Origin of the sequence: Paractinoplanes aksuensis, from assembly GCF_024137025.1 — a bacterium.
GTDB classification, from domain to species: domain Bacteria; phylum Actinomycetota; class Actinomycetes; order Mycobacteriales; family Micromonosporaceae; genus Actinoplanes; species Actinoplanes aksuensis.
On sequence record NZ_JAMYJR010000040.1, the window covers coordinates 57,019 to 168,981 of the forward strand.

Sequence of the window (111,963 nt, forward strand, 5' to 3'; positions counted from 1 at the left end):
AGATCGGGCCCCAACCGGACGAGATCCATCCAGCCGGGCGCGCTCCACAGGGCGTCCAGTCCACGATGCGGAGCCGCCCGTCCGGTTCCCGGATGAAGTTGTCGCGGCGAAGATCCACGTGGTGAAGCGCGTCGCCCCGCAGTAGCACGGTGAGCCACCGGCTCTCGAGCTCGGCCAACACCCCGAGCGGAACGCTCACCGGCAGAGACAACCCCCGCACGTGCTCGACCGACGCCGCGCGCCGCCCGACCCCGGCGGAACGAAACGGAGCGTCTCGCGCTCGGTCGCGAAGACGAGACGTATCGTCTCGCGGGCGAGCGCCGGGACGAGGCGTATCGTCTCGCGAGCGATTGGCGAGACGGGACGTTTCGTCTTGGGCGTGGGTGTCGGACGGCCACGTTTCGGCTCGGGCGGGCTTCGGCGGTGGCGACGGGGTGGAGTCGTCGTGGGCCAGGCTCTGCCATGTGCCGAGGAGCGGGACGAAGGCTTCCGCATAAGGGGATGTGCCGGGGATCGGGGACGGCGAGTCAGCGGCAACGGTGGCGACATCACCGGAGAGCCACCGCGTCACGGCCCACGACCATGGGTAACCGAAAGCAGGCTGACCCACAGCAACCGGAACCGGAACCGCCAACGGCAGGTGGGGCGCAAGCTGAGGCAACCACTCCGCCTCGACCCGAGCCTGATCGATCGCGCCCTCGTGCCGGGGCAACCGCACCGAGAGCTCGTCGCCGAGCCGGTAAATCACATGGTCGGAGCCGGCCGGGTCGACCAGCCGCAGCGGCCGGTTCGACCACTGCGGGAACTGCGCGTCCACGAGCCGCCGCACCAGCCCGCTGTCGATTCGCATCGGCCCACCTGTCGAAGTGTTTATCCGCTCGTACGGCTGAAGTTCGGCCCACCCGTCTCGACGCCGGGCTCCGCGCCTTGGAACCTGTTCGGACCAGCGTCGGAAGCATCGAGGAGTCACATTGAAGCGCAGCCCGGCCGCCGCCGCAGCAGTTTTTCTCGTCGGCCTGACCAGCGGTTGCGGCTTCCTCGACCAGGTGGTCAACCGAACGCCCGTCCCCCCGGAGTCGAGCGCGGCCCGCAGCGGCTTCGGCTCGGTCAGGAGCGAGGGCGAAATTCCCGATCCCTGTACGCTGCTCGACCGCACCGAGGTGGCCGAGCTCACCGGCCGGGCCGTCACCCAGGTCGACCACGACGACGCGGCCCCCGGCGACTCGACCCGTTTCTGTCAGTGGCAGCAGACCGACGGCCAGCTCGCGGTCTTCCTCTCGCGCACGACGGCGGACGATTTCGACACCGCGGTCGCCGAGGCCGAGCCCCTGGGCGACGCGTACTGGCTGAACAGCCACCTCTACCAGCTCTCCGGCACGGTCCAGATCGACGTCTACACCCACGGAGCCGACGAACCCGAGAACAAGGTCACCGCCGCCAAGGTCGCCGGAACGGTCCTCCCCCGCGTCTAGCGCCATGCCACACTGCCGGATGTGAGACGTACGGTGATCGCGGGGGTGTCCGCCGTAGTCGTGGCGGCGTTGGTGTTCAGCGTGCTGCACTTGCGCCGCGACAACGAATGGGCCCACGGCGGCGACGACGTGCGGGTCACGGTCGACACCGAGGTGGCGTCGCAGTCGACGTTCGCCGCGACGATCGAACGCCTCGGCGCCCCCGCCGACCGGTCCACCATGCGGGTCACCGCGGGCCAGGTCGTCGTGGTGCGGGTGAGCTGGACGGGCGCCTCCGGCACCGGGAGCTTCCAGGTGGTCGCCCTCGACAACCGCGTCACACCCCCACGCCTCCTGCCCGCCGACGGCGGCTGGGCCTCCGACGGCGAGACGGGCTCGAACTGGGCCGGCGCGTACGAGGTCCTGGCCGACAAGTACGACTGGCTGGCCGACGCGGCGACGCCGGCCCGCGACACCGCAGCCGTCGGCGCCCCCGCCACCGCGGCCGGGTCGGTCACCGCCTGGTTCCGTCCGACCAGCGAGAACGCCCTCCCTTTCCAGGACGCCGACAGGGACATCGTCGTCGCCCTGATCAAGGTCGACGACAGCGGCGACGTCCGCTGGGCCCGGCAGATCTCCGGTCAGCGCCCGACCACTTCGAACAGGTAGTCGAGCCCGCCCCCCTCTGCCGTGATCCGGCCGTCCAACGCCGTGACGCCGGTCAGCGGATGCTCGAAGCGGATGGCGGCGATCAGTGTGCCGCGGGCCGGGTCCCAGACGCGGGCGATGGCATCGGCGCCGACCGAGCAGAGGAGACCCTCGCTGGTGGCCGCCAGACCGGAGACCTGGCCCGAAGGTGTTGCCAGTGTGTGGAGTCGCCGCCCGGTTGACTGGTCCCAGATATGCACCGCGGAGTGCTCGGCCAGGGCCAGCCACGTGCCGTCGGCTGCGGCCGCCACCGACGTCCGCTCAAGTTCCTCGGGAATCGTCCGGAGCTGACCGTCGAATGCCCTGAGCGGCGCCTCCGTGTCGTCGTCCCACAACCGGACGACGTGGTCGTCCCCAAACGAGATCAATCGCCACTCGTCACCAGGTCCGGGAATGGTGGCGACGATCCTCGTGCACTCCTCGCCGAAGGCGAGCAGCGAGTTCCACCAGGTGTTCATCGACCGATCGGACATCGACAACAACGCGGCACGAGGAAACTTCTGCCAGGTTGTCGGCCGTCTGAGGAGGCCCTCGGAAGCCGGCACGGGAGGAAAGTCTCCCTCCCACGCCGGGTTGTCACGGCCGACGTCGTCGCCTCGCTCGCCGACGACGGCCGGATCCCACACTCGGATCGCGCGGCCGGGTGACGCACTGGCAAGCCAGCCTCCGTCGCCCGACGCCACGAGCCCGGTCACATCACCGGCGTGGCCGGTCAGCAGATTTCGCCTGCTCCAGTCCGCCGTGTTCCACACGATCACGCTCTCGCCCTCTGTCGCCGCCAGCCACGTGCCATCGGGCCCGAACAACAAGCCGCCTGATCCGCCGAACACGACCAGCTCGGCGACGATCCGACCGTCCCTGAGGTCAGCCACGGAGATCAGGTTGTCGCCCCGCACCGCCAGCCAACGACCGTCGGCCGCGACCGCCAGCTCGATCTGCGGACCGGGTGGCTCATGGCAGTCGCCGATGGTTCGCGGCGTCCAGTCCTCGCAGTCCCAGATCTCGATCCTGCCGTCGGTGGAGGCCGTCGCGATCCAGTCCCCGGTCGGCGCGACGGCGACCGCGACATCCTCGTGCCATGACGGGCTGCCGAGCTGCCGGCCCGTGCCCGTTCGCAGGTCCCAGACCGACACTGCCGCTCGCGCCGGGACGGTCCCGCTCCGGGTCAGCAGCCCGATCCACCGCCCGCGCGGATCGAGTAGCAACGACGGGCAACGGGCTCTCCCGGGGAGAGGCGGACCGTCGGCCGAGCCCGGTTGAGCAAGGGCGAACCTGGCCGCCCCGGTACCGGCGTCCCAGATCCACGGCACCCTGTCCCGGGTGCCCGACGCGACCAGCCAAGTCCCGTCCGAGGCGACCGCCAGCGCGGCGATCCGGCCCGTAGCACCCTCGAACGGGCCGCGGCGGGCCCCTGTTCGCGTGTCCAGGATCCACACCGAGCCGTCGGCGCATCCGGCGGCGAGCCACGTGCTGTCGGGGGCGACCGCGAGTTCCCGCACATCGCCTGGGGTGTCCCGCAGGGTCGCGATGATCCCACCGGTGATCGGGTCGCGCAGCCGGATCGTGCCGTCGTCGGCCGCGAAGGCGATCCATCCTCCGTCCGGCGCCACCGCCGTCGCCGCCGACGGTGCCAGACCGGGCAGCACTCGGATCAGCGCCGGGTGGGGCCGGTCCGCCAAGGGCTCGAAAGGCCGCAGGTAGACGTCACCGGCCGCCGCCCACAGGCTGTCGCGCAACCGATCCAGGCCGACCCCGGGGGCTATGCGCGACGCCAGCGTGGCGGCCAGCCATTTGGGTGAGTCCATCGGCGTCAGGACATGGGCGTTCTGGCGGACCGCTGTGGCCAGGGCCCGACGGTCGGCCAGGGACAGGTCGGCCTCGAGCGCCGCCGCGCCGACGTACTGCAGCTTGCCGATCAGCCACTCCGGATCGTCGAGAAGGGCCTCCAGTTCGTCGCGCAGGCCTGCGCCCCGCAGATGCGCGGCCAGCCATACCCACAGGTACCGCTCCTCGGCGGGCAGCGCCGCCCACCCTTTCGGAGTGAGCGACCGATGGGCGTCGACGACGGCCCGGTCGAGCTCGGCCCGCCGGTCGGCGGTACGGTGGCGCAGGTAGGCGCGGACGACGTCGTGCAACAGGGCCTCGTCCGGGTCGCGGCGGTAGGCGGCCAGCAGGCTCAGCTTGTGCAGACGGGCCAGGAAGCGCCGGCTGCGAAAAACAGCCCAGCGGCCGGTGTGCGCCCAGAGCCGGGCCACGACCTCACCGGGGATGGTGACGTCCTCGCCGAACACGGCCAGCTCCAGGTAGCGCAGGCGTTCGTCCTCGGTCAGGCGGCGCAGGCCGGCTTCGATGGTGCCGGCGACGGCCTGGCTGCGCGAGTTCTCGTCGCCCACGTCGAGCACGGTGATGCCGTCGGCCCGCAGCGCCCGCAGGATCTCGGTCAGCTCGCGGGCCGGCTCGCCGCCGGCCTCCACTCCCTCGTCGACGGCCCCGGCCAGCAGGGCCAGAAGCACCGGCCAGCGGCCCGTCGCCGCGAGGGCCTCGTCGACGAGGGCGGCGGGCAGACCGGCGCCGAGCATGCGCCGGGCCTCGTCCGCGGCCATCTGGTCGACCGGCACCTGGTCCGTGACGGGTGGCAGCACGTCGCGCTGGCGGGTCGTGAAGAGCCGCACCGTGCGGGCGCCGCCGAGCAGGAACGGATCCACCTGCTCGGACGTCCAGACGTCGTCGATCACCAGCAGCACCTGGCGGTCGGCCAAGGCCCGGCCCAGGGACGCGCCGGCGGCCAGCGGATCGGTGACCTCGGGCGCGGCCGGATCGAACAACCGGGCCGCCGAGGTGATCGTCGCGGCCAGCTCGGGGCCGGACGCGTCCTCACCGACGGTGATCCAGGCGACCCCGCCGGGGAAGTCGTCGCGGACGCGGTGGGCGACCATGCGGGCCAGCGTGGTCTTGCCGAAGCCGCCCGCGCCGACCAGGCCCGTGGTCACGCCGACGGTTCCGGCGCCGGGGGCCAGTACGGCCTCGACCAGCGCATCCGTGAGTGCCGGCCGGGCCACCTCGCTGCCGCGCAGCGGGGGCACCGACCACACGGGTACGACGTGGCGGCGTTCCAGTTCGATCAGAGCTTGGTAGACGCGGGTCTCCAGGGAGGACGGATCGGTGAACTTGGCCGCGGTAAGGTCACTGTCGGTCACCCGGTCGCGGAAGGACTGCTGTCTCGGCTCGGCCGGGACGTCGAGCAGGAAGGCCAGCCGCGGGAGGCCGGCCCGGCCCGCGGTGAGGAACTCGAGCTCGGTGTACGACACCTCGGGACGGTCGCGGACCGAGGAGCCGTAGCGGGACCCGGCGATCAGCACGTAGACGTCGGCGGACTCGACGGCGGCCATGCAGACCTCGGACGGACGGCTGTCGACGGCGGCGAAGTAGCGCATGTCGACCGGGATGTGGCCGGCCCGGGTAACCGCCTCCTTCGCCGCATGCACGAAGGGTTCCAGCTCGGACGTATGGGAGAGGAACACACGCCACGGCCGGGCCTTACTCGCAGTCACGGCAGCCAGCATGCCAGCGCGCGGCGGCAGTCCGAAATGGTCACTGTCGGCTTCCGGTCAGGAGCGGGGTGTGCGTCGACGGGATGGGGCAGTCTTCACGGCGGGAAAGTTGAAAGCAACACCAAACGCGGAAATTGGCCGGTCGGGTGACGGGATGGGACCGATCGCGGTCGATGCGGGTGGATCAGTCCGGTCACTTATCCATAACAGCGGATATGCAGAAGGTGACCGGCGCGATTAGGTGGATCTCGCTCGGGGACATCGAGCTACATAAGAGGCGAAGGGATCATCCCGGTGGTTGACGCAGTGATTTACGTGCGGCCGGAGAACTACAGCGCGAGCGCTGCCCGGTGCCTCGACTACTGCTCCGCCCGTCGCTACAACGTGGTCGGTCTGATCCCGGGTGACTGGGCCGCCGCCATGCGCATGCTGAACGAGGGCAAGGCGTCCGTCGTCGTGGTGTCGTCGGCCGAGCACCTGGAGCCGCAGCCGGGTGTCGAGATCGCGCCCAAGCCGTCGTCGCGCCGCCGGGCCGGGGCCCGCGCGGTGGCCAACGCCGCCCGCAGCCGCTGGTCGACCGGCACGCCGACGACGGCCGAGCCGGCCGCTGCGCGCCACTACCGTTACTGACCCGCCGGAAGGCCTGCACAGCGGCGGCAGCGTCACTACCATCCGTGAGATGAGTGATCCTGTCGGCGAACTCGACGCACGATTCAGCGACCCCACGGCCACGGCCCGCCCCTGGTCCGATGTGGACAACACACTGTCGTACGCGAAAATCTTCTGGCTTTCGACGGTGCGCAACGATCAGCGCCCGCACGTGACGCCGCTCCCGGCCGTGTGGGCGTACGGTGCCCTGCATTTCTGCACCGGCGCGGGCGAGCAGAAGGGCAAGAACCTCGAGCGCAACCCGCACGTCGCCCTGACCACGGGCACCGCCGAGCAGCACGCGGGGCTGGACGTGGTGGTCGAGGGCGTCGCGGAGCGGGTGACCGACGCCTCGCGCCTGACCGAACTGGCCGGCCTGTGGAAGGACCGCCACGACTGGGACTTCACCGTCCAGGGCGACGTCTTCGTGCAGGAGGGCGAGCACGAGGCCCTGGTCTTCGCGGTCCGCCCGGTCAAGGTCCTCGCCTTCGGCAAGGGTGAGCCGTTCTCCCAGACCCGCTTCCGCTTCGCCTGAGACCGGCGTAACGTACAACCACATGGTTGCAGGTGAGGCCGATCGCGTGTTCCACGCGCTGGCCGACGGCACGCGGCGGGACATCCTGGCCCGGGTCATCCACGACGGCTTGTCCGTGTCGGCGCTGGCCCGGCTCTATCCGATGAGCTTCGCCGCCGTGCAGAAGCACGTGGTCGTGCTGGAACAGGCCGGGCTGGTCACCAAGGAACGCCGCGGCCGGGAGCAGGTCGTGCACGGCGAGGTCGACGCGCTGCGCCAGGCGGCCGGGCTGCTCGCCGACCTGGAACAGGTGTGGCGGCACCGGGTCCGCGGCATCGAGGACGAACTGAGGAGAGACACATGACTGTGACCGACGTCCGCCGCGACGAGGAGGCGCTGACCTTCACGCTCGTGGCCGAGTTCGACGCCCCGCCGGCCCGGGTCTGGCAGGTCTGGGAAGACCCGCGCCAGCTCGAACGCTGGTGGGGGCCGCCGACCTGGCCCGCCACCTTCGACCGGCACGACTTCCGCGTCGGTGGCCGGTCGGCGTACTGCATGACCGGGCCGGACGGCACCAAGTCGCGCGGCTGGTTCGAGTTCACGCTGGTCGACGCGCCGCAACGGCTCGAGTTCAACGACGGGTTCGCCGACCAGGACGGCGAGCCGGACACCACGATCGACCCGACCCACGGGATCGTCACCTTCGAGGCGATCGGCGACCGGACGCGGATGACCGTGCTCTCCCAGTTCACCAGCCTCGACCAACTGCACGAGATGGCGAAGATGGGCATGGAGGAGGGCGTACGCCAGGCCGTCGGGCAGATCGACGAGGTGCTGGCGTGAGGGAACTGGTGGTGGTCGGCTCGATCAGCCTCGACGGGGTGATGCAGGCGCCCGGGACGCCCGACGAGGACGGCAGCGGCGGCTTCGAACACGGCGGCTGGCTGCCCCCGCTGTGGGACGACGACCTGGCCGCCTATCTGGGCGAGACCATGGGCAAGCCGTTCGATCTGGTGCTCGGCCGGCGTACGTACGACATCCTCGCCGCGTACTGGCCGAGCGCCCCGGCCGAGGCGGGGGCCGGGCCGCTGAACGAGGCCACCAAGTACGTCGCCTCCCGCTCGGCGGCGCCGGACCTGCCGTGGCAGCACTCGCAGTTGCTGGGCGGGGACGTGGCCGAGGCGGTGGCGGCCCTCAAACGCGACGACGGGCCCGAACTTCAGGTGCACGGCAGCGGCGACCTCATCCGTACGCTGTGGGGTGCGGGTCTGATCGACCGATTCCGCCTGGTCATCGCGCCGATCGTGCTCGGCCGGGGCAAACGGCTCTTCGACGCCGGCTCCCCCGCGGGCGCGCTGCGCCTGGTCAGCAGCCGGACGACCGGCAAGGGCGTCACCATGGCCACTTACGAGCCGGCCGGCCCGGTCGCCTCCGGATCATTCGCGGGATGATCGGCGGTTAGTCTCGCCGCATGACGTTTTCGATCGTGGGGCGTTCGGCCGACGGCCAGGCGCTCGGGGTGGCCGTGGCCAGCAAGTTCCTGGGGGTCGGGGCAGCCGTTCCGGCCGCGCTGGCCGGCGTCGGCGCGGTCGCCACCCAGTCGTACGCCAATCTGGCCTACCGGCCGCAGGCGCTCGCGCTGCTCGGCACCGGGGTGGCCTCGGCCGAGACGGTCAAGGCGCTGATCGCGGGTGACGACGGGCCGATCGAGCACCGGCAGGTCGGCGTCGTCGGCCCGGAGGGTCCGGGGGCGACGTTCACCGGCCAGGAATGCCACGACTGGGCCGGCGGCGCGGCCGGGGCCGACTACGCGATCCAGGGCAACATGCTGGCCGGGCCGGCCGTGGTCGGCGACATGGAGGCGACCTGGCTGAGCGGGGACGCCGGGCAGCCACTGCCCTACCGGCTGCTCGAGGCGCTGCGCGCGGGCGACGAGGCGGGCGGCGACCGGCGCGGGCGGCAGAGCGCGGCGCTCCTGGTCGTGTCGAAGGGGCGCGGCTACGGCGGCACCAGCGACGTGTGGGCCGATCTGCGCGTCGACGACCACGCCGACCCGGTGGCCGAACTGGGCCGGCTGCTCGCGATGCACAGCCTCTACTTCGAGCTCCCGGACGAGGCGACCCTGCTGCCCCTGACCGGTGTGCTGGCCGACGAGGTGGCCGAGCGCCTGACCCGGGCCGGTCACGTCGGGCCCGACCTCGACGAGTCGCTCGCCTCGTGGGCCGGCATCGAGAATCTGGAGATGCGGATCGTGGCCGGGAAGATCGACCCGCTCGTGCTTCAGCACCTCAGGGCCGCTTAGGCAGCGCGGCTCTCGAACGACGGCGGGGCGCACAGCTCGGCCAGGTCGTTCGCGGCCAGATCCCGTACGCGGGAAGGGTCCAGGGGTGGCACGGGCACCTGGGCGATCAGCGGATGGTGCGGGCGTCGGTCGGCCTCGTCGGCGCCGAACAGCGTCTCGCCGAGTTTCTCGCCCGGCCGCAGCCCCGAGAAGACGATGTCGACGGGCTCACCCGACAGGTCGACCATGTCCCGCGCGACCTCGGCGATCCGCACCGGGTCGCCCGGCTTGACCACCAGCGCCTCGCCGCTGCGGCCGATCGCGGCGGCCTGGATCACGAGCTGCACCGCCTCCTGCGTCGTGGTCAGGTAGCGGGTGGCCTCGGGGTGGGTGACCGTGACCGGGCCGCCGTCGGCGATCTGGGCCGCGAACGTGGCCAGCAACGAGCCGCTGCGCCCGACCACGTTGCCGAACCGGACGCTGACAAAAGTGCCGTCCCGCCGCCCGGCGAAGCTCGCGGTGAGCCGTTCGGCGATGCGTTTGGTGTAGCCGAGCACGCCCACCGGGTCGGCCGCCTTGGCCGTGGAGACGTTGACGAACAGGTCCACGTTCTCGGCCGCCTCGAGGACGGCCAGGGTGCCCAGCACGTTGGTCTTGACGGCCTCGTCCGGGTGGCGTTCCAGCAGAGGCTGATGCTGCAGGGCGGCCGCGTGAAAGACCACTTCAGGTTCCCGCGTACGGAAGATCTCGCGTACCCGCCCGGCATCGCGCACATCGGCCAGCACCACCGACGGGTCGTGCATCTCGCCCCGCGGATCAACACTGAGCAGCACCGCCTGCAGGGCCCGCTCGTCGTGATCCACCATGATCAGCTCGGCCGGCTCGAAGCGGTGGATCTGCCGGCACAACTCGGACCCGATCTCGCCGCCCGCGCCCGTCACCAGCACCCGCTTGCCGCTCAGAATGCCGCCGACGGCCTCGGGATCGATGGTGATGCGATGCCGCCCGACCAGGTCGGTGATCCGCACCTCGCGGATGTCGAGCGCGCCCAGCTCGTGATCGAGCACCTCACTGGTCTCGGGCACCACCAGGAACCGCACGCCCGCGGCCAGCGCCCGGGCCCGGATCTCGCGGACCAGCGACCCCTCGGCGTTGCCGATCGTGAAGATGACCGCCGCGGCCCGCGTCCGCTCGACGACCGCGGCCAGATCGGCCCGGGTGCCGACGACGGCGATGCCGGCCAGCCGCTCCCCCTGCCGCTCCGGATCGTCATCGAGCACACCGACCGGCTCGAACCGGCTGCGCGGGTCGAAGATCATGCTGTGCAGCAGCGTGCTCGCCGCGCTGCCCGCCCCGAACAGCACGGCCCGGGTCCGCGGTTCCCGCCCGGCGACCGGCCCCGAATGCTCCCGCCGCCACCGCTCATACCGCACGGACAGCGCGTAGAGCAGGTTTTCGCTCCGGGTGTCCCTCTGCCGTCGCACCACAGCACCCCCTTCGGGGTTAATTGTGCCCTGTTCAGGGCGCGCGGGTGAGCAGGACGAACACGTCGAGCATCCGATGCCAGTCCCATTCCTCCGGCGTACGCGGACCGATCGAGCCCATGGCGGCCATGGCCTCGAGCAGCCGGGACCGGGCGGCGTCATCGGGCAGCCGAGCCGCCTCACCCCGGAAGCGGGCCCCGCGCGAGAACTGCACCAACGAGTCGGGCAGCGCGGTCGCCGGGGCGGGCGGCCGGTCGTCGAGCCGCACCTGCAGCGAGACGCCGAGCGCCCGGGCCAGGTTGCTGACGGCGGCCAGCGTCGTCGCCGGTGCTCTCGTCGCTCCCGCTCTGGTCGCCCTGACCAGCGAATCCATCGCGCCCATCATCCTCAGCATGCTGGTGCTGATAGCCGCGACCCTCCTTGCCCCACTGCTCCCCAGCAACGACGCAACGCCGAGACGCGCGAGCGCCCGCCATGCGCCTGACGCCAATCGATAATCGCTCATCGCTCATCGCTCATCGCTCATCGCTCATCGCTTGCGTGCGTAACGCGCTGCGCTGGAGCGGCGTGCGGCTCGGCGCGGGTGGGGGCTGAGTAGGGTTCGGGCGTGAAGAGTTTGCCGGCCGGGCCGGGGGTTTATCGGTTCCGTGATGGCAATGGGCGGGTGCTGTACGTCGGGCGGGCCACGCATCTGCGCAGCCGGGTCGGGTCGTACTGGGGGGATCTTCGTGATCGGCGGCATCTGCGGCGGATGGTGCCGCAGATCGCCCGGGTCGAGGCCGTCGCCTGCGACTCGGTGCACGAGGCGGCCTGGCTCGAACGCAACCTGCTCGAACGGTCGAAGCCGCGCTGGAACCGGATCCGGGGCGGGCTCGAGGTGCCGTTCTGCATCCGGGTGACCACCTCCAAGGTCGAGCTGGTGCACTGGCGGCCCGGTGTCGAGGCCGACTTCGGGCCGTATCTCGGTGGGGCGCAGGCTCGGCTGGCGGTGTCGGGGCTCGACCGGATGCTGCCGCTGCGCTACACCGACGAGCGGCTCGAGGGCGGGCTGCGCGACCTGGCGCGGATCCGCGGCGTGCGTCCGCAGGACAGGGACGCCATGCGGGAGACCCTCACGGCGGTGCTGCGGCGGGAGGCGGGCGCGCTTTCCACCGTACGGGAAGGGTTGTCGCTTTTGCGGGACAAGGCGTCCGGGAACCTGGCCTTCGAGCTGGCGGGCCGCATTCAGCAGGAGCTCGAGGCGGTGGAGTGGATCGTGGCCGAACAGAAGGTCACACTGTTGGCGCCCGGGGCCGATCTTGACATTTACGGGTACGCGGACGGTGTGCTCGTGCGTTTCCAGGTGCGCGGTGGGCGGCTCGACCGGTGGGAGCAACGGGCGTGCGCGCCGGCCGCCTCGCGGCGCTATCTCGACCGTACGCCGCCGGAGTGGTTGCCCTTCGCCGCGCGCAACGCGGAGCTGGCCCGTTCTCTGAGCTGACCGGAAATAAGATTAACTATTGCTTGTATCAAGTCCCGTCGATGCCTCAGGATGAGAGCGCGGCGCCGCCCCCCATCCCCGCACTCATCCCCTGAGGTATCGCCATGCGTCTGCTCAAACGCGCCCTCGCGGCGGCTGCCGTGCTGGTCGGCGCCGTCATCATGCCGATCCAACCGGCCCACGCGGCCGACCCGTTCAAGGTGCTCGCGTTCTACAACGGAACGTGGGACGACGCCCACATCGACTTCGACAAGGAAGCGCGGGAGTGGTTCCCGCAGGCCGGCGCCCAGAACGGCTTCACCTGGGAGGCGACCACCGACTGGAGCCGGCTGAGCGCGTCCGGGCTGGCCGGCTACAAGGTCATCATGTTCCTGGACGACGGTCCCCCGGCCAACCGGCGGGCCGCGTTCCAGCAGTACATGGAGAACGGCGGCGGTTTCCTCGGCTTCCATGTCAGCGCGTTCACCACGAACGCCAGCGAGTGGAGCTGGTACTACAACACGTTCCTGGGCTCGGGCAACTTCGCGACCAACACGTGGGGACCGACGGCCGAGACGCTGCGGCTGGGCCCGCACCCGACCACGGCCGGGCTGCCCGCGACGATCCAGTCGTCGGTCAGCGAGTGGTACTCATGGAGCCGGGACCTGCGGCAGAACCCCGACATCGACATCCTGGCCTCGATCGACGCCTCCAGCTTCCCGGTCGGCACCGACCCCAATCAGCAGTGGCGCAGCGGCTACTACCCGCTGATCTGGTCGAACCGGAACTACAAAATGGTCTACACGAACTTCGGCCACAACGCCATGAACTACGAGACCAAGACGCGTACGTCGTCCACCTTCGCCAGCCCGCAGCAGAACACGTGGCTCATCAACAGCATCAAGTGGCTGGCCGGCGCTCCGACGACCCCACCGCCGACGGACCAACCGATCGACCCGGCCACTTGGTACCCGGTGGTCAACAAGAACAGCGGCAAGTGCGTCGACGCTCGCGCCGCCGGCACGGTCAACGGCACGGCGATCCAGCAGTACACGTGCAACGGCAGCAACGCCCAGCAGTACCAGTTCGCGCCGACCAGCGGCGGCTACGTCCGCATCAACCAGCGCAGCAACGCGGCCCAGGCGCTCGACGTGGCCAACGTGTCCACGGCCGACAACGCCCCGATCCAGACCTGGGCGTACGGGGGTGGCGCCAACCAGCAGTGGCAGGCCGTGAGCGAGGGCAGCGGCTACTACCACTTCGTGAACCGCAACAGCGGCAAGTGCCTCGACGTGCCGGCGGCTTCCCAGGCCGACAGCACCCAACTGGTCCAGTACACCTGCAACGGCACCGCCGCCCAGAGCTTCCGCCTCACTCGTTGAGCTGACCGGCCCCGCGGATCGACCCGCGGGGCCGCTACGGTGACGGCATGCGTGCACGCCCGGTCACCTACCGCGAACTCCTTCGCACCGGCCGCGCCGGCGGGGCGATCGAGGGCCACGGACGCCGGACGGTCGACGCCGAGGTCGTCCGGCGTTGCTGCACGACGGGCGCGTCCGAGGTGGATCCGCGCGGGCTCTGCTTGCTCGGCGTCCGCGTCCGAGGACAGCTCGACCTGGCGGGCACCACGGTCGATTTCCCGCTGCGGTTCGAGAACTGCGAGTTCGAGGCCGCCCCGATCTTCGAGAACGCCCAGGTCTCGAGTCTGCACATCACCGACTCGCCCGCGCTGCCGGGCCTGCTGGCCAACGGGTTGCAGGTGCGGGGCGACCTCAACCTCTCGCGCTCGGTCGTGACCGGGGAACACCGGACCAGCGCCAGCACCTCGAAACGGGCCGCGATCTGGCTGTGCGAGGCGCGCATCGGCGGCCGGTTGCTCTGCGTCGACACCACCATCCACACCGCGGGTGAGCGTTCGCTTCAAGCCGACCGCATGCAGGTGGGCAGCACTGTTCGTCTGTTGCACGGTTTCACCGCCGACGCCGAGGTACGGATGGTCGGTGCGCGCATCGACGGCTCCCTCGACCTGACCGGCGCGCACATCAGCGACGCCGGCGGTCTGGCCCTCGACCTGGGTGAGGTGCAGGTGGGAGGAAGCCTGTTCCTGATCGCCGTGCCCGCCACCGGACGGCCGCCCACGATCAACGGCCGGATCGACCTCGGCAACGCCCGCATCGGCGGCCAGTTCCTGGTGCGGGACGCGACGGTCGTCGGGGCCTCGGCCATCCCGCTCGCCGGTCCGTACGGGAGCAAGCGCACGACCGGCACGGCCATAAACGCCCCACGCCTCAGCGTGGGTGGCGAACTGACTCTGGAGGGCGAGTGCCGCATCAACGGCGGCACCGACATGTCGCTCAGCGAGTTCGGCTCGTTCAGCGTGGAGGGCACCTGTGCGTTCCGGGCCCCGGGTCAGGTCGCGGTCAACCTGTCGAACAGCGAGGTGCGGTCGCGCCTCGGCCTGTCGCCCGGCACGGTCGTGGAGGGCGAGATGCTGCTGGTCGGTCTGCACGTGTGCGGCCGGCTGAACTTGAGCGGGGTACTCCTGTCGCAGCCTCGCCAGGGGCGGTTGATCACCGGTTCGGGCCTGACCGTGGACGGGGACCTGTGGCTGTCGGGGCTGCACGCCGACCGGGGCTGGGTGCGCTTCCGGGGCGCGACCGTCAAGGGTGAGATCGACGCGTCCCGGGCGGTCTTCCACAACCCGGGCGGGGTGGCGCTCTCGTTCTTCGACTGCACGGTCGGCGGCTCCGTGATGTTGTGGGACGGCTTCCGGTCGACCGGGACGGTCCTGCTCAACCGGATCACGATCGACGGCCGCCTGGAATGCCGGGACGGCTCGTTCGACTGCCCTCCGGTCCGGCCCGACCAGCGAAGCCAGCACGCGATCGAGGCGGCCTCGGCCACCGCGCGGGGCGGGCTTCATCTGGGCTGGATCCAGGCGACCCCGAGCGTCGACTTCACCAACGCCACCACTCCCCTGCTGGTCGACGACCCCGACCGCTGGCCGGAGAAGTTCATCGTCTCCGGATTGACCTACGACCGGCTCGACCACCCGGAGGGCGGCGGCCACGCGGTCGTCTGGGACCACCGCAAGCGCTGCGAGTGGCTGAAACGGCAGACCGAGTACGACGCCGGGCCCTACGAGCATCTCGCCTCGGTGTTCCGCCGTCACGGCTACACCGCCGAGGCCGAGGCCATCCTCATCGAACAGCGACATGCGGCCCGCCGTACGGGCCGGGTCCGGCTGCCCCGCCGGGCGCTGGACGCCGCCTTCGGCTGGACGGTGGGCTACGGGTTCCGGCCCAGCCGGGTGTTGTGGCTGCTGCTCGGCCTGCTGGTGGCCGTGGCCGTCTCGTTCCAGATCCCGGCGGTCGACGACACCATGCGCGCGACGGACGAACGCGGCAACGTCTACGCCACCGACGGGCGGATCGTCACCGTCGCTCCCGACGAGCGCCGCCCCAACGACTTCGCGGGCGCGAGCGAACTCCCGCCCCGCGCCGACGCGTGCGGCGAGGGTCAGGTCCGGTGTTTCAGCCCGGTCCTGTACGCAATCGACACAGTGGTGCCGCTCATCTCGCTCGGTCAGCGAGCCACCTGGTACGCCAACAGCAGGGCCACCCACGGCGGACTGGTCGACTGGTGGTTGAACATCGCCACCCTCATCGGATGGCTGCTCTCCACCATCTTCGTCCTGTCCTTCGCCCGGATGAGCCGCTCGACCTGACCCTCACGGGACGGTCGTGACGGTGACATCGGAGAAAGTGACCGAGTCCGCCTGCCGGGTGGTGGTGGTTCCGAGGGTGACCGCGCCGGGACGCAGACGAGGCTCGAGGCCGGGCCGGCTGATCACGGGCTTGTCGTCGACGAGCACCGTCATCGCGGGGCCGGAGCTGACGATCTCGACCCGGTGCCGGAGTCCCGTCAGCACCGGCGCGGTGGCCAGGGAGCTGGTCTTGTTCCGGTAAGCACAGTCGATCGAGACTTGGCCGGCACAGACGACGATGCGGTAGGAACCGGTGGCATTGGCGTGGGTCCAGATCGCCGCGCAGGACTGCGGCCGGCCGAGGGCGATGCTCGCGCTGATCGTCTGATCCGCGCCTGCGGCCGCGGGCGGGCACGTGAAGGCGCGGGGCTCGCTCGAGTCGGCCCGCAGCGGCCCTTCGAGCGTGCAGCGGGTCGGCCGCTCGGCCCGGCTGGGCTTGTCGGTCCGCCGGTCCACCGGCGAGTCGCTGACCGCACCGGCGACCGGGCCGGGGCCGGCATCGAGCAGACGGGACGTGGCCGGGTAGGCCCCGAAGCCGGCGGCCAGGGCGACGGCCGCGACCGCGGCGACGATCCGGGGCGGAAGCCATCGCAGCCACGAGGCGGGCGGCTGTTCGAGGGTGGCCGGCGTCTCCCGGCCGGGCTGAGGCGCAGTGCGCTGCACGGCGGAAGCGGCCCGGCGCAGACCGGGGTGGGTCTGCAGGCTGGCCCGGATGACCTGGTCGCCGGCCGCGCCGGCCTGGATCAGCTCGTCCAGCAGTTCGTGCGCGGTGGGCCGGAGGTCGGGGTCCTCCTGCAGGGCCCGGGCGACCAGGCCGCGGAGCGGGCGCGGCAGACCGGACAGATCAGGGCTGGGCAGGGGCAGACCGCCTGCGGTCGCGATGAGAGTGTCGTGGGGATACGGCGTCCGGCCGGTGGCGGCGTAGACGACAACGGCGCCCCAGGCGAAGATGTCGCTCGCGGTGCCGACCCGGGCCGTTCCGTCCGGCCGGAACCTTTCCGGTCCCATGTAAGCGATCGTGCCGAGGAACAGACCGGGCTCGGTGTGGGCATTGGTCGCGTCCAGGGCCTTGGCGATGCCGAAGTCGATCACCTTCGGCGCGCTGAGCGGCGCCAGCAGAACGTTGGCCGGCTTGAGGTCGCGGTGCACGATGCCCGCGTCGTGGATCGCGGCCAGCGCGGTGGTGACGCCGATGGCGATGCTGTGCAGTTGGCTGCCCGAGAGCGGGCCGTGCTCCTGAATGATCTCGGCCAGGCTGGGCCCGTCGATGTACTCGACGACCAGATAGGGCGGATCGTGGTTCACGTCGGCGTCGAGCACCTCTGCGGTGCAGAACGGCGGCACTTGCCGGACCCGTTTTACCTCGCTGCGGAACCGGTCCAGGAAACCGGCCTCGGTGGCCAGGCGGGGCCGGATCACTTTGATCGCGACCTGGCGGCGGTCCGGCGTCTCGGCCAGATAGACAGTCCCCATCCCGCCCTCGCCCAGCAGGCCGAGCAGCCGGTAGTGACCGAGACGGTCCGGGTCGCCGGGGCGTAAGGAGCTCGCAGTCACGTCGGCGGCCGCCTATCACAGAGCGTTATCTGTTGGATTGATCTGCACCGTACACAGGCGAAACTGCCGAGGCGATCCTCAGTCCGTCGCGCGGGGCGGCACAAGAAGTCGGATAACGCTCTCAGGGGTGGTCGACCAAGGGCCGCATCAGCCTGAACATGCAGGTAGCGATGGCTGCCCGGTCAGGGCACGGCATGCCCGCAACAATTCCATAAAGGGAGATCGACAATAAAATGAATGCGATTCACGGGCGGGGGCGGCCGGGTAATGGTAGCCATGACTGGCGGTGACGCCCCGAATTGCTACTCCTCCGTCGCGTAGTCGGACGGGTTCAGGCGGGCGACGCGGCGGCGGTATTCGGAGGCCTGGCCGGGCCAGTTGGTGACGATGCGGCCGGCGGCGTTGCGGTACCAGCTCCGGCAGGCGGTCCAGACGCTGTGCCGGAGGCGGCGCTGGATCTCGGTGTCGAAGGCCGCGGCCACCGAGCGCCGAACCTCCAAGGGGGTTCTGCTCGTGGCGACGCGTCGCACCGCCTGCACGATGTAGGCGGCCTGGTGCTCCATGAAATACAACACCGAGGTGTTGCCGGTATTGGTGTTCGGGCCGTACATCAGGAACAGGTTGGGAAAGCCGGGAACCGCTATCCCGAGATGGGCGTAGGCGCCGGTCGCCCATTCCTCGGTCAGCGGGCGGCCGTTGCGGCCCGTCACCGTGATCCCGGCCAGAAAGTCGGTGGCAGCGAACCCGGTGGCATAGACCAGCAGGTCGCACTCGTGGACAACACCGTCCGCGGTTCGCACACCGGTGGAAGTGGTCTCGACGATTTTTTCGTTGACCAATGAGACGTCGGGGCGGGACAGAGCCGGCAGCCACCGGTTGGTGAACAGGACGCGTTTGCAGCCCATCGGCTCGTCCGGCGTGATCCGGGCCCGTAGCTCCGCGTCGCGGACCTGCAGACGGCGCTGGACCCGCGAAGCCGTGCGCACGAGGCCACCCGCGATGCGGCCACCAGTAATGGCTCGGCCGGTGACGACCGTCATTGCCCAGACGCCGGCTCGCGGCAGCCGCATCAACAAAGGCATTTTCCCGTACGCGAAATGGCGCCCGGCACCATAGCGGCGATCCGGCCTGGGCAGGGTCCACGGCGGGGTGCGCTGGAAAACGGTGATGTGGGCGGCGCGGCCCGCGATTTCCGGCACCAGCTGGATGGCACTCGCTCCGGTTCCGATGACACCGATCCGGGCGCCGTCGATCGGCAGGTCCGCGCGCCAGCGGGCGGTGTGCACGGCCGGCCCGGCAAAGGTGCCCGGAATAGGCGGCAGCACGGGGTTCCCGAGTTGACCGACCGCCGGAATGAGAACGTCGGCCTCGTATTCGGTGCCGTCGCGTGTCGACACCGACCAGTGGGCTCCGGTCCAGATCGCCGACGTGACATCCGCATTCAGGTGAACCCGTGACTCGACGCCGAGTTCGGCCGCCGTCGATCGCAGGTAGGCCAGGATCTCGTCGTGCGCCGGGAAACGGCGGCTCCAGCTCGGATTGGGGGCGAACGAATACGAGTACAGCGGCGCCGGGACGTCGCACGCACAGCCGGGATAGGTGTTGTCGCGCCATACCCCGCCGATGGACGCGGCCTTTTCCAGCAGCACGACATCGCCGAAGCCGGACTCCAGCAGGGCGGCCGCCGCCGCGATGCCGCCGAACCCGGCGCCGATGATGACGATGCGGGGCTTCACCGCGTGTACAGCGCTTCCACCTGGGCCGAGTACCGCTGCAGCACAGCGTGGCGGCGGACCTTCATGGTCGGGGTGACCAGGTCGCCGCCCGGCAGCCACTGGTCGGGCAGGATCTCGTACGCCTTGATCTGCTCGGGCCGGGACAGGGTGGCGTTGGCCGCGGCGACCCCGGCCGCCACCGCCTGACCGACCGCCGGGTCGAGCGGGTCGGGGGCCAGCTCGGGCTCGATGACGATCAAGGCGGTCAGGTAGTCGCGGTTGTCCCCGACGATCACCGCGTGGGCGATCAGCGGGCACGCCGTGCGCAGCGCGAGCTCGACACCGGCGGGCGCGATGTTCTTGCCACCGTTGGTGATGAGCAGCTCCTTCTTGCGGTCGATCAACCGAAGGTAGCCGTCCTCGTCCTGGGTGGCGACGTCGCCGGTGTGCAGCCACCCGTCCTCGTCGACGGTCGGGGCGCCCTCGCGGTAGCCGCGGCTGACCATCGGCCCGCGCACGAGCAGTTCGCCGTCGTCGAGCAGGCGGGTCTCGAGACCGGGCACCGGCAATCCGATCGTGCTCGTGCGCATCCGCCCCGGTGGCACCAGCGTGCCCAGGCCGGACACCTCCGACATGCCCCAGCCCTCGATCAGCGGCACGCCGATCGAGTTCATGTACTCGACGATCGATGGCGGGGTGGGCGCGGCGGCCGTGATAGCGATCCGCACCTGGTCGAGGCCCAGTTTGGCGCGCAACGGGCCGAACACTCGTTGCTCCAGCTCGGGCGGAACGGGCTGACCGTCGCGCAACAGGGGAACCGCGATCTGCACAGCCTGTTCGATCGCGGCCCGCATGGTGGGGTCGGGGAATCGGCGCAGGCCGGCCACCAGCCGCTGCCACACCTGGGGCACGCCGCCGAACAGCGTGGGCCGCACCTCGGCCAGCGCGGCCAGGATCTGCCGGTGGTCGTCGAGCGTGGTCAGTTCGGTGCCGCACCACACGTTCATGTAGTGCGAGCCCCACCGGTCGGCGATGTGCGCGGCGGGCAGGAACGAGATGACGCGCTCGCCGGGCCGCACGCCGAGCAGCGGCGCCGTCGCCTCGAGCATCGCCACCATGTTGGCGTGGGTGATCTCGACGCCCTTGGGGTGCCCGGTCGTGCCCGAGGTGTAGACCAGCGTCAGCAGGTCGTCCGGCGCGACGGTGGCCGTGTCCAGGTCGAGATCGGTTCCCACCGGTACGGTGTCCGGGTCGTCGACGACGACCAGGTGCCGGGGCTTGCTGATCGCGAAGGCGGGCGCCAGCCGGCGCTCGGTCACCGCCACCTCGGCCCCCGAGGCGGCGAGCAGGTACTCGATCTGCTCCGGCGACGACGAGTTGTAGCACGAGAACGGGATCGCGCCGAGGTGCTGGGCCGCGGTGTCGTAGAAGTGGAACTCGGGCCGGTTGGTGAGCAGCAGGGCCACGGTGTCGCCGGGGCCCACGCCGGCCGCGCGCAGGGCGCCGGCGATCCGGGCGACCTCGGCCGCGTACGCCGACCAGGTGTAGGAGGGACCGCCGCCCGCGACGCGGAGCGCCACCTCGGTGGGGCGCTCGGCGACCGTACGCCGGAAAGCTTCGACCAATGTGGAGTGGCTCATGGCAGACCGCCCTAGCCGTCGAGGATGTGAGCCGAAACTAGCAGCCTGTTGGCAGTGTGCCAATAGGGCTCAGCCGGTCTCGAGGAGCAGCTGCGCGCACGCCTGTGGATCGTCGCCGAACGGCAGATGACCACACCCCTTCAGGCGTACGTGCCGGGCCTCGGGCAGCAACTGCCGCGCCCGCCGCGCCTGGCGAGAGGGCAGCACCAGATCGCGCGTCCCCCACGCGACGGTCGTCGGCCCGTTGCCCGCCCCGGCGAACCGCCACCGGCCCAGTTCCCGGCGGGCATCGGCGAAACCGGGCGCGGCCACCAGCGCCCGGGCGTCGGCCACGGCCTCGTCCGCGGTCAGGCTCAGCGGGCGCGCGTAGAAGATCCCGCACAGCGCGGCGCGCCCGGCCCGGGTCCGCAGCAAAGCGGGCAGAACCGGCCCGAGCACAGCACCCCCACCCCGCGCCGCACCCACAGTTCCCTGGCACCAGCGCGCCCCGAAAGACCCGTAGAAACCGACCGGCGCGAAGGCCGTCACCGCCCGGGCCACACCGCGGCGGCCCAATTCCAGGGCCACTCCCCCACCCAGCGAACTGCCACCGACCGCGGGCCGCACGACGCCCAGCGAATCGAGCAGTTCGGTGACCCGGTCGGCGAAGTGCGGAACGTCGCCCGGCCCGCTGTCAGGGGGCGAGGAACCGAAGCCCGGCAGATCGACCGCGATCACGTCGAAATGCGCGGTGAGGGCGGGCAGAACCGGCTTCCACACCTGCCACCGGCTGCCGATCCCGTGGATCAGCACCAGCGGACTTCCGGCGCCCGCACGGTGAAACTGCACGGAACCCACCTCGCTTATTGACACGCTGCCAACAACGGTGTCACCGTACGCCATGGCGTACGACTACGACGTGCTCGTCGTCGGATCCGGCTTCGGGGGCAGCGTCAGCGCGCTGCGCCTGACCGAGAAGGGTTACCGGGTGGGGGTCCTCGAGGCCGGCCGCCGTTTCACCGACGACCAGCTCCCCCGCACCTCGTGGCGATTGCGCCGCTATCTGTTCGCGCCCGCGCTGCGCTGCTTCGGCATCCTGCGGCTGACCCTTCTCGACAATGTGCTGATCATGTCAGGAGCGGGAGTCGGCGGCGGATCGCTCGGTTATGCCAACACGCTCTACGAGCCGCCCGACCGCTTCTTCGACGATCCGCGGTGGTCGATGGTGACCGATTGGAAAACCGAACTGGCCCCGGCCTACGACCAGGCCAAGCGCATGCTCGGCGTGGCCGAGAACCCGAAGGAGACCGCGTCCGACCAGGTGCTGCACGAAGTGGCGACTCAGCTCGGCGTGGAGAAGACCTATCGCCGTACGCCGGTGGGGGTGCACTTCGGGCCGAGCGAACGGGACCCGTATTTCGGCGGCGCCGGCCCGGAAAGGGAGGGCTGCACATTCTGCGGCTCGTGCATGACGGGCTGCCGGGTCGGGGCCAAGAACACGCTCGTCAAGAACTATCTGTATCTGGCCGAACAGGCGGGCGCCACGGTCCACCCATTGACGACCGTGACCGACGTACGCGCCCGGGCGTCCGGCGGTTTCACCGTGCACACACACCGCACCGGAGGCCTCCGCCGACGCACCTTCACGGCGGGCCAGGTCGTCTTCGCCGCGGGCGCGCTCGGCACCCAGCGGCTGCTGCACCGTCTGCGCGACCGCGGCCGCCTCCCCCACCTGTCGCCGCGGCTGGGCGAGCTCAGCCGCACCAACTCGGAGTCGATCCTCGGCGCCCGCACCCGCCGCCGCGACACCGACTACAGCCGCGGTGTGGCCATCACCTCGTCCATCCACGTCGACGCCGACACGCACGTCGAGCCCGTCCGCTACGGCCGCGGCAGCAACCTGCTGGCCCTGCTGTCGACAGTGCTCGTCGACGACACCGGCGGCCGCTCCCGCCTGACCGCCGGCCTGCGTGAACTCGTCCGCGACCGGCGCCACCTGCGGCTGCTGGCCTGGCCCCGGCACTGGTCGGAACAGACCGTCGTCCTGCTGGCCATGCAGTCGCTCGACAACTCCATCACCGTGCACCGGCGCCGCGGACGGTTGCGCACCCGCCAGGGCGTCGGCGCGCCCAACCCGGACTGGGTGCCGGCCGCCCACGACGTCGCCCGGCGCGCGGCGGCGCTGGTCGACGGCGTTCCCCTCGGCGCCGCCACCGAGCTGGCCGGGCGTCCGGTGACCGGCCACTTCCTCGGCGGCTGCGCGATCGGCACGGCCCCCGAGGACGGTGTGATCGACCCGTACCACCGGATCTTCGGACACCCCGGTCTGCACGTCGTCGACGGCTCGGCGGTGGCCGCCAACCTGGGCGTGAACCCGTCGCTGACGATCACCGCCCTGGCCGAGCGCGCCCTGTCGTTGTGGCCCAACGCGGGCGAGCCCGATCCGCGGCCCCCACTGGGTGCGCCCTACCGCCGGGTGGCTGCGGTCTTTCCCGTACGACCGGCAGTCCCGGCCGATGCCCCCGGAGCGCTGCGGATCTGACGCCGGCGGGTCGGCAGCATCATCGTCGGATGGGCCACGCCCCAGAACGCTCCGGAACAGACCCACTCCTTGATCCGTTCGGCCCGGTGGCCGGTGATCACGGTCGCCGTGGGCCGGTCGTCGGCCGTCGTGAACTGCAGGATGCCGTCGTGGCGGCCCGCCGCGCAGCAGCCGCGCGATGGCGAGCGCGCCGAACGTCGGGGTGCCGCGGGCCGGGACGCGACCGCCGCCGTCGGCCACACCTGTGGCGTCGTCGGTCAGCAGGCGGACCAACGGCTCGATCTCCCCGCCCAGGGCCGCGGCCAGGAACTCCTCGACGATCTTGCGGGTCGAGGCGGCGTCAGCTCTCGCGACGCGCCCGGGCCGACGTCAGCTGATTCAGGCAGATGTTGGTCAGCAATTTGGTCAGCCAGGCTTCCGGCGTACGGATGGACTGGTGGTCTGCCCCCTGCCAGCGCAGGAACGTGTCCTGACCGCGTCCACGGCGTCCTGAGCGGACCCCAGCAACCGGTAGGCGATGGCCTCCGACCGCCCCCGCGACCGCTCGAACACCTCGGCCGCCATCGCTCCACTCTGTCACGACCGGTCGAGCGAGGAAAAATGTCGTAGGGCCGCAGTAGGGTCTCGCCGTGTTCGAAAAGCTGGATGACGTGCCCTGGTCCGACCTCCGTCACGCCTATGGCCCGGCCGACGATGTGCCTGGTCAGCTGCGCGCGCTGCGCTCCGACGACGCCGACGTGCGCAAGAAATCACTGTGGAACCTGTTCGGCAACATCTTTCATCAGGGCACGCGCTACGAGGCGAGCGCGCACGCCGTGCCGTTCCTGCTCGAACTCGTGGCCGAGCCGTCCACGCCGTCCCGCGAGTCGCTGATCGAGCTGCTGGTGGCGCTGGCGATCGGCTACGACGAGTCCTACCTGCCCGGCGGCTTCCCCCTGGCCGACCTGCGGGCGGCTGCGGCCGGGGGCGATGCGCTGCTGCGCGACGGCGGCTGGGCCCGCCTCGACGTGCTAGACGAGGCCGACCAGAACAGGCTGCTGGCGCGGGTCGAGCTGAACGCCTACGAGGCGGTGGCGGCCGGGGTGCCGCTCTTCGTCTCCCTGCTTTCCGACCCTTCCCCTGCCGTGCGGCGCATGTCCGCGTACGCCCTGGGCTGGCTGCCAATCTCCGCTGCGCTCGGCGGCGCGGCCGCCTCCACTCCGCTTGGCGGCGCGGCCGTCTCCTCTGCGCTCGGCGCCGCGGCCGTCTCCTCTGCGCTTGGCGGCGCGGTCGGTGACGGCGACGCTTCGGTGGCGGCGACTGCGGCGTTGTCCCTGGGGTTGCTGGGCGCGGCGGCCGAGGGCGCGTTGGATGATCCACGCCCGGTGGTCCGGGGTGCGGCGGCCATCGCGCTGGCCAAGGCGCACGGGCGCGCGGCACCTCGCGCGGTGGTCGACGAGTTGCTCCGCTTGGCGGGCAACGGTGAGGCCACTGACGTTCCCTATCTCGACGGCGACCTGGCCGGCTACGCCGCGCGGTCGCTGGCGCTGGTGCTGCCCGACGACTCCGACGAGGCGCTCGACGTTCTGCTGGGCCGCATCCCGGCGGTGACCGGGGTCGAGGCGCTGCCCGTGGTCGGCGAGGCGTTGCGGCGGGTCTTCCCCGACGGCTCGACCGCCGCGGGCACCCTCTTCGACGACCTCACCGAGCGCCAGAAACGGGTGGTCCGGGTCCTGGCCGACTCGCCTTCGACTTGGCTGTTCCTCGAGCGCGCGTTCGGCAATTTCGCCTGGCTGATCGGCAGTTACGGCCTGCCCTCCGACGCCGACAAGATGCGGGCCTATATCGACGCGGCAACCACTCCGTAGCGCCCCGCCGGGCGGCCGCCGCGCCGGGGGGTGGCTCAGGTCGGAAGGGTGAAGATGCCGTAGCCGAAGCCGGACACTCGCAGCTCGTCGGGGTGGGTGTCGATTCCGGAGCCCCAGATCGGGGTGGCACCGCTGAAGCTCAGGGTGGCCGGCTCGCGGCGCGGATTCACTACGACGAGATGGGAGTCGCCACGGACGTACGCCAGGGGGTAACCCGTCGAGACGAGCCGCGTCGACGCTCGCGTGCCCAGGGCCGGGGTGGCCTGCCGCAGCGCGATCAGCTCGCGGACGAAGTTGAGGGTCGAGGCCGGGTCGTCCTGCTGGGCGGCCACGGTCGGGCGGTCCGGGGCGGGGTCGATGGGCAGGTAGAGCTTGTCCGCCTCGGCCGTCGAGAAGCCGGCGTTCGGGCTGTCGTCCCACTGCATCGGGGTGCGGCAGCCGGCCCGGTTGTAGCCCGGGTCGCAGATCGAGCCTTCGACGTTCGGCAATCCCGGCAGGTAGCGCATGCCGATCTCGTCGCCGTAATACAGGCAGGGAACGCTGCCCCACGTGAACAGGAACGTCAGCGCGGTGCCGAGCTGCTCGGGCGTGCGGGGGCCGCAGCGCAGGCGGTCGAAGTCGTGGTCGGCGGTGGCGAGGATGATCGCGCGGTCCGGGTGGTCGGCGCGGGCCTCGGCCCAGGCGTCGAGGAAGGGCTGGGTGCTGCCGCGCCCCTCGGCGTCGAAGAACGGCTCGCGCGGGGCTTGGAAGGGCAGCCGGCCCGCGTACTGGTTGTTGAACAGGCTGGCGTGCGCGTCCTTGATGACCAGGAAGAAGTCGGCGTCGAAGGCCAGCGGCCCGCCCACGCGGGGCTCGGCGCCCTCCGGGATCAGCACTGCGTCGGGGTGGGCGACCTCGAGCCACTCCCGGATCTCGCGCCACAGCGCGACCGTCTTGGCGTACCCCTGGGTCAGCTCCTCGTCCTTGACCAGCGAGAACGCCATGTCGACGCGGAAGCCGGCGACCCCCAGGTCGAGCCAGTGGCCGATGATGTCCTTCAGCGCCTGCCGGTTGCGACGCGGGCCGGGCCCGTCGACCGGGTCGCGCCCGGGCCGCGCGATCCGCACGTCGGCCGGCTGATCGGTCTCGTCCTGCAGCGGCACCTCACTGGCCGCGGCTCGCGGCGGCACCTCATCGGCTACCGCTTGCGGGCGGTCGACCCAGCCGAAGTTCAGGGCGGGCTGCTCGTCGTAGAAGTTCTTGAGGTAGTAGCCGCGGCGCGGGCCGGGCGAGCGCACCCAGGCCGGGGTGCCGGGCTGCTCGCGGGTCCACGTGCGCTCGGGCAACTCCTCGCTCCAGATGTACCGGTCGCCCTCGGGGTCGGGGCCGTCGGCGTTCAGCTCTTTCTGGAACCAGGGGTGCTCGATCGACGTGTGCCCCGCCACCAGGTCGAGCACGATCCGGATGCCCCGCTCGCGGGCCCGGGCCACGAGTTCGGCCATGTCGTCGTTGGTGCCGTAGCGCGGCGCGATCGTCAGGTAGTCCGACACGTCGTAGCCGGCGTCGACGAACGGCGACGCGAAGCACGGGTTGAACCAGATGACGTTCACCCCGAGCGAGGCGATGTGGTCGAGCTTGCCGATGACGCCGCGCAGGTCGCCCACGCCGTCGCCGTCGGAGTCCGCGAAGGACTGCGGATAGATCTCGTACATCACGGCGTCAGCCAGCCATTCACGACCCATGGCGGCCATGCTGCCAGGAAAGTCAGCGACCCGCAGCGAGCTGCTCCCGTACCGTGCGCGCCGGTCGCCCCAACAGCTTCTCGAGCGTCGGGCCGGTCACCGCGAACTCGCCGCGCCGGGCGGCCCGGAACATGCCCAGCGTGAACTCGGCGGCGAACTCGGGCATGCCGTCGGCGACCGCGGCCGCCTTCCAGTCGTCGTCGCCGACGACGACCCGGGTGACGCGGCGTCCGGTGGACTCGCTCAGAAGTGCGGCCACGTCCGCGAAGTCGAGCAGCTCGGGCGCGGTGAGCGGCGCCGTCACGCCGTCCAGCACTCCGTCGTCGGCCAGCGCGATGGCGGCCGCCTCGGCCAGGTCGTCGTGGGCCGTCCACGAGAACGGGCCGTCCTCGGGCAGCGCCAGCTCGCCGGTCTGGAGGGCGGCACCCAGGTAGTAGTTGAGCGTGCTGGCGTAGAAGCCGTTGCGCAGGGCGGTGAACGGCACGCCGAGGCCGGCCAGGTAGTCCTCGGTCGCGGCGTGGGTCAGCTGCGGCGCGAACAGCGAGGTCTTCGAGGCGGCCTGGTGACTCGTGTAGAGGATGCGCTGCGCCCCGGCGGCCCGCGCGGCGTCGATGGCCGCCTGGTTGGCCGCGACGGCGCCGTCACCGCGGATGGCGGCCGAGATGATCAGGACGCGGTCGGCGCCCGCGAAGGCGTGCTCGAGGCCTGCGGGGTCGGTGAAATCGCCCGTGCGAACCCGTACGCCCTGCGCAGCCAGTGCTGAAGCCTTGGCCGCGTCGCGGACGCTGACGCCGACCTCGCCGGCGGGCACCCGCTCGATCACGCGCTCGACGATGCGCGATCCGAGCTGCCCGGTGGCACCAGTGATGACGATCATGATCACTCCTCGTTTCCGTTGTTACGTCGACAACGTTAGCATCGTTTCGCCGGGCGATAACAAGAGGTTGTTATCATCGCTACATGACCGACGTGGAGAGCCGATCCAAGATCGTGGAGGCGGCCACCCGCCTGCTGCAGGAACAGGGCATCCGCGCCGTGACGACCCGGGCCGTCTCGGAAACCGCAGGCGTGCAGGCGCCCACGATCTACCGCCAGTTCGGCGACAAGGACGGCCTGCTCGACGCCGTGGCCGAACACGTGATGGCCACTTACGTCGCCGCCAAGACCCGGACGGCCGACACCGACGACCCGGTGGCTGACCTGCGGGCCGCGTGGCAGGCCCACATCGATTTCGGCCTGGCCAACCCCAGCCTGTACGCGCTGTTGTCGAACCCGGAGCGCGCCGCCCACTCCCCCGCGACCACCAACGGCATCAAGGTCCTCGAATCCCGAGTACGCCGCCTGGCCGCCGCCGGCCTCCTCCGCGTCGACGAACCCCGAGCCGTCAGCATGATCCACGCCGCCGGCTCCGGAGCCGTCCTAGCCCTGCTGGGCCAGCCCTCGAACGCCCGCGACCCCGGCCTGGCCGACGCCATGTTCGACGCCGTGACCAGCGCCATCCTGACCACCACCCCACCCGTACGCGACCCCGGCCCGACCACCGCCGCCGTAACCTTCGGAACCGTCCTGCCCGACCTCCCCGCCCTCACCGACGCCGAACGCACCCTGATGGCCGAGTGGCTCACCCGCTCCCTGACCCATCTGCGTTCGGGTCACTGAACCGCGGGGACGTCCGAGCGCAGACCCGCGGCAGCGAGCGCTGAGGATCGAGTAGCTGATCCCGCTTCCCCACCTGCTTCAGAGCCACCCGGCATGCTGTCGTTCCGGCAGGCCGGATTCCAGCGTCGAGCCGCGGAGGGAACCCGTCGTTCCGGCGGGCCGGTTCCAGCGCCGAGCCGCTTCGAGGACTGCCGGCAAGCGCTGGCGTCGGCGCCGATCGAATATTTCCGGCCCAAGGCGGGCGACACCCTCTGTATCCAGTCCTCGACGGACGATCCGGCCTTCGACGCCGACCAGGGTCCGATAGTGGGTTACGCCCACATCGTGAAGGTGACCGGCACCCTCAAGGGCAGCCTCTCAGTGAAGGCGGCCGGTTGGTACGTGACACCTTGACCTATGCCGTCGAGAGGACGGCCGGTTCAGCGCCGCGCGACCGGGGTGCCGTCCCATCTCCAGGCCGTGCGGACATGGTGGCCGGGCAATGTGCCCCGGCCAGTGGCCCACAGTAGCGTCGCCCACGGGTCTGACCTGGAAGGTTGCACGTCGGGGAACAGGCGGGCGAGCACGCCGGCGCACAGGTCGGCGGGCGGCGACCACGGAATGTCCAGGCCGGTGGCCACGTCGTGCATGTGGATTAGGACCTCGACGACGCCCATCGCGGCGAATCCCGAGGCGTCGGACGGGGCGTAGTTGTGGAACGACACCCGGTCCTGCGGCACGGCGTCGACCATGACCGCGAGCATCGTGCCGCAGACCTCCAAGGTCTGCACGAGACCGGCTTGGCCCGCGGCGCGGTCGGCGAAGATCGTCAGCGCGGGGCCGCCCTCCCGGTGCCGCATCCAGCCGATCGGGACGTGCGTGGTGGTGGACGGCCGCGCCGGGGTGAGTTGGGCCGCGTACGTGAAAAGACAGTCGGCTATGTGCTCGACCGTCTCCCAACAGGTCCACTCGAGTCCGCCCGCCGATTTCTGCCAGTCGCGGTCGAGGGCCTCGGTCAGGGTCTCGCGGGCCAGGTCGCACGCCCGCGTCACATCGTCGCTGATCATCAGGTGATTACGGCCTCGCGTAGGCCCGGACGCAACCGATTTCGGCGCCGGCACAGACCGACGTGCCGTCGGTTCGACCGGATCAGCGCGGACGAGCAGGAAGGCGTCGGCGCGGCGAACGGCAGTGACCCACCCACGGTCTGGGAGCGCGGGTGGGTCACCGGGCACTTCAGCGGCTGGCGCCGGCCCGCCGCTTGGTCCAGACGTCGAAGGCGACCGCGGCCAGCAGCACCGCGCCCTTCACCAGCATGACCTGCTCGCTCGGGGCGCCGATCAGGCTCATGCCGTTGTTGATCACGCCCATGATCAAGCCGCCGGTGATCGCGCCGACCACCTTGCCGACGCCGCCCTGGACCGCCGCGCCGCCGATGAAGGCGGCCGCGATCGCGTCCAGTTCGAGCTGGTCACCACCGGTCGGGTTGGCCTGGTTGAGGCGGCCCGCGAAGATGATGCCGGCCAGCGCGGCCAGCACGCCCATGTTCACGAAGATCCAGAACACGACGGCCTTGGTCTTGACGCCCGAGAGCGTCGCCGCTTGCAGGTTGCCGCCGACCGCGTAGATCTGGCGGCCGAACACCGCCCGGTTGGTCAGCAGCGAGTACCCCAGCACCAGCGCGGCCAGCAGCACGAGCACCCACGGCAGGTTGCGGAACCGGGCCAGCTGCACGATCACGAACATCACCACGACCGAGGCGGTCACGATCTTCGCCACGAACAGCGGGAACGGCTCGACGACCTGGCCGAAGCGCAACCGGCCGGCCCGCGAGCGCCACTGGCTGACCACGATGCCGCCGACCGCGAAGACGCCGATCAGCAGGGTGAACAGGTCGGCCCCGCCCAGCGCGCCGAGCCCGATGTTGCCCAGGTAGCCCTCGGTGAAGCCGTTGGCCAGGGTCCGCACCTCCTCGGGGAACGGGCCGATACCCCGGTTGCCGAGGATGTTGTAGGTGACCGCGCGGAACAGCAGCATGCCGGCCAGCGTGACGATGAATGCCGGAATGCCGAAGTACGCCACCCAGTAGCCCTGCCAGGCCCCGATCAGACCACCCACGATCAGGGTGATCAGCAGCGCCAGCGGCCAGGGCACATCGTGGTTGACCATGAGGACGGCCGCGACCGCGCCGGTGGCGGCCACGATCGAGCCGACCGACAGGTCGATGTGCCCAGCGATGATCACCAGAATCATGCCGATGGCCAGGATCAGGATGTACGAGTTCTGGACGATCACGTTGCTGATGTTCTGCGGGGCGAGCATGTCGCCGCCGGTGAGGATCGTGAACAGCAGCACGATCGCCGCGAACGCGATGTAGATGCCGCTCTGCCGCAGGTTGAGCTGGAACCGGCGGGGTCCGCCCGGAGCCTTCTTCAGAACATCAGCTTGCACTCTGGTCGGGGCGACGCTCATGGGCGGGCCTCCTGTCCGGCGGTCATGAGCGTCATGAGCCCTTCCTGGGTGGCCTCGGCCCGCGGCACCTCACCGGTGATCCGCCCGGCCGAGAGGGTGTAGATGCGGTCGCACAACCCGAGGAGCTCGGGCAGCTCGCTCGAGATCAGCAGAACCGCTTTGCCGTCCTCGGCGAGTTTGTTGATGATCGTGTAGATCTCGTACTTGGCGCCGACGTCGATGCCGCGGGTGGGCTCGTCCAGGATCAGCACGTCGGGGTCGGCGAAGATCCACTTCGACAGGACGACCTTCTGCTGGTTGCCGCCGGAGAGCTTGCCCGTGATGCTCGCGACGCTGGGCGCCTTGATGTTCATGCTCTGCCGGTACGACTCGGCGACCTGGTATTCCTCGTTGTCGTCGACCCAGCCCCGCCGGGCGAGCTTGCGCAGGGCGGCCGACGACACGTTGCGCTTGATGTCCTCGATGAGGTTCAGCCCGTAGCGTTTGCGATCTTCCGTGGCGTACGCGATGCCGTGCTTGATCGCCTCGCCGACCGACCGCAGTTTGATCTCCCGGCCGTCCTTGAAGATCCGCCCGCTGATGCCGGTGCCGTAGGCCCGGCCGAAGATGCTCATCGCCAATTCCGTACGACCGGCGCCCATCAACCCGGCCAGGCCGACGATCTCGCCGCGCTTCAACCGGAACGAGGCGTTCGCGACGAGCAGCCGGCCGTGCTGGGTGGGGCTGTGCACCGTCCAGTTCTCGACCCGGAGGACCTCTTCGCCGATCACCGGCTCCCGCGGCGGGAAGCGGTGATCGAGGTCGCGACCGACCATGCCGCTGATGATCTTGTCCTCGGTGAGTCCGTCGGCGTCCAGCGTGGTGATCGTCTTGCCGTCACGCAGGATCGTCACCCGGTCGGCGATCTCGAGGACCTCGTTCAGCTTGTGCGAGATGATCACGCAGGTGATGCCCTCGTCCCGCAGGCCGCGCAGCAGGTTGAGCAGGTGGGCCGAGTCCTCGTCGTTGAGCGCCGCCGTGGGCTCGTCGAGGATCAGCAACCGGGCCCGCTTGGACAACGCCTTGGCGATCTCGACCAGCTGCTGCTTGCCGACCCCGAGGTCGAGCACCTGGGTGACCGGGTTCTCGTCGAGCCCGACCCGGCCCATCAGCTCGGCCGCGTCCGCGTTCGTGCGGTTCCAGTCGATCAGACCGCGCTTGGACTGCTCGTTGCCCAGGAAGATGTTCTCGGCGATCGACAGGTTCGACGCCAGCGCGAGCTCCTGGTGGATGATCACGATGCCGCGGTGCTCGCTGTCGCGGATGCCGCCGAAGCGGCACTCCTGCCCCTCGAACTCGATCTCACCGGTGTAGTCGCCGTGCGGGTAGACGCCGGAGAGCACCTTCATCAAGGTGCTCTTGCCGGCGCCGTTCTCCCCGCAGATCGCATGGATCTCGCCGCGGAGCACCTCCAAGTTCACGTCGTCGAGCGCGCGAACGCCCGGAAACGTCTTGGAGATGCCCCGCATGCGGAGGATGACGTCGCTCATTACTGGAGCTGAGCCTCGGTGTAGTAGCCCGAGTCGACGAGTTCCTTCTTGTAGTTCGACTTGTCGACGATCACGGACTCGAGCAGCTGCGACGGCACGACCTTGACGCCGTTGTCGTAGTCGGTCGTGTTGTTCGTCTTGGGCGTCTGACCCTTGAGCACGGCGTCGGCCATCTCGACCGTGGTCTTGGCCAGCTCGCGGGTGTCCTTGTAGATCGTCGAGTACTGCTCGCCGCGCAGGATCGACTTGACCGACGCCTCCTCGGCGTCCTGCCCGGTCACCACCGGCCAGGGCTGGGCCGCCGTGCCGTACCCGTTGCTCTTGAGCGCGGACAGGATGCCGATCGAGAGACCGTCGTACGGGGAAAGGACCCCGTCGACCTTGGCCCCGCCGCGGTAGGTGGAGGTGAGCAGGTTCTCCATCCGGTCCTGGGCGGTCTTGGCCTGCCAGCGCAGGATGGCGACCGTCTTGAAGTCGGTCTGCTTGCTCTTGACGACCAGGGTGCCGTCCTTGATCTTCGGCTCGAGCACGCTCATGGCGCCGTTGAAGAAGAAGGTTGCGTTGTTGTCGTCGGGCGAGCCCGCGAACAGCTCGATGTTGAACGGGCCCTTGGCGTCACCGGCCGAACCGTCCGCCTTGAGCACCTTCAGGCCCGTAAGCAGCGAGGTCGCCTGCTGCACTCCGACCTTGAAGTTGTCGAACGTCGCGTAGTAGTCGACGTTGGGGCTGTTGCGGATCAGCCGGTCGTACGCGATGACCGGGATCTTGTTGCTCTTCGCAGTCTCGAGCTGCGTGGTGATCGCGGTGCCGTCGATCGACGCGATGATCAGCAGCTTGGCGCCCTTGGTGATCTGGTTGTCGAGCTGCTGGGTCTGGGTCGGGATCTTGTCCTCGGCGTATTGGAGGTCGACCTGGTAGCCGAGCGCCTCGAGCTGCTTCTTGAGGTTGTCACCGTCGCTGATCCAGCGCTCGGACGAGCGGGTCGGCATGGTGACACCGATCAGAGCGCCCGCGCTGTCACCGGCGCCGGCTTCCTTGTCGACGGTTTTCTCGCTTGAACCACATGCGGCCAGGGAGGTCGCAAGCACGGCGGCGGACACCACCGCGCCCATCCTGGACAGTCTCATGCGGTACTCCTTCATCGTTGCCATGGAGCGGAATGGCCACGAGTGTGAACGGTCACACGAAGACGTGTCAACCGTCCCTAGCAACGTTGCCGACATTTGAGCGAAACTTTGTTATCGATAACAGGACGGTCTCGAAGGTCGCCACACCGGTCGATGCGTGGTAACCGGACCGGATCCACGGCAGTCGCTGTGGCTGGATGGTGGTCATGGATTTCGACCGGGCGACCACACAGCGGACGGACTCGCCCGCGCCGCCTTTAGTGCCGCCGATAGCCTGCGGCAGTGACCGTCTCCCTGGTCGTCAAGTTCGCCGTCGACGACGCGGAACTGACCGCCCTGCACGCCCGAGCCTTCGGCGGCTGCCCCACCCCGGTCATTCCGTGGTCCGAGCGCCTGGCCCGGCACGCCCTGACCTGGGTCGGCGCCTTCGACGACACAGGCCTGATCGGCTTCGTCCAGGTCGCCTGGGACGGCGGCGACCACGCCTTCCTGCTCGACACCGCCGTCGACCCGGCCGCCCAGCACGCCGGCACCGGTACCGCCCTGGTCGCCGCAGCCACCCACGAGGCCCGAACCGCCGGCTGCACCTGGCTCCACGTCGACTTCGAGCCCCACCTACGCCACTTCTACCTGGACCGCTGCGCCTTCCGCCCCACCGCCGCCGGCCTGATCCGCCTGACCTGACGGCCGCACGCAGGCGAGACAGCTCACGGCCGTGCGACCTGCGAACCGTGTTCGACCGGCGCCTTCATCCTCGGCCGGGTGATCGACTTCAGGCTGGGAGCGGATCGGTTGAGCCTTCGGCGAGGGCTCGCCTGATCTTTTCGCGGCCGGTCCGGATCAGGCGGCCGTAGTCGTCGTCGGGGAGGAGGTCGAGGTCGGCGTCGGCGGCGGTCAGGTGCCGGTGGGCGTCGGCGACGTGGCCCAGGCGGCGGTGGGCGTCGGCCAGGTTGAGGTGCAGTGACGGCCGGAACGCCCGCACCTGGAACGACGCGTCATATTGCTGGGCGCGTTCGTCGGTGAGGTCGGCCGCCACGGCCAGCGCCCGCTCGTCCCACATCAGCTCGTCGGCCACCGACTCCTGCAGGTCGGCCACGAAGTGCGCGATCGTGCACCGGTGCAGCGGATCCTCGGTCTCGCCCCACAACCGTTCCAGCTCGTCGCGCGCGGCGACCCGATCACCCGCGTGGCCCAGCCCGATCGCCCCGGTGATCGCCGCCATCATCTCGTCGCCCTCGTTGTTCACCGGTTCCGGCACAGCGCGCTCTCCCATGGACGTCGTATCAAGACCTCGCCATGCTGCCCCCTCAACCAACTGGAGGGTCAAGCGAGCGGCAAGCGGAGACGCCGGCGGCACTCGATCGCCCCGGGCGACGGACTGGCGCGGGATCTCATTGGGCGGCCCGCCTGATCGCGGCTGCGGCGGCTGCTCGGAGTCTGGCCCGGCGAGCCCGGCGCGCGCGCAGAGCGGCCGGATCAACCGGCGGCGAGACGGGACGGGTGGCCGGCTTCGTGTCGGTGTTCATGGGACGAACGTAGAGGTGGGGTATGACAAAAATGGGGTCTGCAAGGCGGGGTGATGTGAGGCAGACTCGCGGGCATGTCTGTCATGGTCCGCAGCGTCGGCGAGCTCACCTCGTACGTGGCTCAGAAGAACCGCGTCAAGTTCCTGTTCTTCTGGGGCCACCAGCCGGAACGCGACGGCAGCACCGGCGCCGGCTGCCTCAGCCAGTGGTGGCCGCAGGCGTTCGAGGCCGAGGGGCACCGGTTCGCCAGCGCCGAGCACTACATGATGTGGCGCAAGGCCGTCCTCTTCGGCGACGAGACGATGGCCGGGCGGATCCTGGCCGCGCCGCACCCCAAGGTGGCCAAGGCGCTCGGCGGCCGGGTCGCGGGCTTCGACCAGGCGACCTGGAACGAGCACCGCTTCGAGATCGTCGTGGCCGGCAACGTGGCCAAGTTCGGGCAGCACGCCGACCTGCGCGACTACCTGCTGACCACCGGCGACCGGGTGCTGGTCGAGGCCAGCCCGCTCGACCGCATCTGGGGCATCGGGCTCGGCCGCGACGATCCGGCCGCGGCCGACCCGCGCCGGTGGCGGGGCAGCAACCTGCTCGGGTTCGCGCTGATGGAGGTCCGCGACCGGCTGCGCGACCGCGGCTCTCAGCTCGGATAGCCGGCCGAGACCACCAGTCCCGGCAGCGAGCCGGCGCCGTGGAAGTTCAGCAGGCGCAGCATGACCGGCGAGCAGCCGACGATGTGCATGGGGCCGTGCCGGGCCGCGTCGAGCAGCACCCGGGCCGCCGCGGTGTCGGCGAAGCGCAGGGCGGTGGTGTCGATCGTGACCACGGCCCCGGGCTCGCGGACCGCGAACACCTCCTCGACCATGGCCGCCAGCGCGTACCGGTTGGACATGTCGGCCTCGCCCGACAACCACAGACCGTACGGCTCATCGGTTCTGCGGATGCGCAGCGACGTGTCCGGATCGAAGGGCAGCAGCGGGCCGGCCGCACCCGGGTGCGCCAGGGCCAGGCGCCTCAGCAGCATCGGATCGAACTGCCTGGGGTCGTACGCGCAAATGCCCATCACGAAGCCGTCGGCGAACACTGTGTTGCACCGGGCCTCGTACCACTCGAGGCGTTCGGCCCCCGGAACCTGGCGCCGGGCCCAGTTCATCTCGCCGACGACGCGCAGGCCGCGATAGCCCTCGGCGCGGGCCCGGGTCTTCTCGACGCTCCAGTGGGCGAGCGTGCCCTCGGCGTCGAACGAGCCGCCGGCCAGATAGCTGCCCTCGGGCGTCACCGCCGCCAGCTGACCCGACTCGCTCGCGGCCCGGGTCGCGACACCGCGGCGGCTCAGCGCGGACAGCACCGCGTCCGGCTCGTCACCGGAATAGATCACCTTGTGGTTGGCCTGAAGTCCGCCGTGCAGCACGCCGACGACCGCGTCCCGCCGGATCTCGTCGTCGTCGACGGTCCAGCAGACGTGATCCCCGAGCTCGAGGCGATCGAGAAGCCCCGCCACCGGCACTTCTCCTTCTTCCGCGGCCAAGGTGCGAATCACCGTACGCTTCGAACCGCTTCCGTCGCGTTACCTCGGTCGAGTGACTTCGCCATGTGAAACCGCCTGCCCGCATGAACCGGGACATACGCGCTTCGCGTCGGCGCCGCCCGCAATTAACCGCACGGCTGCCGGGCCCGCCTAATCTCCGGCTGAACCGCTCCCGGCAGCCTGAAGCAGGTATCCACGACATGGACGTCAGCGTCGTCATCCCGACGTGCAACCGCCCGGAACTGGCCACGCGCGCGGTCCGCAGCGCCCTGGGCCAGAGCCACCGCGACCTCGAGGTCATCGTCGTGATCGACGGGCCTGACGACGACACGGTCGCCGCGCTGAACGAGATCGGCGACGAGCGGCTGCGGGTGCTGGTGCTGCCCGAGCGGGGCAAGGCCCCGAACGCCCGCAACCAGGGCGTCGCCATCGCCGAGGGCAGGTACGTGGCGCTGCTCGACGACGACGACGAGTGGATGCCGGACAAGATCGAGCGGCAGCTGGAGCTGGCCGGGACCGCGACCAAGGCCTCCCCCATCGTCGCCACCCGCATGATCAGCCGTACGCCGCGGGCCGACACGGTCATGCCGCGTCGCCTGCCCGAGCCCGGCGAGCCGCTGAGCGAGTACCTGCTCGTCCGCCGCGGCCTGTTCTACGGCGACGGTTTCATTCAGACGTCGACGATCATGGCTCCCACCGAGCTGCTGCGCCGCGTGCCGTTCACCGTCGGCCTGCGCCGCCAGCAGGAGCTCGACTGGACGCTGCGCGCGCTGCAGCACGACGACGTCGAACTGCTCTACGCGCCCGAGCCGCTCGTGCTCTGGCACCAGGACGAGAACCGCGAGCGGATCAGCCTGCAGAATCCGTGGGAGGAGCAGCTGGCCTGGGCGCGCGCCAACCGCCACCTTTTCACTCCACGCGCGTACGCTGCCGTCACCATGTCAGTGATCAGTTCGATGGCCGCCCCGACCCGCGATGCGAAGGTGTTCCGCGAGTTGCTGAGCGAGGCGCGCAAGAACGGTCAGCCGGGCCCGCTCGAATACGTCACTTTCCTGCAGATCTGGGCTCTGCCTCCGGCGGTACGTCATCGCGTACGGGATCTGGTTGTCGGTCGCAAGAATGCCTGAGGTTCTCGTCTGGCGCAGCGCGATGTTGCTGGGCTCGGAGACATTCATCCGCAGCCAGGCCGACTCGCTGACCCGCTGGAAACCGGTTTACGCGGGCGCCACGAAAATCGACTCGCCCCTGGCCCGCGACACGGATCTGATCGCCTATCCGTCCGAGGCCGATCGTCGCGCGTTTCTGCGCCTGCGACTGATCGGTTCGTCGCCCAACATGCAAAAACTGATTGCCGGCGTACGACCGGCAGTGGTGCACGCCCATTTCGGTGGCGACGGTTGGTTGATCAGCGGCACCGCCGCCCGCGCGCGAATCCCGCTGGTGGTGACGTTGCACGGCCACGACGTGACCCGCCAGCCGTCCAGCACCGGGCCCAAGGGTGTCCGCTACCGCCGCAATCTACGCACGGTTTTCCAGCGCGCTCAAGTGCTGATCGCGGTCTCCGACGTGATCCGCGAGCGCGCTATCCACTGGGGCGCCGACCCGGCCAAGGTCCGCGTCCACTACAACGGCGTGCCGCTGCCGGCCACGGTCCCCGACGGGCCGAAACAGTGGGACGTGGCGTTCGTCGGCCGGTTCGTCGAGAAGAAGGGTGCGGACGACCTGATCGCCGCGCTCAGTTCGCTCAAAGCGCGCGCGCTTTTCATCGGCGACGGCCCGCGCTTCGCGGAGATGCAGGGCTACGCCCGCAGCCTGGGCGTCGACGCCACCTTCCTCGGCGCCCAGCCCGCCCCCGAGGTCTACCGCCTGCTCGCGGAGACGCGCGTGCTGGCCGCCCCCTCGCGTACGGCGGCTGACGGCGACAGCGAAGGCCTGCCCACCACGGTCGTCGAGGCCATGGCATTGGGCCTGCCGGTCGTGTCGACCCGCCACAGCGGCATCCCCGAAGCCGTCACCGACGGCGTGACCGGCCTGCTCGGCGACGAGGGCGACCGCGAGGCGCTGACCGCCAACCTGCGCAAACTGCTCGACGACCCGGCCCTGCAGGCGTCCATGGGCGCGGCCGCCCGGGCCCGCGCCGAGGCCCACTTCGACGTGGCCCGGCAGAGCCGCGCCCTCGAGGACATCTACGACGAGGTCACGGCCTGACCCGGGCCCCCGGGGTACGGGCCAGGGTGTCCCACGGGTGCGCGCCGCCCGCTCTCCGGGCGAGGCTCGAGGTGTTCCGCCTCGACCCTCGAAAGGCAGTGCGTGACATGACCGCGATCCAAGAGTTCACCGTGCAGTTCCGCGACGAGGCCTATGACGACCTGCACCGCCGGCTGGCGACGACGCGCTGGCCGACCCGCGAGCTCGTCGCCGACCGCAAGCAGGGCGTGCAGCTGGCCGCGCTCCGCTCGCTGTGCCAGTACTGGGAGAACAAGTACGACGTGCGGCGCGTCGAGCACCGGCTGAACGCCCTCCCCCAGTACACGACCGAGATCGACGGCGTGACCATCCACTTCGTCCACGTCCGGTCGGCTTACGAGAACGCGCTGCCGCTGATCATGACGCACGGCTGGCCCGGCTCGGTGATCGAGATGCTCGACTCGGTCGGCCCGCTCACCGCCCCCGACGATCCGGCCGAGGCGTTCCACCTGGTGCTGCCGTCCCTGCCCGGGTACGGCTTCTCGGGCGAGCCGGCCGAGACCGGCTGGGACCTGGTCCGCACGGCCAACGCCTGGGCCGAGCTGATGCGCCGCCTCGGCTACGACCGGTACGTGGCCCAGGGCGGCGACGTCGGCGCCGGAGTCACCGACGCGCTCGGCCGGATCGGCCCCGACGGCCTGGCCGGCATCCACACCAACCTGCTGGTGCCCGCGCTCAACGACCCCGCGGCGCTGCCCAACCGGACCGACGAGGAGAAGGCCGCGCTGGCCGCGATCAAGACCTTCCAGACCAGCGGCAACGGCTACTTCGTCGAGATGGCGACCCGCCCCCAGACGATCGGCTACGCCCTGCTCGACTCCCCCACCGCCCTGGCCGCCTGGATGATCGACCACGACACCGACGCCTACTACAAGATCGCCGGCGCCTTCGTCGACGACACCCCGTCGGGCAACCTGACCCCCGATCACATCCTCGACAACATCACGGCGTACTGGCTGACCGGCACCGGCGCCTCGACAGCCCGCTCCTACTGGGAGGCCTACGGCCCCGACGCCCCCGCCGCGGGCGGCGCACCCCTGCCCGACCCCCGCGTCCCGGTCGGCTTCAGCGCCTTCCCCGGCGAGATCTGGAACACCCCACGCAGCTGGGCCGATCAGTCCTACCCCACCCTCAACTACTACGGCCAAGCCGCCCGCGGCGGCCACTTCGCCGCCTGGGAGGAGCCGGGCCTGTTCGCCCAGGAGCTGCGGGCCGCCTTCCGCTCCCTGCGCTGACCCGCCGCCACAACGGGCGGGCCACCCGGCCCGCCCGGTCAGGACGGCAGTCCGCCAGCCTTGCTTCTGTCCCGGCGCCCGCGATCGCGAATCGGTAATCGATAGCCGGAAATCGCGCATCGCTAATCGATTGCGGGCATCGTGCCAGGTGGTCTGCCGACCTGGGCCGGGCGACAGCGACCTGGGCAACGAAGAGTTCGTCAGTTGAAATCGCGAATCGGTAATCGATTGCCGGAGTCGTGGCGGGAGGACTACCCGACGCGGGTCTGGGCGACGGCGACCTGGGCGGGGGCGAGTTCCTCGGTTTCGGGGTGGATGCGTGCCTGGTCAGCTTCGGCCGAGCGTCAGCTGCCTCGGGTGCGGCGGACGACGGAGCGCACGGCGCGCTTCCCGGCGCGGAGGCCGCCGACCAGAGTGGTGGCGGCTCGGCCCGGGACGGTGGCGGAGAGCAGGGCGTTCAGCTGGCGGACCCGTTTCAGTTCGGCCTCGCGGCGTAGGAGCATCTGCTCGTACCACTCGTGTTTGGCCTTGGCTTCGGCCAGCTCCCGGGTCAGGCGGTCGCGGGCTGCCAGCAGGTCGCCGACGGCGTGGGCGGTGGGCGCAACGGCCGGTGGGACTTCGTCGGGCTCCAGTTCGCGGCCGGTCATGCCGGCCAGGACTGCGGTCAGCTCGGCCTCGTCGGCCGGGATCGGCCACAGGTGGGCGTAGCCGCCGGCGATCGCTTCGGCGGCGAAGGTCCGCAACGCGGCCAGCGGCTCACCGGGTGAGGCCAAGGCGGTGAGGTCGCCGTTCTGGCCGACGACGACCTGGCCCGCGGGCACACCGGCGGCCGGCGCCGACTGCCAGGCGGTGAGCAACTCGCGCATGGTGGGAAGGTCGCGGCGCTGAGCGGCGGCCAGCAGGTGGTCCTCCAGGGTGCGGCCGCGCGGGAGACCTGACGCCGGGAGACGTGCCTCCTGGCCGTTGATGAACGCGTCCGGCGTCGCGGCGGCTACGCCCTCGCCGGGCCCCACCGGTTCCGACGGACCAGCGGGAGCAGCGGCCCGCGCAGTCATGGCGACCAGCCCGGTTCCGGCGACGGCCCCGCCCGGTGCGGCCGGGGCAGCATGGTTGGCCGGAGCAGCATGGTTGGCCGGAGCGGCGTGGACGGCCGGAGCGGCGCGGGCAGTGCGGTCGGCGCGGTCGGCGCGGTCGGCGCGGTCGGCGCGGTCGGCGCGGTCGGCGCGGTCGGCGCGGTCGGCGATGACGATCCAGGCGGGGGCCAGCTCGGCGGCCAGGCCATTGCGCACGGCGCGCGTCGCCAGCCGGGCGGGATCGGCCAGGGCGTCGGTGGTGGGCTGGACGGCTGCGGCTACCGCCGCTTCGAGGGCGCCCGACAGGGTGAGCTCGGCAAGGATTTCGCGGCTCAAAAGCAGCGTGGGTGACGACAACGACGGGTACACGGCGTAGTCACGGGCAGCCCGCAGACCACTGGCGGTCAGGTGGGCGAGCAACCGGGCGTGACCGGCGGGGCGATCGGGGTCGTGGTCGTCGGGGACTTCCCACTCGGCGTCGGTGGGAGCGGTGGGCAGGGCCACCAGGCGGTCGACACCGAACAGGTTGCGCACGCCCAGCAGCAGGCGGCCGCCGGGGGCCAGGACGGCCAGCAGCAGGGCCAGGGTCTCGTTCCACGAGTGCGGCTCGGCCTCCGCGGACAGCAGGCGGTCGAGGCCGTCGAGGGCGATCACCGTGTCGTACACCGGTTCCGCCGCCAGCTTCTCGAGGCTGCCGCAGAGCACGGTTACGCCGTCCCGCGATACCGCCGGCACATCCGAGTCGCCGCGGACGAGGACGGTCAGCTGCGAGGCCGGTAGCGACTCGAGCAACTCCGGAGCGTGCGGGCCCACGACCAACGTACGCCCGCGGGAGGAAGACAGAAGTGACCGTAAGGCGGCGCCGGAAGCGGGAGGCCGGCCGTGGCTGCCGTCGAGGTCGGACCAGGCGAGCATTTCGCCGCCGATCAGGGTGGTCATCGGGTCAACACTCCGGTCAGCTCGAAATCGGGGTCTTCACGCAGGGACGGCCAGCCGAGCACCCGCCGCAGCTCGGCCGGCGGCAGCAGCCGGTCGGCGCCCAGCTCGGCGGTGGCGATGCGCCGCGCCACCGTCAGATCGAGCTTCGGCCCGTGCAGATCCGCCCATTCCCGTACGATCCGGGCCTGTCCGCCGAAGGCCGACTTCTCGCGCTCGAGCTGCATCGGGTCGCCGTACACGGCGGGCTCGCAGCCGGCCAGCGTGCCGTACATGATCGCGCTGCTCAGGCGGTTCGACGCCACCCGGGAATGCCGGCGCTGCTCGGCGAGTTGACGGTACAGGAACCCGGGGTCGAGGTCTTTCCACCATCCACCCCGGTAGCCGTGGGAGATCACCCGGAAGCCGGCCCGCTCGTAGGTCGCCCGGACCCGCTTGTCGCGGAACTCCTGCCAGTACAGGCACACCGTCACCGGGCCCTCCTCGGTGGCCTTGATCTCGTCGATCAGACCCTCGTGGTTGCCGATGATGTGCTGACCCTCCCAGCCGTGGAAGGGGTAGAACAGCGTTCCGGCCCGCTCGGGCGCGCCCGCTGGTTCGGGTTCCATCGCCACCAGGTACGCCCAGGGGGAACCGACCACGTACACCTCGCGCCGGCCGAGCGACCAGGCCCGCCGCCGCACCCGCTCCGACCACACAAACTTGGGGACGCCCGGCACGTACTCGTGGTCGGGGGCCATGCCGTCGCCGATGTTCCAGCCGTGCTGCAGGTAACCGTGCAGGCGGGGCGGATCGGTGTCGTCGAGGCCGCAGTAGCGGGCCAGGACATGGCTGTGGCCGTAGTAGTGGTTGGCGTGGTGCACGAGGCATTCCATACCGCGCAGGCGTCCACCGGGCAAACACGGCGTGTCCCCGGGATGTCATCTGACGACGCCGTGCTACCTTGAGCGCAGCCTCCGGGTGCGGCACCAGACTCTGGTAGCCCCCGCGGCGAACCTCCGGCCGAGACCATTCCGGCCTTTCTTCCACACCCTGCTTCATCGCAGGCCCTGCATTTGTCGCAGGCTCTTGAGGAGTACCCCCATGACAGTCACAGCCACCCCCGCCGAGGTCCTCTTTCAGGACGCTCTGCTCGACATCGCCGACGACCGCGCCTGGCTGCGCCTCGACGGCTACCTGCCCGGGAGGAACGACATCCCGGTGAACACGCACGAGGTGCGCCGGCTCGGGTTGCGCCGCGGCGACCGGATCAGCGGCACGGCCCGTACCAACGGGCGCAAGCCGGCCACTCTGCAGCTCGACCGGCCGATGGGCCACCGGCCCGACTTCTACCAGCTCACCGCGCTCTACCCGCAGGAGCGGCTGCGCCTCGAGACCGATCCGCGGCTGCTCACCACCCGCGTCATCGACCTGGCCATGCCGATCGGCAAGGGGCAGCGGGCGCTGATCGTGGCGCCGCCCAAGGCCGGCAAGACCACGATCCTCAAGCAGATCGCCGGCGCCATCGCGCACAACAATCCCGAGGCGCACCTGATGGTCGTGCTCGTGGACGAGCGGCCCGAGGAGGTCACGGACTTCCAGCGCACGGTCCACGGCGAGGTCGTCGCGGCCACGTTCGACCGGCCGCCGCACGAGCACACGGCGCTGGCCGAACTTGCCATCGAGCGGGCCAAGCGCCTGGTCGAGCAGGGGCAGGACGTCGTCGTGCTGCTCGACTCGATCACCCGCCTGGGTCGCGCCTACAACCTGATCGCGCCGGGTCGCGGGCGTACGCTGTCCGGCGGTCTGGACGCGTCGGCCCTGTACCCGCCCAAGCGGTTCCTGGGCGCGGCCCGCAACATCGACGGCGGCGGTTCGCTGACCATCATCGCCACGGCCCTGGTCGAGAACGGGTCGGCCATGGACACGCTGATCTTCGAGGAGTTCAAGAGCACCGGCAACGCCGAGCTCAAGCTCGACCGGTCGCTGGCCGAGGCCCGCATCTTCCCGGCCATCGACCTCTCCTCGACCGGCACCCGGCACGACGAGACCCTGCTCTCGCCGGCCGAACTCGCGATCGTCAACCAGGTGCGGCGCGTGCTGGGCACCCCCGACGCCATGCGCCAACTGCTCGACCAGCTGCGCGGCACCGCGTCCAACAACGAGTTCCTGCGCCGGGTGGCCCATTCGCTGGCCGCTTAGCCCGGCAACCGGGCCGGCCTCGCATTCGGGATTGTCCGACCGTCGTTCAGTAGTACATCGTACGAGCGCGGCTCGTCCCGCCACTCGCCCCGGCCGACCTCGACCAGCGCCTGGCCCGGCCACCACGCGACCCACCGGCCGTCACGCACCGAAGCCTGCACGGTCAGCCCTTCCGTACGGATGGTCAGTCCCACCACATCCGGGCCGGCCATACCCTCGGTGATGGAGAACCCGTCGGGGTCGACGGTCAGCGCACCCTCCGTGAACGCACCGCGGGGCGCCTGCCCGAAGGAGCCGGAACTGCCCGCGTAACTGGTTTTCACGTCGTCGACGTCGTCGGAGCCGGGAAGGTTGCGGGCCAGGCAGAAGCCGATCGAGGCCGGATCGTCGTGGCGATAGACCAGGGCCGCGATCTCGCCCCGGCGCTCGGCCAGCACCAGATCGGCCCGATTCAGGTCCAGGTACTGGTAGATACGCATGTCGTCCCGGCAAGCGGCGCCGACCAGGTCGGTCTCGGCCGCGGACAGGGGCACAGGTACCGGGGTCCAGGTGGCGTACGCGCGGCCGCTCCTCCCCCACGGGACGACGATCACGGCGACCGCGACGACGGCCGCCAGCGCGGGGACCAGCATCCAGCGCTGGAAGAACACGCGGCGCGGCGGATCGGGCGGCGTGGCGACGATACGGTCGAGGGTGGCGGCGGCCCGCTCGTACTGCTCGAAGGTGGGCGGGGTGGCGACGTCCAGGGCGCGCAGCGACTTCACGACTGGGCCTCCATCAGCTCGGCGGGAAAAGGCCCCGGGGCGAGGTGCCCGCGCAGGGCCCGGCGGGCGCGCATCAAGCGGATCCGGTAAGTGGCGGCGCTGATACCGAGCACGCGCGCGGCCTGGGCCGAGGTCAGATCCTCGAACACCGTGAGGGCCAGGGTTTCCTGCTCGGCCGGACTCAACTGCTTCCAGGCGGCGGCCAGGTCGATCAGCTCGGCCGACGGCTCGCCCGGCCCGTCGGGTGGGACGGCCGAGATGCGTACGGTGAGGGCTTCTTGACGCCCCTGGCCGCGCTGCGCGTTGAGCAGGCAGTGGCGGGCGATGCCGAAGATCCAGGCGCGGGCGTCGTCGCGGCGGCGAGGCGCGTCCTCGAACCGCCGCCACACCACCAGGAACGCCTCGGCCACCACGTCCTCGGCGTGGCTCGGATGCCCGCGGCGCTGGGCGAAGGCCAGGACATCGGCGTACGCGTCGGCGTAGAGCAGCCGGAAGCGGGCCTCCCGGTCGGGTCGCAGTGTCGTCACACCCCTACCTGTCCGGCCGCTCGCATGTTGTTACTCGTTTCTACTGTGAAATGATGACGTGGATCGTCGTCTCCGCAGCCGTGATCATCGCGCTGAGCGCCGCCCTCGCGGTGTGGATGCGCCGGCGCCGCCGGCCCGTGGACAAGTTGGCCGCTGCGCGCAAAGCCACCCGCCAGATCCGCGGCAGCTACAAGCGCCCAGGCGACGATATCTTCCGGCGCGGCTGGGGTCTGCCCCAGCGCCACGCCGCCGCTATCGCCGAGAACAAGGCGTACGACGCCGCCACCACCCTCGACAACAACAGCGGAGGCGGCGGCAGCAGCGACTGACGGGGGCTACGGCTCGGCGCGGCGGTCCCACCTGTTACCCCTGGTCTGCCCCACGTCGTCGGTGACCGCCGCCGGCCCCCGGGCGCGTCAGGAGCCGGCGGCGGGAAATTGCGTCGCCTTGTTTCCGCTGACCGCGCACGGTGGGGCGGTGGAGATCAGGGAGTGCCGGGCCGAGGACGTAGCGATGCTGGAGAAAGCCATGCCGTCGCCGGGGTTGAGCCGGTATCACGAGGCCCGCTACCGGCGGCAGGCCGAGCGCCGGAGCACCTACCTGGTGGCCTGGCACGAGGTGGCCGACCCCTGCCGGTTCCTGGTCAAGCGGCTCGGGTGAGGCGGCCGGCCGTTCCGGCTCGGAACGATCCGCTTCGCCGGTCGAGCGCGTCTGCGACGATCATTTTTGTGATCACCGCCCACCGGCTCGCCGCCATCGCCACGCTCGCTGCCCTGGGCGCTTGCAGCGCGGATCCCACCCCGTCGCCCACCCCGGCCACCAGCGAGGCGAGCCCGGTCACGAGCCGGCCGGCCGCACCGACGACGGCCGCAGCCGCCGCGAAGCCGGTCAAGGTGCCCGCCGTGGCCGACGGTGAGCTGGTGCGGCGGGTGATCACGATCCGCGACGGTGTGTCGCACGGGCAGACCACGGTGCGTCGCGACGCCGATCGGAACAGGGAGTACATGGTCCAGGCGGCCTGTGCCGCTGAGGATCCCGCGCGGATCCTGACGTACGTCGTGAAGGTCGGCGCGAATGAGCGTGAGTACGTGCGCGGCGAGTTTCCGTGCGACGGCACCGTTCGGCAGGACGGGATCAGCCGGTTGGAGCGCGGCCAGATCCTGGTCTACCTGGAAGGCGGGCCGGTCGCGTCGGCGTACGCGGTCATCGTGCCGATGACCGCCGGATGAGGTCGATGTCGGCGCCCCAGTCGTCGATGATGTCGCCGTGGCCGTGGGTGCGGGCCAGGTCGGCCACGGCCGGGAACAGCTCGACCGGGTGGTGGGCCACGTAGGCCGGCGCCAGCGCCTCGTTCCACGGATCCGGCAGCGGGTGGGTGGCCAGCTCCCACTCCAGGTATTTGTTGTACGGGCGCAGCCGGCCGTGCAGCGCGAACACCGTCATCAGCAGCCATTGGACGCTTTCCTGCTCGTCCATGTGGGCGGCCGCCGGGTGGCCGTCGCGGCGACTCTTGGCGGCTCGGTAGAGCTGGTTCACGTACCCGTCGAGCCCCTCGCGCGCCCACTCGCGGGCCTCCTCGGCGGTCGGCGTCGACTGGCGGTCGACCAGGACCGCCACCCCGCCCCGGTCGAGCAGCACCCGGGCGTCCCGGAAGCCGTAGCGCGGCCACAGCACCGACGTGTCGGCCATCTGCTCCGCGGTGACCGGGGCGATGTCGAGCGTCGGCGTGCGGTCACGACGCCAGGTGTCACTGGGCGTGGCGACGATGACGACCACGTCGACGTCGGAGCTCTCCGTGGCCAGCCCGCGGGCGTGCGAGCCGGTGAGGACGACGCCGACCACGTTCGGGTCGGCGGTGGCCCGGGCCAGGAGGTCGTCGAGGGGAGACACGACAATGATCGTATGGATCTTCAGGAAGTTGTCGACCGGATTGTCGCGGCCACACCCGGAGTGTCCTGGTCGATCGACGTGCCGGGCCGGGCCTCGCACGAGCCGGGGCAGCGGCTGCGGACGGCCAGCATCGGCAAGTTGCTGCTGCTGGCCGAGGTCGCGCGGGGCTTCGAGACGGGCGAGCTCGACCCGGGCGAGGTGCTGAGCAAGGATCCGGCGCTCGCGGTGGCCGACTCGGGACTGTGGCAGCATCTGGCCGTCCACGCGCTGCCAGTCGCCGATCTGGCGGTGCTGATCGCGGCGGTGAGCGACAACTACGCCACTAATGTGCTGCTGGCGCGGGTCGGGCTGCCCGCGGTGCGGCGGACGGCTACGGCGCTGGGACTGCACGAAACTCAACTGCTTGATTTCGTACGCAATAATCGCGGGCCGCATCATCCGCCGACGCTCTCGACCGGCGCAGCCGGCGAACTGGCGGCCTTCATGCACCGGATCAACCGCCGGGAGCTGTTGACGCCCGCGGTGTCCGAGCGGCTGGACGGCTGGCTGGCCACGAGCACCGACCTCTCGATGGTCGCGTCGGCCTTTCACGACGACCCGTTGGCGCACACCGACAGTGTTCGCAACAAAACGGGCACTGATGACGGCATCCGAGCCGACGTCGGCTATCGGGGCGAACAGGCGTACGCAGTATTGGCCAACTTCGCGCCGGGCGACACTTCGATGGTCTTGCACGCCATGCGCGAAATAGGAACCGCACTGTCGTAAAGCCGCAGGATCCTCGCCTGTTCGGTCCATGCCGAAACGGCCCGGCCGGGGCAGAATGGCGGACGGGACGGGTGCCTACCCCGCCAGGAGGCATCCTTCCCCTGAACGTGGAAAAGGCCGGAACTCCCCGAGAGGGTTCCGGCCTTTCCTCTTGCTTTGCCTACGGTACTGCCGGGTAGTCCGTCACGAACACCGGCGCTCCGACCTTGGTCATGTCGGCCGCCGCGCCCTCCCCGTTGACGACGTGGTTGATCACGCCGGCGCTGAGGTTGACGGTCATGATGTGGTGCAGCTTCACACCGGGACGCTTGGGCACCTCGAAGCCGTTCTCGGTCTCGATGGCCGGGTTGTTCTGGTTGAAGACGTAGACCCCCGCGCCGTACAGCGTGTGGTTCTTGACCTTGTCCCCGACCTTGTAACCCGCGTAACCCTTGGTCTTGCCGTTCATCCAGTCCGCCTGCGTCGGCGGGTCGTACGGCAGCTCGTTCTGGTAGAGCACCGTGACGCCCTTTTCGCCGTTCCAGATGGTGTTGTACTTCTGGAAGTGCTCGACGAACAGGCCCGTCGCGGTCACGTTGTCGCCGTTGATGATGGCGCCGTAGCGACCGGTGTTGGTGCGCCACCGCTGGGTGTCGCCGTTCACGCCCTCGGTGAAGCCCTCGACGCCGTGGTCACCGCGCCACACCCAGGTGTGGTCGATCAGCACGTTGTCGCTGTTCACCTCGAGCGCGGTGTCGACCTTGCCGATGTGCGGACCGCCGACCCGGAAGTAGACGTCCGACAGCGTGGTCGGGTTCGAGGGCGAGCTGATCTTCAGCCCGCTCTTGTTGCCGACCTGCAGCAGGTTCTTCGACTCCTTGAGACCCGCGTCGATCGTGACGCCCGCGATGATCACACCGGGGACGTCGGCCACCTTGAGCGGCGTGGCCCCGTTGACCGCGGTCAGCGTGGCGTGGCCGATCCCGAGCACGACCTGGTTCGGCCGCAACACGTGGATGGTCTGATCGATGTTGTAGACGCCCGGCGTGAACAGCAGGTTCTTGCCGAGCAGCAGGTTCGCGTTGATCAGCCACTCGGGGTCGGACGGCTTCGCGACGAAGAAGTCGCTCAGCGGGATCGTCCGGCCGCTGGTCAGGTCCTCGTCCCAGCTGACACCGCTGGTGTTGCGGTGCGCGCTCGGCACGCGGACGTTGTACTTGCCCTTGGCGTCGACGAACAGGAAGGGCTTCTCCCGGCTCAGCGGCGTCTTCTCCAGGGTCGTGTACGGCGGGTCGGGGAACGTCGCGTCGTCCGGCGCGCCCTCGACGCCGGCGAACACCTGGTTCCAGACCGCGTTCGACCAGTTGCCGACCTTGCTGTTACGGGTGAGCCACTGCTGCTGCGAACCGTTGGTGACGCCGCCGAACTGCGAGTCGGCGATGAAGCCACCACTCGCGTACTGCGGGCCGGCCGTGCAGTAGTCCATCAGCGTGAAGCCACCGTCGACGTTGAGCCGGCGCAGCGACACGGCCTGCGAGACGGCCCAGAAGTTGGCGCCGGCGCGGCACCCGTCCTGACCCGCTCCGTTGACCTTGATGGACAGGTTCGACAGCGTGCGCCAGAAGTTGACCAGCGCGAGGCAGTTCGCGGTGCCGTTCTCGGTCAGGCAGCGGTTGTAGACCTCCACCTTTCCGTTGATCACCACGTCGTTCGGTGAAGCGCCGAGGCCGGAGACCTCGGTGTAGTAACCGACCTTGATCTGCAGCGGCTGGGCGTCGGTGCCATAGGTGCCCGGCTTGAACAGGAAGGCGTACCGGTTGGTGCCCATCTCGGCGTTGACCTGCTGCGCGTGCGCGGCGTCGAGCTTCGCCTGAATCTCGGCGACCGGCATGCTCGGGTCGAAAATGGTGACGTTGCTACCGAAATTGGGGGTGGCCGCTTTCGCGGCCGGTGTTGCGGTGGGGGCTGCGGCGGCGGGGACGCTGGTGAGCGCACCCACGGTGACCGTGGCGAGCCCAACGGCGAAGATCCGTCGCAGTTGCCGGCGACCGGACGGCCGCCCGGCGTTTGTCGTCATGCGGGAAGGTCCCTTCCGTTAACGGGGGAGCAACAAACTGGATCACAGCAAGCAATAGACACATCGACATGTCAAGAACCGGAACGCCGGTGGGGTACCGCATTCACACAGGCATCGGACATCTCGCCGCGGTTCCGGAACGCACCTTGCCCGAACGGCCCCGGGGAACGGATGTTCGGTCGCCGTAACCGGTACCGGCGCTCACCCGGTACCGGTACCGGGAGCGCTCTCTCGCCGCCGCCGAAGGTGGTCACGCTCCGTGTCGGTCGTCGCTGATGCCAGGGCAAGATCGAACTGCTTCACCGCTTCGGCGGTGCGGCCGAGGCGCAGCAGCATTTCGGCCCGGGCGGCGGGGAGGTGGTGGCCGGGCAGGTCGAAGTCGAGCAGGTCGAGGCCGCGTTGTGGGCCTTCGGCCTCGGCTACGGCGATGGCGCGGTTGAGCCGGACGACCGGGGAGCCGGTCAGGTCCTCGAGCTGGGCATAGAGGGCGGCGATGCGCGGCCAGTCCGTGTCAGTGGCGTGGCGGGCGAGGGCGTGTTGCGCGGCGATGAGCGCTTGGAGCCGATACGGGCCTCGCGGTGCGGGCGCCTCGAGCAGGGCCAGACCGGCGGCGATCTCGCGTGCGTTCCAGCGCGTACGGTCCTGGTCCGGCAATAGGACGATACGACTGTCGGACAATCTGGCGTGTCGGCGGGAATGCTGCAGGAGCATGAGCGCGAGCAGGGCGGTGGTTTCGGGGGCGGGCGGCATGAGACGGCAGATCCGGATGGCCTCGGCCGCCAAGTCATGCCGGTACGAGCGGTAGCCCTCGGTGAAGAGCAGATAGATCACGGCGAGCACCCCGTCGGCCCGGGCCGGGTAGTCGGCCGGCGCCGGCACCCGCAGCGGAATCCCCGCGGTCCGGATCTTCTGCTTGGCCCGGGTGACGCGGGCAGCCATCGTCGCCTCGCTGACCAGGAAGAGCCGACCGATCTCGGCAACGGTCAACCCGGCCACGAACCGCAGGGTGAGGGCGACGCGCGCTTCGAGGGCCAGCGCCGGGTGGCAACACGCAAACAGAAGCTGCAACGACTCGTCCGTCGCCTGCCCACCCGGCTCGCCGGGCTCGAGCGCGCTGCCCGACCCGACCGCTCCCCTGGTGCTCGCGGGCGGCTTCGGGGGCGCTTCCTGTGCGCCCGCCGGCCGATTGGGAGGCGCCTCCCCGTTGCTCGCAGGCAGTTTCGCGGGCACTCCCCTGGCACTCGGCGACCGGGTCAGGCGCGCATCTCCGGCACTCGCCGGCCGGACCGCGCGCACTTCACCGGCACTCGCCAGCCGGACCGCGCGCACTTCACCGGCACTCATCGGTCTCGGGCGCGCTTCGCCGTTGCTCGCGGGCAGCGTCGCGGCAACTTCCTCAGCGCTCGGCGACCGGATCGGGCGCCCATCTCCAACGCTCGTTGGTCGGATCGGGCGCGCATCTCCGACACTCGGCGGTCTCGGGCGCGCTTCACCGGAACTCGTTGGTCGGATCGGGCGCACATCTCCGGTGCTCGTGGGGAGGAGCGGGGGTGCTTCCTCTGGAGTGATCAGCAGGGGGAGGTAGCGGAGCAGTGTTTGGTCGCGGCGGCGGCGGTCGATGGCTCGGCGGCGGGCCACTGAGAGCAACCAGGCGGCGGGGCGGCGCGGGACGCCCTCGCCGGGCCACTGGCGGGTGGCGGCGGCGAAGGCGTCCTGCAACGCGTCCTCGGCCAGGTCGAAGCTGCGCAGCTCGGCGACCAGGGTGGCCAGCAACGGGCCCCGGTGCTCGCGGAAAGCGGCTTCGACGGCGCTCACTCGTACGCGACCACCGGACGCACCTCGACGATGTCGCCCAGGGCGGCGAGGGCGCGGCCGAACTCCAGTGCCTCGTCGAGGTCGCGCGCCTCGACCAGGTAGAAGCCGCCGAGCTGTTCGGCCGTCTCCGCGTAGGGGCCGTCGGTGAGCAGACCGCCCGAGCGGATGGTCGTCGCCGTGTCGGTGAGCGCGAGCTCCTCGCCGCCTCGGTCGGCACCGCGTTCCTTCAGCAGCGCGGCGAACCGGCCGTGGGCCTCGTAGGCCTGACGTCGCTGGTCCTCATCGGCCTCGGCCCAGTCCTTCTCGGTCTGATAGATCAGCAATGCGTACTTCATCAGTGCCTCCCGAACCCATCATGGATGTCATCGGGTCGTCGCACACCGCCCGGCGAAATCGACAACCGAATCAAAAGATCTGCCGCGCGGCCCGGAACCCACCGGTGGCGGATCGAACCACAGGTCTGCCACGCCGCCCGGGGCCCTCCGCTGGTGGATCGAACCACAGGTCTGCCGCGCGGCCCGGGGCCTTCCGGTGGCGGCTCGTGAAGCCTGGCTAAAGCACCGGTGGCCGGGCTTTTCTACGCGACCACCACTTTTCACCCCGTTGAGAAGCGAGCCTTAAGCCGATCACAAGTGGGGCTCGGCAGAGTCATCACGACACCGATGACCGAAAGGGACCACCATGACCACCGCCGTCGACACCATCGAGGCGCTCAAGGCCCGCCTGACCGGCACTCTCGCCATGCCGGGCGAGCCTTTGTATGACGAACTGACAAGCGGCTTCAACGTCGCGATCCGGGCCACCCCCGCCGCCGTCGTCGAGGCGGCCGACGCCCGAGACGTCGCCGAGGCCGTCCGGTTCGCCGGCGCAACCGGCCGGGCCGTGGCCGTCCAGGCCACCGGCCACGGCCTGGCCTCGCCCCTGGACGACGCGATCCTGATCCACACCCGGCGACTCGACGAATGCCTGGTACACCCGGACGGCTGGGCTCGGGTGGGGGCTGGGGTGCGCTGGCAGCAGGTGTTGGATAAGGCCGCTCCGCATGGGCTGGCGCCACTGTGTGGGGCGGCGCCGAGCGTGGGGGTCGTCGGCTACACGACGGGCGGTGGGCTGGGGCCGGTCGCGCGGACGTTCGGGTGGGCGTCGGATCGGGTGCGGGCCTTCGAGGTCGTCACCGGCGACGGCGAGCACCGGCGGGTCACCGCGTCGACCGAACCCGACCTCTTCTGGGGCCTCCGCGGCGGCAAGGGCGCGCTCGGCATCGTGACGGCGATCGAGTTCGATCTCGTGGCCCTGCCTACGGTTTACGCCGGGGCGCTGTACTTCGCCGGGACCGACGCCTACCAAGTCGTTCATCGCTGGCGCGAGTGGTCGACCACCCTGCCGTCCGAGGCGACCACCTCGCTCGCGCTGCTGCAACTGCCCCCGATGCCCGGGGTCCCGGAACCGCTGGCGGGCCGGTTCACCGTCGCCGTCCGGTTCGCCTGGACCGGCACGGCGGAGTCGGGCGCGGCGGTGCTAGCCCCGATGCGCGCGGCGGCCGAGCCCGTGATCGACGCCGTGCAGACAATCCCGTACGCGGCCATCGGTATGGTCCACGCCGACCCGACCGACCCGATGCCGGTGATCGAGGAGACCGACCTGCTGACGTCGTTCCCGGCCGAGGCCGTCGATGCGCTGCTGGCCGTGGCCGGCCCCGACGCCGGTTCGCCTCAGGTGATCGTCGAGCTGCGCCAACTCGGCGGCGCCCTGGCCGAACCCCCGGCCCAGCCGAGCGCCCTGTGCCACCGCGACGCCGCCTTCGCCCTCACGATCATCGGCGTACCCGTCCCGCCGATCGCCGACGCCGTCGCCCCGCACGCCGCCGCGGTCCGCTCGGCGCTGGCTCCCTGGGCCACGGGCGGCGCCCTGCCCAACCACAGCGCGGCCGCGGGCTCCGAGCGAATTGCCCGCTCGTACGATCGTCAGACAATCGACCGGCTGACCGCGCTGGCCGAACGCTACGACCCGGCCCACGTCCTGCGGGCGGGCCAGGTGCCGCTCCGCTCCCCGGCCTGACCTTCCGCGGCACGTCGACCTGGCGGGGCGGCGTGCCGCGGCACCTCCGCGTGCCCTGCGCGCGTGAGCAGGCGCCTTTCTCGTCCGTCCCGTGTGACCCGGTGGCCACCGGGCGGCGCTACTTTCAGGCGATGTCGGACGCGACCACGGCCGGGAAGCCGAGCTACGCCCCGGTCATCGGCCTGATCGTGCTCGCCTACGTGCTGGCGACGTCGATCACCGAGCGGATCTGCGTCGCTCTGGTGCTGGTCGTCCAGATCGGCACGGTCTGGTACGTGCTGCGGCTCGCCTCGATCCGGCCCCACCTGCGACGTGCCGCCACCGGCGTGTTCGTCCTGGCCCTGGTGTCCGCCGGGTGGGCCGTGGCCTCCCCCACCAACTGCCTGGTCGGCCTGACCTTCCTGGCCGGCTGCGTGCTGTACGCGATGGCCCCGCTGGTCATCGTGGCCGACGTCGCCCGCCGGGCCGCCGACAAGGAACTCCTGCTGGGCGCCCTCGCGGCCTACCTGATGCTGGGCCTGGCCTTCGGCTTCGCCTACTGATGTGTGGCGCTGCTGCAGCCCGGCGCGTTCTTCACTGATGCCGGGGACGCCACCCTGCCGGACGCGCTGTTCTTCAGCTTCGTCACGCTCATCACCACCGGGTACGGCGATCTGGTGCCCGCGGCCAATCCGGGCCGCAGCCTGGCCGTGCTCGAAGCCCTGACCGGCCGGCTCTTCCTGGTGACAGCGGTGGCCAAAGTGGTCGAGGCCTGGCGCCCCCGCCGCCGCCGGAACTGATTCACATGAGCCAGGGGTCCATGTCGGGCCCACCCTGCGGGGCGTCGGCAATGACCGGCGGCGGCCGGCGACGGCGCCGCGTCAGTCGAGGCAGAACCAGTCCCGCCAGTCCGGTCCGTCCCAGACCCAGGCGGGTCGTCTCCCGCGCCTGCGGCCCGGTGGGAATGTCGCGCGGCAACGCGACCACGGCAACCAGCCAAGTCGGCAGGTCGAGCAATCGCAACACCCGGGACAGCCGCTCGGACTCGATGACATTCTCCGGGTCGATCGGCTCGCGCAGCAGTTCGACCAGCTCCTGCCCCCGCTCGGGATGCCCCGCGGCGGCCGCGAACGAAGCGGTGCTCTCCAACCCGAGCGGATCGTCCAGCACGTCCTCGTCGGCCCCCGGTTCCCGCGACGGGTCGCTCACGAAACGCCCGGTCTCCTCGCCATCGACCCAGGCCACCAGGGCCAGTTGGCGATCGGCAAGCACCCGCAGCACCAGCACGGTGGCTCCGAACTCCCCGGCCAGTTCTTCCCCGACCCCCACGATGCCCCGCCGCCCAGCCGCGACCGTCCCGCCACCGGGCACGGCCACGACCGGCACCCACTCCCCCTGGACCGGCGCGACCCACCCGGTGAACCGCAGACGCCGCAATACCCCGGTCACACCACTCGCGTCGCCGGTCCGGACCAGCGCCACCGCGTACGACTCGCCGACCGGCCCACCGACCTCAGGACCAGGACCGAACGGGTAAACCATTCCTGCATCGTCGCACCGCCGCGGCCCTCGCGCTCACCAGCGTGTCCTAAACCACCGCAGGCACACCAAGAAGGTCCAGGAGCCGCCGACGCAGCGCGCCGAAGCCGGGGCGGTCCGGTGCCCGCGGGTGGTCCAGTTCGACCGGCAGGTCGGCGGCGATCACGCCGCGGTCGAGGACCAGGGCGCGGTCGGTCAGCAGCAGAGCCTCCTCGACGTCGTGGGTGACCAGCAGAGCGGCGAAACCGTGGCGGGCCCGCAACCGGCCGAACAGTTGCTGCATGCGCAGGCGGGTCAGGGCGTCCAGGGCGCCGAACGGCTCGTCCAGCAGCAGGACCGACGGTTCGCGGGCCAGGGCCCGGGCGAAGGCGACCCGCTGGGCCTGGCCGCCGGACAGTTCGACCGGCCAGGCCCGGGCCCGGTCGGCCAGACCCACCTCGGCCAGCGCGTCCGTGCAGCGGGAACGGTCGCTGACGCCGAGGCCGACGTTGTCGATGACCCGCTTCCACGGCAGCAGGCGATGCTCCTGGAAGACGACCGCGTGCTGGGCCGGCACGGCGAACTCGCCGGTGGCGGCCGCGTCCAGTCCGGCCAGGATGCGCAGCAGCGTGCTCTTGCCCGAACCGCTGCCACCCAGCAACGCGACCACTTCGCCGCCGGCGATGTCGAGATCGACGCCGTCGAGGACAGGGGTGGGTCCGAAGGCTCGGCGCACACCCCGGGCCCGTACGACTAGGTTGCCTGCAGTCCTCGGCGCCACGCCAGGGTTCTCCTTTCGAGGATGCGGAGCAGCAGGTCGGACAGCAGGCCGAGGCCGGCATACACGAACAGCCCGAGCACCACCACATCGGTCTGGCTGAACTCGCGAGCCTCCATCATCAGGAAGCCGATGCCGTTCTGGGTGTTGGTCTGCTCGCCCACCACGAGGCTCAGCCACGCCGCGCCGATGGCCAGCCGCAGACCCAGGAACAGCGACGGCAGCGCACCCGGAAGCACGACGTGCCGGATCCGTTGCCAGGCGCCCAGCCCGCACGTGCGCGCCGCTTCGACCAGCCTCTGGTCGATGTCGCGAATTCCCGCGTACGTGTTGAAGTACAGCGGGAAGAACGCGCCGAGCGCGACCAGCGTGATCTTCATCGACTCGCCGATCCCGACCCAGATGATCAGCAGCGGCACCAGCGCCAGGTGCGGCAGCATCCGGGCCATCTGCACCGGCGGGTCGATCGCGTCGTCCCCGGCTCGCAGCAGCCCCGCCACCGAACCCAGGATCAGCGCCAGCGTCCCACCGATCAACAGCCCGAGCGCGGCCCGGGTCAGCGAGTCGAGCAGATGGTCGCCCAACGTTCCGTCACGCGCGAGCCGCCACCCGGTCTGCAGCACGGTGCTCGGCGCCGGTAACTTGTCCGCGGCGATCAGCCCGGCCCGCGCCGCCGCTTCCCACAACGCCAGGATGAGTACGGGGCTCAGCGCGCGCTGCCACCGGATGCGGCGCTTGACGCGGCCCGGCGCGGCCGTCGAGGCGACCTCGGTGTCCGGCGCGGCGACCAGCGTCACGGCGCGGCCTCGGCGAACCGCGGATCCACGAGCGACTTGACGTCCACCTGGCCCGGGATCAGCTCCAGTTCCGCGAAGCCGTCCGCGATGGCCTGCAACTCGTCCCCGATCGAGGCGTTCAGCTGGTCGACCGGCTGGGCCGCCCGGGCCAGCGCCCGCTCGGTCGTCGGCTCGTCGATCTTCAACTCGGGCGCCAGCACCTCGGCCCGCTCATCGGGATGCTCGATCCCCCAGGCCGTCGTCTTCTCGTACGTCTGCAGGAAGCTCTTGATCTGTTCGGTCTTGGCGCTCGCCGCGTCCTTGCCGACCAGCAGGTATTCGCGGTTGTTGGCGACCCCGGTGGCGTCGGCCAGGACCTGCACCCCCGGCTGCTCGGCCAGCGCGAAGTACGGATCCCAGATGACCCACGCATCGACCTGGTCGTTGTCGAACGCGGGCCGCCCCTCGGCCGGCTTCAGATACTTGACGTTGATGTCCGACAACGTCATTTTGTTGGCTTCGAGCAGCTTGAGCAGCAGCCAGTGCACATTGGAACCCTTGTTGAGCGCCACCGTCCTGCCTTTGAGATCGGCGAAACTCTTGTATCCCTTGGCCGCCTTGACGAGAACGGCCTCGCTTCGGGGCGACGGCGCCCCCACCCCCGCGATGACGAACTGCGTCCTGGCCGCCGCCGCGAAGATGGGGGGCGCCTCCCCCGTCTGCCCGAGATCGATGGCCCCCGCCTTCAACGCCTCGGTCAGCGCCGGCCCGCTCTCGAACAGCGACCACGTGACCCCCGGCGCGTCCCCGCGCGCCTTGACCAGGCTGAGCCCCCCGAACCGCTGATACCCGATCCGCAGAACCGAGTTCCCGGCCGACGCCTCACTCCCGGGGTCATCCCCACAGCCGCCAAGGGCCACAGCCAGAACAACGGTCACAACCACCGCAAGCGATCGACGCATGTCCATTACTATATCTAACCGATAGGAGATACCGAAAGAGTAGGAGCCCGATACCGACGGGTCGCAGTTTTGTCTCATCCCCGGGCCAGGAGCTGCCGACGAGGAGGCCACGCCGCCCTCGCGGCGCGACGCAGGGGAGGCCGATCATGGCGTTGAGCTGCAAATGAGAGGGTGGAACGCCCGTGCCGCGGGGCGGTGGACACGCCTGCGTGGTCCGCACATCCGATCCACCGGAGCGGCGTCGTTCTCGATCCTGAGCGCCGACGTCCGCCTGCTCCTCCGTGCTCTCCGGTCCGTCCGGGCCGGTGGAGACGAACCACGGGGGCCTCGGTACGAGCTGATCGGCCAGTCAAACGCGCGGATCGCCTTTTGGCGGCCAGTCGCACGAGCCGCGATCCCGCTCGACTCGGCGGAGGCGATCGTGCCCACCGCCGCCGTCCCCGAACTGATAGCGCTTCTCGAAGACTTCATCACCTCACCGGCCAAGGCAAGTCAGTCCCCAGTCCTGGGCGCCGCCGCGCAGCAGTCTCCAGACAAACCCGCTCCTGTGCGGCGGCAGGATTTCGCAGGGCCTCAACGCGACCCGGGCCGCTTGTGGTTCGTCACAGTGCACGTCCATCGGAAGCACCATGGAGAGCTGACTTGGTCGGCCCATCTGCCGTCGGATGAACCAGGGCTGGCCCGATGCGGACATGACATTTCGACCGCCACTCCTTTCCAAGAGGGGCGGGCCCGGCCTGGCACAAAGCGTTGCCCGACCTGCTTCCAGCGAACCGCGACCACGACTCAGCGTGACGGCGCCCGGGCCCGCACCTCCAGCGAGGGCGACAACATGGTCCGCGCCTATCTCGAGCAGACATTCGCGCCGGACCGCGTCGCGGCTGACCTCGCGTGGGGGTCGTCAGTGAAAGCGGTCAGCGGTGGCCTCCCCTCGCTCGGCAGGCGGCGCTAGCTGCGGTGGAGGCCGTCTGCCACCTGTTCCAAGGCGTCGCGGGTCGGCTGGGAAGGCTCGCCGGGCGGTGAAATTGGAACGTCGAACGGCCGCGCGGCAGAGAACCACACGGCCGTTCGCTGACCAGGTTCTTACAGGACTGAGTGGGCCAGTTTGTCGGGGTTGCCGAAGCGGTGGGCCGTGATGCTGACGGCCTGCTCGTGCAGGAACGGCAGCATCTCGACGTGGCCGGCCTCGGTCACCGGGTGGGACCAGACCGCGAGGTCGGGGCGGCCGTCCGTGGCCCGGGCCAGGGCCTCGGCCGAGCCGCCGATCAGGCGGACCCGGTTGACGCCGCGTAGGCCGGCCGCGAACGTGGTGTCGTCCTCGACCCGTACGTCGACCGGCAGCTCGACGTCCAGGGCGGTGGCCGTCGAGACCCGGAACGGCGCGCCCGCTCCTAGACCCGCGACGACAACTCGCAGCAGGTCGGCAACCGAACCGCCGGAAGCGAGACGCACCTCGACCGGGACCGGCAGGTAGCGCAGCACGTTGCGCTCGGCCCAGAGCCCGGACACGTCCTCCGCCGTACCGAAAGAAGTGGCAGCGTCGCTGCGAGCCGCGCGTTCGAGCGCGGGGTCGTTGCCGGCCGCCGTGAGCAGCGCGCGGACGGCAACGTTGTCGATCTTCGCAGTCGACGAGGACGGGGCCGACTGCCAGCCGGAGAGACCGACCAGGTAGTTGGGGCCGCCGGCCTTGGTGCCGGGGCCGACCGCCGAGCGCTTCCAGCCGCCGAACGGCTGGCGGCGCACGATCGCGCCCGTGATGCCGCGGTTCACGTACAGGTTGCCCGCCTGCACCCGGTCGAGCCAGCGGGCCAGTTCCTCCGGGTCGAGCGAGTGCAGACCCGAGGTGAGGCCGTAGTCGACGTCGTTGACCAGGTCGATCGCCTCGTCCAGGGTCTCGGCGGTCATGATGCCGAGGACCGGCCCGAAGTACTCGGTGCGGTGGTAGTCCGAGCCGCGGGTCACGCCGTCGCGGATGCCGGGGCTCCACAGGCGGTCGCTGTCGTCGAGCTTCTGGGGTTCCAGCAGCCACGACTCGCCGGGGCCGAGCTTGGTCAGGCCGTCCAGCAGTTTGCCCGCGGCCGGCTCGATGACCGGACCGACCTGGCTGCGCGGGTCCGACGGCCAGCCCACGGTCAGCGACCGGGCCGCGTCGAGCAACTGGTGGCGGAACCGCTCGGAGCGGGCCACCGAGCCGACCAGGACGACCAGCGAGGCGGCCGAGCACTTCTGGCCGGCGTGCCCGAAGGCCGAGCTGATCACGTCCTTGACGGCCAGGTCGAGGTCGGCGCTCGGGGTCACGATGATGGCGTTCTTGCCGCTGGTCTCGGCCAGCAGCGGCAGGTCGGCCCGGAACGACCGGAACAGCTCGGCCGTCTCGTACGCGCCGGTCAGGATGACCCGGTCGACCAGTGCGTGGCTGATCAGCTGCTTGCCCAGGGCCCGCTCCTCGACCTGGATCAGCGTGAGCAGGTCGGCGTCGGGCAGCACAGGCTTGATGATGTCGGCCAGTACGGCGCCGCAGCGCTCGGCCGGGCCGGCCGGCTTCAGCGCGACCGCGGACCCGGCGGCCAGGGCGGCCAGCACCGAGCCGGCCGGGATGGCCACCGGGAAGTTCCACGGCGGCGTGACCAGGGTGAGCTTTTCGGGTACGGCGACCGCGCCGTCGACCGTGTCGAGCTCGGCGGCCAGGTCGCCGTAGTAGTGCGCGAAGTCGATGGCCTCGGAGATCTCGGGGTCGGCCTGGTCGGCCGTCTTGCCGGCCTCGGACGCCATGACCTCGAGCAGGTCGAGCCGGTGAGCCTCCAGGGCCTCGCCGATCTGGTGCAGCACAGCGCCGCGCTCAGCGCCGGTCATTGCGCCCCAGGCGGTGGCGGCCGCCGCGGCCGCGCCCAGGCGGTCGTCGAGGCGTCGCTCGTCGGTCAAGCGGGCGCCGTCGATCGCTTCAATGCCGATCCTGGTCGAAGAAACCCGCTTCAACACCTCGCGGAATTGAGTGCGATTTGCGGCGATCGCCGGATCCGTGTCGGGCGTGTTGGCGAAAAGCCCGTTTTGCACGACGGGCCGCACAGCGATACGACGCGGCGCCGGCACCTCGTCGTCCAGCTCGGCCAGGGAGGCCAGGAAACGGTCGCGCTCACGAGCGAAGAGGGCTGAGTTGCTGTCGAGCTCGAACACCGCCGACATGAAGTTGTCGCTGCTCGCGCCCTCCTCCAACCTGCGGATCAGGTACGCGATGGCCACGTCGAACTGCTCCGGCCGTACGACCGGGGTGTAGAGCAGGAGCCCGCCGACCTCACGCCTGACGACCTCGGCCTGGCCCTCGGCCATGCCGAGCAGCATCTCGAACTCGATGCCCGCGCGAACCCCGCGCTGTCCGGCCAGGAGCCAGGCGTACGCGATGTCGAAGAGATTGTGACCGGCCACCCCGAGCCGCACATTGCCGATGCGGTCGGGATGCAACGCGTAGTCGAGCACACGCTTGTAGTTGGTGTCGGTCTCCTGCTTGGTGCCCCAGGTCGCCAGCGGCCAGCCGTGCACGGTCGCCTCGACCTGTTCCATCGGCAGGTTCGCACCCTTGACCAGGCGCACCTTGATGCCGGCGCCGCAGTTGGCCCGGCGTTTGGCCGACCACTCCTGCAGGCGGATCATTGCCGCGTGGGCGTCGGGCAGGTACGCCTGCAGCACGATGCCCGCCTCGAGCTCGCGCAGTTCGGGCTTGTCGAGCAGGCGGGTGAAGACCGCGATCGTCAGATCGAGATCCTTGTACTCCTCCATGTCGAGGTTGACGAACTTGCGCGTACGCGCCGTGGCGGCCAGCGTGAACAGCGGCGTGAGCTGCTCCACGATCTCGGTGACGGCCTCGTCGAACGCCCACGGGTTGTGCGGGGCGACGGTCGAGGACACCTTGATCGACACGTAGTCGACGTCGTCGCGGCCGAGCAGGCGTTCGGTCTCGCGCAGCCGCCGGGTCGCCTCGCCGCGGCCCAGCACGGCCTCGCCGAGCAGGTTGACGTTCAGGCGTACGTCCCGGCGCTTGATCCTGGCGATGGCCCGGCCCAGCTTGGCGTCGCTGGCGTCGACGATCAGGTGGCCGACCATGCGGCGCAGCACTCGCCGGGCGATCGGCACGACCACGCCCGGCAGCACCGGGGCGAGCGCGCCGCCGAGCCGAACCGCGCCGCGCAAGGGGGCAGGCAGGAAGCGGGGGACGTCGGGCGCGAGCGCGTTCAGGGCGCGGGCGCTGACCCGGACGTCCTCGGGGCGCACCACACCGTCGACGAAGCCGACCGCGAAGGCCAGGCCCTTCGGGTCGCGCAGCACGCCGGCCAGCTGGGCCGCCGAGCCGGTGGTCTTGATGGTCGAGGCCTCGTGCAGCCAGCGGCGGACCAGCGCGATGGCCTCATCGGCGAGCTCGGCCTGCGTGGCCGGCGACTGTGCGAGTTCAGACATGCCGAAAGTGTCCTTCCGGGTTCCGTTCAGGAAAAGCGACGGTTTTCGACGAGTACTCTTCAGTTCTGCTTAACGTTTCCGCGGAGGTCGCCATGCTCGAGATCCGGCGTCTCGTGCTGCTGCGCGAGCTGGCCGTCCGGGGCACGATCGCCGCCGTCGCCGAGGCCCTCAACTTCTCGCCGTCGGCCGTGTCGCAGCAGCTCAGCCAGCTCGAGAAAGAGGCCGGCATGCCGCTGTTGCGCAAGGCCGGACGCGGCGTCCAGCTCACCCCGCAGGCCGAGGTCCTGGTGGAATCGGTGGGCGAGGTGCTCGACATGCTCGAACGCGCGGAATCCCGCCTGCAGGCCTCGACCGCGACGGTGAGCGGCCGGGTCCGGGTGGCCGTGTTCCAGTCGGCCGCACTGGCCCTCATGCCGGCGACGTTGCTGGCCATGGCCACCCGCTTTCCTGACGTACGGGTCGAGATGGTGCAGCGCGAGCCGGAGGAAGCGTTGCGCGAAACCTGGGCCCGCGACTTCGACATGGTTATCGCTGAGCAATACCCGGCCCACGCCGCGCCACACCATCCCGGCCTCGACCGCCGCCCGCTGACCACGGACGCGATCCGCCTGGCCCTACCGGCCGAGGCGGCGGCGCTGCACCCGGTGGCCTCCCTCGACGGGGCCCGCCACATGCCGTGGGTGATGGAACCGCGCGGCACGGCCTCCCGCCACTTCGCCGAGCAACTCTGCCGATCCACAGGCTTCGAACCCGACGTACGCTATGAGACCGCCGACCTGCAGGCCCACATCCGCCTCGTCGAGTCGGGCAACGCCGTCGCCCTGATCCCCGACCTGGTCTGGGCCGGCCGCGACACGTCCTGCCGCCTGCTCGACCTGCCCGACCGGCCCCGCCGCACCATCTTCACCGCTCAGCGCCTGGCCGGGGCCGCCTCCCCGGCCGCCCACGCGTTCCGCGAGACCCTTGAAGAAGCAGCCAGAGGCTGAGCTCGCTCACCTCAGGCGCGGATGACCCAGCCAGTGCCGAGTTCACCGGTCTCGTCACGAATCAGGGTCGGCCGGTTACTCCATGGAAACGACACCTCCAAGGCCGCTTCGACGGGGGTTTCCTCGGTATTCGACGACGCGCCCCAGAGCCTCGCCCTCGACGGCCATGAGCAGCAGCAGGCGGGGTACGGCCGGTCGGCCTAGTAAGGGTCGGCGGCGGCCAGGTCGAGGGCGTCGTCGATTACTTTGGCTTCGACCTCGGTGCCTGAGATGCTCTTGGCGATCTGGCCGGCGCTGGGGACGTCGGCCTTCAACGGCCACGTGGTCGTGTCCCACAGGCGGGAGCGGGTGAAGGCCCGTGCGCAGTGCAGGAACAGTTCCTCGACCACGACCTCGACGGCCAGCTTCGGGATCACGCTCTTCATCGCCATGCGGTCCAGGTAAGGCGCGTCGGCCACGATCCGGGCGTGGCCGTTGACCCGTACCGTGTCGCCCGAACCCGGCACCATGAAGACCATGCCCACCCGGGGGCGTTGCAGCAGGTTGACCAGGCTGTCGAGGCGGCCGTTGCCCTTGCGGTCGGCGAAGGCCAGCGTACGGTCGTCGAGCACCAGCACGCTGCCGGCCGGGTCGCCCCGTGGTGAGACATCGCACGTGCCGTCCTCGGCCGAGGTGGCCAGCAGGAAGAACGGGCTCATCTCGATGAACCGGCGCGACTCGGGGTCGATGTGGTCGATGCCCTTCTCCGCGATGAACTGCGGCGGCGGGGCCACGTATTCGCGCAGCTCCGCCTCGGTCCCGATCACCCTCGTCATTAGGCGAGGCTAACCTTCGACGACGTTGCGCAGCGAGCGCCCCTCCCGGAATGCGACCAAGTTCTCGCTGAGCAGCGCGTCGGCCCCGACCGGGCGGCCACCGGCGACGTGCGGGGTGATGATGACGTTGGGCTCGTTCCACAGTCCGGACGATTCGGGCAGCGGCTCGGTCTCGAACACGTCGAGCGCGGCCCCGCCGATGGCGCCGTCCTCGAGCGCGTCGAGCAGCGCGTCCTCGTCGAGCGTCACGCCCCGGCCGACGTTGACCACCCACGCGTGCTCGGGCAGGAGGTCGAACACGTCGGCGTTCAAGGCGTGCGTGGTCTCGTCCGAGGCGGGCAGGATGCCGATCAGCACGTCGGTCCGCGGCAGCAGGGCCGGGAACTCGGCCTCGGTGACGACCTCGAAGCCGTGCCGCTGACCGGCGCTGCGAGCGACCCCGGTGACCTTCGCGCCCAGTGCCTCGAGGTGCGGCGCGAGCACGGCCGCGATGCTGCCGAAGCCCCAGATCACGACATTGGCGTCGCGCAGCGTGTAGAAGCCCTGGGTGGCCGGCGCGGCCTGCAGCTCGCGCATCTCGTCGGCCCAGTGGTGGGCGGCCTGGGCCCGCAGCAGCAGGTGCAGGTGGCGTACGGCGGCCAGGGTCAACGCCAGCGTGTGCTCGGCCACTGTGTCGTCGTGCAGGCCGCGGCCCGAGGTGATCACCACGTCGGGCCCGAAGCCGGCCGCGAGCACGGCGTCGGGGCCGGCGGCCAGGGTCTGCACCCAGCGCACCTGCTTGAGCCGCTGGGCGGCGTCGCGCAGCTGGTCACCGGGGTTGTTCCAGACGACCAGCACCTCGGCGTCGGTGTGCTCGTCGGGGATCGGCCGGGTGTGCGCGTAGCGCACGGCGGTGACGCCCTCGGGCAGTCGCGGGTCGAGGAGCACACTGTCCGGCAGCAGAATCTTCATGGTCCCCAGACTAGATTCGGGACGGTGACGATCGTCCAGTTCGAGCATCGGCCCGGGCTCCTCGACCTCGGCTGGGGTCACCCGCGACCCGCCCTGTTGCCCCTCGACCAGTGGTCACAGGCCGGGGCGCAAAGCATTTCCACGTACGGCTGGCAGGCCCTCACCTACGGCCATGCGCCCGGGCCGGCGCCCCTGATCGACTGGCTCTGCTCGCACGTCGGCGACGCCACGCCCGACCAGACGTTCGTGACCGCGGGCGCCTCGCACGGGCTGGCCCTGCTCACGCAGCTGCTGGCCGAGCCCGGCGACGTCGTGCTGGTCGACGCCCCCACGTACCACCTGGCCTTCAAGATCTTCACCGACCACGGTGTGCGGCTGGTGCAGGCCCCGGCCGACGAGCACGGCCTGCTGCCCGCAGAGACGGCCGCGCTGGCCGCCTCGCTCGGCGCCGTGTTCCTCTATCTCGTGCCCACGTTCGGCAACCCGACCGGGCGCAGCCTGCCGCCCGACCGCCGGCGCCAACTGGTGTGCCAGGGCCTGACCATCGTCGAGGACGACACGTACCGCGAGCTGTTCTACGGCGACGCCGCGCCGCCCGCGCTGTGGCATCTGGCCGAGGAGGACGGGGTGATCCGCCTCGGCTCGTTCGCCAAGACGGTGGCGCCCGGGCTGCGGCTGGGCTGGATCAACGCGTCGCCGCTGCTGGTCGACCGGCTGACCCGGCTCGGGTATGTGCACAGCGGCGGCGGCGTCAACCACTCGGTGGCGATGACCATGGCCGTGTACGGCTCGTCCGGGGCGTACGCGAAGCATGTGGCGGTCCTGCGCGAGCGCTACCGCGAGCAGCGGGACGCGCTGGCCGGCGCGCTCGGGGTGACCCCGCCGGCCGGCGGCTGGTTCGTGTGGCTGCCGCTGCCGCCCGGCGTCGACGCGGCCGGGTCGGTGACGGTGGCGGAACGGCACGGGGTCTCGTTCGTGCCCGGCACCGCGTTCTACGCGGACGGCGGCGGGGGCGAGGACCACGTACGGCTGAGCTTCTCGCACCTCCAAACGGCCGACCTCGTCGAGGCGGCAACCCGCTTGCGGACCGCCCTGAACATCTGACTTCGGCTCAGCCCGGCAGGATGCCCAGTTCGCGGGCCCGGCGCACCGCCTCGTTGCGCCGGGTCGCCGCGAGTTTGCGCAGGACCCCACGGACGTGCGTCTTGACGGTGTTGACCGAGACGTACATCGTGCGGGCGATCTCCTCGGTGGACAACAGCTGGGCCAGGTAGCCGAGCACCTCGGCCTCCTTGGCGGTGAGCGGCTCGACCACCACCGGGGCCGGCCCCGGCCCGGCGGGCGGGGCGGCGGCCGGGGTCACGCCCAGCCAGTCGTGGCGTACGCCCAGTTCGCGCTCCTCGCGCAGGAAGCGCCGCAGCGACGCCGGGGCCTCGAGCAGCGGGCGCCGCAGGTGCTCGGCCTCGGCCAGGGTCAGCGCCTTCTGCAGGGCCCGGCGCGCCCGGTCGCGATGACCGTCGGCCAGTTCGGCCCCGGCGTGCACGAGCCAGCCCTCGACCCGGACGTCGACCGGCAGCTCGGGGCGGCCGGCCAGGGTGGCCACCGTCGCGCGGGCCCGGGCGGTGTCGCCGTCGGCCAGGGTCGCGGTCGCCTCGGCCAGCGTGTGCCGGGCCGTACTGCCGTTTCCGTCCGGGTGGGTGCCGGGGGCGAGCAGCGCGGTGCGGGCGAGCTCGATGATCTCGCCGAGCCAGGCCGGCAGACCGTCGCGGGGCTGTTCGAGCAGCTCGGCGGCCCGGGCGACGTCGCCCCGGGCGCGGTGGATCCGGGCCCGCACCAGCGCCAGCAGGCTGACCAGCAGCACGTCGGGTCGCGCGGCCAGCCGGACTGTGGCGCGCTCGCTGTGCAGGCGGGCCGCGGTCAGGTCGTACTCGTCGGCGCCGGCCCAGGCCAGGGCCACGTCCGGGGCGGCCGAAGGCGGTTCGCCGTCGATCTCCGGCCGGTCCAGCGCCTGCCGGGCGTGTTCCTCGGCCCGCCGCGGCCGGCCGTCCAGGGCCTCGGTCAGGGCCAGCCGGCCCAGCAGCTCGCGGGCCTCGGCGCCGAACACCTCGGGACCGTCCAGCACCACGCCGAGCACCTGCCGGGCCGCGTTCAGGTCGTGCCGCCGCAGCAGGGTCTCGGCCCAGGCCAGGCGTACGCGGGCCGACAGCTTGGGCGGCACCGCCGTGTGCTGGTTCAGGGCCGCGCCGAGGGCCAGCCAGGCGGTCTCGGCGGCCTCGGCCCGTTCGCCCGGGGCGGCGCGCGCCAGCTCGACCACGGCCCGGCACAGCGACAGGGCGAGGTCGCGCGTCGCGGCCGGGATCTCGGCCGCCCGGAGCAGGTGCTTGGCGCACGCCTCGGGCCGGCCCAGGTGGTGCGCGACGGCGGCCTGCACGAGCGCGGCCTCGGCCGTGTCCAGATCGGGTGGGAGCCGGCGGAAGGCCCGGGCGCACCGGTCGGCGTCGGGCCCGTCCAGGAAGCAGCCGATCACCATGCTGCGGACCACTGACGCCGCGGCCAGCTCCCACTCCCCCGCCCGTACGGCGTAGGGCACGGCCTCGAACCAGCGGCCCGACCCGGCGTACCAGCGGGCGGCCCGCCGGTGCAGCTCGGTGACGCGCTCGGCCGGGCCCGTGGCCAGCACGTCCAGCAGCACGGAGCGCACCTGCGGATGGTGCACGTAGGACCGCCCGGCGCCGGCCGCCACGGTCACGAAGACCCCCTCGTGGGCCAGCCGGTCGAGCACCTGGGCGGCATCGCGCCGGCCCGACAGCTCGACGGCCAGCCCGGCCGGCAACTGCTCGGCCACGCTCGTCCGCAGCAGCAGGTCGCGGGTCGCCGCTGTCTGCTCGGCCAGCAGTTCGCTGCGGATGTAGTCGGCCAGTTCCGGCGTCGCCCGCACGGCATCCGTCCCGGGGCGGGCCCGGGCAGCCAGTCGCAGCGCGGCCGCCCAGCCGTTGGTCCGCTCGGTCAGCGCAACCACCGCGGCCGATTCGAGGCGGGTCCCGTGCGCGGCCAGCAGCGCCTCGGCCTCGGCCGCGGTGAAGGCCAGATCGCCGTGCCGGACCTCGGCCACCGAACCGGCCAGCCGGTGACGGTGCAGCGGCAGCAGGGGGTCGGTCCGGCCGATCAGCACGACGCGCAGCTGCGGGCCGGCGTGCTCGATCAGGAAGTGCAGGCCGTCGACGACGGACTCGCGGGCCAGCACGTGGGTGTCGTCGAGCACCAGCACGATCGGCTCGGGGCGGGCGGCCAGGCCGACGGCCAGCCGCACCAGGAACGACCGGTCGACCGCGTCGGCCGTGGCGTGCCGGCGGTGCAACGGCACGCTCGCCCCGGCCCGTTCGAGGGCGGCCACCACGTACGACCAGAAGACGCCGGGCTGGTCGTCGGCCGGTTCCAGGCTGAGCCAGGCCACCCGGCCCCCGGCCCGGCCGGTCGCCACCCAGTCGGCGACCAGGGTGCTCTTGCCCGAACCGGCCGGGCCGACGACCAGGGTCAGGCGGCGTGACGGGCCGCCGTCGAGCCGGTCGCGCAGGCGCTCGCGAACCACCCACCAGGGCGGCAGCCCCGGCGGGTCGAGTTTGACGGTCATGATCGGATCGCCGTCGGGTGTCGTCGTCGGATCGGCAGCAGTCTCCCCAGCCATCAAGATTCCTACCCCCACCCCGGGTTTCACCCCGAGTTTTCTACCGATCTTCGGATGTCTCATCACCCAGGCTGGGTGATATCCGAATGTGGACAACCAGGCCGGACAGCCGCAGGTCACCAGGCCTGCAAGTGACGAAAGGTGTGCGACACGGCATTGCCTTGGATACACAGTGCGATTGAGTGATTACTCGGTCGCACCGCTGTCCGCTCCGGGCCGCGGCGCGCGACGGCGGACGGGGCGCTGGCCGGGATGATGCGCGAGGAGCACGTCGTACGCCGCGGGCTGGTCCAGGATCTGGCCGCGGTGCCCGGCGACGTGCCCCTGATGTTGCTGATCGCCCCGCCCGGCTACGGCAAGACGGTGGTGCTGCGGCAGTGGGCCGCCGCCGATCCGCGGCCGTTCGTGTGGCTCGGTGTCGAGCCCGCCGACGCCGACCCGGTCCGGCTGCGCCGCCGCCTCGAGGACGCGCTGGAACCCGTCCGGTCCGCCGCGCCCTGGGTGCTGGTCGTCGACGACCTCCACGTGATCCGCGGCCGCCCCGGACAGCAGGTGATCGTTGACGTCATCGAGCGACTGCCGGCCGGGTGCCACCTGGTGGTCGCGGCCCGGACGAGGCTCGGACTGCCCGTGGGCGGGCTGCGGGCGGAGGGCCGGTCCGCCGAATTCGGCCTCGCTGAGCTGCGCCTCTCGGCGGCCGAGGCGCTCGAAGTGCTGCGCCGGACAGGGGCTCTGATCCCTGAGGAACAGGCGCTGGCCGTGGCCCGGCGTTTCGACGGCTGGCCGGTCGGCATCTATCTGGCCGCGCTCACCCTGCGCGATCAGGCCGACGCGGCCCCCAGGATCTCCGGCGCCTTCCCGTACGTGTCGGAGTACTTCCGCGATGTCGTGCTGGCCGGGGAGTCGGCCGAGACCGTCCGCTTCCTGATGCGCTCCGCACTGCTCGACCCGGTGTCGGCCGGGCTGTGCGACGCGGCTCTGCGCCGGGCCGGATCGGGTCAGACCCTGGCCGGACTGGCCGCCCGCAATGTCTTCGTGTCCCCGGTCGACCCGGCCGTGCGTTCGTACCGCTTCCATCCCGCCTTCCGGGACATGCTGCTGGCCGAGCTGCGCCGTCGGGAACCGGCGGTCGAGCGGGACGTCCACCGGCGCGCCGCGGCCTGGTACGAGCGGCGCCGGCAACCCGAGCCGGCGGTGCGCCACGCGGCGGCGGCCGGGGAGGCCGGCCTGGTCGGCCGCATCCTCGCCCGGCACAGCCGCCAACTGGTCGACGACGGGCACGCCCGGACCGTCGCGGCTGCGCTCGACCTGCTGGGCGATCAGGTGGTCGAGCGCGATGCCGGCCTGGCCGCACGGGCCGGGTGGATCTATGCCCTGGCCGGTCGGCGCACCCGGCCCCGTGAGTGTCTGGCCGCCGCCGGTGATGCGCCGCGAGCGGCGGCGGCCGCCGACCGGCTGCGGGCCGCGCTGGCCCCGGGTGGGGTCGACAACATGCTCGGGTACGCCCGGCGGGCCGCGCGGGCGGAACGGCCGGGCTCCCCCTGGTATCCGGTCACGACGGTCCTGCTCGGCGTGGCCGAGGAGCTGACCGGCAACACCGTGCTGGCCATGACCCGGTTCATGCGGGTGGCCCGGGCCGAGTCCGTCGCCGACGCCGCCGCGCTGGCCCTGGCCGAGCTCGGCTGGCACGCCGCCGAGGGCAACGACACGACCACCGCCGCCGCCTTCGCCAAGGAGTCGGCGACCCTGCTCGGCCCGCGGCACCAGGACGGCGGCTGGTCGGCCCTGACCCACCTGCTCGGCGCACGGGTCGCGCTCGTCGCCTGCGACCGGCCGGCCTGGGACGACACCGTTGCCCGGACCCGGCAAGCGATCGCCGGTTCCGGCGCCTTCCCGTGGCTGGTCGCGATGGCCTCGGTCCGGCTGGCGCGGCTGATCCTCGACGCCGGTGACCTCGACGGCGCCCGCCGGGCCACCGCCGAGGCCGGGCTGGCGCTGGCCGACCTGTCCACCACCGGCGTGCTGGCCGGGCAGTTGCGGACGGTCACGGCCGAGCTCGACCGCCGGGCCGCCCGGGCCGAGACCGAGAACGCCGCCGGACTGACCGCGGCCGAGCTGCGCGTCCTGCACCTGCTGCCGACCCATCTCACGCTGAGCCGGATCGCCGGTGATCTGCGGCTGTCCCGCAACACGGTGAAGACGCAGGTCGCCGCCGTCTATCGCAAGCTCGGCGTGGGCGACCGCGCGGACGCCGTACGGGCCGGGCGCGACCTCGGGCTCATTCCGGCGGGATGAGGCGACGCCCCGGCGGGCGGGCCACGCTCGGAGGCGGCGCCGGATCCGGCGCGTCACCCACCTGCAGGAGGTAACCCGCTATGTCCACGCTGGTCGCGATCGGGTACCCGGACGAGGCCACCGCCACGGCGGCGGCCGACGAAGTGCACCGCCTGTCCCGGGACCTGATCATCCAACCGGACGCGGTCGCGGTCATCACCCGCGACGCCGAGGGCAAGTACCACGTGAACACCAACCACAACCCCGTCGGCGGCGGCGCCAGCTGGGGCCTGTTCTGGGGCCTGCTGTTCGGGGTGCTCTTCTTCGTGCCGGTGCTCGGCATGGCGGTCGGGGCCGGGCTGGGCGCCCTGATGGGCCTGGTCACCAAGAGCGGCATCGACAAGACCTTCCAGGACCAGGTACGCGGCATGCTCAAGCCCGGCTCGTCGGCGCTCTTCCTGGTGGTCGAGAAGGTCACGCCGGACAAGGCCGTGGAGTCGCTCAGCCGCTTCGGCGGCACGGTGCTCAAGTCGTCGCTGTCCAAGGAGGCCGAGGCCGAGCTGCAGACCGCGCTGCACGGCGCCGGGCAACCCTGACCGCATGGGCCGGGCCTTCCGGGGTGTCATCAACCTGGACGTGCGGGACTCGGTCGCGGACTGGGAGACTTACACGCCGGCCCGGGCCCCGGCCGGGGCGCCCAACGTGCTGCTGGTGCTCTACGACGACACCGGGCCGGCCGCGTGGGAGCCGTTCGGCGGGCGGATCGCCATGCCGGTGCTGGGGCGGCTCGCCGCCGACGGCCTGCGCTACTCGCAGTGGCACACCGCCGGCCTCGGCCCGGCCACCCGCTCGTGCCTGCTCACCGGCCGCCACCATCACGAGAACGCGTACGCCGGGCTGACCGGAGCCGCCACCGGTTTCCCCGGTTCGCACGGGCGCATCCCGCGCGAACACGTCTTCCTGGCCGAGGTGCTGCGCCGTCACGGGTGGGGCACGTTCTGGCTCGGCAAGAACCACAATGTGCCGGTGTCCGAGCACGGGCCCGGTGCGACGAGGGAGAACTGGCCGGCGGCCCGCGGCTTCGACCGCTTCTACGGCTTCCTCGGCGGGCAGACCGACCAGTGGCACCCGAGCCTCGTCTCGGACAATCACCGGGTCGAGCCGTGGGGCCCGCCGGAGCCGGGCTATCACCTGTCCGAGGACCTGGCCGGGCGGGCCGTCCGGTTCCTGCGCGACCTGCGTCAGTCGGCGCCGGACAAGCCGTGGTTCATGATCTTCGCCCCGGCCGCCGGGCACACGCCGCACCAGGCGCCGCGGGAGTGGATCGACCGCTATCGCGGCCGGTTCGACGACGGCTACGACGCGTACCGTCATTGGGCCCTGCCCCGGATGATCGAGCGGGGCGTGCTGCCGGCCGGCACGCAGCTCGCCCCGGCCCCACCCCGCTGGGACTCGCTGCCGGCGGAACAGCGGCGGCTCTCGGCGCGTACGGCCGAGGTGTACGCGGGTTTCGCCGACCACACAGACCAGCAGGTCGGCCGCGTCGTCGACCACCTCGCCGCCACCGGTGAGCTCGCCACCACCCTCGTCATCGTGGCCGCCGTCGCGGGCGCGACCGGCACTGCCGGCTGGGCGCAGGCCTTCTCGACGCCATTCCGCGGTGTCAAACGGGACTGTCACGAGGGTGGCGTGTGCGCGCCGCTGGTGGTGCACTGGCCGGCCGGCATCCGCGCCCGCGGGGAGGTCCGCCACCAGTACCACCACGCCGTCGACATCGTGCCGACCGTCCTGCACTGCTGCGGGGTGCCGTGGCCCGAGGACAGGCCGCCGCTGCCCGGGGTCTCGCTGCGTTACAGCTTCGACGCCCCGCAGGCGCCGGGCACCCGGCACACCCAGTACTACGCGGTCCTCGGTGGACGAGCCCTGTGGCACGACGGCTGGAAGGCGGTGGCCGAGCACCCGCCGGCCTCCGGGCGCGGCCGGTTCGACCACGACCGCTGGCAGCTCTTCCACACCGACACCGACCGGTCCGAGGCCCACGACCTGGCCGCGGCCCGCCCGGAGAAGGTGCAGGAGCTGGTCAACATCTGGTTCCGCGAGGCCGAGCGCTTCGCCGTGCTCCCGCTCGACGACCGTACGGTGGCGGAAGTTCTGCTCGAGGAACGGGCCGAACCGGCGGGCCCCTCGACGCGCACGTTCCACCCGGACGCCGCCTCCGTGCCCGGGCGGGACGCGCCCGATCTGCGCGGCCGGTCGTTCCGCATCACGTGCGAGGTGGAGCTGGAGGACGCGGCCGGCATCCTGGTCGCTCAGGGCGGCCACGCGCTCTTCGTCAAAGATCAGCGGCTCTGGTACATCAACCAGCAGCAGCTGGTCTCCGACGACCTGCCCACCGGGCGCTGCCGCCTCGGCGTGGAGTTCGCCAAGGAGCGGATCGGCGACGGCTACGAGGCGATCGGCACCGCCCGGCTGCTGGTGAACGACCGGATCGTCGCCGGGGGTCCGATGCGGACCCGGCCCGGCCCGTTCTCGCCCGGACCGGGCCTGAGCGTGGGCCGGCACAGCGGCGAGGCGGTGAGCGACGCCTATCGGCCCCCGTTCCCGTTCACCGGCGGCCGCATCCTGCGGGTCGAGGTCACGACCGGCGCCGACCAGCAGGTCGACCTCGCCCGCGAGGCCGCCACGATCCTGGCCGACGAATGATCAGCCGACGGCCCGGCGCAGGCGCAGGCCCAGCCCGATCTCGGACAGCCCGACCACGATGCCGCTGATGCCGGTCAGCACGATCATGATGCTCAGCGACAGCCCCGGGGTGAAGACGAAGACCAGTCCGGCCAGGACGGACAGCCCACCCACGACCAGCAGCAGGGCGCGGGCGCCGCCGGTCTCCTGCAGTCCCATCACGAAGGTCGCGATGCCGCCGAGCAGCCAGGTCAGCGCGACGATGGCGGCCAGCACGCCGAGCGCGGTGACGATGTTGCGCAGACAGATCACGCCGGCCACGACCAGGATCATCCCGACCAGACCGGAGAGCACGCTGCGGGCCAGGCCCCGGCCGACCGGCAGGAAAGCGCCGACGATCCGGAAGAGGCCCGCGAACAGCAGCCAGATGCCGACCAGCGCGGCCATGACGCGCAGGGTGAGCCCCGGCCAGGCCAGCACCACGACCCCGAAGACGACGCTGAACACGCCCAGCAGCAGAGAGGTCCACCAGGGAAAGGGCGTCTCTTCGCCGACGATCTTGTGTGCGGTGAGGGTCATCGGTCGCCTCCGGGAGTGCGTACGCCTCGGACCGTCTCAGGGTCGGCCCGCCCGGGGCGCAGTGCCTCACCCCTGATGGGTGATGTGGCAGCCACGGCCTGGCACGTGGCCCCTTCCGGCGTGGTGGGCACGGCCGGCGAGGCCTGCTGGCCGATGATCGGCTACCTGGGAGCGGTGGACGGCGACCCCGCGACTCGGCGGGCGCTGCTGGCCGAGGCCCTGCGGGTCCTGGTCGAAGGCGGAGCCGAGCAGGTGGTGGCCGACGTCGACGCCACCCGGCCCGACGTCCTGGCCGACCTGGAACGGGCGGGCTTCCTCCGGCAACGGGCCCGGCTGAGCTTCGAGCCCACGGAGGCGTAAGGTCCCCGCCCGTGGAGTCAAAGATCAAGGCATGGGTCGAGGAGGTCGCGCTGCCCGGGCAGCGGATCACCGGCACACGGGCGCTGACCGGCGGATACAGCAACGACAACACGGTCCTCACCACGACCGGCGGCGGCGAGTACGTGCTGCGGCGCTACCTCCGGAGCAACAAGTGCGCCCTGGAGGCGGCGCTGGCCCACCGCCTGACCGGCGTGGTGCCGGTGGCCGAGGTGGTCGCGGCCGACCCGTCCGGCGAGAAGGCGGGCGAACCCGTCCTGCTGTCCGTCTTCGTACCGGGAACGCCCGTGAACGAACTGGACGAGGACGCCTTCCTCGCCGTGGCCCACGACGTCGGGGCCACGCTGGCCCGCATCGGCGCCGTCGAGTTCGCGGCCCCCGGCTTCTTCAGCGGCGGCCGCCTGGAACCCGACGGCGCCGAGCCCGCCGAAGGCCTGGACCTGTGGGTCGACCGCTGCCTGAAGGAGGGCAACGCGGCCGGTCATCTCACCCCCGCCGAGCAGGATTCCCTCCGCCGCTGGGCCCGCGACGCGGCACCGGAGCTGGCTTCGTTGAAGGGCTCCCGCCGCCTGGTCCACTCCGACTACAACCCCAAGAACCTGCTGGCCGCCCAGTCCCCCGACGGCTCCTGGCGGGTGGCGGCGGTGCTCGACTGGGAGTTCGCCTTCAGCAGCACCCCGCTGGTCGACATCGGCAACATGCTCCGCTTCCCGCGCCCGGAGGCGTTCACCAACGGCTTCCTCGCGGGCTTCCGAGACGGCGGCGGCGCGCTACCCCCGAACTGGCGCCGCCTGAGCCAGGCCCTGGACCTGTTCGCCCTGGCCGACTTCCTCACCCGCCCGGTAGACCACCGCTACTTCACCAAGGCCATCAACCGAATCCGGGTAATGCTGGCCGGCTAGTTCGAGCCCTCCCCAGCGTGGCCCAGGCCCGGGCCGCGCTCAATCGGTTCGCTTCACCCTCATGGCGAGCACCGTCACGGCCCACCCACTGGTCGCCCACAACCCACGACCCGCGCGGGCACGCGCTGCTCGAACAGCGGCTACGCGTCTCCACGGGTCGGTCCTGCGCAGGTCGTCAGGCCGTAGGATGATCCGATGCTGCGGGTGTTCTCGGTGGCGTACTGGGCGTTCATCGGAATCACCTGTGTGGTGTTCTTCGCCGGCGCGCTCCTCGTCTGGTTGGTGACGCTGCCGTTCGACCGGCGGCGCGTGGTGCTGCACCTGTACTCGTCGGCCTGGGCGTCGTTCTACGTCTACGTCAACCCGCTGTGGCGTCTGGAGGTGACAGGCCGCGACCGCCTGCCCTGGCACGGCTCCGCTGTTCTGGTCGCCAACCACGCTTCGCTCATCGACATCCTGGTGCTGTTCGCCCTGTTCCGCCCGTTCAAGTGGGTCTCCAAGCAAGAGATTTTCAAGGTCCCCCTGATCGGCTGGAACATGCGCCTCAACGACTACGTCCCCGTGGTCCGCGGCAGCGGCGCCTCAGTGCGAAAAATGATGGAACACTGCGACCGCCTGCTCGCCGCAGGCTCCCCCGTGCTGATGTTCCCCGAAGGCCGCCGCACCTCCGACGGTTCCCTGCTCCCGTTCAAGAACGGCGCCTTCGAACTCGCCGTACGACACCAGGTCCCGGTCTACCCCATTGCCGTGCACGGCACGAGAGCCGCCCTCCCCCGCGACGGCATGATCCTGCGCGAACACGTGACCGCCCGGGTCGAGGTCCTGCCACCCCTGAACCCGTCCGACTACCCAGACACCGAGTCCCTACGGGACGCAGCCCGCCAGGCCATTGCCAACGCCCTCACCCACGGCTGACCACCGGCCGGCGCTCCTCGACGGCGGCGGCCCGGAAGCGGCACCAGCCCTCCGTGCCGTCGCGGCGCAGTGGCGCCGCGAGCACCCACAACCACGGCATCCCGACGCGCAACCAGCTCTTGAGTCAGCCCGGCAAAGACGCGCCACCGTTCACCATCAAGCCCCACCGTCGTCTCCGCGTCGGGAGGCGAGAACGCCAACAGGCTGGCGGTGGAGGATCGGACCGGGCGAGCGAGGCGTCACGGACTTGGTTCGGTGTGGGCCCGCTCTCCGCAAGCTCGGCCCTCCCTACCCGCCTCTTGCCAGCCCCGTCGTTGTCGTGGGCGCCGGCCCGGCGGAGGGCTTTGACGGTTGTCTCTACGATGGCGGCTCGTGAGGATCGCGCATTTTTGCGACAGCCATCCTGATCGGCCTGACGGGGTTTCGTGGTCGGCTGAGTTGACTGTTGAGCTGTTGCGGGGTGCTGGGCACGACGTCGAGTTCTACCGGCCTGGGCGGGTGCCTTCGCTCCCGGTTCCGGGGCGGCACTTGCGGATCGGGTCGCCGTGGTTCCGGTGCGCGGCAGCTGATGTCTTTCATGCGCATACGACCGGGCCGATCGGAATGGCCGCGTTTCGGTTGGCTGCTCGGCGGGGTGTGCCGCTGGTGATGACCTGGCACACCGATCTGGTCGCCTATGCGGACACGTTTCCCGAGATACCGATCGGGGCGGCTTGGTGTGCGCTTCAGCTGCGGCTGGGCTGGTCGTTGCGGGAATTCCTCGAGTTGGCCCGGCCGGGTGAGGTTCGGCGGGGGCGACTCATCGCTCTTGGCCGCGGGATGGCGGGGCGGATGGCGGCCGCGATCACACCGTCGGGCAAGACTGCTCGGGGATTTGCTTTGTTCGGGCCGGAGCCGGCCGTTTGTGTGCTGCCGACTCCAATTGCGCCGGCGCCACCGCGGGCGCCGACTCGTCGCGGCAATGTCGTGTTGTCGGTCGGCCGGGTGACTGCCGAGAAGAATCCGGGGCTGCTGTTGGAGGCATTCGCGTTGCTGCGTGCAGGAAAGCCGGACGCGCGGCTGGTGTTGCTGGGTGTCCGGCAGGGCCGGGCCGCGCTGACTCGTCGCCTGCGGGAGCTGGATCTGGAGCGACACGTCGACGTGGTGCCGCCGGTTCCCCGCCATGAAGTGGACGCGTTCTACCGTACGGCTGACGTTCTTGCCTTTGCCTCTACAACGGACACTCAGAGTCTTGTCCTCGCCGAGGCTGAAGCTGTTGGCCTGCCTGCCGTTGTGGCCGATGCCGACCTCGCGACGCGGGCCGGTGACAACGGGGCGCATCGGTTCAGTTGTGCGCCACGGCCGGCCGAGTTCGCTGCTGCGCTGGGGCGGATGCTCGACGACGAAAGCCTGCGGGCGCGGGTGGCTCGGGACGGATTGGCGGCTACCGCGGCGTACCCGTCGGCGTTGTATCTGGAGAGGCTCGAGAAGCTGTATCGACGGCTTTGACGAGACCTGTCACGATCTTGGCCGTGAGACTCTGGCGACGCCCGGAAGTGTGGGCCGCGTTGGTCGTTCTGGCCACCGGTGCGGCACCGATCTTTCTGCCGGTCCACACTCAGCTCGAGCTTGACGACTGGGCCGTCGAGCTGCGGCGGACCGGGGTTCCCGCTCAGGGCTACATCTTCGAACAATCGATCAGCGACCGGGACCGCCGGACCATGCATTTCCGCTACCAGGCCGACGGGGTGACCCATCAGGAAGGGGTCGGCTGTTGGGAAGTGTGTCCGCAGCCGGGCGTCACCGTTCCGATCTGGTACAACGCTGACGATCCGCTCGACTTCGTGACCGATTTCGGAGAGTTGAGCGGCGATCGTGGCATGGCACAGGGCCTGCTGGGAGTGGCCGGCCTCGTGCTTGTCGGTGTCAGCGTGTGGCTGGTGTTCGTCGCGCGCGACCAGGCCCGCCTGCGCGGCAATCTGGTCGTCCTGGTCGATCCGATGTTCTCGTTCGTCGACGGGAAAGCCGCGCGCCGCGCCCGGTCGAGTGTCGCGGCCATCGCGCTGCTCGAGTCGCTCGAGGGCAAGCATATCCGCGAACTGTGGCTCTACAACGGTTTTGCCTGGCCAGTCGTCGAATGGTTGCAGGAAAAGGCATACACAGGACCACGTCCGGACATCGGGACGGTGATCCTCAGCGCGGACGAGCCCGGCCTGACGCGCGCGCTGCGCGAATGGGCGTACGACGTCGCGGTCGGTCCCAGAGGTCGGGAACTGACCTGAATCGCTGATGCACTGACGGCATGAGCATTCTGCACACGCCGGCCGACGGTGCCGTCCTGAATCCGTTCGTCATGGTCGAGAACGCGGCCGGCCTGATCACTTTTGTGTCCGAAGTGTTCGAGGTGACCGAGACTGCGGCGGCGCACACCGAAATGCCCGACGGCAAACTGATCCACGCCGAGCTGCGACTGGGAACCGTGGACCTGATGATCGTCGACCGGCAGGAGGGTTGGCCGTTGCGGCCCGGTCTGCTGCAGGTTTGCGTCGAGGACGTCACCGTTCTGCTCGAACGCGCGACCGAGCGCGGCGCCACCGCCGTCACCGAGGCGACGCCCTTCTACGGCGAGACGACGCTGGGCCGGATGCTCGATCCGTGGCAGAACCTGTGGTGGCTCTACGCGCCCGCTCCCGGCCGGCCCGACCCGGTGCCGCACTGGGACGACGAAGGTTCGGACACCGTTTTCACGACGTTGGACGCGACGCTGCGATCGCTGCGCTGAGCCGGCGGACGGCCTCGTCCATCAGCTCGGGCGGGGCCGCTGCGTAGGTGAGCCGCAGGTGCGGGGCGGGCGCCTCGGCCGCGAACCAGGGACGTCCCGGGAATACGACAACGCCGTTGGCCGCGGCCGCGGCAGCCACGCCGACATCGTCGAAGCCGTCGTCCAATCGCAGCCAGAGATGCAGTCCACCCTTCGGCGTCGAAGCAGCAGCCGACGAACGAGCCGGCCCGCCCCCAAGGATCGGGGCGGGGCCTGCCGCCACCCCAGGCCCGCCCGTAAGCACCGGGGCGGAGCCTGCCGGCACCTCAGGTCCGCCTGTGAGCATCGGGGCGGAGCCTGCCGCCACGTCACGTCCGCCTATGTGCGTCGGGACAGCGGTTGCCGGCAGGTGGCGGTGCAGTGCTGACAGCAGCGCGTCCCGCCGCACCCGCAATGCCGTCCGCAGGTGGCGGCGATGCCGGTCCCAGGCCGGTGAGGTGACGAACTCGAGCGCGGCCTGCTGCAACGGCCCGGCCACGAACAGTTCGTCCGACAGTCGGACAGTCCGCAGCCGTGCCCCGGCCGGCCCGCGCGCACCGATCGCCGCGATGCGCAGTCCTGGCGCGGCCGACTTGGTCAGCGACCGCAGATAGATCACGTGCCCGTCGACATCGTCCCAGGCCAGCGGGGGTGGCGGATTACCGTCGATGGTCAGATCGCGGGCATAGTCGTCCTCGATCACAAAGGCCCCGGCTTCCCGTACGGCCGACAACACCACACCCCTGCGGTCCGCAGCCAAGGTCGCACCGGTCGGGTTCGCGTGCAACGGCTGGCAATAGAACAACCGCGCGCCGGTTCGCCTGAACGCCGCGGCCAACTGATCGGGCAATACCCCGTCGGCGTCGGCCGGCACCGGCACCACGTGCAGGCCCGCCGCCCGGGCCGCGGCCAGCGCCCCCAGATAGGTCGGCGACTCCACCAGCAGCGTGTCGCCCGGCGCGGCCAGCGCGCGCAACGCCGACGACAGCGCCGCCTGACCACCGGGGCAGATCACCATGTCGTCGGCGCGCAGTCCGACCTCGCCGGCGAACCAGGCCCGCAGGTCCTCGCGCCCCTCGGCCGGCCCGCGCTGCCAGGCCGCCGGTTGCCGCGCCACCCGGGCCAGCGCGGCCCCGAGCGCCGCAGCCGGCTGCAGTTCCGGTTCGAGATAGCCGCCCGACAGCGGGATCGCCCCGGCCGGCGGTATCGCGAGTAACGCCCCCAGCTCGTGCTCGCCCGGCCGGCGCGCGCCCAGGGCCACGGTCTGCCACGTCAGGTCGGGCGCCCGCTCGCTCACCGTCGCCCGGCGCGCCACGAACGTGCCCTGCCCTGGCCTGGTCTCGACCAGGCCTTCCTTGACCAGCGCCCGGATGGCGGCGGCCACGGTGACGGGCGAAGCGTGATGACGCGCGGTCAGTTCCCGTACGGAAGGAAGCCGCGCCCCAGCCCTGGCCGCGCCCACCACGCCGCGCAGATCTTGGATAACACGGGCGGCTGCGTTACCGTCATTCATGAGAGCACAGAGTAGCGCTACTGCGTCGCGAACGATAACGCCTTCGCCCGGGCTGGCTCTGGGCGCGTTGGGCGTGCTGGCGTTCAGCCTGTCACTCCCGGCCACCCGCGTGGCGGTTCAGGATCTCGACCCGTGGTTCGTAGCGTTCGGGCGTTCAGCAGGAGCCGCCGTCCTGGCCGCGGCGTATTTGTGGTTCACCCGGTCAGATCGCCAACACCCGGGGTCGACCATGAAGACACCGGCGACGTCCAGCAGTTGGATTCCGGCGACGCTGTGGAGAATCACACCGTCCACGTTGCGCAGCCTGATACCGGTGACATCGCGCAGGCTCACACCGACGACGTCGCGCACACCGACACCGACGACATCGCGGAGACTCGCACCGACCACGTTGCGCAGCCTGACACCGACGACGTCGCGCAGACTGACAAAGGGGGCGTTGCGCGGCCTGATACTGGGGGCGTTGCGCAGGCTCACACCGGCGACGTTGCGCAGACCGGCGCCGGGGGCGTTGCGCAGCTTGACACCGGGGGCGTCGCGCGGGGCCTGGCGGGCGGGATCTCGGCCCACCCCTCAGCAGTGGCGACGGCTCTCGATCGTGGCCCTGGGGGTGGTGGTCGGCTTCCCGCTCTTCACGTCGCTGGCCCTGACCACGCAGACCTCCGCCCACGGCGCCGTAGTCGTCACCGTGCTGCCCGCGATGACCGCGGTATTCGCCGTCCTGCGCGCCGGCGAACGCCCACCGCGAACGTTCTGGCTGGCCGCCGCCACGGGCCTGGTGTCGGTGCTGGCCTTCGTGGCGGTCACCGGCGCTGCCCGCGGCGCCCTCTCCCCCGCCGATCTGTACCTGCTGGCCGCGATCGTCCTGTGCGGTCTCGGCTATGCCGAAGGTGGCGCCCTGGCCCGCGAACTGGGCGGCGCCCGCACCATCTGCTGGGCGCTGCTGCTGTCCCTGCCGGTCACCCTCACGATCACGCTGGTGTCCGCGGCCACCCACCCACCGCACGGCGATGCCCGTTCGTGGCCGGCATTCGCCTACCTCACCGTCGTCTCGATGTTCCTGGGCTTCTTCGCCTGGTACGCCGGCCTGGCCCGCGGCGGCGTGGCCCGGGTCGGCCAGATCCAACTGGCCCAGCCGGTGCTGACCCTGCTCTGGTCCGCCCTGCTACTGAACGAGACCGTGCCACCGGCCGCCCTGGCCGTCGCCTCGCTGGTGCTGCTCTGCGTCATCCTCACCCAACGCACCCGCACCGCCATCAAGCCCGCCGCGGCCGCCGCACACAAGCCCCACCCGGCAAGCCGAACGTGAACCAAAACGAGACCGTGCCACCGGCCGCCCCGGCCGTCGCCCTGCTGGTGCTGCGCTACGTCATCCTCACCCAACGCACCCGCACCACCATCAAGCCCGCCGCGGCCGCCGCACACAAGCCCCACCCGGCAAGCCGAACGTGAACCAAGTCGCCGCTTGTTTGCATTCGGTGCAACATACGGATGACCGTCATCATCCGGTGAAAGCTCATCGATCAGGCCCATGCCGACGTAGGCGCGTTCGGCCTGTTGCCAATGAGGCTCAGGAAGTCGCCCTGCGTTGGCGGCCCAGACCAAGGCCGATGTCGGGTTTCGCAACCTCACCCCGCCCAAGCGCAGCTCACCCCGCCCAAGCGCAGCTCACCCCGCCCAGGCGCGGCCGTTGGTGAATTGGTCGGTGCGCACCCCGGCCAGGGCATTGATGCTCTGGCGCGCGAGATGGGGCTCGGGCTACGCCCAGCGCGACCGCGAACGCCACCCAGTCGCGCCGCGCGGGCCCGGAGCTAGTTGTTCGGCCGGGTCTCGTCGGAGCGGGATGGAGTGGTGGGGTGCGGACGGGCGAGTTCGCTTCCGTCTGCCCTTGAGCCTCTCGAACTCAGCACGTCCGGCGCTGGTGCCCCGAACTGATGCTGGTGTCGACCTCCGCCGCCGGGCCCGGACGCAGGTGACCTGGTGTGCGCACCTCGGCCACGGTTCCGATGATCTGGCGCGAGATCGAGTTCGGCTACGAGCGGCGCGACCCGGTCGTGCCGCTCGGTCTGGAAGGGCATGAGCGATCTGGCATGAGATCGAGCTCGGCCACACCCGCCCGACCGCGAGCGCCGTCCGGTCGCGCCGTGCGGGCTCGGGGCTGAATGTTCGGTGGGCCGAAGGCGCCGCCCTCGATCAGGATGAGCCGGCCGAGGTCCCGTCGGGGCGGGATGGGGTGGTGGGGGTGCGGACGTGGGCGCGTTCGCCCTGTTTGCCGATCAGGCTCAGGAATTCGACGGGGCCGGCGCTGGTGGCGCCGAACCAATGAGGGGTGCGGGTGTCGAACTCGGCGGCCTCGCCGGGGCCCAGCACCAGGTCACGGCGGCCCAGCACGAGCCGGAGGCGGCCGCTCAGCACGAAAGCCCAGTCGAAGCCCTCGTGGGTGCGCAGGCGAGGTTCCTCGTCGTCGCGGCCGGCGGGAAGGACGAACTTGTACGCCTGGATGCCGCCGGGGCGACGGGACAGGGGGACGATGATCCGGCCGTCGTTGGTGGGTATGGGGCGCATGTTGATGCGCGGGTCGCCCGTCTGGGGCGCGTCGACCAATTCGTCGAGGGTTACGCCGTACGCGCGGGCCAGCGGCAGCAACTGGCCGAGCGTGGGCAGCCGCAGGCCGGCCTCGAGGCGCGACAGCGTACTGATGGAGATTCCGGTCTGGGCGGCCAGTTCGCTCAGCGTGATGTCGCGGCGCTGGCGTAGCTGCTGAAGGCGTGGCCCTACGGCGTCGAGCGTCTCCTGGGTCGGGTCATCCTCGTCCATCACGCCATTTTTCCATTCGGCAAAGTTCTTTGCCAGTCGAATGGATCACTCCGCATGCTCGCTGAGCCGGGTGCCGCAGGGCAGCCGCGTTCTCGACTGGAGGCAAGGTGTACATCGACGATCCCCGACGGCGGCGCATGATTCTGATCGCGGTCTGCGTCGCGCTGATGGCGGTCACCGCCTCGGTGACCGGTCTCAACGTGGCCCAACCGGAACTGGCCACCGAGTTCGACGCCTCACAGAGCGAAGTGCTGTGGCTGATCAACGTCTACACGATGACGCTGGCCGCCCTGCTGCTGCCGCTCGGGGCGCTCGGCGACCGCCGCGGCCGCAAGCCCATGCTGCTGGTCGGGCTGGTTCTCTTCGGCGCCGCCAACGTGCTCGGCGGGCTGGCCACCGCCACGGAGATGATGCTCGCCTCGCGGTTCCTGGCCGGGCTCGGAGCCGCGATGATCATGCCGGTCACGCTGGCCGTGATCACCTCGACCTTCCCGGAGAGGGAACGGTCCAAGGGCATCGGGGTCTGGACCGCGGTCGCCGGTGGTGGCGGCATCCTCGGGATGTTCCTGTCGGCGCTGCTCGTCGATGTCGTCTCGTGGCGGTGGCTGTTCGTCCTGCCGGTCGCGCTCGTCGTGGCGTCGTTCGCGCTGACCCTACGGGCCGTGCCGAACTCGCGCGAGCACGCCGAGCACCCGTTCGACGTCGTCGGCTCGGTGACCTCGGTCGTCGCCGTGCTCGCCCTGATCTACGTCCTGCACGAGGGCCCGGTGGCCGGGTGGACCGAGCCCGCCACGATGATCGGCCTCGCCGCCGGACTGCTCGCCGTGGCCGGCTTCGTCCTGTGGGAGCTGCGGCAACCGGCGCCGCTGCTCGACATCCGGCTGTTCCGCGAACGAGGGCTGGCCAGTGGGTCGCTCGTGCTTCTGGCAGTGTTCGGGGTGCAGGCGGGCATCCTCGTGGTGCTGTTCCCGTTCCTGCAGGCCGTGCTCGGCTGGTCGGCGTTGCAGGCGACGGCGGGCATGATGCCGATGGCCCTCGTGATGATGCTGGCCTCCGGCCTCGCGCCCAAGGTCAGCGTACGGATCGGAAGCCGCTCGACGATGGCGGCCGGCATCCTCTTCGGTGGTGTCGGCCTCGCGCTGATGGCGATTCTCGTCTCGGCCGACGGTGGCTTCCTGTCGATCCTGCCCGGAATGCTCACCATGGGCCTCGGCATGGGCCTGTCGATGACGCCGTCGACCGAGGCGATCACCGGCTCGCTGCCCCGCGAGAGTCAGGGTGTCGCCTCCGCGCTCAACGACGTGACCCGCGAGTTCGGCAACGCGCTCGGGGTGGCCCTGCTGGGCGCCGTCCTCTCGGCCGGCTACCGCAGCGCGATCGAGCCCCGGCTCAGCGAGGTGCCGTCCGAGGTCGCCGACACGGCCCGCCAGGGGGTCGCGAATGCCGTGGCCGCCGCGCCGCAGAACGAGGCCCTGCTGCGGGCCGCCCACGAATCGTTCGTCGAGGGTTGGCAGCGTTCCATGTGGGTCGGGGCCGCCGTCATGGTCGCCCTTCTGGCGTACGTCCTCATCCGCGGCCCGCAGCAGGCCGCGCCGGCCGACGACCGGGCCGAGCCGGCAATGATCACCACCTAGCGCCGACGCACCACCGGCCCGGTGCCGCCGCCGCGCTCGGTCAACGACGCACCTCGGCGTCGGCACCGAGCGGGGCGAACGGGATCGGGCAGCACGGCTGCCCGGCGCAGGCGACCAGGTCGTCGCAGCCGGCGTCGACCGCCGCCCGCAGGGTCGACGCGATCACGTCGAGGTCGGCGATCCTGGCCTCGACCTCGGCCAGCTTGGTCCGGGCCCGTTCCTGCAGACCCGCGTCGGCCCGACCGTGCCGATGCCCGCCCGCGGCGAGCAGGTCGGCCACCTCGTCCAGGGTGAAGCCCAGCCGTTGCGCAGCCTTGATCACCTTCAGCACGAAGACAGCGTCGGGCGGGTACAGCCGGTGCCCGCCCGGGCTGCGCTCCGGCTCGGCCAACAGCCCCCGCCGTTCGTAATATCGCAGCGTCTGCCGATTGACGCACGCAGCGGAAGCCAGCTGACTGCTGCGCAACCCGGTCATGGCCGAATCACCGCGGCGGCCCGCCGCTCGAGCGCGTCCAGGACGTCGACGTACGCCGGAGGAACCTCGACGATCAGCCCGACACCGAAGCTGAACGTGAAGAACGAGCAACACTCGCTCTCGCGCGCAGTCAGATCCCGGGCTGCAGCCTCCGCCGCCGGATCGAGGTCCCAGCGCAGCTCGGTCGGCGACAGACGCTCCTGCCCGCGCAACGATCGAGCGAAGAGCTCATCGAACTCAGCCAACCGAACCGGCTGTTGGGCGGTCGGCAGCGTGCACGCATCAGGCACCCAAGTGGTCATGTCTCGACGGTAAGCCTGTACCCAGGTACCGGATGCAAGCCCGCGTCAGCCGCAGAGCCGGTTCCACTCGGGCCGATCCACCAGATAACCGACCTCGTCCCGCTGCCCGTCCCCGTGACTGACGACCACGTTCAGCTGCGGCGGGTCGCCCCCGCAGCGCAGCGGCGTGGTGAACTCGGCCACCGACTTGCCGGGGATGTCCGGCGGCCCGAATTCCGCCGGCCGCCCGTCGATCAGCGCCGAGTCGACAGTGGCCACCGCCGAACTGAAGTTGGCCATGCTCCACCGCAGCACCACGACCCGCCCCGCAATCCGCAGGTCCGCGCCGGTGAACACCACCGCGCCCCCACCGGCGTCCTCCGGCTCGGCCACCGCCGCCGCCCCCAGAAAACCGCCGCCCGCGAGCCCGACCACCAACGCGGCCACCACCAGGCGGTGCCGGGCGTGCGTCGCACTCGGCCGACGCCCCGAGACTTCCTTGGTCAGGTCGATTTCCAACAGGACCGTCAGCGCAGCTTCTCGAGTTCCGGCACGACCGCCTCCGGTGCCGGCATGGCCGCGATCTCGGCCGCCACCTCCCGGGCCGCCGTACGCAGCGCTTCGTCGCTCAGCAACCGCTGCAGATCGGCCGCCGTGATCGCCTTGGCCTCGACCGACAGCCCCGCCCCACGCCGGGCCAGCAGGTCGGCGTTGTGCCGCCGGTCCCCCGCCCCGGGCGTCACCAGCTGCGGCACCCCGGCCGCGAGCCCACCGAGGATGCTCCCGGCCCCGGAGTGGTGCACGAACGCCGCCGCCCCCGGCAGCAGCTCGTCGAGCGGCACCCGCCCCACCGCCCGCACGTTCGGCGGCAGATCCCGGGTCGACGCCGGCCGGACCAGCACGATCTCGGCGTCGACGGCCGACGCCGCGGCGACCACCGCCGGGCCCGGGTTGCCGTCGTTGGGCCCCTCGATGGTGCTGCGGCTGACCAGCACCCGAGGTCGTTCCCCCGGCGTACGCAACCAGTCCGGGATCTCGCCGCCGCCCGAGTACGGCACCGGCCGCATCGGGACCGCGCCGGCCGGCGTCCCCTCGCGGACACTCGGCGGGATCACCGTGATGGTCAGGGCGGGTTTTGGGATGTCCCGCCCGGACAACGACGAACTGCCGGTCACCGCCTCGAACAATTCGGAAGCCGGCCACAGCGTGTTCTCTTGCAGCACCGACGGGATCCCCAGCCGGCCGGCCACGATCGCACCCGCCTCGCCCAGCGACTCGAAGACGATCAGGTCGGGCCGTTCCCGTACGGCCAGCTGCTCCAGCGGCTCGACCAGAGCCAAGTTTGCCCGCCCGAACAGCTCGCCGACAAAACCGTGCCCGGCCGTGCCGTTCATCTCAGCTCGAGCAAGGCGAGGGTGCCGCAGGGCCGCTCGCATCGCGCTGCGCGGCAGACTGAAGCGGGCGCCGATGTCCACAGTACGCAGTCCCAGCAGGTCGGGCGGGAACCCGCCGCTGGCCAGGATGACGTCGTGCCCGGCGTCCCGGCAGGCCGCGGCCAGCGGCACCAGGGGCAGCAGATGGCCTTGCAACGGTGAGGCGACGAACACGATGCGCATAGGCACCTATTATGCGGAAGTGATAAAGCTCGTCCACCTGGACGCCGACTCGTTCCGCGCGCTGGCCGGGGGCGACCTCGCCGAGGCCAACCGGGTGACCCCCGTGCCCGTCTCGGAGTATCTGGTCGGCCCCGAACCGCGCAGCACGTGGCGGCGACGCCTCGCCCAGGCCCTCGACGACCCGGCCACCGCGGCCTGGACGACCGGCATCATCTGGGACGATGACGCCCGGGTGGCGGTCGGGCGCGCCGGTTTCCACGGCCCGCCCGACGAGGACGGCATGGTCGAAATCGGGTACGCCGTCGACCCGCGGTACCGCCGCCGGGGCTACGCGCGGGCGGCCTTCGAGGCCCTGCTCGCGCGGGCCCGGGACGAACCCGCGGTCCACCGCGTACGAGTCTCGATCCGCCCCGACAACATCGCCGCGGCCAACCTGGCCCTGCCCTACGGCTTCGTCAAGATCGGCGAGCAGGACGACGACGAGGACGGCCTCGAGTTCATCTACGAGGCGGACGCCAGCGGTCGATGAGGCCCGCCATGGTCCCGGCGTCGATCTCGTGGGCGACCTGACCGGCCTGTGGGTCGCGGGCGTGCAGCACGTGCAGCCGCGGTGACTGCGGTCCGCCCAGATCGACGAGAGTGGCCGAGGCGCCCCGCACGGCTCGTTCGCCCCCGGCCGGCCCGGTCAGGTCGAAGCGGTTGACGACACCGGGCGTGACCCAGGTCGGCACCCCGCCCAGCAGCCCGAACAGCTGCAGGTGGAAGTGACCGGTCAGGATCAGCCGCACGTCGGTGCCGCGGATCGCCTCGGCCAGGTCACCCGGGTTGATCAGGCCGAGCGTGTGCTGCACCGCGGTGTCGAGGCCGATCGGCGGGTGGTGGAACGCCAGCAAGGTTCCCTCGGGCGCCGGGGTGGCCAGAACAGTGCGCAGCCAGGCCAACTGTTCGTCGTCGAGGTGGCCGTACACCTGGCCGGGCACCAACGAGTCCAGCGTGACGACGCGGTGGCCCTTGATGACAGTCACGGCCGTGAGGGGGACGCCGAGCGTATCGGTGAACGGCTTGCGGTCGTCGTGGTTGCCGGTCGTGTAGAGGGCCGGGATCCCCCGTTCGGTCGCGAACGGCTCGACCAGCGCGTGGACCGCCGCGTAGGCCTCGGCCGAGCCGTCGTCGGCGATGTCGCCGGTCACCAGCACGGCGTCGAGCCCGGTCAGTTGGCCGCAGTCGCGCAGCAGGCCGGCCAGGGACTCGCGCGGGTCGATCCCGTCGGCGTTGGGACCGGCCGCGCGAGTCAGATGCGTGTCCGACAGGTGCAGGATCCGCATGGCCCGTCCGATCAGCGGTTGAGCTTCGTACGCCAATCGGCCGGAACCGAACCGGCCGGGCCGGGCACGGTCTGGTCGGCCGGGCGGCTGTCGGCCGGCGCCAGCTTGGGACCGGAGCCCGCCTCTTCGGTGGTGAAGTCCCAGAACCAGTCCTCGCCGGGCTCGAACGACTGGATGATCGGGTGGCCCGTCGCCTTGAAGTGGGCGGTGGCGTGTTGCGCGGGTGAGGTGTCGCAGCAGCCGACGTGGCCGCACTGGGCGCAGCGGCGCAGGTGGAACCACCACCCGCCGGCATCGAGGCACTCGACGCAGCCGGTGCCGGAAGGAGGAACGTCGGGCTGGATCGCGTCTTGGCTCGTCACGCGCACGAATTTACCTCAGCCTCGCGAGCTTCAGGCGGCATCGTCCGTCACATCGGCGAAGCTGCCGCCGAGCTTGACGACGGCCTCGTCGGCCGGTACCTGCAGCCCCACGCCGCGCTCCCCGGCCCCCAGGTTGATCGTGCGTCCTTCCGTACGCGAATCCGCGATCACCGGCCAGGCCGTGCTCGCGCCGAACGGGGTGATGGTGCCGCGCTCGTAGCCCGTGGCCGCCTTGGCCGTGGCCGCGTCGGGCATCGAGAGCCGGTTGACGCCGAGCAGCGCCCGCAGCTTGGGCCACGAGATCGACCGGTCGCCGGGCACCAGCACGAACACGTAGTCGTCGTCGGCCCGCCGCACCACCAGCGTCTTCACCAGGTCACGGACCTCGACGCCCTGCGCCTCGGCCGCCTCTTCGACGCTGCTGACCGGACCGTGGCTCAGCAGCTTGTAGGGAACGCCGAGCTCGATGGCCGCAGCTTCGGCCGGGTTGGAAACCATGTGATCGAAAATAGCGTCAGGCCACACCCGAGTGGGTGTGGCCTGGCCCTCATTCGAAAGTTCAGTCGTCATCGCCACCGCGGTGATGGTCGCGGCCGCCGTCACGGTCGTGGCCCCGGTCGCGCCAGTCCCACGACTTCTCGACGGTCAGCCGCCACTCACCCCGGTTGGGGCCGAAGCGGACCCGGTCGCAGTCGTAGTCGTCCCACCGGTCGCGCCACTCGCCACGCTTGCCGGCCCACTCGCACTCGCGCCGCGTGTCGTAGTAGCCCTCGGTCCACTCCCGGTCCCGCCGCGGCGAGTCCGCCGCCGTCGTGGCCGCCCGGATGGCCGTGTCTGGTGCGGATGTCGACGCCATGGCCGGTGCAGCCCCGAGCGTCGCGCCCGTCATCAGGCTCAGTCCGGCGAGTGTCAGAATCCGCGTTGCCGCTTTCATGGTTCACCCTTCCTAGAGCCGAATCTTGCCCTCACAGACCATCACGGAGCCCGGCCCGGCATGCGGCATTAGCGGCCTTTAGACCGTTCGGTGGAGGGAGGAGGGGATATCTGTCTTGAATACAGGGGCGCGGCTGACGCGGCGGCAGCGGTATGCGCCAAGCACAGCGGGAATGGAGGTGCCGGAGAGCGACTTGTTCCCGCTGGAGACCCAACCGAGGAGGCACCATGTCGAACAGCCGTCCCGAGCTCGTGCCCGGCCCCGACCACCCCATCACGATCACGCCGAACTCCGGTCACATCGTGGTCAGGGTCGGCGGCAAGGTCGTCGCGGACTCCCGCGACGCGCTGACCCTGCAGGAATCGACCTACCCGGCGGTGCCGTACATCCCGCTCAGCGACGTCGACCAGTCGCTGATCGAGCGCACCGCGACCTCGACCTACTGCCCCTACAAGGGCGACGCGACGTACTACTCGATCCCGGCCGGCGGCGAGAAGTCGGTCGACGCGATCTGGCTCTACGAGAACCCGCGCGACGCCGTGGCCCAGATCAAGGACCACGTGGCGTTCTACCCGGACCGGGTCGACTCGATCGAGATCACAGCCTAGGCAAAGCTCGGCTCGGTGGCGCGGCGCGACTACTCGTTCGCCCGGGACGGCCGGGCGCTGCCGACCCAGGTGTGGGCCCCGGTCGGCCCGGGGCCCCACCCGCTCGTGCTGTTCAGCCACGGCCTGCGGTCCCGGCCCGGCGACTACGCGTCGCTGCTGGCGAGCTGGGCCCGGGCCGGGTTCGTCGTGGCCGCGCCGCGTTATCCCCGCACGGCCCTCGGCACGTCCAGCTTCAATGCGTACGACCTGGTCAATCAGCCTTCGGACGCGTCCGAGGTGATCACCCGGGTGCTCGAGAAGGAGAACGTCGACGCGTCCCGGATCGCGGGGCCGGGCACTCGGGCGGCGGCATCACCACGGCCGGCCTGTTCAGCGAATACCGCGACGACCGGCTCAGGGCCGGCGTGCTGATCTCGGGAACCGATTTCCTGGGTACGCCGTTCAGCGGCCCGCCCGCGGCCATGCTCCTGGTCCACGGCCGCCGGGACACCTCGGTCCAGTACGACGCCGCGCGCACCGTGTTCGAGGCGGTGCCCTGGTCGCGGGCCATGCTGACGATCGCCGACGGCGGCCACCAGATCAGCGGTCGGCCGGACGTGATCAGCACCTCGGCCGCGTTCCTGAGGTGGAGCTGTTACGGCGGCGATCCCGGCCTGGGCGACGCTGCCACATTCGACAACGAGCTCACAACCGCTGCCGCACCTGCGCGATGAGGGCCGGATCGATATCGTACGGCGTGTAGAGCGAGATCCGGTCGACCAGGTCCCCGAACCGTGACCGCAACCCGGCGGCGACGTCACCGGTGACCGCGAACGTGTCGAGCACCTCGTCGCTGATCAGCGCGGTCATCTCGGCCCAGGCCTGCCGCCGCGACAGCGAGTTGAGCTGGTCGGCCAGCTCGCCCCAGCCGTGCGTCTCGAGCACCGGGCGGTAGGCCGGCGTCGACGCGTAGAACGCGATCTGCCCCTTGACGGCCTGCTCGGCCCGGGACCGGGCGGCCTCGTCGGCGCCCAGCACCACCATGGCCGACAGGCACACCGTGAAATCGTCGAGGGCGCCGCCGCGCGCCTCCTGGAGGACCGGGCGGGTGCGTTCGCTCAGGTAGACCGCGCTGGTCAGCGGGTGCACGAGCAGGCCGTCGGCGACGCGGCCGGCCGCACGGGTCATCCGCTCCCCCACCGCCGCCAGCAGAACGGGCGGGGTTCCGTACGGATTGGGACCGGGGTTGAAGAAATCGGTCATCAGCGTGTGCTTGTAGAACTCGCCGCGGAACGCGAGTCGCTCGCCGCCCCAGGCCGTCCAGATGGCCCGGATCGCGCGGATGAACTCTTCCATGCGGGCGGCCGGCTTGCTCCACGGCATCGCGAACCGGCGCTCGATGTGCGGCTGCACCTGGGAGCCGAGACCGAGCTGGAAGCGGCCCTCGCTGATCAGCTGCAGGTCGTTGGCCAGCACGGCCACGCTCATCGGGTTGCGCGCGAAGGCCACCGCGATGGCCGACTGCACGGTGATGCGCGAGGTGGCCCGGGCGGCCAGGGCCAGCGCCGGGAACACGTCGTGCTTGGTCTCGGCCGCGCCGAAGCCGTCGTACCCGTCCTTCTCGGCGGCGACGGCGGCCGCCTCGACCTGGATCGGCGTGGCCGCGACGTCGGCGGCGAAGTCAACGAGCATGGGACAGCTATAGCATCCGCTGCCGGATCCACTGCACGCACGCCCGGTCGACCGTCGCGAACGGCACGCCGTAGGCCTCGCGCGCGGCCTGGTCGTACTCGTTGTCCTGGGTCAGCACCAGGCGGACGAAGGTGAAGAGCTTCTCGTCGCCGTACTTGCGGGCCATGCAGTCGGCGGCCAGGTGGCTCAGCCCGTAGAAGGCGTCCCCGGCCCGCGCCGGCGCGTCCGGCCCCGGCTGCGACGGGACCATCGAATTCGGCCGCGCCTTGCCGTTGAGCGCCCATCGCACGCTGTGCCGGCGCAGGGTTTCGGAGGCGCTCATCGGCGACCATCCGATGTACTCGGCGATGCCCTCGCTGAGCCACGTGTCCTCGGCGGCGTCGGCCCGGTAGGCGCCCGAGAGCGTCACGACGTGACCGAGTTCGTGCTGCAAAGCCACGCGCAACATCACCGGGTTGTCGGCCAGCGCTTTCATCCGCAGCATGACGTCGATGCCGTGCATGTTGAGCGGGATGGCCAGGCCGATGGCCCAGTCGTCCTGGCCACCGCCGTACCACTGGCGCCACTGGGCCTCGCCGGCCAGATAGATGCGGTAGCGGGACTGCGACGTGCCGATCAGCGCCGCGAACCGGTCGTCGACCCGGGCCGCGGCCTCGGCCACCGGCAGCACCCGGGCCAGCTGGCGCCGCTGGGCGGGCGCCGCGACCAGGGTCACCCGGGTGCCGCGCAGGGCCACCAGCTCGCCGTTCTCCCAGGGCGCGGGTCGCCGCGGGTCGTCGCTCGGCCCCGGCGCGACGGCGCTGATCACATAGCGGCCCCCGAGCGGCCGCAGCGTGAGCCGTTGCTCGATGCGCGGCGGTTGCTGCCACTGGCTGCCGGCCGCGCCCGGACACATGTCCGGGCCGAGGCAGTACGAGATCTCCGTACGTACGGAAAGTTGGTTCTTGACCTTCTGCTCGACCCCCGGCAGATAGTCGAACCGGGTCACGTCGAGCGCCCGCAGCGACCGGAACATGCTGCGGTAACGCTTCTGGAGCGGCGCGTCGACCGCGGCCAGCCAGCCCGTCTCGTCGCCGCTCAGCAACGCCTCGGACTGCGCCTTCAAGGCCGCGACGGCCTGCTCGTACGCGGTGGCGGGCTTGCTGCGGGCCGCCATCGCGGTCGGCGTGGCCGGTCGCGAGACGACCACCGCCGCGGCGAGCAGCAGCGTGCCCACCGTGACGAGGGCGAGATAGACGGTGGTGGCGCGGCGCATCGCGCTCCGTTCGGGGATGGTGCATCGGGGCCGGGATCGCATCCAAACAGATGCACCCCGATCACATCCATCCCCTTCGTCACATCAGCCCGGGAATCGGCACACTCAGCACCCGTACGGTCCACCGGCGCGACCCGGCCGTGCCGGCGCAGGAGCCCTGGACGGCCACGCCGCTCTCGATCTGCAGACACTGCCCGGTCGCCGTGTTCACGATCTTGGCCGTCTCGCCCAGCGAGTCACGCAGGGCCCACCGTCGCGAGGCGGCGGGCGCACACGGCTCGAGACCGGCCCGCGCGCCCGCGATCCGGGTGGCGCCGGGCATGGCGAGGCAGCGGTTGGTCCTGACGCTGAGCAACTCGAGCTCGTTGGCCACGGCGACCGGCCGGAACCGCCAGCGGTACGGGTCGGTGCGGGCGCACGGCAGCTCGGTCAGGCCCGAGGTGAGGCACCAGCCGCTGCCCGCGTTGACCACCTGAAAGTCCAACCCGACCAGGTCGACCGGGGCGGGCGCAGCCGCCGCGACCGGTGCGGCCGGCGTCATCGGTGCGGCCGGTGTGATCGGTGCGGCCTGGGCCGGGGCGGCCGGGAGCAGGGTCAGGGCGGCGAGGAGTGCGAGTGCACGACGAAGCATGCGAGCAGTTTATCCGATTTGTCCGGGTCGCTGGAACGAGCCGCGGAGGGCCTCGACGACCACCTCGGGCGCCTCCTCGGCCATGAAGTGCCCGCACTTGACCGGGAGGTGGTGCAGATCGGGGGCCCAGGCCCTCCACAGCGCAGCCGCGTCGAAGCCCAGCATGGAGCCCCAATCCTGCTGAAGAACGGTCACGGGCATCGTGAGGACGCGGCCGGCGTCGCGATCGGCCTGGTCGTGCTCGACGTCGACCCCGGCCGAAGCCCGGTAGTCGGCCACGATCGACGGCACGGCGTTCCCGCAGGCGTCGAGGTAGGCGGCCCGCACGTCGGGCGGGATCGCCGCCGGGTCCTGGATCCACAGGTCGAGAAAGTGGCCGAAGAAGGCGTCGGATGACGCCTCGATCATCTGTTCGGGCAAGCCGGGCGGCTGGGCCATGAGGTAGAGGTGGAAGCCGACCGATGCCGACACCCCATGCATCACGTCCCACATGTCCAGGGTCGGCAGGACGTCGAGCGACGCCAGATGGGTTACGTGCTGGGGGTGGTCGAGGCCGGCCCGGATCGCCACCAGGGCGCCCCGGTCGTGGCCGGCCAGCGCGAACTGGTCGAAGCCGAGCTCACCGGCCAGCCGGACGATGTCGCGGGCCATCGTCCGCTTCGAGTAGGTGTCCGGACCGGCTTCGGCGGGCTTGTCGCTGGCGCCGTAACCCCGCAGGTCAGGGGTGATCACGGTGTGGTCGCGGGTCAGGTCGGCAGCCACATGCCGCCACATCAGGTGAGTCTGCGGAAAACCGTGCAGCAACACGATCGGGCGGCCGCTCCCCTCGACCCGCACGAACAGTTCCACGTCATTGTCGACTCGTACTTTGCGCTCTTCGAACATGCGCCCCAGTCTTCGACGCGCGAATGAGCATCCAATGAGCAAGCCGCACCGGCGCCGGATGAACGAGTAACGCGTTCCCCTAAGCGCTGGAAGCCGGACCCGCGCGTCAGCCGCACGTCTGAGCGCCGCTGAGCGATTCCTCGCGCCGGAGATGACGTTCGGTGCACGGATCTGAGCGCCGGATGAGCGAGTGCGCAGAACGACTGGCATTCGGTGCGCGTCTGAGCGCATATTGAGCGAGTTGTACGGTGACCGGGTGGCGGTACGGTTCGGGGTGCTGGGGCCGGTCATGGCCTGGCGCGACAGCGGCGAGCCGGTACCGCTCAAGGGCCCTGTGCACCGCGCCGTGCTGGCCCGCCTGATCGTGGCGCGAGGCCGGGTCGTCCCGGTCGGTCATCTCGTCGACGATCTTTGGACCGCGCCACCTCAGGGTGCGATTCCCGCCGTACGAACATTTGTCGCCGCCCTGCGCCGCGCACTCGAGCCCGACCGCCGGCCCCGGACCCCCTCAACCCTGCTGGTCACCGAGGGACCGGGATATGCCTTGCGCGCTGCGGCCGGCGCTGTGGATGCCTGGCAATTCGAGCAGGCTCTGCGCGCTTCGACCGACGCGGTGGACGCCCGGCGGCCCGAAGGCGCGGTGAGCAGTCCGGACGCGCTGTCCGAGGCGTTGGGATGGTGGCGCGGGCCGGCCTATGCCGATTTCCCGGAGGCGCCGTGGGCCCGGTCGGAGCGCGCCCGCTTGGCTGAACTGCGCTTGCGCGCGGTCGAAGTGCTGGCTGAGGCCCGCCCACCGGCCGAGGCGGTTCCCGATCTGGAAGCTCATGTCACCGAGCACCCGTGGCGGGAGGAGGGATGGCGGCTGCTCGCGTTGGCCCTCTACTCATCGGGACGCCAAGGCGATGCCCTCGCCGTCCTGCGCCGCGCCCGTGAGCAACTTGTCGACCGGCTCGGCCTCGACCCTGGGCCCGCGTTGCGCGAGCTGGAAACAGCGATCCTGCGCCAGGAGATTCCGGTAGCTCTCGCCCCGGCTCCGACCCCGGCTATGGGATCAACTTCAAGCGCGGCTTCGAGCTCAGGCTCGGCTTCGAGCTCAGGCTCGAGCCTGGGCTCGGCCCTGAAGCCGGACAAGGGCGTGATCTCGAACGCGGCTTCGGGCCGGGTTGAGGCGGGCTCTGTCTGGGCTGAGGCGGCGGCGGACTACGAGCGGACGGTGGGTGCTCGCGCGCGGCTGGGCTCGACCGTTGGGCTGCTGCGGAATCTCGCGGTTACCGGGGGTGGTGGCGGGCTGGAGGCGGCCGGGCGTCATCGGCTGGCGACGATCGCGGCGGCTGAGCAGCTGGGTGATCCGGTGCTGACTGCTCGCGTGATCGGCGCGTATGACGTGCCGGCGATCTGGACCCGGTCCGATGATCCCGGGCAGGCTGCTCAGATCGTGGCCGCGGCCCGGCGAGCGTTACCGGGCTCGGACGGTGCGGCTCGGGCGCGGCTGCTGGCCACGATTGCCCTGGAATCGCGGGGGCGGGACGAGCGGGCGGCGGCCGAAGAGGCGGTTGCCCGGGCTCGGGAGGTCGGCAACCCGGCGCTGCTGGCGTTCGCGCTCAACGGGTTGTTCATGCAGAGCTTCGAGCGCTGCGGCCGTGCCCCGGTCCGGGACGAGATCGGCGCTGAACTGATCGCGCTTCCCGTAGCGCCGACATACCAGGTGCTGGGTCATCTGATCCGGTTGCAGGCGCGCAGTGCGCTGGCCGATTTTGCCGCCGCTGAGGGCCATGCTGCGCGGGCCGATCGGCTGGCCGCAGAGCATGAGCTGCCGCTGGTCACGGTCTTCACGACCTGGTTCCGGGCGATGCGCGCGGGCGGTCCGGACGCCTACCGGGACGCCGCGCGCCATCTGAACGGCGCCGGAATGCCTGGGCTCGAGCATGGGCTGCTCGCCCTCGCCCTGCTGGCGTCGGGCCGGCCCGACCACACGCTCGACTACGGGCCGTACGAACCGTGGGCTCGGCCATTTGTCTTACTGTCCGACAAACGTACAGATGACGCCCGGGCGGCCCTGCGCACCGTCCCGGACCCGCCGGCCGATCTGCTGTCCGAGGCCCTGTGGTGCCTGGTGGCGCGGGCGGCCGAAATGCTCGACGAGCCAAACGCGCGTGCCCGGGCCGCCCTGGCCCCGGCGGCCGGGCAGATCGCGGCCGGCAGCGGAGTGCTCAATGCCGGCCGGATCGACGACGTCCTGACTACTTGGCCTCACGCAGGGGCTTGAGGGCGGTCGAGACCTTGGCCAGTTCGTTGAGGACGGCAGTCGAAGCGGTGGTCATGATCTCGGTCGGGCGCAGTTCGCCTTCCTGGACGAGGCTGTGCACGAACGGGATGTTCACCGACTCGGGGATCATGAACAGCTTCAGCGCGTACGCGGAACTCTGCAACTGCAGGGCCGAGCGCGTGCCGGCCGAGACGCCGCCGTAGCTGACGACGCTGGCTGCTTTGTAGTTCCACTCGGCGTGCAGGTAGTCGATCGCGTTCTTGAACGCGGCGCTCAGCCCGTAGTTGTACTCCGGGATCACGAAGACGATGGCGTCGGCGGCGGCGACCTTCTCGCTCCAGCGCTTGGTGTGATCGTTCTGGTAGTTCTGCAGGCGCGGGTGGTGCGGCTCGTCGAGCAGCGGCAGGTTCTCGTCGGCCAGGTCGGCCACACTCACCTGGAAACCGCCGTGGGCCTTGGCCGCGTCGACGAACCAGTCGGCGACCTTCGGGCCGACCCGTCCGGGCCGCGTGCTCCCGACAACCACCAGCAGATTGAGCTCACTCACGACGCGCCCCTCTTCCTCGACATACGTTTACTTGCGTCCGCAACAATATCGAGCAGCCAGTCTTCCCGCGTCGGCGAGTCGAATACATCACACCCCTATGATTCCTGGCGCCCGCCTATCTACCCCTTCTTCGCCCGCGCGATCCATTGCGTCCTCGTAGCCGGCGCCGGGTAAGCGGCCGTCTGTCGAATGTCCGGGCATATCTCCTGCTCCTAACTTCCTGTCCAGCGAGAGGAAGCGGGCATGACACGGCCACAAGAGGCGCGCCACAGGCCTGCTCGCCCGGATCGACGGCAAGCTGCCGCACGGCGCGCACCGGCCGGCACACGCCACGACGGCAAGCTGCCGCACAGCATGGCCGGTCGGCAACCCCGATCGACGGACTGAAGGACGATCGCGCGGGTGGCGGCCGCCCGCAGCGATCCTCGAACGATCACCTCAGCCCGGATCGGCGGCGGGGTGGCTCTGATCCGCGCTGAGGGCCGCCACCACCACGAACGGGTCAGCGAGATTGTATGACCGTCGCATGGAACGACGAACTGGCAACCGAGGGCGCCGAGACCGGGCCGACCACGCGTCGCGGCTCGTGTCGGTCGAATTCGCGAACGGCGTCGCTACCCGTGAGGTCTGGCGCGGCCCGGACCGAGGCGGCCAAGGGCTCGAAGGAGCGCAACGGCGGAAAGCTTCATCGGCCGGCAGTGTGCCGAGATGGGCGAGAGGTGAGGCGGTCCGATGACGAGGCTCAGGAGATCGAGGACGCGATCCGGCCCCGTCGCCGGTCCTGGTCCCGCCCGAGGAACTGGTCACCACCCTCCCTGAACCCATGGGCGAGGATTGGAGACGCCTCGGCGACTGGCTGCAAGAGACGCCAGGTGGTCGTCGGCCGTTTACGCCGATTTCGACCGAGCGTGCCGCGCACGCGTCGCACGGCTGCACGATCTCCATGGACTCGACCGGTCGGGTCAGCACGATCGGCGAGCTATTCGCCCTACGTCAACGCGGCGGCGCTGGATCGGCTCGCGGGGCTCACGGTAACGGCGGAGCTGGTCGAGGCGGCTGGATCGCTTGGTCGACGGAGCGATCACGAGGGCCACCCACATTGCCTGCGACGACGGAGCGGAGCTGGCCGAGGCGGCTGGATCGCTTAGTCGACGGAACGATCACGAGGGCCACCCACATTGCCTGCGACGACGGAGCGGAGCTGGCCGAGGCAGCTGGATCGCCTGGTCGACGGAACGATCACGAGGGCCACCCACATTGCCTGCGACGACGGAGCGGAGCTGGCCGAGGCAGCTGGATCGCTTAGTCGACGGAGCGATCACGAGGGCCGCCGGCATTGCCTGCGAAAATGGGAGGCCACGAGTGCCGCCGGGGCGCCTGCGCTGGCGGGTATTCGCGGCGGGCGGCGGCGTTGCCTGGGCCGTGGCTGAGCAGGCAGCGACGCGGCCGCGCCTGGGCGGGCGGCGTCGCTGGGCGCGCGGCGATGCGGCCGAGCCTGGGCGGGCGGCGATGTGGCCGTGCCTGGGCGGGCGGCGATATGGCCGTGCCTGGGCGGGCGGCGATGTGGCAGCAGTGGCGCAGTAGCGGGCGAGGGCCAAAGATGTCGGTGTGCATCTGAATCCGGCTCATGTCATGGCTCGGCTCCAGCGGGTGGTGCGGGAACGCATTCAGCCTCGGCTTCATGAACAGCTCGCCGAGGTGGAGGTGGCGGCCTGGCGGGTGGATGGTGACGGTGAGCCGGTGCCGGCCGCGCGGGCCGTCGGGGCTGTGTATACGCCGCTGGCGGTCGGGGCTACGTGGGGGCCGCGGTGGGGCACGACGTGGCTGCGGGTCGAGGGACGGGTGCCGGCTTCGGACAAGCCGGTCGAGCTCGTTCTTGACCTTGGGTGGTCCGACCGCTTTGTCGGTGGGCAGGGTGAGGGGCTCGTGTATCGGGCCGACGGCGTACCCCTGAAGGCTCTTCATCCGCGCAATGTGTGGTTCCGGCTGACCGGGCCCGGCGCACCCGATGGCGTTGTCGAAGCGGATGGCCGCTTTGTTGTCTACGTTGAGGCGGCGGCTAATCCGTTGGTGCTCGATTTTCCGGCATTTGCCGAGACGACGTACGGGGAGAAGCCCGGCCCGCACGAGGCCGAGCCCTATCGGCTGGTCGCGGCGAAACTGTGCGCGTTCGACGATGAAGTGTTCGATTTGCTGCGCGACCTGGAAGCCACCGGCGACCTGTTGCCGCAGCTCAGCTCGGACGAGCAGCGCTACTGGAAGATCCTGCGCGCGGTCGAGAACGCGTTGGACGCGACGAGCGTGAAGGACGCGCGCGAGGCGCTGAGAGAGGCACTCGCGCAAAAGGCGAACGCCAGCGCCCATCACATGACCGCGGTCGGTCATGCGCATATCGACTCGGCCTGGTTGTGGCCGTTGCGCGAGACGCGGCGCAAGGTGGCGCGGACGCTGACCAACGTGCTCACATTGATGGAGACCGAACCCGAGCTGGTGTACGCGATGTCGTCGGCCCAGCAGTACGCCTGGGTGCAGGAGGATCATCCCGAACTGTTCGAACGGGTGCGGCAGCGCGTCGCCGAGGGGCGCATCGTTCCCGTTGGCGGCATGTGGGTCGAGTCCGACGCGGTGATGCCGGGCGGTGAGTCGCTCGTGCGGCAGATCAGTTTCGGGAAGCGGTATTTCGCCGAGACGTTCGGGCACGAGTCCGAGCTGGTGTGGCTGCCCGACAGCTTCGGATACTCGGGGGCGTGGCCGCAAATCGCGCGCCGGGCCGGCTACCGGTGGTTCCTCACTCAGAAACTGTCGTGGAACGACACCACCGTCTTCCCGCACCACACCTTCGCCTGGGAGGGCATTGACGGGACTCGCATTCTCACGCATTTCCCGCCGGCCGACACGTATTCGGCCGAGGTGACCGCGGGAGAACTGCGGCATGCGGTCAGCAATTTCCGCGACAAGGCCATCTCGGACCATTCGCTGCTGCTGTTCGGATACGGCGACGGCGGGGGTGGCCCGAACCGTGAAATGGTGGCCCGCGCGCACCGCTTCCGCGATCTGGAAGGTGCGGCCAGGGTCGAGCTCGGCCGGCCCGAACAGTTCTTCACCACGGCCGAGGCCGAGCTGGGCGACCACGCACCCGTGTGGGCCGGCGAGCTGTATCTCGAACTGCACCGCGGCACCCTGACCTCGCAGATCGCGATGAAACAGGGCAACCGCCGGGCCGAGGCTCTGCTGCGCACGGTCGAATATCTGCGAGCGGTTTCCGCCGTACGCGATGACGTGCCCTATCCCCACGCCGAGCTCGAAGAAGCGTGGAAGACCGTGTTGCTGCACCAGTTCCACGACATCCTGCCCGGCTCGTCGATCTCGTGGGTGCATCGGGAGGCCCGCGAGACGTACGCCCGGCTCGAGAAGCAATTGCGGGCGCTGGTCGAGGGATCGGGCGCGCCGGGCCGGGTGGTGGACTGGCGGATCGTGCGCGATCGCGAAACCGTACGGCCGGGCGAAAATGCCGTTCTGGACAACGGGATTGTGCGCGCGTCGTTCGATGCGGACGGAAACGTAGAGTCGCTGATCGATCTGCGCACCGGGCGGGAGATGGCGGCCGGGCCGCTCGGGGTGCTGCAGTTGTTCCGCGACGAACCGGTGCAATGGGATGCCTGGGACGTCGATCGGCACGTGCTACGACGCCCGGTGCCGCTCGAATTCGCGGGCATGCGGGTCACCGACGACACGATTGTCGTCACGCACCGCCGTGGCGATTCGACCTTCGTCACGACGTACGCCATGGAAGTGGGCCAGCCGCGGCTGGAGATCACTGTTGATGTGGACTGGCAGGAACGGGAACACCTGCTCAAATTGTCTTTTCCGGTGGCGGTGCACGGGTTGCGGGCGCGGTACGAGACGCAATACGGCTCGATCGAGCGGCCGACCCACGAGAACACGCTGGCCGACGAGGCGCAGTACGAGGTGTGTTCGCACCGTTGGGTGCACGTCAGCGAGCCGGGGCTCGGCATCGGGGTGATCAACGATTCGACGTACGGGTGTGATGTGCGCCGGATCTCCGGTGGCACCGACATCCGGCCGACCCTGCTGCGGGCGCCCCGCTACCCGGACCCGGACACGGATCGGGGGCGGCACACGCTGCGGTTCGCTGTCGTGGCCGGGGACGAGACGGTGACCCGGGCCGCGGCCGACGACCTGAACGCCCCGCGGCTGGACGCCGTGCCCGACATCGAGCCGCTGGTGTCGCTGGAGCTGGAGTCGGGCCACGCGGTGATCGATTGGATCAAGCTGGCCGACGACCGCAGCGGCGATGTGATCGTCCGCGCCCACGAAACACGCGGCGGACGCGCAATCGCTCGATTGGTGACGGATCTCGACGTCACGATCAGCGAGACCGACCTGCTCGAACGGCATCCGGAGGCGGTGAGCGAGGCGCTCACTTTCGGCCCGTTCCAGATCAGCACTCTGCGCCTGACCCAGCGATCATGAAGAATCGGGGCATGTATGTCATCAGGGAGAAGTTCTTCTCGATCGGCGACGACTTCGACGTGCTCGACGAGCACGGGAACAAGGTCTTCCACGTCGACGGGAAGGTGCTGAGCGTCCGCAACAAGGTGGTGATCGAGGACCCGTCCGGCCAGGAGGTGGCCACGGTGCACCGGCATCTCGTGGCGCTGCGGGCGACGTACGAGATCCGGATCGGCGGCGAGAAGGCGGCCGAGGTCCGCAAGAAGCTGTTCACGCCGTTCCGCGAGAAGTTCACCATCGACGTGCCCGGCCCCGACGACCTGGAGATGAAGGGTGACCTGCTCGACCACGAGTACGTGATCGAGCGCGGCGGCGAGGAGGTGGCCGCGGTGTCGAAGCGGTGGCTGACGATCCGCGACACGTACGCCGTGCAGGTCGCGGCCGGGATCGAGCCGCTGCTCATCATCGGCAGCGTGCTCGCCCTCGACCTCGCCCTGGACCGCGAGCGCGAGCGCGACAAGAAGAACGACGAGGACAATTGACCCTCGGCGAGATCCTCGCCCTGCTGGGCGGCGGCCTGACCGCCGGCGCGATCAACTCGATCGCCGGCGGCGGGTCGCTCATCACCTTCCCGCTGCTGGTCGCCCTGGGCCTGCCCGGTGTGGCGGCCAACGTCAGCAACGCGCTCTCGGTGGCGCCGGGTTACGCGGCCGGCGCGGTGGGCAGCCGCCCCGACCTGACCGGGCAGGGCCGCCGCATCCTGTCGATCATCCCGACGATCGTGGTCGGCGCTCTGTGCGGTAGCGCGTTGCTGCTGTTCACGCCGCGCAGCGTGTTCGACGTCGTGGTGCCGTTCCTGTTGCTGCTGGCGGCCGCGATGATGGCTTTCCAGGGGCGGTTGCGCGCGCTGGCGGGCCATCCGCGGGACAAGTCGGCCCGCGCGGTGACCGTGCAGGTGCAGGTGGCGGTCTTCCTGTGCGGCTTGTACGGCGGCTATTTCAACGCGGCCATGGGTCTGCTGCTGATCGCGGCCTTGAGCCTGGTGCTGGACGAACCGCTGCGCCGGATCAGCGCGCTCAAGAACGTCTTCTCGGCCGTCGTCGGCGTGACGACAGTGCTCACCTACAGCATCTTCGGCCCGGTGAACTGGGCCGTCGTCGCCGTTCTGGCCCCCGCCACCGTCATCGGCGGCTTCACCGGCGCCAAGATCGCCCGCCACCTGCCCGGCGAGGTGCTCCGCTGGACCATCGTCGTCTTCGCCATCACCGTCGCCGTGATCCTGTTCGTGACCTGACCGCCGAGGCTCGTCAAGCACGCGGTCGGTGATCAACGTTGCGGGCGACGGGTGCGATCAGCGGTCAGCGCAAGGGGCGGAACAAGGCGCGTAGGTCGGCGACGAGCAGTTCGGGGGCTTCCAGGGCCGGGAAGTGGCCGCCGTGGTCGTGTTCGGACCAGTACCGGAGGTCGGGGTAGCGGCGTGCGGCCCAGCGCCGGGACGCTCGCGGGACCTCGGCCGGGAAGATCGAAGCACCGACCGGCACGGGTACGGGGTCGATCCGCGTCCCGGTGATCCAGGCCGAGACGGTCTCGATGCTCTCCGCGTACAGGCGGGCCGACGACGCCGCGGTGCCGGTCAGCCAGTACAGGGTGACCTGGTCGAGGATCTGATCACGGGACAGCGGCCGGTCACTCCACGACATCAGCTTCTCCCCCGTCCAGGCGCACAGGGCGACCGGGGAGTCCCGAGGTTGATCAAGCGCAGGCTATCCGCGCGCCGCGCGACGCCGCTCGACAAATGAGCACCGCGGGTCATCGAGCTTGGGCAATCGCGTAAGTTGCGAGCCGGTGCTGGTTGCGTGAAAGGCCGCACTTTCCGTACGGGTGCCGATGGGAACGACATGGATGACGAGCGCTGGATGAGCCGCGCGGTGGAGTTGGCTCATCGGTCGCCGCGTTCGTCGAGCGCCTTTGCCGTGGGGGCCGTGATCGTCGGCCCGGACGGTGTCGAGATTGCTCGTGGCTGGTCGCGGGACGTCGACCCCATGGTGCATGCCGAAGAGTCGGCGCTGCTCCGAGCAAATGTGGATCTGCGGCAAGCCACGCTCTACAGCAGCTTGGAGCCCTGTTCGAAACGCTCGAGCCGGCCCGATGCCACCTGCACGAGCCTGATCATCGCGGCCGGGATCCCGCGGGTGGTGCTGGCCTGGCGCGAGCCGGATCTGTTCGTGACGTGTGAGGGTGTGGCGCTGCTGACCGCGGCCGGTGTCGAAGTGGTCGAGCTGCCGGCCTTCGCCGAGCGGGCCCGAGCCGCCAACGCCCACCTTCTCTGAGCCGCCTGTGGTTGCGGTGGGACGGTTCGGGGGGGGGGGGGGGGGGGGGGGGGGGGGGGGGGGGGGGGGGGGGGGGGGGGGGGGGCCCCCCCCCCCCCCCGAACCTCGGGTTGGTTGCGCGGACGACGGGGCTGAGGGTCGAGCGCTCGGCCAGCACGTAGTCGGCGTCGGCCAGGTAGAGCAGGTGGTGGCCGTCGGCCAGGTGGGAGGCGAAGGCCTCGTTGCCGGCCTCGGCCTCGGTGCGCATCAAGGTGACCAGGGCGTGCAGGCGGGTGGCGACCACGGGAATGAGGGCGGCACGGCCCGGAGTGTCCAGGCCGTACGCGTCGCAGAAGAGGCCGAGGCGGATGGTCTGCTCCACAACGTTGCCTGAACCGGTCAGTGGGACCCAGCGGTAGACGGCGTACGCCACGTCCCACAGGCGCGGGCCGGGGTGGGCGAAGTCGAAGTCGAACATCCCCGTCACCTCGTCGCCGGTGAGGACACAGTTGTGGGGGGCGTAGTCGGCGTGGCAGATGACCTCGACGGGGTCGCGGGCGGGAACCTGCCAACCTTCACGCGGGGCCGTCGCGGCGTAGGCCGCCGTCGCGTCGTGATACGCCCGGAGCAGCTTGGCCGCGCTGATCAACGCCGGCTGTGACGCCGCCGCGGGGGTGGCCGGATAGTTCGACACGTCGCCGGGCAGGTACGACAGGTATTCGTAGCCGTCCGCGGGTTCGGCCATCACCCGCGGCACTCCGGGGAAATCCTTCAAATGACGCAGTAGCGCGTGCACATTCGGTGACCACGGGCCCGTCGGGCGGCGCACGGTGTCACCGATGCGGACCACCTCATTGATGCCGCCGCCGGAAAGGATCTCCATGCAGGACACCCTAGAGGGACCAGACTGGCGGTATGGGGCTGCCACCGCTCGCGCTGGGGCTGGTGCTCTCGTCGGCGCTGCTGCACGCACTGTGGAATGTGCTGCTGGCCGGGGCGCCCAAGGGGTTCGAAGTCACCATCGCCGCGAACACGTTCGGGTTCATCGCGTGGACGCCGCTCGCCCTGACCCGGTGGCGGGTCGACGACGCGGCCTGGGGCTACCTGGCCGTCTCGGCCTGCTTCTCGGTTACATACTTCCTGTTGCTCAACGTGGCCTACGCCCGCGCGCCCGTGCACGCCGCCTATCCGGTCGCGCGCGGGCTGGCCCCCGTACTGGTGCTGCTCCTGACCTTGCCCAGCACCGGGCTGCCCGCGTGGTCGGGCCTGGGCGTCCTGGTCATCAGCGGCGGGATCCTGCTCACCGCGTCCGGCGCGAACCGGCGGTCGGTGCTCGCGGCGGCTCCGGTGGCGGTCTCGCTGACCTGTTACACGTATGTCGCTTCGCTCGGCCTGCGGCATGCCGACCCGGCCCCGTACTTCTGGTTGACCATGGCGCCGCTGGTCGTCGTGACCGCCCTGGCCCGTCCGCGGGCCGTCCGGGACAACCTCCGGCCGGTGACCTTGGTGATCGGCTTGGGCTCGTTCGCCGCCCATGGGCTCGCCCTGGCCGCGATCGCCCTGGTCGCCGCGGCCGAGGTGCCGGCGATCGCCGCCCTGCGCGAGACCGGCATCCTGTTCGTCATCGCGATGGCCGCGCTCTCGGACCACAAACCGACGGCCAGAACCGCGGTCGGAGCCGCTTTGATCTTCGCCGGCGTCGCAGTGCTGGCCCTAGGGTGTATCTGGCGGATCACGTGGGAGCGAGGCGAGGTCCAGGTCGTGGCTGGCGTCGGCCGCAGGGCGGTCCAATACCGGTGTTGTATTGGGCCGTTCTGCGGCCGCCGTCAGGCGCGGGCTGGGCCACGCCGCAGCCCCGCGTGATCCGCCAGATACACCCTAGGATGCGTGGACGCCGGCCACCGCGATCAGGCCGTCGACAAAGGTGCGGCGCCAGTTCACGTAGTCGTGCCCGCCGCTGTACTCGGCGTACGAGACGGAATAGCCCCGCTGCCGCAGCGCGTCCCGCATGGACCGGTTGACGTCGATCTGGTTCGGGCCCCCGCCCGGCGCGGCCATGGTCTCGAGGATGCCGACGTCCAGATAGAACCGGATGTCGGCCGGCGGGCGCTGCGCCACCTCACGCATCAGCCCGCCCGGGTTCTCCGACGGCCACCAGAAGCTGCCCGACTGCGAGATCACCCCGCCGAACAGCTCGGGCGAGCGCAGTGCGATGCCGGCCGCGGCCAGACCACCCCGGGACACGCCGGCGATCACGTTGGCCCGGCCGTCGGCGCCGGCCCCGAGTTCGGTGCGGGCCCAGGGCAGCAGCTCGTCCGTGATGAAGCGTGAGTGCTCGGAGCCCGGGGTCAGCTCCTCGTCGCGGGTGGCCGAGTAATTACTGACGAACAGGGCGACCACCGGCGCGATCTCGCCCGCCGCGATCAGGTTGTCGAGGATCGTGGGGGTGTGCTGCACGACCCGCGCGATCCAGCCGTCAAAGACGACCAGCACCGGCAGGCCCTCGGTCGGGATGCCGGCGGGCCGGTAGACGGCGACCGGCGGGGACAGCGGGGCGTCGACGATCGTGCCCGCGGCCACGCCGGGGCGCGGCTCGAGCCAGGGCTCGCCCGGCGCGTCGGGCAGGGACAGCACCGACAGCCAGGCGTCGGGATCGTCCGGGTCACCGGGCTCGCCCGGGAAGAACTGCCGGTGCGGGTTGAACGGGTCTACGTGGGACTCGCCCGAGCCGTGCGTGTGGGTCGGCAGGGCCTTCGAGCCGTCGTGCGTGATGCAGTAGATGGTGAGCAGGTCGGACGGCTGCACCCGGGTCGCGTACCAGAGGTCGGTGCCGGGCATCCGCTCGAGCGGGAAGTCGAGCCCCCACCACACCCGCGTGCTGCCCGCCTGCCCCCGCCACAGGAACGTGACCAGGCGCGATCCGTCGCGCCAGGGCTCGATCAGCGGCGTGCCGTCGATGGTCACCCGCTGCCAGAACTCGTCGAGCGAGGCGGGGTCGTCGAGCAACGCGGCGATCTGCGGACTCTGCACGGCGGCACTCCCGAAGCAGGCGGAGGGTGAGCGATCCGCCACCGAGAGTTTCAACACGATCTTTCGATGTCAAGGAAACGATCTATCCGGCGTACGCCGAGAGCCCGGCCAGCAGCGCGCCGAGCCCCGCTTTGGCGTCCGCGAACAGCATCGCCGTGCGAGGATCGGCGTAGAGCTCGTTGTCGATGCCCGCGTAACCGTGCCCCAACGACCGCTTGATCACGATCACGCTCTTGGCCCGGTCGACGTCGAGGATCGGCATGCCCGACACGGGGTTGCCGGGGCGCCGCGCCGCCGGGTTGGTCACGTCGTTGGCCCCGATGACCAGCGCCACGTCCGTACGCGGGAAGCCGGGGTTGCTCTCCTCGAGGTCGGCCAGCTGTTCGTAGGGGGCGTTGGCCTCGGCCAGCAACACGTTCATGTGCCCGGGCATGCGGCCGGCGACCGGGTGGATCGCGTACGACACCTCGACCCCCCGCTCGGTCAGCGCTTGCGCCAGCGCGACCGCCTCGTGCTGGGCCTGCGCCGCGGCGAGCCCGTAACCAGGGACGATCACAACCCTTCCCGCGTACGCGAGTTGGATGGCCGCGTCGTCGGCGGTGATCTCGCGTACGGCCGCGGACCCCGACCCGGCGGCCACCGCGACCGCGTCCCCGGTGCCGTAGCCACCCGCGATGATCGCGCTGATCGGCCGGTTCATGGCGTCGGCCATCAGCTTGGTCAGGATCGCCCCGGCCGCGCCGACCAGCGCCCCGGCGATGATCAGCGGCGTGCTCTCCAGCACGAACCCGGCCATCGCCACCGCGGTGCCCGTGCACGCGTTGAGCAGCGAGATCACCACCGGCATGTCGGCGCCGCCGATCGGCAGCGTGAGCAGCACCCCGGCCGCCAGCGCGGCCGCCGCGGCCCCCCACAGCGCGGGCGCTCCCCCGTCGAATCCGACCACCAGTACGGCCATGACCGCGGCCACCACGGCCAGCGCGATCGAGATCAACCGGCCGTACGGGACGACGATCGGACGGCCCGGCACGCGCCCGGCCAGCTTGCCCGAGGCGATCAGCGAGCCGCTGAACGTGAGCGCGCCGATCAGCACGTCGAGCACCCCGGTCACCTCGGCCTGGGTCGACGCCGGGTGCTCGCCCAGCGCGATCAGGGCCGCGGCGCCGCCGCCGACCGCGTTGAACAGCGAGACCAGCTGGGGCATGGCGGTCATCCGGACCACGCGCGCCGCGACCAGGCCGGCCACGGCGCCGCCGGCCGTGCCGAGGCCGAGCGCCCAGGCCGCGTACGCGTTGATCCGCCCGCCCTCGATCAGCACGACGACAGTGGTCAGGATGGCCAGGCCCATGCCGGCCGCCGAGACCTGGTTGCCGCGCCGGGCCGTGGCGGGCGCGTTCATCAGGTGCAGGCCGATCACGAAGGCGGTGGCGCAGGCCAGGTAGACCAGGTGGACGATCGTGTCGAAGGCGCTCATGCCCGGCTCCGGAACATGGCCAGCATGCGGTCGGTCACGACGTAGCCGCCGGCCACGTTCATGGCGGCGAAGAACGCGGCCACGGCCAGCAGCGCGTAACCGGCCGGGGTCGAGATGGTCGCGGCCAGCAGCATGACGCCGACCAGCACGACGCCGTGGATGGCGTTGGCCCCGGACATCAGCGGCGTGTGCAGGGTGGCCGGCACCTTGCTGATCACCTCGAACCCGACGAGCAGGCCGAGCGTGAAGACGGTCAGGTCGGCCAGCAACAGCGGGCTCATCGGGTCTCCTCCTGGTGATCGGGCTCGTTCTGAACGCGCAGGCGCGGATGCACTACTTCGCCCTCGTGCGTCACCAGCACCGCGGCGAGGACCTCGTCGGTGCTGTCGCTGGGCAGCCGGCCCTCGGGCATGAGGCCGCCGACCACGGCCACGACATTTCGGGCGTACGCGGTGGAGGCGGCCACCGGCACGGTCGAGGCCAGGTTCGGGGCGCCGATCACCGTCACCCCGTGGTCGGTCACGGTCCGCGTGTCGGCGGCCGCCCCGGCCACGTTGCCGCCGAGGTCGATCACCACCGAGCCCGGCTTCATCGCGGCCAGCGCCTCGTCGCTGACCAGCAGCGGGGACCGGCCGCCGGGCACCTTCGCGGTCGTGATGACCACGTCGAACCGAGGCACGGCCTCGGTCAGCGCGGCCAGCTGCCGCGCGGCCTGGTCGTCGCCCAACTGCCGCGCGTACCCGTCGTCGCTGCTCTGCCCGGAGCCGAGCTGTCGCCCGGACCCGTCGTCGCTGCTCTGCCCGGTGCCGAGATCGAGCACGGCGGCGCCGGTGGAGGCTATGTCGGCCCGGGCCGCCTCGCGCACGTCGAACCCGGTGACCAGCGCGCCCAGCCGCCGCGCGGTAGCCAGCGCCTGCAACCCGGCGACGCCCGCCCCGAGCACCAGAACCTGGGCCGGCCGCGTGGTGCCGGCCGCCGTGACCAGCATGGGGAAGAACCCGCCGTACGCCTCGGCGGCCAGCAGCGCGGCCTTGTAACCGGCCACATTGGCCTGTGAGGTCAGCGCGTCCATCGGCTGGGCCCGGCTCAGCGTGCGCGGCAGCAGATCGAGGCTGATCGCGGTGACGCCCTGGCCGGCCAGCAGCTCGGTCAGCGCGGGATCGCCGAGCGGATCGAGCAGCCCGATCAGGATGCGGCCGGGCGGCATGGCGGCCACGTCGTCGGGCGGACGGACGACCACGAGCACGTCGCTCTCGTCGTACACCTGGTGCCTCGACCCGATCTCGGCGCCCGCCTCGGCGTACGCCCGGTCGTCGAACCAGGCCGGGCGCCCCGCGCCCGCCTCGACCAGCACCCGGAACTCGCCACCGCGGCGCAGGCGGGCGACGCCGTCCGGGGTCAGCGCCACCCGTCGTTCACGGAGGGCGGTCTCGCGCAGGACTCCCACTGTCGTCATCGACATATCGAAGCCCTACCACTTCCGGCTTCGCCCGGCCACCCCGCTACCGATAGGGTCGCCGCATGGCGGAGCGGGTCGGCGACGGTGTGTGGACCATTCAGGGCGAGAAGGTCACCCTCCCGGTGCGGATCACCTCGGCCCGGTTGACGGCGGCGGTGTTCACTGCCCCTCGAGAAAATGCCCGCCCGGTGCTGGGTGACACCCCGCTGCGCCCGTTCTCGCTGTTCGGCCGGGCCCTGACCATGATCATGTGCATCCACTACGACGAGTTCGCGCTCAAGTCGTACGACGAGGTCGGGGTCGGCCTGTTCGTGCGCGGCCCGTCCGGCCCGCCCGGCCTGCACCTGGTCGACCTGCCGGTGACCGGGGCCTTCACCCGCGAGGCGGGACAGGACTTCTGGGCCCTGCCCAAGTGGCTGATGGACGCCGACCTGCGCTTCTCGAAAATGGAGACCGACGTCGTCGTCCGCGACCGGGCCACCGAGGTCGTGCGCGCGTCCTTCCGCCACGGCCGGCTGCGCCTGCCGTTCGCCGTCCAGGCGGCGCTACCGGCCTGGTCCTATCTCGACCACGGCGCCCAGGCCGGCAAACTGCTGCGCGGCCAGGTGCCCATGCAGCTGTCGGGGGCGCGTCTGGGCCGGGGCGCTTCCCGCGTACGCCTGAACTCCGACCACCCGATGGCCGAGCGCATGCAAGCCCTGGGCATGACCCGCAAACCCCTGCTGACCGTGCACGCCGCCCGCCTCCACGGCCCCCTCGGCGA

Annotated in this window: 108 protein-coding genes and 2 pseudogenes (3 of these 110 running past the window's edge); 53 read left to right on the forward strand and 57 right to left on the reverse strand. The window is 70.9% G+C overall.

The features are described from left to right. A protein-coding gene (locus M1L60_RS35210) for a hypothetical protein (RefSeq protein ID WP_253241878.1) crosses the window boundary here: on the reverse strand, positions 1–29 show its start. Its footprint begins 244 nt before the window's first position; 29 of the gene's 273 nt are visible here — the first part of the coding sequence; the start codon lies at positions 27–29; its stop codon lies off the left edge, out of view. Then, positions 1–850: the 5' portion of a phosphotransferase gene (locus M1L60_RS48390; protein WP_369077254.1), read on the reverse strand. The gene continues 74 nt to the left of window position 1, outside the view; the window shows 850 of its 924 coding nt (coding positions 1–850); it begins with the start codon at positions 848–850; its stop codon lies beyond the left edge, outside the window. The genes M1L60_RS35210 and M1L60_RS48390 overlap by 103 nt, the downstream gene beginning before the upstream one ends. Before the next feature lie 121 nt (positions 851–971). Between M1L60_RS48390 and M1L60_RS35215 the strand changes: the two genes are divergently transcribed. Both M1L60_RS35215 and M1L60_RS35220 read left to right on the forward strand, forming a co-directional pair. Next, positions 972–1,472, forward strand: a complete 501-nt coding sequence (locus M1L60_RS35215; protein WP_253241879.1) for a DUF3558 domain-containing protein — start codon at positions 972–974, stop codon at positions 1,470–1,472. A 21-nt stretch (positions 1,473–1,493) separates the two neighbouring features. Next, a complete protein-coding gene (locus M1L60_RS35220) occupies positions 1,494–2,120 on the forward strand; it encodes a hypothetical protein (protein ID WP_253241880.1) in 627 nt (208 codons plus the stop codon). On the opposite strand, the gene M1L60_RS35225 is transcribed toward M1L60_RS35220, so the two are convergent. Further along, positions 2,093–5,710 (reverse strand): DUF4062 domain-containing protein, encoded by a 3,618-nt coding sequence (locus tag M1L60_RS35225; protein WP_253241881.1) that lies wholly within the window; start codon positions 5,708–5,710, stop codon positions 2,093–2,095. The two genes, M1L60_RS35220 and M1L60_RS35225, sit on opposite strands and share 28 nt — an antisense overlap. A gap of 294 nt (positions 5,711–6,004) precedes the next feature. Here M1L60_RS35225 and M1L60_RS35230 point away from each other — a divergent pair, with 294 nt between their 5' ends. From M1L60_RS35230 to M1L60_RS35255, 6 genes are read left to right on the forward strand one after another with little or no spacing between them, the layout of a single operon-like run. Next, positions 6,005–6,340: a hypothetical protein gene (locus M1L60_RS35230; RefSeq protein ID WP_253241882.1), complete on the forward strand. Its 336-nt coding sequence runs from the start codon at positions 6,005–6,007 to the stop codon at positions 6,338–6,340. Between the two features lie 49 nt (positions 6,341–6,389). Beyond that, on the forward strand, positions 6,390–6,893 hold the full coding sequence (locus M1L60_RS35235; protein WP_253241883.1) for a pyridoxamine 5'-phosphate oxidase family protein: 504 nt from the start codon (positions 6,390–6,392) through the stop codon (positions 6,891–6,893). Positions 6,894–6,915: 22 nt separating this feature from the next. Then, positions 6,916–7,236, forward strand: coding sequence for an ArsR/SmtB family transcription factor (locus M1L60_RS35240; protein WP_253241884.1), 321 nt, complete (start codon positions 6,916–6,918; stop codon positions 7,234–7,236). After that, a complete protein-coding gene (locus M1L60_RS35245) occupies positions 7,233–7,715 on the forward strand; it encodes an SRPBCC family protein (RefSeq protein ID WP_253241885.1) in 483 nt (160 codons plus the stop codon). Before M1L60_RS35240 ends, M1L60_RS35245 begins: the two co-directional genes overlap by 4 nt. Next, on the forward strand, positions 7,712–8,323 hold the full coding sequence (locus tag M1L60_RS35250) for a dihydrofolate reductase family protein (RefSeq protein ID WP_253241886.1): 612 nt from the start codon (positions 7,712–7,714) through the stop codon (positions 8,321–8,323). Before M1L60_RS35245 ends, M1L60_RS35250 begins: the two co-directional genes overlap by 4 nt. 20 nt (positions 8,324–8,343) lie before the next feature. Next, a complete protein-coding gene (locus tag M1L60_RS35255) occupies positions 8,344–9,174 on the forward strand; it encodes a DUF1028 domain-containing protein (RefSeq protein WP_253241887.1) in 831 nt (276 codons plus the stop codon). On the opposite strand, the gene M1L60_RS35260 is transcribed toward M1L60_RS35255, so the two are convergent. Continuing rightward, positions 9,171–10,637 (reverse strand): polysaccharide biosynthesis protein, encoded by a 1,467-nt coding sequence (locus M1L60_RS35260; RefSeq protein ID WP_253241888.1) that lies wholly within the window; start codon positions 10,635–10,637, stop codon positions 9,171–9,173. The genes M1L60_RS35255 and M1L60_RS35260 overlap by 4 nt on opposite strands. Before the next feature lie 34 nt (positions 10,638–10,671). Next, positions 10,672–11,031, reverse strand: a complete 360-nt coding sequence (locus tag M1L60_RS35265; RefSeq protein WP_253241889.1) for a hypothetical protein — start codon at positions 11,029–11,031, stop codon at positions 10,672–10,674. 213 nt (positions 11,032–11,244) lie between these two features. On the opposite strand from M1L60_RS35265, the gene M1L60_RS35270 reads away from it, so the two are divergent. The 3 genes from M1L60_RS35270 to M1L60_RS35280 all read left to right on the forward strand — a co-directional run bounded on the left by M1L60_RS35270 (position 11,245) and on the right by M1L60_RS35280 (position 15,823). Further along, entirely contained in the window at positions 11,245–12,117 is an 873-nt protein-coding gene (locus M1L60_RS35270) for a GIY-YIG nuclease family protein (RefSeq protein WP_253241890.1), read from the forward strand. 104 nt (positions 12,118–12,221) lie between these two features. Continuing rightward, positions 12,222–13,478, forward strand: a complete 1,257-nt coding sequence (locus M1L60_RS35275; protein WP_253241891.1) for an RICIN domain-containing protein — start codon at positions 12,222–12,224, stop codon at positions 13,476–13,478. 47 nt (positions 13,479–13,525) lie between these two features. Beyond that, positions 13,526–15,823, forward strand: a complete 2,298-nt coding sequence (locus M1L60_RS35280; protein WP_253241892.1) for a hypothetical protein — start codon at positions 13,526–13,528, stop codon at positions 15,821–15,823. Between the two features lie 3 nt (positions 15,824–15,826). Here the strand turns inward: M1L60_RS35280 and M1L60_RS35285 are convergent, their stop codons facing one another. From M1L60_RS35285 to M1L60_RS35300, 4 genes are all read right to left on the reverse strand, one after another. Beyond that, on the reverse strand, positions 15,827–17,416 hold the full coding sequence (locus M1L60_RS35285) for a serine/threonine-protein kinase (RefSeq protein WP_253241893.1): 1,590 nt from the start codon (positions 17,414–17,416) through the stop codon (positions 15,827–15,829). A gap of 302 nt (positions 17,417–17,718) precedes the next feature. Continuing rightward, complete coding sequence (locus M1L60_RS35290; RefSeq protein WP_253241894.1) at positions 17,719–19,152, reverse strand: flavin-containing monooxygenase; 1,434 nt, start codon at positions 19,150–19,152, stop codon at positions 17,719–17,721. Then, complete coding sequence (locus M1L60_RS35295) at positions 19,149–20,771, reverse strand: AMP-dependent synthetase/ligase (RefSeq protein ID WP_253241895.1); 1,623 nt, start codon at positions 20,769–20,771, stop codon at positions 19,149–19,151. Before M1L60_RS35295 ends, M1L60_RS35290 begins: the two co-directional genes overlap by 4 nt. 69 nt (positions 20,772–20,840) lie before the next feature. Beyond that, complete coding sequence (locus M1L60_RS35300) at positions 20,841–21,599, reverse strand: alpha/beta fold hydrolase (protein WP_253241896.1); 759 nt, start codon at positions 21,597–21,599, stop codon at positions 20,841–20,843. Positions 21,600–21,651: 52 nt separating this feature from the next. Between M1L60_RS35300 and M1L60_RS35305 the strand changes: the two genes are divergently transcribed. Continuing rightward, positions 21,652–23,292 (forward strand): GMC oxidoreductase, encoded by a 1,641-nt coding sequence (locus tag M1L60_RS35305; RefSeq protein WP_253241998.1) that lies wholly within the window; start codon positions 21,652–21,654, stop codon positions 23,290–23,292. Between the two features lie 159 nt (positions 23,293–23,451). Here the strand turns inward: M1L60_RS35305 and M1L60_RS35310 are convergent. Then, a pseudogene (locus tag M1L60_RS35310) lies at positions 23,452–23,856 on the reverse strand (sigma factor); the annotation flags it as partial. Between the two features lie 65 nt (positions 23,857–23,921). Here M1L60_RS35310 and M1L60_RS35315 point away from each other — a divergent pair. Next, the gene (locus tag M1L60_RS35315; RefSeq protein WP_253241897.1) at positions 23,922–25,139 is read left to right on the forward strand and encodes a HEAT repeat domain-containing protein; all 1,218 of its coding nucleotides are present in this window, start codon (positions 23,922–23,924) and stop codon (positions 25,137–25,139) included. Positions 25,140–25,174: 35 nt separating this feature from the next. Here M1L60_RS35315 and M1L60_RS35320 read toward each other — a convergent pair whose 3' ends face one another. Together M1L60_RS35320 and M1L60_RS35325 are read right to left on the reverse strand one after the other, a co-directional pair. Next, complete coding sequence (locus M1L60_RS35320) at positions 25,175–26,860, reverse strand: alpha-amylase family glycosyl hydrolase (protein ID WP_253241898.1); 1,686 nt, start codon at positions 26,858–26,860, stop codon at positions 25,175–25,177. A 22-nt stretch (positions 26,861–26,882) separates the two neighbouring features. Next, positions 26,883–27,737, reverse strand: coding sequence for an NmrA family NAD(P)-binding protein (locus tag M1L60_RS35325; RefSeq protein ID WP_253241899.1), 855 nt, complete (start codon positions 27,735–27,737; stop codon positions 26,883–26,885). An 83-nt stretch (positions 27,738–27,820) separates the two neighbouring features. On the opposite strand from M1L60_RS35325, the gene M1L60_RS35330 reads away from it, so the two are divergent. Both M1L60_RS35330 and M1L60_RS35335 read left to right on the forward strand, forming a co-directional pair. Continuing rightward, on the forward strand, positions 27,821–28,519 hold the full coding sequence (locus M1L60_RS35330; protein ID WP_253241900.1) for a TetR/AcrR family transcriptional regulator: 699 nt from the start codon (positions 27,821–27,823) through the stop codon (positions 28,517–28,519). 93 nt (positions 28,520–28,612) lie between these two features. Beyond that, positions 28,613–28,912 carry a hypothetical protein gene (locus M1L60_RS35335; RefSeq protein ID WP_253241901.1) on the forward strand — a complete coding sequence of 100 codons (300 nt, stop codon included), beginning with the start codon at positions 28,613–28,615 and terminating at the stop codon, positions 28,910–28,912. Between the two features lie 26 nt (positions 28,913–28,938). Here M1L60_RS35335 and M1L60_RS35340 read toward each other — a convergent pair whose 3' ends face one another. The 4 genes from M1L60_RS35340 to chvE form a co-directional block, all read right to left on the reverse strand. Next, on the reverse strand, positions 28,939–29,565 hold the full coding sequence (locus M1L60_RS35340; RefSeq protein WP_253241902.1) for a DinB family protein: 627 nt from the start codon (positions 29,563–29,565) through the stop codon (positions 28,939–28,941). Between the two features lie 169 nt (positions 29,566–29,734). Beyond that, complete coding sequence (gene mmsB / locus M1L60_RS35345) at positions 29,735–30,970, reverse strand: multiple monosaccharide ABC transporter permease (protein ID WP_253241903.1); 1,236 nt, start codon at positions 30,968–30,970, stop codon at positions 29,735–29,737. Beyond that, a complete protein-coding gene (gene mmsA, locus M1L60_RS35350) occupies positions 30,967–32,499 on the reverse strand; it encodes a multiple monosaccharide ABC transporter ATP-binding protein (RefSeq protein WP_253241904.1) in 1,533 nt (510 codons plus the stop codon). The genes mmsB and mmsA overlap by 4 nt, the downstream gene beginning before the upstream one ends. After that, positions 32,499–33,626 carry a multiple monosaccharide ABC transporter substrate-binding protein gene (chvE, locus tag M1L60_RS35355; RefSeq protein ID WP_253241905.1) on the reverse strand — a complete coding sequence of 376 codons (1,128 nt, stop codon included), beginning with the start codon at positions 33,624–33,626 and terminating at the stop codon, positions 32,499–32,501. The genes mmsA and chvE overlap by 1 nt, the downstream gene beginning before the upstream one ends. 282 nt (positions 33,627–33,908) lie before the next feature. Here chvE and M1L60_RS35360 point away from each other — a divergent pair, with 282 nt between their 5' ends. After that, positions 33,909–34,310 carry a GNAT family N-acetyltransferase gene (locus M1L60_RS35360; RefSeq protein WP_253241906.1) on the forward strand — a complete coding sequence of 134 codons (402 nt, stop codon included), beginning with the start codon at positions 33,909–33,911 and terminating at the stop codon, positions 34,308–34,310. Between the two features lie 88 nt (positions 34,311–34,398). Here M1L60_RS35360 and M1L60_RS35365 read toward each other — a convergent pair whose 3' ends face one another. Further along, entirely contained in the window at positions 34,399–34,899 is a 501-nt protein-coding gene (locus M1L60_RS35365; RefSeq protein ID WP_253241907.1) for a hypothetical protein, read from the reverse strand. A 327-nt stretch (positions 34,900–35,226) separates the two neighbouring features. Here M1L60_RS35365 and ybiA point away from each other — a divergent pair, with 327 nt between their 5' ends. Continuing rightward, positions 35,227–35,802 carry a riboflavin biosynthesis intermediates N-glycosidase gene (gene ybiA, locus M1L60_RS35370; RefSeq protein ID WP_253241908.1) on the forward strand — a complete coding sequence of 192 codons (576 nt, stop codon included), beginning with the start codon at positions 35,227–35,229 and terminating at the stop codon, positions 35,800–35,802. On the opposite strand, the gene M1L60_RS35375 is transcribed toward ybiA, so the two are convergent. Continuing rightward, on the reverse strand, positions 35,790–36,650 hold the full coding sequence (locus M1L60_RS35375) for an MEDS domain-containing protein (protein ID WP_253241909.1): 861 nt from the start codon (positions 36,648–36,650) through the stop codon (positions 35,790–35,792). The two genes, ybiA and M1L60_RS35375, sit on opposite strands and share 13 nt — an antisense overlap. 227 nt (positions 36,651–36,877) lie before the next feature. Between M1L60_RS35375 and M1L60_RS35380 the strand changes: the two genes are divergently transcribed. The 3 genes from M1L60_RS35380 to M1L60_RS35390 all read left to right on the forward strand — a co-directional run bounded on the left by M1L60_RS35380 (position 36,878) and on the right by M1L60_RS35390 (position 40,159). Beyond that, on the forward strand, positions 36,878–37,804 hold the full coding sequence (locus M1L60_RS35380) for a glycosyltransferase family 2 protein (RefSeq protein ID WP_253241910.1): 927 nt from the start codon (positions 36,878–36,880) through the stop codon (positions 37,802–37,804). Next, positions 37,797–38,885, forward strand: a complete 1,089-nt coding sequence (locus M1L60_RS35385) for a glycosyltransferase (RefSeq protein ID WP_253241911.1) — start codon at positions 37,797–37,799, stop codon at positions 38,883–38,885. Before M1L60_RS35380 ends, M1L60_RS35385 begins: the two co-directional genes overlap by 8 nt. Before the next feature lie 107 nt (positions 38,886–38,992). After that, complete coding sequence (locus tag M1L60_RS35390; protein WP_253241912.1) at positions 38,993–40,159, forward strand: epoxide hydrolase family protein; 1,167 nt, start codon at positions 38,993–38,995, stop codon at positions 40,157–40,159. Between the two features lie 344 nt (positions 40,160–40,503). On the opposite strand, the gene M1L60_RS35395 is transcribed toward M1L60_RS35390, so the two are convergent. Then, positions 40,504–42,171, reverse strand: coding sequence for a hypothetical protein (locus M1L60_RS35395; RefSeq protein WP_253241913.1), 1,668 nt, complete (start codon positions 42,169–42,171; stop codon positions 40,504–40,506). Next, the gene (locus tag M1L60_RS35400; protein ID WP_253241999.1) at positions 42,168–43,031 is read right to left on the reverse strand and encodes a hypothetical protein; all 864 of its coding nucleotides are present in this window, start codon (positions 43,029–43,031) and stop codon (positions 42,168–42,170) included. The genes M1L60_RS35395 and M1L60_RS35400 overlap by 4 nt, the downstream gene beginning before the upstream one ends. Before the next feature lie 97 nt (positions 43,032–43,128). Between M1L60_RS35400 and rho the strand changes: the two genes are divergently transcribed. Next, positions 43,129–44,349: a transcription termination factor Rho gene (rho, locus tag M1L60_RS35405; protein WP_438862191.1), complete on the forward strand. Its 1,221-nt coding sequence runs from the start codon at positions 43,129–43,131 to the stop codon at positions 44,347–44,349. On the opposite strand, the gene M1L60_RS35410 is transcribed toward rho, so the two are convergent. Both M1L60_RS35410 and M1L60_RS35415 read right to left on the reverse strand, forming a co-directional pair. After that, a complete protein-coding gene (locus M1L60_RS35410; RefSeq protein ID WP_253241914.1) occupies positions 44,346–45,113 on the reverse strand; it encodes a hypothetical protein in 768 nt (255 codons plus the stop codon). The two genes, rho and M1L60_RS35410, sit on opposite strands and share 4 nt — an antisense overlap. After that, positions 45,110–45,640 carry an RNA polymerase sigma factor gene (locus tag M1L60_RS35415; protein WP_253241915.1) on the reverse strand — a complete coding sequence of 177 codons (531 nt, stop codon included), beginning with the start codon at positions 45,638–45,640 and terminating at the stop codon, positions 45,110–45,112. Before M1L60_RS35415 ends, M1L60_RS35410 begins: the two co-directional genes overlap by 4 nt. A gap of 53 nt (positions 45,641–45,693) precedes the next feature. Between M1L60_RS35415 and M1L60_RS35420 the strand changes: the two genes are divergently transcribed. From M1L60_RS35420 to M1L60_RS35430, 3 genes are all read left to right on the forward strand, one after another. Next, the gene (locus M1L60_RS35420; protein ID WP_253241916.1) at positions 45,694–45,969 is read left to right on the forward strand and encodes a hypothetical protein; all 276 of its coding nucleotides are present in this window, start codon (positions 45,694–45,696) and stop codon (positions 45,967–45,969) included. A gap of 148 nt (positions 45,970–46,117) precedes the next feature. After that, on the forward strand, positions 46,118–46,300 hold the full coding sequence (locus M1L60_RS35425; RefSeq protein WP_253241917.1) for a hypothetical protein: 183 nt from the start codon (positions 46,118–46,120) through the stop codon (positions 46,298–46,300). Positions 46,301–46,368: 68 nt separating this feature from the next. Beyond that, the gene (locus M1L60_RS35430; protein WP_253241918.1) at positions 46,369–46,869 is read left to right on the forward strand and encodes a hypothetical protein; all 501 of its coding nucleotides are present in this window, start codon (positions 46,369–46,371) and stop codon (positions 46,867–46,869) included. On the opposite strand, the gene M1L60_RS35435 is transcribed toward M1L60_RS35430, so the two are convergent. After that, positions 46,844–47,530 (reverse strand): nucleotidyltransferase domain-containing protein, encoded by a 687-nt coding sequence (locus tag M1L60_RS35435; protein WP_253241919.1) that lies wholly within the window; start codon positions 47,528–47,530, stop codon positions 46,844–46,846. The two genes, M1L60_RS35430 and M1L60_RS35435, sit on opposite strands and share 26 nt — an antisense overlap. Before the next feature lie 12 nt (positions 47,531–47,542). Here M1L60_RS35435 and M1L60_RS35440 point away from each other — a divergent pair, with 12 nt between their 5' ends. Next, a complete protein-coding gene (locus M1L60_RS35440; RefSeq protein WP_253241920.1) occupies positions 47,543–48,298 on the forward strand; it encodes a serine hydrolase in 756 nt (251 codons plus the stop codon). A gap of 160 nt (positions 48,299–48,458) precedes the next feature. Here the strand turns inward: M1L60_RS35440 and M1L60_RS35445 are convergent, their stop codons facing one another. From M1L60_RS35445 to M1L60_RS35455, 3 genes are all read right to left on the reverse strand, one after another. Continuing rightward, positions 48,459–50,354 carry a pectate lyase-like domain-containing protein gene (locus M1L60_RS35445; RefSeq protein ID WP_253241921.1) on the reverse strand — a complete coding sequence of 632 codons (1,896 nt, stop codon included), beginning with the start codon at positions 50,352–50,354 and terminating at the stop codon, positions 48,459–48,461. A gap of 201 nt (positions 50,355–50,555) precedes the next feature. Then, positions 50,556–52,169, reverse strand: a complete 1,614-nt coding sequence (locus M1L60_RS35450) for an RNA polymerase sigma factor (RefSeq protein WP_308208585.1) — start codon at positions 52,167–52,169, stop codon at positions 50,556–50,558. Next, entirely contained in the window at positions 52,166–52,504 is a 339-nt protein-coding gene (locus M1L60_RS35455; protein WP_253241923.1) for a YciI family protein, read from the reverse strand. Before M1L60_RS35455 ends, M1L60_RS35450 begins: the two co-directional genes overlap by 4 nt. Positions 52,505–52,850: 346 nt before the next feature. On the opposite strand from M1L60_RS35455, the gene M1L60_RS35460 reads away from it, so the two are divergent. The 3 genes from M1L60_RS35460 (at position 52,851) to M1L60_RS35470 (ending at position 55,006) form a co-directional block, all read left to right on the forward strand. Continuing rightward, a complete protein-coding gene (locus M1L60_RS35460) occupies positions 52,851–54,227 on the forward strand; it encodes an FAD-binding oxidoreductase (protein ID WP_253241924.1) in 1,377 nt (458 codons plus the stop codon). 131 nt (positions 54,228–54,358) lie between these two features. Continuing rightward, positions 54,359–54,769, forward strand: coding sequence for a hypothetical protein (locus tag M1L60_RS35465; RefSeq protein ID WP_253241925.1), 411 nt, complete (start codon positions 54,359–54,361; stop codon positions 54,767–54,769). Between the two features lie 3 nt (positions 54,770–54,772). Then, the gene (locus tag M1L60_RS35470) at positions 54,773–55,006 is read left to right on the forward strand and encodes a potassium channel family protein (RefSeq protein ID WP_253241926.1); all 234 of its coding nucleotides are present in this window, start codon (positions 54,773–54,775) and stop codon (positions 55,004–55,006) included. 1 nt (position 55,007) lies between these two features. Here M1L60_RS35470 and M1L60_RS35475 read toward each other — a convergent pair whose 3' ends face one another. From M1L60_RS35475 to M1L60_RS35495, 5 genes are all read right to left on the reverse strand, one after another. After that, a complete protein-coding gene (locus M1L60_RS35475; RefSeq protein ID WP_253241927.1) occupies positions 55,008–55,748 on the reverse strand; it encodes a hypothetical protein in 741 nt (246 codons plus the stop codon). Between the two features lie 46 nt (positions 55,749–55,794). Continuing rightward, positions 55,795–56,505: an ABC transporter ATP-binding protein gene (locus tag M1L60_RS35480; protein WP_253241928.1), complete on the reverse strand. Its 711-nt coding sequence runs from the start codon at positions 56,503–56,505 to the stop codon at positions 55,795–55,797. Continuing rightward, positions 56,478–57,299, reverse strand: a complete 822-nt coding sequence (locus tag M1L60_RS35485; RefSeq protein WP_253241929.1) for an ABC transporter permease — start codon at positions 57,297–57,299, stop codon at positions 56,478–56,480. Before M1L60_RS35485 ends, M1L60_RS35480 begins: the two co-directional genes overlap by 28 nt. Then, positions 57,296–58,240 carry an aliphatic sulfonate ABC transporter substrate-binding protein gene (locus tag M1L60_RS35490; RefSeq protein WP_253241930.1) on the reverse strand — a complete coding sequence of 315 codons (945 nt, stop codon included), beginning with the start codon at positions 58,238–58,240 and terminating at the stop codon, positions 57,296–57,298. The genes M1L60_RS35485 and M1L60_RS35490 overlap by 4 nt, the downstream gene beginning before the upstream one ends. A 1,083-nt stretch (positions 58,241–59,323) precedes the next feature. Beyond that, positions 59,324–62,689 carry a bifunctional proline dehydrogenase/L-glutamate gamma-semialdehyde dehydrogenase gene (locus tag M1L60_RS35495; protein WP_253241931.1) on the reverse strand — a complete coding sequence of 1,122 codons (3,366 nt, stop codon included), beginning with the start codon at positions 62,687–62,689 and terminating at the stop codon, positions 59,324–59,326. A 92-nt stretch (positions 62,690–62,781) separates the two neighbouring features. Here M1L60_RS35495 and M1L60_RS35500 point away from each other — a divergent pair, with 92 nt between their 5' ends. Beyond that, positions 62,782–63,675: a LysR family transcriptional regulator gene (locus M1L60_RS35500; protein ID WP_253241932.1), complete on the forward strand. Its 894-nt coding sequence runs from the start codon at positions 62,782–62,784 to the stop codon at positions 63,673–63,675. A gap of 200 nt (positions 63,676–63,875) precedes the next feature. Here M1L60_RS35500 and M1L60_RS35505 read toward each other — a convergent pair whose 3' ends face one another. Continuing rightward, the gene (locus M1L60_RS35505) at positions 63,876–64,490 is read right to left on the reverse strand and encodes an MSMEG_1061 family FMN-dependent PPOX-type flavoprotein (RefSeq protein WP_253241933.1); all 615 of its coding nucleotides are present in this window, start codon (positions 64,488–64,490) and stop codon (positions 63,876–63,878) included. 9 nt (positions 64,491–64,499) lie between these two features. Next, positions 64,500–65,441 (reverse strand): phosphoglycerate dehydrogenase, encoded by a 942-nt coding sequence (locus tag M1L60_RS35510; RefSeq protein WP_253241934.1) that lies wholly within the window; start codon positions 65,439–65,441, stop codon positions 64,500–64,502. Between the two features lie 24 nt (positions 65,442–65,465). Here M1L60_RS35510 and M1L60_RS35515 point away from each other — a divergent pair, with 24 nt between their 5' ends. Continuing rightward, on the forward strand, positions 65,466–66,545 hold the full coding sequence (locus tag M1L60_RS35515; RefSeq protein WP_253241935.1) for an aminotransferase-like domain-containing protein: 1,080 nt from the start codon (positions 65,466–65,468) through the stop codon (positions 66,543–66,545). A 7-nt stretch (positions 66,546–66,552) separates the two neighbouring features. On the opposite strand, the gene M1L60_RS35520 is transcribed toward M1L60_RS35515, so the two are convergent. Further along, positions 66,553–69,126, reverse strand: coding sequence for a winged helix-turn-helix domain-containing protein (locus tag M1L60_RS35520; RefSeq protein WP_253241936.1), 2,574 nt, complete (start codon positions 69,124–69,126; stop codon positions 66,553–66,555). A gap of 252 nt (positions 69,127–69,378) precedes the next feature. Between M1L60_RS35520 and M1L60_RS35525 the strand changes: the two genes are divergently transcribed. The 3 genes from M1L60_RS35525 (at position 69,379) to M1L60_RS35535 (ending at position 74,103) form a co-directional block, all read left to right on the forward strand. Next, positions 69,379–71,421 (forward strand): winged helix-turn-helix domain-containing protein, encoded by a 2,043-nt coding sequence (locus M1L60_RS35525; protein WP_253241937.1) that lies wholly within the window; start codon positions 69,379–69,381, stop codon positions 71,419–71,421. An 80-nt stretch (positions 71,422–71,501) separates the two neighbouring features. After that, positions 71,502–71,996, forward strand: a complete 495-nt coding sequence (locus M1L60_RS35530; protein ID WP_253241938.1) for a DUF1269 domain-containing protein — start codon at positions 71,502–71,504, stop codon at positions 71,994–71,996. 4 nt (positions 71,997–72,000) lie between these two features. Continuing rightward, entirely contained in the window at positions 72,001–74,103 is a 2,103-nt protein-coding gene (locus M1L60_RS35535) for an arylsulfatase (RefSeq protein WP_253241939.1), read from the forward strand. On the opposite strand, the gene M1L60_RS35540 is transcribed toward M1L60_RS35535, so the two are convergent. Then, on the reverse strand, positions 74,104–74,661 hold the full coding sequence (locus tag M1L60_RS35540) for an HdeD family acid-resistance protein (protein WP_253241940.1): 558 nt from the start codon (positions 74,659–74,661) through the stop codon (positions 74,104–74,106). Between the two features lie 75 nt (positions 74,662–74,736). Here M1L60_RS35540 and M1L60_RS35545 point away from each other — a divergent pair, with 75 nt between their 5' ends. The 6 genes from M1L60_RS35545 (at position 74,737) to M1L60_RS35570 (ending at position 79,617) form a co-directional block, all read left to right on the forward strand. After that, positions 74,737–75,021 (forward strand): hypothetical protein, encoded by a 285-nt coding sequence (locus M1L60_RS35545; protein ID WP_253241941.1) that lies wholly within the window; start codon positions 74,737–74,739, stop codon positions 75,019–75,021. A gap of 11 nt (positions 75,022–75,032) precedes the next feature. Then, on the forward strand, positions 75,033–75,941 hold the full coding sequence (locus M1L60_RS35550; protein WP_253241942.1) for a phosphotransferase family protein: 909 nt from the start codon (positions 75,033–75,035) through the stop codon (positions 75,939–75,941). A gap of 195 nt (positions 75,942–76,136) precedes the next feature. Continuing rightward, positions 76,137–76,856 (forward strand): lysophospholipid acyltransferase family protein, encoded by a 720-nt coding sequence (locus tag M1L60_RS35555; RefSeq protein ID WP_253241943.1) that lies wholly within the window; start codon positions 76,137–76,139, stop codon positions 76,854–76,856. 372 nt (positions 76,857–77,228) lie between these two features. After that, positions 77,229–78,344: a glycosyltransferase gene (locus M1L60_RS35560; RefSeq protein ID WP_253241944.1), complete on the forward strand. Its 1,116-nt coding sequence runs from the start codon at positions 77,229–77,231 to the stop codon at positions 78,342–78,344. Positions 78,345–78,367: 23 nt separating this feature from the next. Then, positions 78,368–79,117 (forward strand): DUF3592 domain-containing protein, encoded by a 750-nt coding sequence (locus tag M1L60_RS35565; RefSeq protein ID WP_253241945.1) that lies wholly within the window; start codon positions 78,368–78,370, stop codon positions 79,115–79,117. A 20-nt stretch (positions 79,118–79,137) separates the two neighbouring features. Then, positions 79,138–79,617, forward strand: a complete 480-nt coding sequence (locus M1L60_RS35570; protein ID WP_253241946.1) for a VOC family protein — start codon at positions 79,138–79,140, stop codon at positions 79,615–79,617. On the opposite strand, the gene M1L60_RS35575 is transcribed toward M1L60_RS35570, so the two are convergent. Then, positions 79,580–81,148 (reverse strand): aminotransferase-like domain-containing protein, encoded by a 1,569-nt coding sequence (locus tag M1L60_RS35575; protein ID WP_253241947.1) that lies wholly within the window; start codon positions 81,146–81,148, stop codon positions 79,580–79,582. The genes M1L60_RS35570 and M1L60_RS35575 overlap by 38 nt on opposite strands. A gap of 117 nt (positions 81,149–81,265) precedes the next feature. Continuing rightward, positions 81,266–81,625, reverse strand: coding sequence for a hypothetical protein (locus tag M1L60_RS35580; protein ID WP_253241948.1), 360 nt, complete (start codon positions 81,623–81,625; stop codon positions 81,266–81,268). A gap of 121 nt (positions 81,626–81,746) precedes the next feature. Between M1L60_RS35580 and M1L60_RS35585 the strand changes: the two genes are divergently transcribed. Together M1L60_RS35585 and M1L60_RS35590 are read left to right on the forward strand one after the other, a co-directional pair. Continuing rightward, complete coding sequence (locus M1L60_RS35585; protein ID WP_253241949.1) at positions 81,747–82,457, forward strand: DMT family transporter; 711 nt, start codon at positions 81,747–81,749, stop codon at positions 82,455–82,457. After that, positions 82,454–82,600: a hypothetical protein gene (locus M1L60_RS35590; RefSeq protein WP_253241950.1), complete on the forward strand. Its 147-nt coding sequence runs from the start codon at positions 82,454–82,456 to the stop codon at positions 82,598–82,600. Before M1L60_RS35585 ends, M1L60_RS35590 begins: the two co-directional genes overlap by 4 nt. Before the next feature lie 741 nt (positions 82,601–83,341). Here M1L60_RS35590 and M1L60_RS35595 read toward each other — a convergent pair. Then, on the reverse strand, positions 83,342–83,965 hold the full coding sequence (locus M1L60_RS35595; protein WP_253241951.1) for a helix-turn-helix domain-containing protein: 624 nt from the start codon (positions 83,963–83,965) through the stop codon (positions 83,342–83,344). Positions 83,966–84,102: 137 nt separating this feature from the next. Here M1L60_RS35595 and M1L60_RS35600 point away from each other — a divergent pair, with 137 nt between their 5' ends. Then, complete coding sequence (locus tag M1L60_RS35600; protein ID WP_253241952.1) at positions 84,103–85,599, forward strand: MFS transporter; 1,497 nt, start codon at positions 84,103–84,105, stop codon at positions 85,597–85,599. Between the two features lie 40 nt (positions 85,600–85,639). Here M1L60_RS35600 and M1L60_RS35605 read toward each other — a convergent pair whose 3' ends face one another. From M1L60_RS35605 to M1L60_RS35620, 4 genes are read right to left on the reverse strand one after another with little or no spacing between them, the layout of a single operon-like run. After that, positions 85,640–86,074, reverse strand: a complete 435-nt coding sequence (locus tag M1L60_RS35605; RefSeq protein ID WP_253241953.1) for a MerR family transcriptional regulator — start codon at positions 86,072–86,074, stop codon at positions 85,640–85,642. Beyond that, positions 86,071–86,376, reverse strand: coding sequence for a hypothetical protein (locus tag M1L60_RS35610; protein WP_253241954.1), 306 nt, complete (start codon positions 86,374–86,376; stop codon positions 86,071–86,073). Before M1L60_RS35610 ends, M1L60_RS35605 begins: the two co-directional genes overlap by 4 nt. A gap of 45 nt (positions 86,377–86,421) precedes the next feature. Beyond that, a complete protein-coding gene (locus M1L60_RS35615) occupies positions 86,422–86,874 on the reverse strand; it encodes a hypothetical protein (protein ID WP_253241955.1) in 453 nt (150 codons plus the stop codon). A gap of 8 nt (positions 86,875–86,882) precedes the next feature. Then, positions 86,883–87,971, reverse strand: coding sequence for a nucleotide disphospho-sugar-binding domain-containing protein (locus M1L60_RS35620; protein ID WP_253241956.1), 1,089 nt, complete (start codon positions 87,969–87,971; stop codon positions 86,883–86,885). Positions 87,972–87,990: 19 nt separating this feature from the next. On the opposite strand from M1L60_RS35620, the gene M1L60_RS35625 reads away from it, so the two are divergent. Then, the gene (locus tag M1L60_RS35625) at positions 87,991–88,500 is read left to right on the forward strand and encodes a GNAT family N-acetyltransferase (protein WP_253241957.1); all 510 of its coding nucleotides are present in this window, start codon (positions 87,991–87,993) and stop codon (positions 88,498–88,500) included. Here the strand turns inward: M1L60_RS35625 and M1L60_RS35630 are convergent. The 4 genes from M1L60_RS35630 to M1L60_RS35645 form a co-directional block, all read right to left on the reverse strand. Further along, complete coding sequence (locus tag M1L60_RS35630; RefSeq protein WP_253241958.1) at positions 88,469–89,296, reverse strand: metallophosphoesterase family protein; 828 nt, start codon at positions 89,294–89,296, stop codon at positions 88,469–88,471. The genes M1L60_RS35625 and M1L60_RS35630 overlap by 32 nt on opposite strands. A gap of 11 nt (positions 89,297–89,307) precedes the next feature. Then, entirely contained in the window at positions 89,308–89,658 is a 351-nt protein-coding gene (locus M1L60_RS48055) for a UBP-type zinc finger domain-containing protein (protein WP_308208586.1), read from the reverse strand. Positions 89,659–89,688: 30 nt separating this feature from the next. After that, the gene (locus tag M1L60_RS35640; RefSeq protein ID WP_253241959.1) at positions 89,689–90,156 is read right to left on the reverse strand and encodes an aminoacyl-tRNA deacylase; all 468 of its coding nucleotides are present in this window, start codon (positions 90,154–90,156) and stop codon (positions 89,689–89,691) included. 61 nt (positions 90,157–90,217) lie between these two features. Then, entirely contained in the window at positions 90,218–90,592 is a 375-nt protein-coding gene (locus tag M1L60_RS35645) for a hypothetical protein (protein WP_253241960.1), read from the reverse strand. 227 nt (positions 90,593–90,819) lie between these two features. Here M1L60_RS35645 and M1L60_RS35650 point away from each other — a divergent pair, with 227 nt between their 5' ends. The 3 genes from M1L60_RS35650 to M1L60_RS35660 are packed head-to-tail and all read left to right on the forward strand — an operon-like array spanning position 90,820 to position 91,913. Further along, positions 90,820–91,200: a DUF427 domain-containing protein gene (locus M1L60_RS35650; protein WP_253241961.1), complete on the forward strand. Its 381-nt coding sequence runs from the start codon at positions 90,820–90,822 to the stop codon at positions 91,198–91,200. Positions 91,201–91,215: 15 nt separating this feature from the next. Then, positions 91,216–91,611, forward strand: coding sequence for an alpha/beta hydrolase (locus M1L60_RS35655; protein WP_253241962.1), 396 nt, complete (start codon positions 91,216–91,218; stop codon positions 91,609–91,611). Next, entirely contained in the window at positions 91,605–91,913 is a 309-nt protein-coding gene (locus M1L60_RS35660; RefSeq protein ID WP_253241963.1) for a hypothetical protein, read from the forward strand. Before M1L60_RS35655 ends, M1L60_RS35660 begins: the two co-directional genes overlap by 7 nt. On the opposite strand, the gene M1L60_RS35665 is transcribed toward M1L60_RS35660, so the two are convergent. From M1L60_RS35665 to M1L60_RS35680, 4 genes are all read right to left on the reverse strand, one after another. Beyond that, the gene (locus M1L60_RS35665; protein ID WP_253241964.1) at positions 91,885–92,871 is read right to left on the reverse strand and encodes a TIGR03617 family F420-dependent LLM class oxidoreductase; all 987 of its coding nucleotides are present in this window, start codon (positions 92,869–92,871) and stop codon (positions 91,885–91,887) included. The two genes, M1L60_RS35660 and M1L60_RS35665, sit on opposite strands and share 29 nt — an antisense overlap. Before the next feature lie 7 nt (positions 92,872–92,878). Beyond that, complete coding sequence (locus M1L60_RS35670) at positions 92,879–94,126, reverse strand: hypothetical protein (RefSeq protein WP_253241965.1); 1,248 nt, start codon at positions 94,124–94,126, stop codon at positions 92,879–92,881. A 79-nt stretch (positions 94,127–94,205) separates the two neighbouring features. Next, positions 94,206–94,757 carry an RICIN domain-containing protein gene (locus tag M1L60_RS35675; protein WP_253241966.1) on the reverse strand — a complete coding sequence of 184 codons (552 nt, stop codon included), beginning with the start codon at positions 94,755–94,757 and terminating at the stop codon, positions 94,206–94,208. Positions 94,758–94,766: 9 nt separating this feature from the next. After that, a complete protein-coding gene (locus M1L60_RS35680; RefSeq protein WP_253241967.1) occupies positions 94,767–95,642 on the reverse strand; it encodes an alpha/beta fold hydrolase in 876 nt (291 codons plus the stop codon). A gap of 289 nt (positions 95,643–95,931) precedes the next feature. On the opposite strand from M1L60_RS35680, the gene M1L60_RS35685 reads away from it, so the two are divergent. Then, complete coding sequence (locus tag M1L60_RS35685; RefSeq protein ID WP_253242000.1) at positions 95,932–97,908, forward strand: AfsR/SARP family transcriptional regulator; 1,977 nt, start codon at positions 95,932–95,934, stop codon at positions 97,906–97,908. Here the strand turns inward: M1L60_RS35685 and M1L60_RS35690 are convergent. Beyond that, positions 97,883–98,455 carry an NADPH-dependent FMN reductase gene (locus M1L60_RS35690; RefSeq protein ID WP_253241968.1) on the reverse strand — a complete coding sequence of 191 codons (573 nt, stop codon included), beginning with the start codon at positions 98,453–98,455 and terminating at the stop codon, positions 97,883–97,885. The two genes, M1L60_RS35685 and M1L60_RS35690, sit on opposite strands and share 26 nt — an antisense overlap. Before the next feature lie 1,608 nt (positions 98,456–100,063). On the opposite strand from M1L60_RS35690, the gene M1L60_RS35695 reads away from it, so the two are divergent. Genes M1L60_RS35695 through M1L60_RS35705 form a run of 3 tightly spaced genes read left to right on the forward strand, consistent with a single transcriptional unit; the run spans position 100,064 to position 104,222 of the window. Then, positions 100,064–102,949 (forward strand): alpha-mannosidase, encoded by a 2,886-nt coding sequence (locus M1L60_RS35695; RefSeq protein ID WP_253241969.1) that lies wholly within the window; start codon positions 100,064–100,066, stop codon positions 102,947–102,949. 11 nt (positions 102,950–102,960) lie between these two features. Beyond that, positions 102,961–103,470: an LURP-one-related/scramblase family protein gene (locus M1L60_RS35700; protein WP_253241970.1), complete on the forward strand. Its 510-nt coding sequence runs from the start codon at positions 102,961–102,963 to the stop codon at positions 103,468–103,470. After that, positions 103,467–104,222, forward strand: a complete 756-nt coding sequence (locus M1L60_RS35705) for a sulfite exporter TauE/SafE family protein (RefSeq protein ID WP_253241971.1) — start codon at positions 103,467–103,469, stop codon at positions 104,220–104,222. Before M1L60_RS35700 ends, M1L60_RS35705 begins: the two co-directional genes overlap by 4 nt. A 64-nt stretch (positions 104,223–104,286) precedes the next feature. Here the strand turns inward: M1L60_RS35705 and M1L60_RS35710 are convergent, their stop codons facing one another. Next, on the reverse strand, positions 104,287–104,628 hold the full coding sequence (locus M1L60_RS35710; RefSeq protein WP_253241972.1) for a hypothetical protein: 342 nt from the start codon (positions 104,626–104,628) through the stop codon (positions 104,287–104,289). 198 nt (positions 104,629–104,826) lie between these two features. Here M1L60_RS35710 and M1L60_RS35715 point away from each other — a divergent pair, with 198 nt between their 5' ends. Next, a complete protein-coding gene (locus M1L60_RS35715; RefSeq protein WP_253241973.1) occupies positions 104,827–105,258 on the forward strand; it encodes a deaminase in 432 nt (143 codons plus the stop codon). A gap of 358 nt (positions 105,259–105,616) precedes the next feature. Here the strand turns inward: M1L60_RS35715 and M1L60_RS35720 are convergent. Next, a pseudogene (locus tag M1L60_RS35720) lies at positions 105,617–106,120 on the reverse strand (aminoglycoside phosphotransferase family protein); the annotation flags it as partial. Positions 106,121–106,152: 32 nt separating this feature from the next. Between M1L60_RS35720 and M1L60_RS35725 the strand changes: the two are divergent. Next, positions 106,153–107,100 (forward strand): hypothetical protein, encoded by a 948-nt coding sequence (locus M1L60_RS35725; protein ID WP_253241974.1) that lies wholly within the window; start codon positions 106,153–106,155, stop codon positions 107,098–107,100. Positions 107,101–107,115: 15 nt separating this feature from the next. On the opposite strand, the gene M1L60_RS35730 is transcribed toward M1L60_RS35725, so the two are convergent. The 4 genes from M1L60_RS35730 to M1L60_RS35745 form a co-directional block, all read right to left on the reverse strand. Then, positions 107,116–108,267, reverse strand: a complete 1,152-nt coding sequence (locus M1L60_RS35730; RefSeq protein ID WP_253241975.1) for an alpha/beta hydrolase-fold protein — start codon at positions 108,265–108,267, stop codon at positions 107,116–107,118. Positions 108,268–108,349: 82 nt separating this feature from the next. Further along, a complete protein-coding gene (locus tag M1L60_RS35735) occupies positions 108,350–109,741 on the reverse strand; it encodes an NAD(P)(+) transhydrogenase (Re/Si-specific) subunit beta (RefSeq protein WP_253241976.1) in 1,392 nt (463 codons plus the stop codon). Continuing rightward, on the reverse strand, positions 109,738–110,022 hold the full coding sequence (locus M1L60_RS35740) for an NAD(P) transhydrogenase subunit alpha part 2 (RefSeq protein WP_253241977.1): 285 nt from the start codon (positions 110,020–110,022) through the stop codon (positions 109,738–109,740). The genes M1L60_RS35735 and M1L60_RS35740 overlap by 4 nt, the downstream gene beginning before the upstream one ends. Then, the gene (locus tag M1L60_RS35745) at positions 110,019–111,197 is read right to left on the reverse strand and encodes an NAD(P) transhydrogenase subunit alpha (RefSeq protein ID WP_253241978.1); all 1,179 of its coding nucleotides are present in this window, start codon (positions 111,195–111,197) and stop codon (positions 110,019–110,021) included. The genes M1L60_RS35740 and M1L60_RS35745 overlap by 4 nt, the downstream gene beginning before the upstream one ends. A 65-nt stretch (positions 111,198–111,262) precedes the next feature. Between M1L60_RS35745 and M1L60_RS35750 the strand changes: the two genes are divergently transcribed. Then, positions 111,263–111,963: the 5' portion of an acetoacetate decarboxylase family protein gene (locus M1L60_RS35750; protein WP_253241979.1), read on the forward strand. It continues 19 nt past the right edge of the window; only the first 701 of its 720 coding nucleotides appear in the window; the start codon lies at positions 111,263–111,265; the stop codon falls past the right edge of the window.

Excerpts from the sequence above, each read along its gene's own strand:
- M1L60_RS35235 (WP_253241883.1), top strand. The coding sequence starts at position 6,390 with ATGAGTGATCCTGTCGGCGAACTCGACGCACGATTCAGCGACCCCACG.
- M1L60_RS35240 (WP_253241884.1), top strand. The coding sequence starts at position 6,916 with ATGGTTGCAGGTGAGGCCGATCGCGTGTTCCACGCGCTGGCCGACGGC.
- M1L60_RS35245 (WP_253241885.1), top strand. The coding sequence starts at position 7,233 with ATGACTGTGACCGACGTCCGCCGCGACGAGGAGGCGCTGACCTTCACG.
- M1L60_RS35255 (WP_253241887.1), top strand. The coding sequence starts at position 8,344 with ATGACGTTTTCGATCGTGGGGCGTTCGGCCGACGGCCAGGCGCTCGGG.
- M1L60_RS35265 (WP_253241889.1), bottom strand. The coding sequence starts at position 11,031 with ATGCTGAGGATGATGGGCGCGATGGATTCGCTGGTCAGGGCGACCAGA.
- M1L60_RS35275 (WP_253241891.1), top strand. The coding sequence starts at position 12,222 with ATGCGTCTGCTCAAACGCGCCCTCGCGGCGGCTGCCGTGCTGGTCGGC.
- M1L60_RS35280 (WP_253241892.1), top strand. The coding sequence starts at position 13,526 with ATGCGTGCACGCCCGGTCACCTACCGCGAACTCCTTCGCACCGGCCGC.
- M1L60_RS35295 (WP_253241895.1), bottom strand. The coding sequence starts at position 20,771 with ATGAGCCACTCCACATTGGTCGAAGCTTTCCGGCGTACGGTCGCCGAG.
- M1L60_RS35305 (WP_253241998.1), top strand. The coding sequence starts at position 21,652 with ATGGCGTACGACTACGACGTGCTCGTCGTCGGATCCGGCTTCGGGGGC.
- M1L60_RS35320 (WP_253241898.1), bottom strand. The coding sequence starts at position 26,860 with ATGGGTCGTGAATGGCTGGCTGACGCCGTGATGTACGAGATCTATCCG.
- M1L60_RS35325 (WP_253241899.1), bottom strand. The coding sequence starts at position 27,737 with ATGATCGTCATCACTGGTGCCACCGGGCAGCTCGGATCGCGCATCGTC.
- M1L60_RS35330 (WP_253241900.1), top strand. The coding sequence starts at position 27,821 with ATGACCGACGTGGAGAGCCGATCCAAGATCGTGGAGGCGGCCACCCGC.
- M1L60_RS35335 (WP_253241901.1), top strand. The coding sequence starts at position 28,613 with ATGCTGTCGTTCCGGCAGGCCGGATTCCAGCGTCGAGCCGCGGAGGGA.
- M1L60_RS35340 (WP_253241902.1), bottom strand. The coding sequence starts at position 29,565 with ATGATCAGCGACGATGTGACGCGGGCGTGCGACCTGGCCCGCGAGACC.
- mmsB (WP_253241903.1), bottom strand. The coding sequence starts at position 30,970 with ATGAGCGTCGCCCCGACCAGAGTGCAAGCTGATGTTCTGAAGAAGGCT.
- mmsA (WP_253241904.1), bottom strand. The coding sequence starts at position 32,499 with ATGAGCGACGTCATCCTCCGCATGCGGGGCATCTCCAAGACGTTTCCG.
- chvE (WP_253241905.1), bottom strand. The coding sequence starts at position 33,626 with ATGAGACTGTCCAGGATGGGCGCGGTGGTGTCCGCCGCCGTGCTTGCG.
- M1L60_RS35365 (WP_253241907.1), bottom strand. The coding sequence starts at position 34,899 with ATGGGAGAGCGCGCTGTGCCGGAACCGGTGAACAACGAGGGCGACGAG.
- ybiA (WP_253241908.1), top strand. The coding sequence starts at position 35,227 with ATGTCTGTCATGGTCCGCAGCGTCGGCGAGCTCACCTCGTACGTGGCT.
- M1L60_RS35380 (WP_253241910.1), top strand. The coding sequence starts at position 36,878 with ATGGACGTCAGCGTCGTCATCCCGACGTGCAACCGCCCGGAACTGGCC.
- M1L60_RS35385 (WP_253241911.1), top strand. The coding sequence starts at position 37,797 with ATGCCTGAGGTTCTCGTCTGGCGCAGCGCGATGTTGCTGGGCTCGGAG.
- M1L60_RS35390 (WP_253241912.1), top strand. The coding sequence starts at position 38,993 with ATGACCGCGATCCAAGAGTTCACCGTGCAGTTCCGCGACGAGGCCTAT.
- M1L60_RS35395 (WP_253241913.1), bottom strand. The coding sequence starts at position 42,171 with ATGACCACCCTGATCGGCGGCGAAATGCTCGCCTGGTCCGACCTCGAC.
- M1L60_RS35420 (WP_253241916.1), top strand. The coding sequence starts at position 45,694 with ATGACGTGGATCGTCGTCTCCGCAGCCGTGATCATCGCGCTGAGCGCC.
- M1L60_RS35440 (WP_253241920.1), top strand. The coding sequence starts at position 47,543 with ATGGATCTTCAGGAAGTTGTCGACCGGATTGTCGCGGCCACACCCGGA.
- M1L60_RS35445 (WP_253241921.1), bottom strand. The coding sequence starts at position 50,354 with ATGACGACAAACGCCGGGCGGCCGTCCGGTCGCCGGCAACTGCGACGG.
- M1L60_RS35455 (WP_253241923.1), bottom strand. The coding sequence starts at position 52,504 with ATGAAGTACGCATTGCTGATCTATCAGACCGAGAAGGACTGGGCCGAG.
- M1L60_RS35460 (WP_253241924.1), top strand. The coding sequence starts at position 52,851 with ATGACCACCGCCGTCGACACCATCGAGGCGCTCAAGGCCCGCCTGACC.
- M1L60_RS35465 (WP_253241925.1), top strand. The coding sequence starts at position 54,359 with ATGTCGGACGCGACCACGGCCGGGAAGCCGAGCTACGCCCCGGTCATC.
- M1L60_RS35475 (WP_253241927.1), bottom strand. The coding sequence starts at position 55,748 with ATGGTTTACCCGTTCGGTCCTGGTCCTGAGGTCGGTGGGCCGGTCGGC.
- M1L60_RS35490 (WP_253241930.1), bottom strand. The coding sequence starts at position 58,240 with ATGCGTCGATCGCTTGCGGTGGTTGTGACCGTTGTTCTGGCTGTGGCC.
- M1L60_RS35495 (WP_253241931.1), bottom strand. The coding sequence starts at position 62,689 with ATGTCTGAACTCGCACAGTCGCCGGCCACGCAGGCCGAGCTCGCCGAT.
- M1L60_RS35500 (WP_253241932.1), top strand. The coding sequence starts at position 62,782 with ATGCTCGAGATCCGGCGTCTCGTGCTGCTGCGCGAGCTGGCCGTCCGG.
- M1L60_RS35505 (WP_253241933.1), bottom strand. The coding sequence starts at position 64,490 with ATGACGAGGGTGATCGGGACCGAGGCGGAGCTGCGCGAATACGTGGCC.
- M1L60_RS35510 (WP_253241934.1), bottom strand. The coding sequence starts at position 65,441 with ATGAAGATTCTGCTGCCGGACAGTGTGCTCCTCGACCCGCGACTGCCC.
- M1L60_RS35520 (WP_253241936.1), bottom strand. The coding sequence starts at position 69,126 with ATGGCTGGGGAGACTGCTGCCGATCCGACGACGACACCCGACGGCGAT.
- M1L60_RS35525 (WP_253241937.1), top strand. The coding sequence starts at position 69,379 with ATGATGCGCGAGGAGCACGTCGTACGCCGCGGGCTGGTCCAGGATCTG.
- M1L60_RS35530 (WP_253241938.1), top strand. The coding sequence starts at position 71,502 with ATGTCCACGCTGGTCGCGATCGGGTACCCGGACGAGGCCACCGCCACG.
- M1L60_RS35535 (WP_253241939.1), top strand. The coding sequence starts at position 72,001 with ATGGGCCGGGCCTTCCGGGGTGTCATCAACCTGGACGTGCGGGACTCG.
- M1L60_RS35540 (WP_253241940.1), bottom strand. The coding sequence starts at position 74,661 with ATGACCCTCACCGCACACAAGATCGTCGGCGAAGAGACGCCCTTTCCC.
- M1L60_RS35545 (WP_253241941.1), top strand. The coding sequence starts at position 74,737 with ATGGGTGATGTGGCAGCCACGGCCTGGCACGTGGCCCCTTCCGGCGTG.
- M1L60_RS35555 (WP_253241943.1), top strand. The coding sequence starts at position 76,137 with ATGCTGCGGGTGTTCTCGGTGGCGTACTGGGCGTTCATCGGAATCACC.
- M1L60_RS35570 (WP_253241946.1), top strand. The coding sequence starts at position 79,138 with ATGAGCATTCTGCACACGCCGGCCGACGGTGCCGTCCTGAATCCGTTC.
- M1L60_RS35575 (WP_253241947.1), bottom strand. The coding sequence starts at position 81,148 with ATGAATGACGGTAACGCAGCCGCCCGTGTTATCCAAGATCTGCGCGGC.
- M1L60_RS35595 (WP_253241951.1), bottom strand. The coding sequence starts at position 83,965 with ATGGACGAGGATGACCCGACCCAGGAGACGCTCGACGCCGTAGGGCCA.
- M1L60_RS35600 (WP_253241952.1), top strand. The coding sequence starts at position 84,103 with ATGATTCTGATCGCGGTCTGCGTCGCGCTGATGGCGGTCACCGCCTCG.
- M1L60_RS35605 (WP_253241953.1), bottom strand. The coding sequence starts at position 86,074 with ATGACCGGGTTGCGCAGCAGTCAGCTGGCTTCCGCTGCGTGCGTCAAT.
- M1L60_RS35610 (WP_253241954.1), bottom strand. The coding sequence starts at position 86,376 with ATGACCACTTGGGTGCCTGATGCGTGCACGCTGCCGACCGCCCAACAG.
- M1L60_RS35620 (WP_253241956.1), bottom strand. The coding sequence starts at position 87,971 with ATGCGCATCGTGTTCGTCGCCTCACCGTTGCAAGGCCATCTGCTGCCC.
- M1L60_RS35630 (WP_253241958.1), bottom strand. The coding sequence starts at position 89,296 with ATGCGGATCCTGCACCTGTCGGACACGCATCTGACTCGCGCGGCCGGT.
- M1L60_RS35640 (WP_253241959.1), bottom strand. The coding sequence starts at position 90,156 with ATGGTTTCCAACCCGGCCGAAGCTGCGGCCATCGAGCTCGGCGTTCCC.
- M1L60_RS35645 (WP_253241960.1), bottom strand. The coding sequence starts at position 90,592 with ATGAAAGCGGCAACGCGGATTCTGACACTCGCCGGACTGAGCCTGATG.
- M1L60_RS35650 (WP_253241961.1), top strand. The coding sequence starts at position 90,820 with ATGTCGAACAGCCGTCCCGAGCTCGTGCCCGGCCCCGACCACCCCATC.
- M1L60_RS35665 (WP_253241964.1), bottom strand. The coding sequence starts at position 92,871 with ATGCTCGTTGACTTCGCCGCCGACGTCGCGGCCACGCCGATCCAGGTC.
- M1L60_RS35670 (WP_253241965.1), bottom strand. The coding sequence starts at position 94,126 with ATGCGCCGCGCCACCACCGTCTATCTCGCCCTCGTCACGGTGGGCACG.
- M1L60_RS35675 (WP_253241966.1), bottom strand. The coding sequence starts at position 94,757 with ATGCTTCGTCGTGCACTCGCACTCCTCGCCGCCCTGACCCTGCTCCCG.
- M1L60_RS35680 (WP_253241967.1), bottom strand. The coding sequence starts at position 95,642 with ATGTTCGAAGAGCGCAAAGTACGAGTCGACAATGACGTGGAACTGTTC.
- M1L60_RS35685 (WP_253242000.1), top strand. The coding sequence starts at position 95,932 with ATGGCCTGGCGCGACAGCGGCGAGCCGGTACCGCTCAAGGGCCCTGTG.
- M1L60_RS35700 (WP_253241970.1), top strand. The coding sequence starts at position 102,961 with ATGTATGTCATCAGGGAGAAGTTCTTCTCGATCGGCGACGACTTCGAC.
- M1L60_RS35710 (WP_253241972.1), bottom strand. The coding sequence starts at position 104,628 with ATGTCGTGGAGTGACCGGCCGCTGTCCCGTGATCAGATCCTCGACCAG.
- M1L60_RS35715 (WP_253241973.1), top strand. The coding sequence starts at position 104,827 with ATGGATGACGAGCGCTGGATGAGCCGCGCGGTGGAGTTGGCTCATCGG.
- M1L60_RS35725 (WP_253241974.1), top strand. The coding sequence starts at position 106,153 with ATGGGGCTGCCACCGCTCGCGCTGGGGCTGGTGCTCTCGTCGGCGCTG.
- M1L60_RS35735 (WP_253241976.1), bottom strand. The coding sequence starts at position 109,741 with ATGAGCGCCTTCGACACGATCGTCCACCTGGTCTACCTGGCCTGCGCC.
- M1L60_RS35740 (WP_253241977.1), bottom strand. The coding sequence starts at position 110,022 with ATGAGCCCGCTGTTGCTGGCCGACCTGACCGTCTTCACGCTCGGCCTG.
- M1L60_RS35745 (WP_253241978.1), bottom strand. The coding sequence starts at position 111,197 with ATGACGACAGTGGGAGTCCTGCGCGAGACCGCCCTCCGTGAACGACGG.